The sequence below is a fragment of the Pseudomonas sp. TE3728 genome, from assembly GCF_056279145.1.
The window spans coordinates 399,785-515,127 of record NZ_JBWBQT010000001.1 but is presented as its reverse complement, the minus strand read 5'-3'; the positions used below and the strand labels follow the sequence as shown (position 1 = coordinate 515,127).

Here is a 115,343-nt window from a genome sequence, read left to right as displayed (position 1 = left end):
CAACCTCAGCGCTGTGGGTCAGTACCACCGCCGCCTGGCTGTCCTGCACCATAAAGTGCTGGCGTTCCAAGGGTGCGTTGATGTCCAGCGGCACATACACTGCTGCGCACTTGAGAATCGCCAGTTGGCTCACGACCAGGTCGATCGAACGCGGCAGCACAATCGCCACCCGGTCGCCCGGTTGTACGCCGAGGCCAATCAGGTAACGGGCCAAATGATTGGCTCTGCTGTTCAGATCACGGTAGCTCAAGCATTGTTCTGCCTGGACGATGGCCAACGCATCCGGCGTGCGTTCAACCCTTGTCTCGAACAGCGAATGGATCGTCCGCTCTCGCGGATACTTCGTTTCAGTCGCGTTGAACCTGTCCAGACGTTGTCGTTCGACGTCATTGAGCAAGGCAATCTCGCTCACGCCCCCTTGTGCATCCGCGACCATCGCCCGCAGCATCCGCTCCAGGTAACCGAGGTAGCGTTGCATCGTCGTCTGGTCGAACAACGCCGTGGCATATTCCAGGCCACCCGAAATCACGCCGTTCGCCTCCCCCAGGTTCAGCGACACATCGAACTTCGCCGTACGACCGGGCGAGCCCATGGTTTCAAGCGTCAGGCCGTCCAGGACAAGGTTTTGCCCATCTGTGTTGTGCCAGGACAACATGGCCTGGAACAGCGGGCTATGAGCCAGGCTGCGCACCGGCTTGACCGCTTCCACGACCTGTTCGAACGGCAGATCCTGATGGGCCTGCGCACTCAGTGTCCGCGCCTTCACCCGTTGCAGCAGCGTTTCGAGGCTCGGCTGGCCCGACACATCGATCGGCAGGGCCAGGGTGTTGACGAAGAAACCGATCAGCCCCTCGACTTCAACGCGCGTGCGGTTGGCCACCGGCGAACCGATGACAATTGTCTCCTGCCCCGAGAGGCGGCCAAGCACCGCAGCCCAACCGGCCAGCACCGTCATGTACAAGGTAGTGCCGTGACGCTGACTCAGCGCCTTGAGGTCCGCCGTCAGTGCCTGGTCAAATTCGACGTCGAGGGTGGCACCGCAATAATCCTGCTGTGCCGGGCGCGCACGGTCTGCCGGCAACATCAGCAAGGGTGGCACGTACGCCAGCGCCTCCTGCCAATACGCCTTCTGTTCACTCAGCACATCACCGTCCAGCCAGCGACGCTGCCAGACGGCATAGTCCGCGTACTGGATCGACAGCGGCGGCAACGGGTCGGCTTCGTCCTGCAGACGGGCGTGGTATAGCGCGCCCAGTTCGCGCGTCAGCACGCTCATCGACCAGCCGTCCGACACGATGTGATGCATCGTCACCAGCAGCACATGTTCGTCATCAGCCAGCCGTACCAGCTGAGCACGAATCAACGGCCCCTGTTCCAGGTCGAACGGCGCGTGCGCCTCGTCCCCGGCCAGTCTGGCCAATTCGCCTTCGATGTCAGTGTGATGCGCGAGGTCGTGGACCGCCAAAGCAAAACCAACGCCTTTGGTGGCGATGCATTGCACCGCCTCGCCATCGACGTTGTTGAAGGTGGTGCGCAAGGCTTCGTGGCGCGCCACGATACGCTCCAGCGCCCAGTGCAGTGCTTCGGGCTCCAGCTGACCTTTGAGGCGCAGGCCACCCGCGATGTGATAAGCCGCACTGCCGCCTTCCATCTGCGCGAGAAACCACAGCCGTTGCTGTGCGAACGACAGTGGCAGAGCCTCGTCGCGCGGCACCGACACGATGGGCGGCAAAGTGCTTGCCGCAGCCTGCATGACCAATGCCGCCAAAGTCGATAACTCAGGGTTGGCAAACAGTTCTGCCAGCCCCAGTTCCACACCCAGTCGCTGACGCACTTGAGACGTCAATCGCACCGCTAGCAGTGAATGCCCGCCCAGTTCGAAGAAGTCGTCATGGCGACCGATCCGTTCCACACCCAGCAGAGAACCCCAGATGTCAGCCATGACCGTTTCCATCTCGCCCTGCGGTGCTTCATAGCCACGGTTTGAATAGGCATTGCTGTCGGGCACGGGCAATGCCCGGCGGTCGAGCTTGCCGTTTGGGGTCAGGGGCAACGCGTCGAGGCGCATGTACGCCGCCGGCACCATGTACTCCGGCAATCGCACCTGCAATTGCGCGCGCAGACTATCAGCCGTCAGCGCTTGATCCTCACTGTCATGCGCCGTGTAATAGGCCACCAGGCGTTTGTCACCCAAGGCGTCTTCCACCGCGATGACGACCGCTTCGCGCACACCGGTGCAGACGCCGAGCCTGGATTCTATTTCCCCCAGTTCGATACGAAACCCACGGATTTTCAGCTGTCCGTCATTGCGCCCCAGGTAGTCGATGTTGCCGTCCGGCAAATAGCGCCCCAGGTCTCCGGAACGATACATTCTGGCGTTCTGCACAGGGCTGAACGGGTCTTGCACAAAGCGCTCGGCGGTGAGGGTCGAACGGTTCAAATAACCCCGTGCGACCCCGGCACCACCAATATAGAGCTCACCCGTCACGCCGACCGGAACCGGCTGCAGTTGCGTATCCAGCAGATAAACCCGGGTGTTGGCCACTGGTTTACCGATATGCAACACCGTCTGCGAGGCGTCGACCCGGCCCGAGGTGGCGACGATGGTCGTTTCCGTGGGGCCATAGTTGTTGATCAGGGTGAAGGGCTGGTCGGCAGGCAGTTTGCGCAGACGGTCACCACCAATCAGCAGCGTGCGCAACTGATCGTGAGCCAGATTGCGGCCAAAAGCGTACTCGGCGATGGGCGTTGGCAGGAAACTCACGTCCAGCACCTGGGCCTGCCACCAATCGAGCAGTGCATCGACATCCTCACTGCCCGCATGCGCCGGTGGCAGCAGCAGCGTGGCGCCGGCACACAGCGCAGGCCAGACTTCCCAAGCCGCCGCATCGAAACCGAAACCGGCCACGCTTGAAGTGCGACTGCCGTGCTCCAGTTCGAAGGTCTGACAATGCCAGCTCACCAGATTGTCGAGGTTGCGATGCTCGATCATCACGCCTTTGGGCTCACCCGTGGAGCCCGAGGTATAGATGATGTAAGCCAGGCTTTCCGGGGTCAGCGCCGCGACCATCGGGTTGTCTTCGGCACACTCGGTCATCTGAGGCCGATCAGCGTCGAGCAATAGCACCGGCACATTCAGGATCGGCAGCCGCTCTTGCAATACCTGCTGAGTCAGCAGCGCCACCGGCGAGCTGTCTTTGAGCATGTAGGCCAGGCGCTCCGCGGGGTAGGACGGATCCATCGGCACATAACAGGCACCGGATTTCAGGATCGCCAGGAGACCGACCACTGTCTCGAGGCTGCGCTGCATGCAGATGGCGACACGGTCTTCAGGTCGTACGCCGAGTGCCAGTAAGCGGTGCGCCAGCCGGTTGGCCTGCCGGTTCAGCTCGCCGTAGGTCAGACACTGCGCGCCATAAACAACCGCCACCGTATCGGGGTGCCTGGCCGCTTGCGCTTCGAATCGCTGATGAATCGTCGGATGCCTCGGGTAATCCACATCCGTCAGGTTGAACGCCACCAGCAGTTGCCGACGCTCGGCGCCAGGCAGTATCTCCAGGCTGTGCAGCGGCGTGTCGGGGGCGTGTTCCAACGCATCCACCAGGCTCTGCAGCGTGGTGTACATGTAGTCGGCAATACGCTGGGCGCCGATGCTGGCAAAGGTTTGTACGCTGAGCAGGAAACCTTCGCCCTGATCATCGACCGACAACGTGCAGGGGTAGTTGGTCCGTTCCCTGACACCTGTCACCTCGATACCGGCCCACAGATCGGCACCGTTTTCGTCCGTTGACGGACTGTGGCGGTAATTCAGCAGTGCGCTGAACAGCGGTAAGGCAACGGCTACCCCGCTGCAACGCTGCGCCAACGTCAGGGGCGCATGCTCGTGGGCGAGCAGCGCGGTCAGCCGCCCATGGGTCTGTTTCACCCCGGAACGCACACTGCACGCACCGACATCCACGCGCAGCGGCAAGGTATTGATGAACATGCCCAAGGCGCGGTCCGCGCCTTCGCCGCTCTGCATGCGGCCCAGCAACACCGTACCGAAGACCACATCCTCGCGGCCAGACAAACGCCCCAGGACTCTCGCCCACGCCAGATGATGCAGGCTCGCTGCGCTCACACCCAGTTGACGCGCCTGCCGCCGCAGACGCAGGCACAGCGCCGCATCGAGGTTCAGTTTGACCTCCTCGATGCCACTGCCGTCGCCCTGTACTTCGCGCAGGCCGAATGGCAGCGTTGGCTCATCCACGTCGCCGAGCATGTCGCGGAAAAAACTTTCGTGTTGCTCGCGGCTCACGCCCAGCAGGGCCTGCGCCACATAATTTCGATAGGGCATGGCGGCACTCAGGCGCCCGGACTCACCCCTGAGGTACGCCAGCATTTCGTCCTGCATCACATCCAGCGCCGTATGGTCCAGGGCAATGTGATGGAACAGCAGGGTCGCGACCCATCGTTGGTTGATCGCGTCCCAGGCACAGGCGAGCCGCATCAGCGGCGCGCGGCCAAGATCGAGACGACAATGAACAGGATCGAACTGTTTGCCCAACTGCCCGGCGACATCGCCATGGTCCGGGTCCGGTTCGACTTCTTCGAGCACCAGTCGAGCCTTGCGCAAAACCACCTGCAGAGGCGCATCAAGCCCCTCCCAAAGCACCGCGGTCCTGAGAATATCGTGCCGATCGATCACCACCTGCAAGGCTCGCACGAACCCGTCGAGTTCGGCGCGACTGTCCATGACGAACGAGGCTTGCAGCAGGTAGGGATCACCCTGCGTGGCAGAAATGTGATGGTAGAGAATCCCCTCTTGCAACGGCGCCAGCGGGTAGATGTCCTGCACGTTGCGTACACCACCCGGCACTGTTGCCACGATCCGGTCGATCGCCGCCTGACTCAGCGTCATCAGCGTCAGCATTGCCGGGGTGATCCGTTCACAACCGTGCGGAATATCGTTCGTCGGCACCACTACTTCAGTGTTGCCACCCACCGCTGCTGCGAGCGCGGCCAATGTGGGTTGACCGAACAGCACCCGCACATCGGCACTCAGGCCGGCCTGGCGCATGCGTTCGATCAGTTTCACCGCCAACAGCGAATGCCCGCCCAGTTCGAAGAAGTGATCGTGACGACCCACCCGCTCCACACCAAGGACCTCGGCCCACAACCGGGCCAGCGTGGTTTCCGCATCGCCCAGCGGCGCTTGGTATTCACGGCTGGCAAAGGCATCCGCCTCGGGGGCCGGCAATGCGCGGCGGTCCAGCTTACCATTGGGCGACAGCGGCAGTTTTTCCAGCCGCACATAGGCCGCGGGGATCATGTAGTCCGGCAAAAGTGCCTGTAAATGCGCACGCAGCGAGTCGGCGTCAGGCGTTGCGTCCGTCACTTGGGCGGTGAAGTACGCCACCAGACGTTTGTCGCCGGGGCTGTCCTCGCGCGCGAGCACCGTCGCCTCTTTTACGCCGGCATGCTGGCAAAGCCTGGCTTCGATCTCACCCAGCTCGACACGAAAACCGCGGATTTTGATTTGATCGTCGTTGCGGCCCAGGTATTCGATGCAGCCATCCGGCTGGTAGCGCCCCAGGTCACCGGTCTTGTACAGACGCGCCTGTCCATGGGCGGCGAACGGATCGTGGATGAAGCGTTCAGCGGTCAGGTCAGCCCGATTCAGATAGCCACGAGCGACGCAGGCGCCGCCGATGTGGATCTCGCCGGCAACGCCAATCGGGACCGGCTGCAAGTGTTCGTCCAGCAAGTAGATGCGTGTATTGGCCACCGGTTGCCCGATCGCCGGCAGCGTTGGCCAGGACGCGACATCGTCCGCCAGCGTCAGCGCGGTGGTGACGTGGGACTCGGTCGGCCCATAGTGGTTGTGCAGACGACAGCCGTCCAGACGCTCGAAGAACGCACGTATCTGTGGGGTGATGCGCAATTGCTCGCCGGCGGTGATGACATCGCGCAACCCACACGCCAGTGGCCCGGTCTCTGCGTCGCTGAACACCGTTTCAGCCAGCGCCTGCAGTGCGATGCAGGGCAGGTAAAGGCGTTCGATACGTTGCGCGCAGATGTGCTGGAACAGGCGGCGGAAGTTCAGTCGGGTATCGGCATGAATGAGCGAAAGTTCGCCGCCGGCACACAGGGTGCTGAAGACCTCCTGGAAGGCCACGTCGAAACCGAGGGCGGCGAACTGCAAGGTGCGCGCAGCTTCCCTTCCCTGCTGCGCCGATTGCGCAATTTGCCACTGCATCAGGTTGACCAGGGGGCGATGCGCCATTGCCACGCCCTTGGGCTGGCCGGTCGAACCCGAGGTGTAAATGACATACGCCAGACTCTCCGGGTTCAAGCCGTTCGCGTATGCATCCGGATTGGTTTGCGGCTGATCGCTGATACCGGCGGCATGACGATCCTCGGCGTCGAGCAACAACAGCGGCACGGTCAGCTGAGGAAAACGCTGTTGCAAGCGGTGCTGGGTCAGCAGCACCTTTGGCGCACTGTCCTCCAGCATGTAAGCCAGGCGCTCGGCCGGATAGGCCGGATCCAGCGGCACATAACCGGCGCCTGCTTTAAGGGTGCCGATCAGCCCCGCCACCATGTCCAGGCCACGATCCACGCAAATTGCCACGCGGTCGTCCGCGCGAATACCCAGCGCCAGCAGACGATGGGCAACCTGATTGGCCAGCCGGTTCAGTTCGCCATAACTCAGGCTCTGATCTTCATAGGTCACCGCGACGGCTTCAGGCCGGGCGTCGGCATGCGCCTCGAATAATTGATGGATCAGCAGCCCCGATGGATAGGCCGCATCAAAGGCATTGAAATCGTCCAGCAATTGCCGGCGTTCGGGGTCGGGCAGAATGGCCAGGCTGTGCAGCGGCGCGTTCGCATCGTGATCGAGCGCATCGGCCAGTGCTTCGAGCACCGTATGCATGTAGGCGCAAACGCGCTGCGCGCCGATTCCGGCCACCGCCTGCACCGTCAGCCCGAACGATTCCCCCAGGTCATCCACCGACAACGACAGCGGGTAATTGGTCCGTTCCTCGCCGCCCAGAATCTCAACACCGGCCCAGACCCGCGCAGTACCTGCATCCTTGGGCGCCTGTGCCGCCACGGCAGCCTGTCGGTAGTTCATCAGTGCACTGAACAACGGCGTTGGCGCGGCGACGCCACTGCAATGCTGCGCCAATGATAACGGCGCATGCTCATGCCCCAGCAGCGCGGCGAGCCGCGCATGGGTCGCCTTCACCGCAGCCAATACCCCCTGCCCGCCAGCCTCGACACGCAACGGCAACGTGTTGACGAACATGCCGAGTGCATGCCCGGCCTCCTGTCCACTGTGCAGACGGCCCATCAGTACCGTCCCGAACACCACGTCCGTTCGACCTGACACTCGCCCCACCACCTGACCCCAGGCCAAATGGTGCAGGCTGGCGGCGCTCACACCCAGGCGTCGTGCCTGAGCGCGCAAACGCTGGCCCAGTTCGGCGCAAAGCGGCAACGATGCTTCCTCGATACCACTGCCGTCGCCTTGCACATCCTGCAGACCGAACGGCAGCGTCGGCTCGTCCACGTCCCCCAGCATGTCGCTGAAGAAGGCTTCATGTTGATCGCGATTCACCCCCAACCTGACCTGCGCCACATAATTGCGGTAAGGCACCGACACGGGTAGCTGTGCCGAACGGCCCTCGAGATGCGCCTCGATTTCCTTGCCCAGCAAGCCGAGCGAAGTCGCGTCATCGATCAGGTGATGGAACAGCAACACCGCCACCCAGCTCCCGCCACGCACGTCTTCAGCGAAATGGATGCGCATCAGCGGTGCCTGACGCAGGTCTAAGCGGATATGGCGGGGATCGAAGCGGGCCCGCAATTGGCCGGCGATATCGCCGTCGGCCTGGTCCAGCGTGAGTTCTTCCACACCCAACCGAGCCTCGCGCCAGACTACCTGCACCGGTTCGTCCAGCCCTTCCCACGCCACCGAAGTGCGCAGAATGTCGTGTCGTTCGATCACCGCTTGCAAGGCCTGCACGAACGCGTCCAGTTGCGCTCGACTGTCGACGCGCAGCGTGGCTTGCAACAGGTAGGGATCGCCGTCCCCGGTCGCAAGGTGGTGATACAAAATGCCTTCCTGCAACGGCACGAGCCCGTAGATATCCTGCACGTTGCCCACACCGCCCGGCACCGCCGCAACGATGTGATCGATCTGTTCCTGGGTCAATGTCGCCAGTGGCAGCATGTCCGGAGTGATGCATTCAGCGTTGGTCGCAATCCCGTTGGCCGGTACGACAATGCCACTGCTTGCACCTGCGGCGGCGGCCAGTGTCGCCAGCGTGGGCTGGCCGAACAACACCCGCACATCGGCGGCCAGGTCGACCTGGCGCATGCGTTCGATCAGCTTCACCGCCAGCAACGAATGGCCGCCCAGCTCGAAAAATCGATCATGCCGGCCCACCTGCTCCACACCGAGCAATTCGGCCCACAGACCGGCCAGGGTGATTTCCACGGCCCCTGCCGGGGCTTCGTAGGTGCGTCGGGCATAGGCCTCTGAATCCGGCGCCGGCAACGCCTTGCGGTCCAGCTTGCCATTGGTGGTCAACGGGAATGTGGTCAGCATCACGAATGCACTGGGTAGCATGTACTCGGCCAGCGAGCCCAGCAGCTGGGCGCGCAGTTGCGCGGCCGACAGTTGCGCGCCTTCTTCGGCAATCACATAGGCCACCAGACGCTTGTCGCCCGGTTCGTCTTCCCGAGCGATCACCACGGCTTCACGCACACTTTCACAAGCCGTCAGCTTCGCCTCGATCTCGCCCAGTTCAATGCGGAAACCACGGATCTTCACCTGCTCGTCGTTACGACCGAGGTATTCGAGTTCACCGTTCTCCAGCCAGCGACCCAGATCGCCCGTGCGATACATCCGCGCATGTGCCGTGCCGTCGAACGGATCCGCGATGAACCGCGCTTGGTTAAGCTGCGGCCGGTTCAGGTATCCCCGCGCCACCCCCGCACCACCGACATACAACTCACCCTCGACCCCCATCGGTACCGGTTGACCCTGCTGATCGAGCAGGTACAAGCGCAAGTCGGGAATGCGCTTGCCGATCGGGCTGACACCGACCAATTGCGCATCGGCCGCCTCCAACGCTCGGTAGGTCACATGTACCGTCGTTTCGGTGATGCCGTACATGTTGACCAGTTGCGTCTGCGCATTGGCCTCACGGGCATACCAGGGTTTGAGCATCCCGGTCTCCAGCGCTTCACCGCCGAAGATCACCTGCCGCAGGCTGTGGCTCAAGTCGCTTTCGCCCTGGGCCGCGATCAATTGGCGGAAGGCGCTCGGCGTCTGGTTGAGGACAGTGACACCAGCCTCACAGAGCAGCGCGTAGCAGTCTTGCGGCGAACGGCTGACCAGTTGCGGGACCACCAACAAGCGGCCGCCGTGGGTCAGCGCGCCCCAGATTTCCCAGACCGAAAAATCGAAGGCGAAGGAATGGAACAACGCCCACACGTCCTGCGGGTTGAAATCGAACCAGGGCTGCGTCGCCGAAAACAGCCGCGCGACATTGCGGTGTTCGACCATCACACCCTTGGGCAGGCCGGTCGAACCCGAGGTGTAAATCACATACGCCAAGTGGTGCGAAGCCAGCGCGCGAACATTGGGATTGTGCTGTGGCTGTGCCGCGATACCCGCCGCCTCGGGCTGGTCGAGCAGCAACACCGGAACCTGCAGCGCCGGCAACTGAACCTGCAACTGCGATTGAGTGAGCAAAGCGACCGGAGCGCTGTCGTCGAGCATGAATGCCAGACGCTCCCGGGGATAGGCCGGGTCCAGTGGCACATAGCCTGCGCCGGACTTCAAGATCCCCAGCATGCCGACGATCATGTCCAGACCGCGCTCGACACAGATCGCTACCCGATCATCCGGGCAAATCCCAAGGGCCAGTAGGCGGTGCGCTACCTGATTGGCCCGGGCGTTGAGTACACCGTAGGTCAGTGTCCGGTCCTCATACACCACAGCCACCGCGTCAGGTTGCGCGCTCGCCTGGGCTTCGAACAGACCATGGACCGTGCAGTCATGCTCATACTGCGCGTCGGTCGCGTTCCACGCCTGGAACCTGAGTGTTTCGGCCGGCGTCGGCAGAATAAAACCCTGGATCGGCAACCCGTCATCGTTCAACCCCTGCTCCAGCACATGCTGGAAGCGGTCGGCCATCACCTCGATTTCACCTGTCTGGAAGTACGCTTCGTTGTAGATGCAGTGCAGCCAGGCGCTGTCGTCATGTGGGTTGCTCCTGACATGAATGGCCAGCGGCGTCTGCTCATGATTGTTCGAGCATTTCACCGGATGAGCCGGTGCCTCTCCAAACATGAACCGATGGTCGTCCGGCTCATAGGAGAACGACACGTCGAACAGCTGCGCGCGGTCGTCGCGCAACAGCCCCAGCGAACGGTTCATATCGCTCAGGGGAAACCGCTGGTTGCGATAGTCCTGCTTGAGCGTACGCGCCACCCCACGCACCAGCTCGCCGAACGACAGATCAGCACTGAACTGCAGCCGCACGGCACTCACTTGGGTGAACAACCCCAGGGTCTTTTTGAAGGTCGCATTGGAGCGGTTCAGGATCGGCAGACCGATCACCAGCTCTTCGCGCTGGGTGGTGCGGACAAAATAGATATACAGCGCCGCAAGCAGCACAGCGAAGCGCGACGATTGATGCACCTGCGCCAAAGCGTCGACCCGTTCGTTCAACCCATGATCATAGCGCCACGCGGCATGGCGGCTGGGGGCCATACGATTGGGGTAGCGATCGCGGTAACGCGCCACGAACAATGGCTCTGGCACATCCTGATATTTTTCCAGCCAATACCGCTGATCACGGGCGAACCGAGGGGAGTCGCGATAGCGCGCATCGTCGTCGATGAACGCCACGTAAGACGGCGCCGACAGATCAGGCAACCGGTCACTTTCCAGCGCACTGTAAAGCTCGCCGAGGGAGTCGAACATCACGCTGATGCCCCACCCGTCCAGGATGATGTGGTGAACGTGAGCGACGAAATAGAACGACGCTTCATCGAGTTTGAGCAGATAGAAGCGAAACAGCAGGCCCCCGTCCAGTGGAAGCACAATCTCCATTCGTTGCTGCATCCAGGCTTGCGCCGACGCCTGCGGGTCAGGCCGATCAGAAAAATCATGCAGTGCAACCGGGTGCGCCAGCGCGTCTGCCAGCGTCTGCCTGGGCACACCCTCTGCGCCAGCGTCAGAATGCAGTACCGTGCGCAGGGCATCGTGCTTTTTAATCAACAGGTCGACCGCCCGCTGGAAGCGCTCGGGATCGAGAGTCCCCTTGATTTCGAGATAGCCACCGATGGTGTACAAGGGTGAATCGCCCCGGGTCATCTGGTCCAGCCAGATGTCTCTCTGGGCTGCCGTCAGGGGGTAGGTTTCTGAAAGTCGCAGAGGTTGATTCATGATCCGCTCTCCGACACATCCGCCATCAAGCCCAGCGGTTTTTCACGACCCGGATGGGTCAACGCAAAGCCTGTTGCGACAACGTCGCCCACAGCACGAGCAAAGAAAAATTTCATACGTTCCTTCTCAGAGATTTGTCAGTGCTGCCCGGAACCAAAGCAACAGGCACGCCTGGGGTTGATGCAGGATCAATGAACGAGCGGATCGTCCTGGCGTGACATCGCCCCCTGCAGAGGACTTGCCCCTGCGGGTTGACGGCGTGATATCAGGCATCTTTCACAGGTTTGCAGACGTGTTGTCGCGACGACATCGCAAGCCAGACGATGCCGTCGAAACAGGCGTTCAGGCTCGCTTGTCGCGGATTGCGCAGTTGATATCGGACACGATGTGCCCATCCGCCAACTTGATAATGCGATCGGCCAATTGGAAGTACTGGTCGTCATGGGTAATGATCAGCACCGTCTTGCCGCGACGCTTGAGGTCGGGCAGCAACTCTTCGTAGAAGAATTTCTTGAACGGCGGATCCTGGTCGGCAGCCCATTCGTCCAGCACATAGACTGGTCGGTCTTCCATGTACGCGCACACCAGCGCCAGGCGTTTCTGCTGGCCGTAAGACAGCGCCTTCATGGTTGAATAACCGAGCCCTTCGATCTTGATTTTGTCGGCCAGGCCCAGTGTCTCAAGGTACTTCTGAGCCAGTGCGGGGCTGCCGTCGTCTTCGTCGGGGCCGATGAGGCGGTTGAACAGATGAAAGTCAGAGAACACCGCGGAAAACAGATCGCGATAATCGCTTCGGCTTTCTTCGGTAATCATTGTGCCGTCGAGCAGCACCTCACCGCTCTGCGGGATATAGAGCCCGCAGATCACCTTGGCCAGGGTGCTTTTGCCGCACCCGTTGCCACCCACGATGTAGATCAACTCACCCGCTTGCACGCTCAGGTCGATAGGCCCCAGGGAGAAGCCGGTCGCTGCGTGCAGGTCCTGATAATGCATCCGCACCCCTTTCAACTCGATGCTGTCCCAGGACTTCTTGTGATCCAGCAGCGGCACATTGGGCTCTTCGACACCGACGGGTTCCGGGTGTGGGTCGTTGATCGCGAAACCGAATTCCGCCAGGCGCGTACAGGCGATACGACCTTGCGCCAGCACCGGCATCGCCCCCACCAACAATGAAAGCGGCCCCATGATGTACAAAACGGCCAGCACGCTGGCGGTCATGACTTTCGGATCGAGCGCACTGACCAGTGGCGCGGCAAACAGCAGGCAACCGATCAACAGCGACAGGGTGAACTGCCCGACGTTGTCCGCCGCGGTGTACCACAGGCGCTCAATGAAGTTGTAGCGCGCCACTCGCGTAGAGGACGCCTCAATGGCGGAGCGACCGAACCAGCGGCGCCGGATGCCATTGAGCTTCAGTTCCTTCAAGCCGAACACCAGCGCATGGGTGTATTCGTTGAACGAGGTAAATTCGTCCCGTACCCGGCTGGTATACCTGACGCCGCTGACAAAGAAGAACAGGTAAAGTCCCACCCCCAGAATCATCAGCGAAAGGGTCAAGGCAAGGACCACCCACGACAGGTAAGCCAGGTAGGCAATACCGAACAGAAACACCGCCGCCTCGACCAGTACCGTGGGCATGACCACGAGTGTCGTATTCAGCTGCGGAATATCGTTGGTCAGCATGGTCAGCACATTGGGCGGACCGCGCCGGTCAACTTCTTCCAGCGGCGTGGCGAGAATTTTTCGGCACAGCGCGATGCGCAACCGCGTCATGATCCGCATGCTGGCATAGGCCGGAAACAGCGCTGCGCCATTGCGGAAAATTAGCGCCACGGCGCTCAGCCCGATAAACCAGTACAAGGCATCCATGCGAGAGCCTTCATTGTGAATAGCCTGGTTGATCACATTCACCACCGCGATCGACGCTACCCCGCTGATGATGCCGGTAATCAACGTGAAGATCGTCAGCCAGGGATGATTGCGCCACAGCAGGCGCATGACGGAGCCCGGCTTGGACTTCTTCGCTTTCTTGTCTTTCATTGATTGCTATCCTCAAATGGACTCGCGACATGGCACTGCCGGTTGTGGTCTCGCCGGCCGATGGCCTTTTTGCAATCGCTGTGTGTGGCGCAGGCTTCATTGCCTCAGGATTGTGCAGGCATCAAGTGTACGTATCGCGACTGGAACCGCTGTCCCGGATTGCCGGTACAAAACAGCAATCTTTTTTAAACAGCGTGGTCATGCTGGCTGCCAGACGTCGCCCCTGGCGGTCATCTCACCCATGGCCACGACGATAAGGCGCGGTTCTTCGTAAGGGTCACGTGCGTGCGCGGTCAGCATGTTGTCGAGCATGACCACATCACCTTTGCGCCAGGCGAACCTGACCGCACAGGCCTCGTAGGCTTGGCCAAGCAACGCCATGATGTCGTCTTCTATCAGCGTCCCGTCGCCGTAGCTGACCGTGCGCGGCAGGCGATCGGCGCCGAACATATCGAGCAGGTCTTCGCGCATCTCCTCCCCGAGGCAGAACGGATGATGCAGCTGCAGCTGGTTGAAGAACGCCCATTCCCCGGTGAGCGGATGACGGATCACCGCCGGGCAGCGGGTGCGCACTTGCAGGGTTTCGCCGTCGAGCCATTCAAAGTCGGTGCCCTGTTCACGGCAGCGTTGTTCGACAGCGCCCCGGTCGGTGGTCCCGAAGAACGACTCCCAACTCGGCTCGACGCCCGAGGTGAAGGTGCGGCTGTACATCAGCCCCTTGTGTTCGAAACGCGCGACGACTTCTGCGGGCAAGCACTGCAACACTTGCCGGATGTCGGCCAGCGGCGTCGCGCCACCGACCCGTGATGGCTGCTCGCAAAAAAACCATTGCTTGCGCGGCCAGCTTTCCAGGTGCGAGCTCTCGTTGTGATACAGGATCATCTCGCGCTCGGGATAAGGCGTGGAGCGATAGACATTACGCCCGCCCTCTTTCTTCGGCAGGTCGCCATAACTGCCATGCAGCCCGGGCGACAAGGCCTCGGCAAACGCCTCGAAGGCTGGCACCGAACCGAGGTCAAAGCCGCGAAACAGCACGGCCCCGTGGCGACACAGCAATGCCTCGATCGCCTCGCGACGCGTAGTGGCCCACAGCACCGGATCCAGCCCAGGGGTGATCGGCTCGATGACTACCGGCAAACTCAAACCGGCGGCCAGCAACGACAATCTCACCGATTCGTCGCGTCCCTGATCGGGCCAGGCCAGCGAATCCGGCATCCCGTCATCGGGCATGACGGGCGAAGTGTTAGTTTGAAGACTCATGAATAACTCCTGAACCACAGATCCTCACATCCACGTCGTATGGGGCAAAACCAATACGCCCCACCATCGGCCAAGGATAAAAGCACCGATCCACGGTGCTGTCTGGCACCGCAATCCGGGACAGACGTCACCGTTCCCGACAGCCAATCCGCCCCAAAGACGGTTTGTCCCCATTTCCCGCGACAGACGCAGGCTCGAAGTCGGTGCTGAAATGCGGCAACTGCGGATTGCCCCGGCGCTTCGAACGAATCCCGTGGCCGCAGCGATGTCTCGAGTGCAACAGGTTTCGCAAACGCGAAAATGTGCTGCACCTGGCAATTAACAGGAGCGTTAGTCATGCCGATCAAGAACACTGGCGGAACGGTTATCACCGCGCCAGCCCCCCTCACCTCCGGTGCTTTCCTGCATGAAATATTCAGCACCCGGGCGCGTGAATTCCCTGAGCGCACGGCGGTGTCCGACGCCACTCGCGCATTGAGTTATGCAGAGCTCGATGCGGTCTCGTCGAAGCTGGCGGCCAGGTTGCGTCACGAAGGCGTCAAGGACGGTACGCTGGTCGGGATGTGCCTGACACGCAGCGTCGAACTGGTCATCAGCCTGTTGGGCATCCTCAAGGCCGGCGGCGCGTATGTCCCGGTCGATCCGCAATACCCTGGCAAACGGGTCGAACACATCGTGCGCGACAGTGGCGTCAGCCTGGTGATCGGCGATCGCGCGAACCTGCCGCAAACCCCGTCCCTGCGTGTCCTGCCCCTCGCTGATTTGTTGTCCGCCCCGGCGCTGGAATTGACCACCGACGGCGACCGCCGCTCCCCCGACGATGCGCCGGCCTACGTCATCTACACCTCCGGTTCCACCGGTGAACCCAAGGGCGTACTGGTGGCGCACGGTAACGTCAGTCGTCTGCTGGAAAGCACGCAACGAGCGTTCGCCTTCACCGAAAACGACATTTGGTCAATGTTCCATTCCATCGGTTTTGATTTCTCGGTCTGGGAAATCTGGGGCGCCCTGGCTCATGGTGGTCACGTTGCCGTGGTGCCTTACGATGTGTCTCGCTCACCCTGTGCCATGCGCCAATGGCTGGTCGATCAGCGCGTGACCGTGTTGAGCCAGACGCCATCGGCCTTCCGTGGTCTCGATGACGCCGACCGCCAGGCCAGCGCCCCTCTGGCCCTGCGTTATGTGGTTTTCGGTGGCGAGGCGTTGCCGGCCACGGTGCTGCGCCCGTGGGTCGAACGTCATGGCGACCAGAAGCCGGCGTTGATCAACATGTACGGCATCACCGAAGCCACCGTTCACACCACTTACAAACGCGTGCTGGGCCAGGACCTGGAAAGCGCTGCGATGGTTTCGATCGGCACCCCGCTGGATGGCTGGCGTCTGCATTTGCTCGATGCCGATCAGCTGCCGGCAGCTCAGGGCACCGCCGGCGAGCTGTACATCGAAGGCGCCGGCGTTGCCCAGGGATACCTGCAGCGCTCAGCCCTGAACGCCGAACGCTTCGTGCAGTTACCGGGCACCTCGATCCGCACCTACCGCACCGGCGATCTGCTGGTGCTGGGTGATGACGGCGAGTACCGCTACGCCGGCCGTTGCGATGAGCAATTGAAGATTCGCGGTTTCCGGATCGAACCGGGCGAAGTCGAAGCCTGCCTGCAAACCAGTCCGGCCGTGGCCGCCGCCCACGTGAGCGCCCACGATTACGGCGATGGCGACTGGCGCCTGATCACCTATGTGGTACCCACCCACGGCGTGGACGCCTGGACCGAACAGACCCGTAGCGAAGTCGCCACCTTGATGGCCGACAACCTGCCGGATTACATGCGCCCTTCGGCCTACATTGCATTGGCGCGGTTGCCGGTCACGGCCCACGGCAAGATCGACAAAAGCCTGCTGCCCTCGCCCGACTCGGTCCCCGCGACCGCCCTCCCCGTCAGCGAACCGGGACTCACCGAGCATGAGCAGTTCGTGCTCAAGGTCTGGTCCGAAGATATCGGTTTGAAAAGCATTGGCCTGAACGATGACTTCTTCGATTTCGGCGGCACTTCCCTGGCCTTGATCCGCTCCCTGAGCACGTTCAAGACGCGCTACCAAATCAACCTGGACCCCGGCGTCCTGGCGGATGGCGCGACAGCCAAAGTGCTGGCCGGCTGCATTCAACGCTCCCTTGTTCAAGCCCATTGACCGAAAAGGAAAAGCCCATGAGTAAGCAGTTCGCTTTAACCAAAGAACAACGCGCGTCCTTCGAGAAGAACGGTTTTATCGGTCCTTTCGATGCCTACTCGCCAGAAGAAATGAAAGAGACCTGGAAACGCACCCGCCTGCGCCTGCTCGACCGCAGCGCCGCGGCCTACCAGGATCTGGACGCCATTTCCGGCGCGACCAACATCGCCAACTATGATCGCCACCTGGACGACGACTTCCTCGCCAGCCACATCTGCCGTCCGGAAATCTGCGACCGTGTGGAAAGCATTCTCGGCCCGGACGTGCTGTGCTGGCGCACCGAGTTCTTCCCCAAATACCCGGGTGATGAAGGCACCGACTGGCACCAGGCCGACACGTTTGCCAATGCCTCGGGCAAGCCGCAGATCATCTGGCCGGAAAACGAAGAGTTCGGCGGCACCATTACCGTCTGGACCGCGTTCACCGACGCCAACATTGCCAACGGTTGCCTGCAATTCATTCCCGGCACCCAGAACAGCATGAACTACGACGAAACCAAGCGCATGAGCTACGCCCCCGACACCAACAACTCGGTGGTCAAGGATGGCGTCAGACGCGGATTCTTCGGCTACGACTATCGCCAGTTGCAGATCGACGAGAACTGGAAACCCGATGAAGAGGCCGCCGTGCCCATGCAGATGAAGGCTGGCCAGTTCATCATTTTCTGGTCGACCCTGATGCACGCCTCCTACCCCCACAGCGGCGAGTCCCAGGACATGCGTATGGGCTTCGCCTCGCGCTATGTGCCGTCGTTCGTGAAGGTCTACCCGGACTCCGATCACATCGAGGAATACGGCGGACGTATCAGCCTTGAGAAGTACGGCGCGGTTCAGGTAATCGGCGATACGACCCCGGAATACAACCGCCTCGTCACCCACACCACTCGCGGCAAAAAATTCGAAGCGGTCTGATCCCTTCAATGCCATACGACAGTTGGCATGCGCAACGTGCCCGACAGGAGTCCCCAATCCATGACTTTTTCCACTGACGCAGCCACGCGCCTGTGTGAGACCGTGAGGATGCTTAGGCACCTTGCCATCCATCTGCCCGATCCTATCTGCCTGAGCTTTCTCGCTCAGGGAAATAACCCGCTACCCGAGCAGGCTTCCCCCAGCGTGAGGGCCACAGAAAGGGCGGTCAATGCCGCCCTTGCACGGATTGGCGTCCGCACCGTGCAGTACCTGCACAATGCCGAGACGCAACTGTCGTCCTTTGAGATATTTATCAGCAAGAAAATCTGCGAGGCGCTCGATTATTCCTATGACCGCTTCGACGACGTCGAAAGCGTCAAGGCGTTCGGGCGGCTGATCAGACATTTCGATTTCAGCGGTGCAGTGCCAGAGGTCGAGGCATTGCACCTGATTACCCGTGATCATGTGGCGTTGTCGGTCCATGCCGGTGGGAACCGGCAGCGTCCGGCCATCGTCCTGGCACTGCCCTGCGGCATGCCCTTCGACCTGTGCCGCGACTGGTTCAATGCCCTGAGCGAGCGGTTCTTCGTCGTCACCTGGGAAACCCGCGGGCTGTTCGGTTCCTGCACGACCTTCGACCAGATAGCGGTGGATACCGACGCCCAGGTCGGTGACCTGATCAACGTGATGAATCATTACCAGATAACGACCGCGCACGTGATGGGTATCTGCGGCGGTGCAGTGATCGCCCTCAGCGCGGCCGCCGCCCACAGTACTCGGGTGAAGTCCCTGAGCCTGTGGCACGGCGACTACAACCTGGGCGACGACACCCTGCGCACCCAGCACCAGCAGAATTTCGAATGGCTGATGGAGGCCGCAGCCCTGGACCGCAATGAGGCCAGCGATTTACAGGCGTTGTTCCTGGATCAGGCGACACTGGCGACCATTCCGGAATCGATTGCCCATGCTGCGCTCTACCCTTACGTCAATCCGGAACTGTTCTATCGCTATGCGCGACTCAACGACGCACTGAACAAGACCGAGCTGCAGTCGCGGCTGGCGCAGATTTCGGTACCGACCCTGGTGGTCGCCGGCGACGCCGATGAAACCACCCACATCGGAGGTTCTCGGCACATCGCTCAGTCCATCAGTGACGCGACACTGCACGTGGAACGCAACGGTAGCCACCTGGCGTTCTTCGAGTCTACCCAACGCTCGAAACAGACCGCCTTTCGCTTCCTCGAGTCGACCGCCGAACCGGCTGTTGTCTGACCCCCCGCCAACCTTCCCTCCAGACCCCGGGCGATCACCCGGGGTTGAGGGTTTCCTTTAAAAATCGCAGCATGAATTGAACGTCTCTGTCTTACGTCAGGCGACCATGTGTTTTTCGCGATGGAATTCGAGGTACAGCACGGTGCGGTGAGCCCTGGAGGCGTTGACCGCGAAGTGGTCGAGCGAGCCGTCGAAGATCACCAGGTTGCCATTGGTACTTTGGTTGAAGCTGCCGTTGACGTTGAGGTAGGCGTAGTTCTGGGTAGTGGGCGCATCGATGGTCAACTGCATATGCAGCAGGCCTTCTTCCCAGGTGCCGGTGTGGGAATGGGTGCCGAGGAAAACATTGGGTTCCATGCGCAGCAAGGCACAGAGTTTAATCCCGGGAATCTTGCTCAACAGCTCGAGAGTTCCCGGCATGGCGGCGCGAGCGTAAGGGATTGGTGTGTCATAGGCGACCAGGCCGTATTGCGTCCATTCGGGCATGACGTCCATGTCGTCGCCCCACCCCCAGAGCCAGCCATATTCACCACCGGCCTCCACGTGCGCGGCGACTTCATCGACGATCTCGGTGATCGACTTGCCCACACGGTTGATGGTCAGGGTCGGTGCATCGAGGGCGAGAAATTCCTGGCGAATCACTTCCCAGTTGTCGGCAAGGTTTTTCAATTGCGGAAAGCGGCTGGGTTCATAAAACGACGGACGCATAGGTGCTCCTTTTATCGAGGGTTGTCGGCTCAGATGACGATGCGAGCGCAGTCCTGCCATACCCGCGACGCGGGCGCGGCAGAAAGAGCTGCAAAGGTTGACCCAACAGCCCCGGCCTGTCTGTCACGGGAATCCGGTACAACAGGCCGGGCCAGGTCTCACAGGGCGTCGACCTGAGGGCTGTCGGATGCCCGTACGGCGGTAGCCTGCGGTTGTTCTCTGTCCAGGCGGCGCATCGGCCCGTAGAGCAAGACACTCAAGGACATGAGCGCAAAAAGTGCACCCGCCACCACGAACAGCATCCCCACGCCACGCCCCGCGCCCACCCCCAGCCAGCGACCGATCGACTCGGCGTAGAGGCCGCCCGGCACCAAGGCCGGCTGGAACCAGTGATCGACCAGCAAACCGCCGCCGAAGACCGCCAGGCTGGTGGTGGCAATGGTCAACATGCTGATCAGCGCAAACACACTGGCGCGGCTGCCGGCGGGAATCTTGCGCATCCACAGTGAGTTCACGCTGGCATCGGCGACACTCGCCGCCGTGATGGCGACGAAGGCCAGCGCGCAGTAGGCAAAGGCTTGCGAGACCACCCCCATGGCGATGATGCAGACCGACAACAACACATCGGCCACCGCCACCAGCGCCATCAACCGTCGCGGGTTCCCCATGGAAATCAACAGCCCCGCACCGGACAACCCGCCCAGGGCCGCCCAAGTGTAGGCCATCCCCAGGGTCTGGCTGCCCAGAGTGGACAGCAGCAACGGCGTCATCATCAGCGTCGCCAGCGATAACAGTGCGCTGCGCACCATGGTGTAAACCAGCAGCCCGGCCATGAGGTGTCCGGTGGCGAAGAATTTCAGCGCCGCGACAATATTGCCCAGCGCGCCACGAAACACCGAACCCTTGCCAGCGCTGTCGTGATGCGCCGGAGCCAGCCGCACATGGGAAAACGCCTTGATCACCAGTAACGTGCCGGAACAAAAGGTCATCAGGTCCACGGCCAGAATCGTCACCAGCCCGGCCTTGGCCATGATCGCCCCCGCCACCAGTGGAGCCACCAACGCCGAAGCGTTCTTGCTGATGCTCATCAACCCTGAAGCACGGGTGAATTTTTCCGGTGCGACAATCGAATTGACGGCCGCCTGATACGCCGGTTTGCGGAAGGCGCCGACTATCGAGGCCAGGCAATTGAAGATGTACAGGTGCAGCGGTTCCAGGCGGTCGAACCAAAGCAGCGCCATGACTCCGAAGAGCAGCAGCGCCAGGCTCACATCGCAACAGACAATGATGACCCGGTGGCTGATCCGGTCGGCCAGCCCTCCCGCCAACGGCAGAAACAGAACCGCCGGCAACGTCGCCGCCAGCACCACGTTGGCGAAGGCCACCGCCGAACCGGTGTGGGTATAGACCCAGACGCCGAGGGCGAACTCCATCAGCGCCGTGCCCACGACCGCCAGAGACTCACCGCACCAGAGAAAATAGAAACTGCGTCCCAGATCGAATTGCCGTTGGCCGCTCTTGAGGCTCATTGGCGCACATCGCGGGGCGTGCCGGCACCGAGCAGTTTACGCACCAGTCGATAGGCCAGGGAATAAGCCACCGCGCCGAACACCACCGGTGCATAACGGGAAAACAGATAGGTCCGTAACACCCGCCTGGCGATGGGCGAGCGGATGTCGCCACTGACATGCAAAGGCGTCGGGAATGTCGCCGCGACAGTGACGCCGAATTCATCGTCCATCGATTGCACCGCGTGCCACCAGTAAACCGGAATGTACAGCGCATCACCCGGTTCAACCACCGTGCGCAATGCATGCAAGCCCCGGGTGCCGGGGAAACGCCGGGTATCGATGTCGTACAAGTAGCCGGCCTCTTCGATCACCGGCTGTAACGCCCGCCAACTGATCTCGTCCGGCGGCAGCAGCAGGACTTCCTTGGCGCCGACCACTTGGGCCATGAAGGTCTCATCGGTGACATGGAAATGCCAATCGGTGTAGGAGTTGCGGTACAGGAAACTGCGATGGGGGGGATAGTGACGCGACTTGCTCAGCTGCGGCATGAACGGCAGGCCGCCGACGTCCTCCTTCATCTGCTCAATGGCCGATCCTTCGGAAAAACGACAGCTGTCGGCCACCAGCGGAGCATGACCTTCGCTCAGGCCGTCAAGAAACTCATGGAACGGCATTTCCCGGTAGACCGTATTCGCATACTCGGTCAACTCGGCCTTGACCTTAGGGTTCGACCAACCGATGACCTCCGAAACGATCTGTGAACGCACCACCACGGCACTGTTGCGCGAATGGGCCTTGAGGTAGTCCAGACGGTTCCACTTATGGAAGGCTGGCCAATGCCGCACGGCATTTTTGATCAGGCAGGGACGGTTGCGATTGACGTACTGGCGGGTGAATTCCTCTCTGGAAATCGTCAGCGCATCGATCACTTCGACCGGCCCGGCCTGGGGGTGATTGGGAAAGCGGGACAGGCTCCAGAACTTTGACGCTGGGCGATTCGCTTCGTCTATCAGTGGCATTTTCGACCCTCGCAAGCACACTCAGGGCCGTTGGTATAACAGACTCGCGCGACCGCGCCCAAGCGCCGCAAAGCCCCGTTCTTCGCTGTTGTCCCTGCTTCCCATGACAGACATCCCGTGCCGGATGCTCTAATTTTTTCTCACTTTGTGGAAGGACATCGGCGCAACCGGACGGTAGGGCGGCCCATCGACATGCCGCGACGCCGCCCCAATCGACCTCATCGCATCAGGTGTTTGTTCGCAGCCACGATGCCTTTCCCCACGACTTTTTTTCGTCCCGCCGATTTGCAGTCGCCCAAGCCTTCACGCACCGCTGCCCTTCGACCGGAGACGTACCTCATTTGACTCTGCAAGCAGGTGCTCCGAAATGGATTCGTCGACCGATATGTTGCCTACGCAAGACTCCGTGTCCCACGAACTGGCCTCGGTCCAACAGGGCATCTGGCTTGATCAGATCGCACACCCGGACCTGCCCTACTACAACATCGGCATGTCTCTGGAAATCAGGGGCGAGATCGATATTGCGCTGTTCGAGAAAGCCATCGAACTGGTCGCCAACCGCCACGATGCCTTGCGTCTGAGCTTCAGCCACGAGGGCGGAATCGGTCGGCAACGGGTCCTGCCCCAAGTCAAAGTGAAACTGCAAGTGGTGGAGTTTTCCGAGGCCGACGACGATGCCGGGCTGGCCATGGAATACCTACGCAACGCCTTCCGCCAGCCGTTCGAGTCGCTGACCGGACAGCTTTGGGAAGCGCGCATGATCCGTTGCGGAGCGGACCGTCACTATTGGCTCAACCGCTACCACCATCTGGTCACCGACGGCATCGGCGTGGCGCTGATCGGCCATGCCGTGGGCACTGCCTACAACGCCCTGCTGGCCGGTAATGACGACGTTGCCGAAGGGCCTTCCTATCTGTCGTTCCTCGACGAAGACCGGGCTTACCTGCAGTCGTCCCGCTATGAGCGCGACCGCCTGTTCTGGCAGGAAACCTATGCACAATTGCCGCCGTCCCTGCTGCAACGCCGGGCCGATTTCAAAACCAGCCAGGCCAACGAACTGGCGCCCAGCGCCCAAGTCCAGGCCATGCTTCCCCGGACCCTGTACAACGCCCTGACGCAATTCGCCAGCGAACGCAGCCTATCCGTGGCCCATGTGCTGATCAGCGTGGTCGGCACCTATTTCTGCCGAACCGTGGGAGTCGATGAAATCGTCATCGGCATGCCGGTTCACAACCGCACCACCTCCCGGGCAAAGACCACCGCGGGTATGTTTTCTTCGGTCAGCCCGATTCGCTTACCGGTCGATCCCCAGGCCTCGCTGCTGGAGCTGATGCACACCGCTGGCGGGCAGTTGCGCCGCTGCTACCGTCATCAGCGTTTCCCCATCGCCGAACTCAACCGCAGCCTGCGTCTGGCGCAAACCGGGCGTCGGCAACTGTTTGACGTCTCGCTGTCGTTTGAAAGCCTGGACGGTGACGATCAGTTCGGCGGCACCTCGTCCCGGGTGATCACAATGGACAACGGCTACGAGCAGACGCCCATGGCGATCTTCGTGCGCGATTACCACCCGTTCGAAGACGTGCACCTGGACTTCAACTTCAACACCGCCTATTTCAGCCTTGAAGAAGCCCGGCACTTACAACAGCGCATTGTCTCGATGCTCGAAGCGGTGCTGGAGCGTTATGACACGCCGGTCGGGCACTTCCCGCTCATGAGCCAGGCCGAGCAGCAGCGCCTGCAAGTCGAGTTCAACGCCACTGCCCGCGAGTATCCTCGGGATGTGCTGATCCACACACTGTTCGAGCAGCAGGCCGAGCTGCGCCCTCACGCCTGTGCCGTGCGCGGCGACGCCGGGCCGTTGCTCAGTTATGGGCAGCTCAATCGCCAGGCCAATCAGCTCGCTCACCGCCTGATCGCGCTCGGCGTGGAGCCGGATGCCCGGGTGGCCGTGTGCCTCAAGCGCGGCCCGGAAATGGTTGTCGCGCTGCTGGGAATTCTCAAGGCCGGCGGCGCCTACGTGCCGATCGACCCGGACCTGCCGAGCGCGCGCCAGGCCTTCATGCTCAGCGACAGCGCCCCTCGGGCGGTACTCAGTTGCCACGAGCTGCTGGACCACCTGCCACCGTTGAACGTCCCGTTGCTGGCCATTGATCGCGACGCCGATGATCATGCGCAACTGGCCGCGCAACCCGAGCACAACCCGGACCCGCAGGCCCTGGGCCTCACGCCGACGCACCTGGCCTACGTGCTCTACACCTCGGGTTCCACCGGTACCCCCAAAGGGGTGATGAATGAACACCTTGGCGTGGTCAACCGCCTACTGTGGGCGCGGGACGAATACCGCGTCGATACCAACGACCGGGTATTGCAAAAGACCCCGTTCGGTTTCGACGTGTCGGTGTGGGAGTTTTTCCTGCCGTTGCTGGCCGGTGCCGAACTGGTCATGGCGCGCCCAGGCGGCCATCAGGAGCCGGACTACCTCGCCCGACTGATGCGCCACGCGGGAATCACGATGCTGCACTTTGTGCCGTCGATGCTCGACTTGTTTCTGGAACACCGCGACACCCAGGGTTTCCCCGACCTGCGTCGGGTGTTATGCAGTGGCGAAGCCCTGCCTCGCAGCCTGCAACGACGCTTCGAACAGCAACTGGCGGGGATCGAGTTGCATAATCTGTACGGCCCGACCGAGGCCGCCATCGATGTGACCGCCTGGCAATGCCGCCCCAGTGATCCCGGCGAAACCGTGCCCATCGGCAGACCGATTGCCAACATCCAGATGCATGTGCTGGATGCTCGCGGCGAACTGCTGCCACTGGGTGTGGCCGGGGAAATCCACATCGGTGGCATCGGGGTGGCTCGAGGTTACCTGAACCAGCCAGAACTGAGCGCCGAACGCTTTATCGTCGACTGTTTTTCCAGTGCCCCGGACGCACGCCTGTACAAGACCGGCGACCTCGGCCGCTGGCTGGCCAACGGTGCCCTGGAGTACCTGGGGCGTAACGACTTTCAGGTGAAAATTCGCGGTTTGCGCATCGAAATCGGCGAAGTCGAAGCTGCCCTGGCGCTGTGCCCCGGTGTTCGTGAAGTGGTGGTGATCGCCCGGGAGGACAACCCAGAGCAACCGGACAACAAACGCCTGGTGGCCTACCTGTGTGGCGAACCGGCCAGCGCCGAACAGTTGCGCGGCGAATTGCTCAAGCACCTGCCCGAATACATGGTGCCCAGCGCCTTCGTGCACCTCGACGCCCTGCCCCTCACCGCCAACGGCAAACTTGACCGCCGGGCCCTGCCCGCACCGGGCCAGGAGTCCCTGGCCAGCAGGGCCTACGAGGCGCCCCAGGGCGACACCGAAATCGCCATCGCCGGGATCTGGCAAACCCTGCTCGGCCTGGAGCAGGTCGGGCGCCATGACGGTTTCCTCGAGCTCGGCGGCCACTCGCTGCTCACCGTGCAATTGCAGGCGCGTCTGCACCAGGACCTCGGCGTCGAGATCGACCTGCGCACGCTGTTTGCCCAGACTTCCTTGAGCACCCTGGCCCAGCAGGTGGAACAGGCCAGCCAATCCCGGGTCCAGCCGATCGCCGTGGTATCCCGCGATCAGCCCGTGCCGCTGTCCCTGGCCCAGCAACGCCTGTGGTTCCTCGATCAGCTGGACCATGCCGCCAGCGTCGCCTATCACATGCCGGCCGCACTGCACCTGCGCGGCAGCCTCGACCGAAGCGCATTGCAACGCGCCCTGGACCGCATCGTCGCCCGCCATGAAAGCCTGCGCACCACCTTCGAACGCCGGGACGGCGAAGTCCATCAACGGTTCGCCGCCGCCGACAGCGGCTTTGCCCTGAAGGAACACGACCTGCAATCGCTGGACGCCGACGCCCGGCAACAGGCGCTCGAGCAACTGGCACAGGCCGAAGCCGCTGAAGCCTTCGACCTGAGCCAGGGCCCGCTGATTCGCGGGCGCCTGCTGCGTCTGGCCGAAGACGAACACATCCTGCTGGTCACCCAGCACCACATCGTCTCCGACGGTTGGTCGGTGGCGGTGCTGATCGGCGAGTTCAATAAACTCTACGCCGCCTTCAGCCAGGGCCTCGACGACCCGTTGCCGGCGCTGGCCCTGCAATACGCCGACTACGCCGCGTGGCAACAGCAACACCTGCAAGGCGAGCGCCTGCAAGCCCAGACCCGTTTCTGGCGCGAGCACCTCGGTGGCGCCCCGGGCCTGCTGGAACTGCCCACCGACCATACCCGGCCACAAGTGCAAAGCTACCTCGGGGCCGCGCTGCCGCTGCAATTGCCGGCACCACTGAGCGCCAGATTGCGCCGCTTCAGCCAGCAACAGGGGCTGACCCCGTTCATGACCCTGCTGGGGGCCTGGTCGATCCTGCTGTCGCGCCTGAGCAATCAGCCGCAGGTGGTGGTCGGCACGCCGGTCGCCAACCGCCCGCGCCGCGAAACCGAGGCGCTGATCGGTTTCTTCGTCAACACCCTGGCCCTGCGCATCGACGTCCAGGCCCACGGCCGTGTCGATGAATTGCTGGCCCAGATCAAGGCCACCACCCTCGACGCCTACAGCCATCAGGACTTGCCGTTCGAACAGGTCGTCGAAGCCCTGCAACCGGAGCGCAGCCTCGGCCATAGCCCGTTGTTCCAGGCCATGCTGGTGCTCGGCAATACCCCGCGCGACCAGGCCCTGGCCCTGCCGGGGTTGGATCTGACCCCGCTGCCCCAGGTCACCGGCACCACGCAGTTCGACTTGAGCCTGTCACTCAACGACGACGGCGACACCATCAGCGGTCAGTTCGAGTACGCCACCGACCTGTTCGACGAAAGCACCATTGTGCGTTGGGGCCGGCACTTCCTGCACCTGCTGGACGCCCTGCTCGACGACGTGGAGCAACCGCTGGCGACCCTGCCGTTGCTGGATAATCAGCAACGCCGCGAATTGCTCGGCGGCTTCAACCAGACCCACGCCCATTTCCCTGACGGCATGTTGCTGCAGGAATGGTTCGAGCAGCATGCGCAGACACGCCCGCAGGCCATCGCCGTTCAGGCCGACGGGGTCAGCCTCAGCTACGCAGAGCTCAATGCCCGGGCCAACCGCATCGCCCACCGTTTGATCGCCGCCGGCCTGCGCCCGGACGAACGCGTGGCGCTGCTGGTGGAACGCAGCCCGGAAATGATCATTGGCATCCTTGCCATTCTCAAGGCAGGCGGTGCTTATGTGCCGCTCGACCCGAACTATCCTCAGGATCGCTTGCAGCACATGCTCAGCGACAGTTCGCCGCGAGTGCTGCTGAGTCAGGGCACCCTGGCCGAACAGTTGCCACCGCTGCAGATTGCACAATGGTCGCTGAACGACGACCCGGCTGACGGCAACGCCCACAATCCGCGGGTCGACGGTTTGACCTCCCGGCATCTGGCCTACGTGATGTACACCTCCGGCTCCACCGGCAAACCAAAAGGGGTGATGCTCGAACACCGTTCGGTGTGCAACCAGATCGGCGCCCTGCAAGAACGCTATGGCCTCAATCCCCAGGACCGCATCCTGCAATTTGCCACCATGACCTTCGACATGTCCGTGGAAGAGATCTTTGGCGCGCTGCTGTCCGGCGCCACCCTGGTGCTGCGCAGCGATGCCTGGATCGCCGGCACCGCCGACTTCGCCGCACTGTGCGAGCAGCACGCCATCACCGTGGCCAACCTGCCGACGGTGTTCTGGCAACAAGTGAGTCGCGACCTGCACGTGCCACTGCCGACCTGCCTGCGTCAGTTCATGATTGGCGGCGAAGCGGTGGGCAAACAGGCCGTGGCCCAGTGGTTCGCCCGTGCCGGCCATCGTCCGGCACTGTTCAACGCCTACGGCCCGACCGAGGCCACCGTGAACGCCTCGATCCGCCTGATGGAAAGCGACAACGACGATTTCCGCTCCATCGGCACACCGGTGCGCAACACTCAACTGCATGTGCTGGATGCCGCCGCAGAACTGATGCCCCTGGGAGTGGCCGGGGAAATCCATATCGGTGGCGTGGGCGTGGCGCGCGGCTACCTCAATCGCGACGAACTGACGGCCGAGCGGTTCATCGCCGACCCGTTCAGTACTGACCCCGACGCGCGTCTATACAAGACTGGTGATCTCGGCCGCTGGCGCGCAGACGGCACCCTCGAATACCTGGGGCGCAACGACGACCAGGTGAAAATTCGCGGTTTCCGGGTGGAGCTGGGAGAAATCGAAGCCGTCCTCGCAGCCGTTGCCGGTGTGCGCGAAGCGGTGGTGGTAGCCCTGGAAAGCAAACCGGGCCAATCGGACAGTAAGCGCTTGATCGCTTATCTGTGCGGTGAGCCGGTGGCGGTGGAGCTACTGCGCGCCGCGTTGCTGGAATCGCTGCCTGAGTACATGGTGCCAAGCGCCTACGTGCACCTTGAAGCCCTGCCGCTGACGCCCAACGGCAAACTCGACCGCCGCGCCCTGCCCGCGCCGGGTCAGGACGCCTTCGTCAGCCGGGCCTATGAGGCGCCGTGCGGCGAGATCGAACAGATTGTCGCGAGCGTCTGGCAAGACTTGCTGGGCCTCGAACAGGTCGGCCGTCACGACCGTTTCTTCGAACTCGGCGGGCATTCGCTGCTGGCCGTGAGCCTGATCGACCGCTTGCGCCTGCACGGCCTGAACGCCACGGTGCGCACCGTGTTCACGGCCCCCAGCCTGCGGGAAATGGCCCAGGCCCTGAGCCGCAACAGCGAGGCACTGTTCCATGCACCGGTCAACCGCATTCCGGCCGATTGCACCGTCCTGACCCCGGACATGTTGCCGCTGGTGGAACTGACCCCGGCGCAACTTGAACGCATCGTCGCCGCCGTGCCCGGTGGTGCCGAGAACATCCAGGACATCTACCCACTGGCGCCGTTGCAGCAAGGCATTCTGTTCCATCACTTGCTGGGGCATGAAGGCGACGCCTATCTGGTGCGCTCGATGGTCGAGTTCGATGATCGTCAGCGCCTCGATGCCTTTATCACAGCCTTGCAGGGAGTGATCGACCGCCACGACATTCTGCGCAGCGCCGTGCATTGGGTTGGTCAGCCGCAAGCGGTTCAGGTGGTGCAACGCCAGGCTCGGCTGCCGGTACACAACATCACACTGGTTGCGGATGAGGACTCGCGAGTCCAACTGGAACGCTTGAGCGATCCACGGCAGCTACGCCTGGACTTGCAACAGGCGCCATTGATGCGCGCCTGCATCGCCCGTGATCCGCATTCCGAACGCTGGTTGCTGGCTCTGCTCGACCATCACATGATCAGCGATCACGTGTCCCTGGGGATCGTGCTCGAAGAAATCCAGACCCTGTTGCAGGGCCAGGGCGCCAGCCTGCCGGCCCCGATGCCTTATCGGGAGTTTGTCGCACAGATTCTCGCGACTCCCGCCCAGGTCCACGAAGCCTACTTCAGCAACCGCCTGGCCAGTGTCGATGCACCTACCGCGCCGTTCGGCGTGCTGGATGTCCAAGGCGACGGTGCCCAGGTGGTGGAAACCAGCGTGCGCCTCGACCCGGCCCTGAGCCAAAGAGTCCGCGCTCAAGCACGGACGGCCGGGGTGACGCCGGCTGTGCTGTTCCATATTGCCTGGGCCCAGGTGCTCGGGCGCTGCACCGACCGTGACGACGTGGTGTTCGGCACTGTGGTCGCAGGGCGTTTGCAAGGTTCGGCGGGGGCCGACCGGGCCCTTGGCGTGTTCATCAACACCCTGCCGGTGCGGGTGCAATTGGCCGGGGTCGGCGTCAAGGCGCTGGTGGACGAAACCTATCGCGACCTCAGCGAACTGCTGGCCCACGAACAGGCTTCCCTGGCCCTGGCTCAACGTTGCAGCGGCGTAGCTCCGGGCCTGCCGTTGTTCACCACACTGCTCAATTATCGGCATCAAACCGACGGCGGCTCACTGGCCAACGAAGATCAAGTCCTGGCCTGGGACGGCGTGCGTTTCCTGAGCAATGAAGCCCGCACCAATTACCCGATTGAAGTGGCCGTGGCGGATGAAGGCGACGACTTCTCCCTGACCGCTCAATCAATCACCGGCATCGACCCGCAGCGGATCGCCGCCTACCTCGCGCAGGCCGTGGCCGCATTGGTCGACGCCCTGGAACAGTCCCCCGACTGCCTGGCCAGCAGCCTCGACGTCGTACCCGGCGCCGAGCGCCAACTGCTGCTGCGCGACTTCAATCACACCGCCACCGAGTTCGCTGCCCCGCAGCCGATTCATGCCCTGTTTGAAACCCAGGTGCAGGCCCATCCCGAAGCGGTGGCGCTGGTCTGCGAAACGCGGCAACTGACCTATCGCCAGCTCAACCGCCGGGCCAATCACCTGGCCCGGCAGTTGCTGGTCCTCGGCGTCCAGCCCGATCAGCGGGTGGCGATCTGTGCCGAACGCAGCCTGGAAATGATCGTCGGTCTGTTGGCCGTGCTCAAGGCCGGCGCAGCCTATGTGCCGATCGACCCGGCCCACCCCGCCGAACGCATGGCGTTCATGCTGCAGGACAGTCAGCCCCGCGCGCTGTTGACCCCATCGACCCTCACCTGGCCGGCGGGCGAGCTGCCGCTATTGTTGCTCGACACCCGCGAGTCACTGCAGGCCGCCGACGATCCGGCCTTCGATGCCAACCCCGTGGTGCCGGGCCTGACGCCGGAACACCTGGCCTATGTGATTTACACCTCCGGCTCCACCGGGCAGTCCAAAGGCGTGATGGTCGAGCACCGTTCGGTGTTCAACTTCTGGCAGGTGCTGACCCGCACCACCCATCAGCATTGCCCGACCCCGGCCACCGTGGCCCTGAATGCCGGGTTCTTCTTCGACATGTCGATCAAGGGCATCGCGCAGCTATTCTCCGGCCATCGCCTGGTGATCATCCCGCAACTGATCCGCGCCAGCGGCAGCGAGTTGCTGGACTTCCTCGAGCAGCATCAGGTGCACGCCTTCGACTCGACCCCGTCGCAGCTCGACACCTTGCTCGCCGCCGGCCTGCTGGAACGCCGCAGCTACCAACCGGTGAGCGTGCTGCTCGGCGGCGAGGCGATCAACGCCGCGACCTGGGAGAAGTTGCGCAACTGCCAGACCATCCATTTCTACAACATGTACGGCCCGACCGAATGCACGGTGGACGCCACCATCGACCTGATCCGCGACCTCGGCGAGCGGCCAAGCATCGGCCGGCCGATTGCCAACGTTCAGGTGCATGTGCTGGACGCACGCGGCGAACCAACGCCGCTGGGCGTGGCCGGCGAGCTGCATATCGGCGGTGCCGGGGTGGCCCGTGGTTACCTCAATCGCGACGCGTTGAGTGCCGAACGTTTTATCGTCGACCCGTTCAGCAGCGCCCCGAACGCACGCCTGTACAAGACCGGCGACCTCGGTCGCTGGCTGGCCGACGGCACGCTGGAGTACCTGGGGCGTAACGACTTCCAGGTGAAGATCCGTGGGTTCCGCATCGAGCTGGGGGAAATAGAGAGTGCGTTGCTGGACTGTGCCGGTATCACCGACGCCGTCGTTATCGCCCGAGAGGACAATCGATTGGTGGCGTACTTGTGCGGCGAACCGGCCAGCGCCGAACAGTTGCGCGGCGAATTGCTCAAGCACCTGCCCGAATACATGGTGCCCAGCGCCTTCGTACACCTCGACGCCCTGCCCCTCACCGCCAACGGCAAACTCGACCGCCGGGCCCTGCCCGCACCGGGCCAGGAGTCCCTGGCCAGCAGGGCCTACGAGGCGCCCCAGGGCGACACCGAAATCGCCATCGCCGGGATCTGGCAAACCCTGCTCGGCTTGGAGCAGGTCGGGCGCCATGACGGTTTCCTCGAGCTCGGCGGCCACTCGCTGCTCACCGTGCAATTGCAGGCGCGTCTGCACCAGGACCTCGGCGTCGAGATCGACCTGCGCACGCTGTTTGCCCAGACGTCCTTGAGCACCCTGGCCCAGCAGGTGGAACAGGCCAGCCAATCCCGGGTCCAGCCGATCGCCGTGGTCTCCCGCGATCAGCCCGTGCCGCTGTCCCTGGCCCAGCAACGCCTGTGGTTCCTTGATCAGCTGGACCATGCCGCCAGCGTCGCCTATCACATGCCGGCCGCGCTGCACCTGCGCGGCAGCCTCGACCGAAGCGCATTGCAACGCGCCCTGGACCGCATCGTCGCCCGCCATGAAAGCCTGCGCACCACCTTCGAACGCCGGGACGGCGAAGTCCATCAACGGTTCGCCGCCGCGGACAGCGGCTTTGCCCTGAAGGAACACGACCTGCAATCGCTGGACGCCGACGCCCGGCAACAGGCGCTCGAGCAACTGGCACAGGCCGAAGCCGCTGAAGCCTTCGACCTGAGCCAGGGCCCGCTGATTCGCGGGCGCCTGCTGCGTCTGGCCGAAGACGAACACATCCTGCTGGTCACCCAGCACCACATCGTCTCCGACGGTTGGTCGGTGGCGGTGCTGATCGGCGAGTTCAATAAACTCTACGCCGCCTTCAGCCAGGGCCTCGACGACCCGTTGCCGGCGCTGGCCCTGCAATATGCCGACTACGCCGCGTGGCAACAGCAACACCTGCAAGGCGAGCGCCTGCAAGCCCAGACCCGATTCTGGCGCGAGCACCTCGCTGGCGCCCCGGGCCTGCTGGAACTGCCCACCGACCACTCCCGGCCACAGGTGCAAAGCTACCTCGGGGCCGCGCTGCCGCTGCAATTGCCGGCACCACTGAGCGCCAGATTGCGCCGCTTCAGCCAGCAACAGGGGCTGACCCCGTTCATGACCCTGCTGGGGGCCTGGTCGATCCTGCTGTCGCGCCTGAGCAATCAGCCGCAGGTGGTGGTCGGCACGCCGGTCGCCAACCGCCCGCGCCGCGAAACCGAGGCGCTGATCGGCTTCTTCGTCAACACCCTGGCCCTGCGCATCGACGTCCAGGCCCACGGCCGTGTCGATGAATTGCTGGCCCAGATCAAGGCCACCACCCTCGAAGCCTACAGCCATCAGGACTTGCCGTTCGAACAGGTCGTCGAAGCCCTGCAACCGGAGCGCAGCCTCGGCCACAGCCCGCTGTTCCAGGCCATGCTGGTGCTCGGCAACACCCCGCGCGACCAGGCCCTGGCCCTGCCGGGGTTGGACCTGACCCCGCTGCCCCAGGTCACCGGCACCACGCAGTTCGACTTGAGCCTGTCACTCAACGACGACGGCGACACCATCAGCGGTCAGTTCGAGTACGCTACCGACCTGTTCGACGAAAGCACCATCGTGCGTTGGGGCCGGCACTTCCTGCACCTGCTGGACGCCCTGCTCGACGACGTGGAGCAACCGCTGGCGACCCTGCCGTTGCTGGATAAACAGCAACGCCAGCAACTGCTGGAGGCGTTCAACCCGGCCAGCGTCGCCCTGGACGAAAGCCCGAGCCGTTTCCCTCACGCCGTCTTCGAAGCACAAGTGATCCGCACCCCGGATGCCGTGGCACTAGTCTGCGCCGGGCAAGCGCTCAGCTATGCGCAGCTCAATGCCCAGGCCAATCGCATTGCTCACCGCCTGATAGCGCTGGGCGTGCAACCCGACGACACCATCGGCCTGTGCGCGCGCCGCAGCCCGGAGATGGTGATCGGCTTGCTGGGCATCTTGAAAGCCGGCGCGGCCTATGTACCGCTCGACCCGCAATACCCGGCGGAACGCCTGGCCCACATGCTGGCCGACAGCACGCCACGGGCACTGGTTCGCCAGCAAGGTCTGGAGGCACTGCCGGTGCCCGAGGGTCTGGTGACCCTCGAACCGGGTTGCCCGTCGCTGCTGCAGTTCCCTGCGCACAACCCTCAGGTGCCGGAGCTGAACTTCGGCCATCTGGCCTACGTGATCTACACCTCGGGATCCACCGGGTTGCCCAAAGGCGTGATGGTGGAGCATCGGGGCCTGCGCAATTTGCTGGACTGGTACCTCGACGACCTGGCGTTCAATGCCACGGATGCCGTGTTGCTGGCCTCGTCCTATAACTTTGACCTGACCCAGAAAAACATCCTGGCGCCGCTGATGGTCGGTGCCGCCCTGCACCTGGCCGAAGAACCTTTCAACCCCGCCGCCATCGTCGCGCAGATCGCCGAGGCCGGCATTACCCACCTCAATATGTCGCCAAGTGCCTTCCACGCGCTGGTCGATGCCGATCGACATCAGGCCTTGGCCTGCCTGAAACGGGCGGTCCTGGGTGGCGAACCGATTCAGATCGCCATGCTGGAAAAACTCGCCCAGCCACGGCCAGCGGTGATCAACAGTTACGGGCCGACCGAGTGCAGTGACGTGGTCGCCTGGCACACGGCGGATACCGACCTTGCGACCTACCGGGACCAGCCGATCCCGATCGGCAGGCCGATCCGCAATATGCAGCTGCATGTACTGGACAGCCACGGACAACTGTTGCCGTTGGGTGTGCACGGCGAGATCCATATCGGTGGCGTGGGTGTGGCGCGCGGCTATCTCAATCGCGAAGCGCTGAGTGCTGAACGCTTTATCGCCGATCCGTTCTCCGGCGCGGCCAACGCCCGCCTGTACAAGACCGGCGACATCGGTCGCTGGTTGCCCGACGGCACCCTGGAATATCTGGGGCGTAACGACGATCAGATAAAAATCCGTGGCTTGCGCGTCGAGCTGGGGGAAATCGAAGCCGTCATCGCCGCACTCCCGGGTGTGCACAAAGCCGCAGTCGTTGCCCGCGATCACCAGTGCGGGAGCAAACGCCTGGTGGCCTATCTGTGCGGCGAACCGGCAGCGGCTGAACACTTGCGCGCAGCGCTCTTGAACCACCTGCCAGACCACATGGTGCCCAGCGCTTTCGTGGTGCTGGACGCGCTGCCGCTGACCCCTAACGGCAAACTCGACCGCCGCGCCCTGCCCGAACCTGATCAAGACGCCTACGCCAGCCGGGCCTATGAGGCACCGCAAGGCACGGTGGAAGTGACCATTGCCGGCATCTGGCAGCAACTGCTGGGGCTCGAGCGCGTCGGACGCCACGACGGTTTCTTCGAACTCGGTGGCCACTCGCTGATGGCGGTCAGCCTGATCGAACGCCTGCGCGAACAAGGCCTGAACGCCGATGTCCGCAGTGTCTTCAGTGCCCCGAGCCTGCGGGAGCTGGCCCTGGCCCTGACACATGCCGAAGACTTGGCCTTCCAGGCCCCGGCCAACCGCATCCCGGCCGCTTGCCACGCAGTGACCCCGGACATGTTGCCACTGGTGGAGCTGACTCCAGCCCAGCTCGAACGCATCGTCGCCGCCGTGCCCGGCGGCGCGGCGAACATACAGGACATCTACCCGCTGGCGCCGCTGCAACAAGGCATCCTGTTTCATCACTTGCTGGGGCATGAAGGCGACGCCTATCTGGTGCGCTCGATGCTCGAATTCGATGATCGCCAGTGCCTGGATGCCTTTATCGCGGCCTTGCAACAGGTGATCGATCGCCACGACATATTGCGCACCGCCGTGCATTGGGACGGTTTGCCCCAGGCGGTACAAGTGGTACAGCGCCAGGCGCGGTTGCCGGTGCACAGTGTCACCCTTGATAGCCACAAAGACCCGCTCGGCCAGCTTGAAGCCCTGAGCGATCCACGGCAGTTGCGCCTGGACCTGCGTCAGGCACCGCTGATGCGTGCCTGCATCGCCCGCGATCCGCATTCCGAATGCTGGATGCTCGCGCTGCTCAATCACCATATGGCCAGCGACCACGTGACCCTGGAAATCGTTCTGGAAGAAATCCACGCGATTCTCCACGGCCAAGGCGACAACCTGCCGACACCGCACCCCTATCGCGACTTCATCGCCCAGACCCAGGCCACCCCGGCCCGGTTCCACGAAGCCTATTTCCGCCGCCGTCTGGCCGACGTCAATGCGCCCACCGCGCCCTTCGACTTGCTGGAAGTGCAAGGTGACGGCAATCACATCGAAGAAGCCAGTGTGCAGTTGAGCGTCGAACTCAACCTGCGCATCCGGGCCCAGGCCCGGGAATGGGGGATTACCCCGGCGGTGCTGTTCCATGTCGCCTGGGCGCAGGTACTGGCCCGTTGCACCGGTCGCGATGACGTGGTGTTCGGCACCGTGGTCGCCGGTCGTCTGCAAGGTTCGGCGGGGGCCGAACGCGCCCTCGGGGTGTTCATCAACACCCTGCCGGTGCGGGTGCAACTGGCCGAAGGAGGCGCCAATGACCTGGTGCTGACGACCCACCGCGACCTCAGCGAACTGCTGGCCCACGAACAGGCTTCCCTGGCCCTGGCCCAACGCTGCAGTGGCGTGGCCGCCGCTTTGCCGCTGTTCACCACCTTGCTCAACTACCGACACCAGAGCGATGACAGCCAGTTGCAATGGCCGGGCATGCGCATTCTGAGCAGCGCCGAGCGCACCAACTACCCGCTGACCCTGTCGGTCAACGATTACGGCGATGCCTTGGGGCTGGCGGTGCAAAGCGTGCAAGCGGTGAACCCGCAACGCATCTGTGCCTTGATGCAGCGCGCCCTGGAGCAACTGACCCAAGCGTTGATGTACACGCCGAGCCTCCCGGTCACGCAACTGGATGTGCTGCCACCCCAAGAGCGCACCCTGCTGCTGGAAACCCTCAATAAAACCCAGGTGGATTACCCGACGCACCTTTGCATTCAACAGCTGTTCGAAGAGCAAGTGCGGCGCACCCCCGATGCCAGCGCTCTGGTCGATGCACAGCGTCAGCTCAGTTATGCCGAACTCAACACCCAGGCCAACCGCCTTGCGCATCACCTGATCGCCGCAGGCACCCAACCGGGTGATCTGATTGCGATCTGCGTCGAACGCGGCGCGCCAATGATCAGCGGTCTATTGGCCATTCTCAAGGCCGGCGCCGCTTACGTGCCGTTGGACCCGACCTACCCGGCCGAGCGCCTGGCGTCGATTGTCGAAGATGCCCAGCCACGCTTGCTGTTGGCCGATCCCGTGGGGCGAGCAGCCGTGGGTCCGCTGCAAGGCAACACCCGCTACCTGGCCATCGAACAGGCGCTGCCGACGGAGTTGAGTGCGCACGATCCACATTTCGACGCCGCCACCCTGACCCCGGTGCACCTGGCCTATGTGATTTACACCTCCGGGTCCACCGGCAAACCCAAGGGCGTGATGATCGAACACCGTAACCTGGTCGCGTCGACCCTGGCCCGGTGCACGGTGTATGCGCCGACTACCGATCAACGCTTCCTGTTGCTGTCGTCGATGGCTTTCGACAGTTCCGTGGCGGGGATCTTCGGCACCCTGATCAGCGGCGGCACCTTGTGCATCCCGGACGCCGAGACCGCTCGCGACCCCGAAGCCATCGCTCGCTTCATCACCGAACAGGCCATCACTTCGCTGTTGTGCGTGCCTTCCCTCGGGCGCCTGGTGCTGGCCAGCCTTGGAGCCACGGGCGGTCGCAGCAGCCTGCGGGAGATGATCGTCGCCGGTGAAGCCTGCCCGACCCTGTTGGTGCAAGAGTGCGCCGGGTTCGAACCGGCCATTGCCCTGTACAACGAATACGGCCCCACCGAAGCCACCGTCTGGGCCACGGTGCATCGCTGCACGCCCGATGAACAGGGCTCGGTGCCGATTGGTCGGCCGATCCCCAACACTCGCCTGTACCTGCTCGACAAGCAGGGCCTGCCGGTGCCGCTCGGCGTGCCGGGCGAGCTCTATGTGGGTGGCGCCGGGGTGGCCCGAGGTTATCTGAATCGTCAGTCGTTGAATGCCGAACACTTCCTCACTGACCCGTTCGGCCTGACCGATGAGGCGCGGATGTACCGCACCGGCGATCTGGTGCGCATGCGCGATGATGGGGTAATCGAGTTCCTCGGTCGCAATGACCAACAGGTGAAGATCCGCGGCTTTCGTGTCGAACCCGGCGAAATCGAAAGCCTGATGCTCACTCTGCCGGGCGTGCGTGAGGCGGCAGTCATCGCTCGCGAAGATGCACCGGGGGCGATGCGCCTGGTGGCTTACCTGAGTGTCGAGCCGCACCTGGCCGGTCGCAACGCCAGCAGCACGTTGCGGCCTTACCTGACCTCACAGTTGCCGGACTACATGGTCCCGGCGGCATTCGTGGTGGTCGAGCGGCTGCCGTTGACCCCCAACGGCAAGCTGGACCGCCGCGCCCTGCCGGCCCCCCGCACCGAGGACTTTGCGTACCGCCAGTACGAAGCGCCCAACGGCGAAACCGAAGCGCTGCTGGCGGCGATCTGGACCGACCTGCTGGGCCTGGAGCGGATCGGCCGTCACGACGACTTCTTCGAACTCGGCGGCCATTCGCTGCTGGCGGTGCAAGTCACGCTCCGGGCGCGGGAAACCTTCGGCGTCGAAGTGCCGCTTCGGGGGCTGTTCGAACACCCGTCGCTGCTGGCCCTGGCCGACCTGATCAACACCCTGCAGCTGGCGCAATACGAGTCGGATGAACTGCTGGACCTGCAACAAGAAATGGCTTCGCTGTCTGAAAGCGAACTGCTCGCTATCGTCTCCAAGGATGCTTAATAAATTGAACGAACATAACGATAGTCTCGACCAGTTGAAACGTGCCGCACTCCTGCGCCTGCTCAAGCAACGCGGCGCAACACGGGTCATCGATACAACCCCTGACGACATGGTTGCCGTGGACCGCACCGGTCCGCTGGCGCTGTCGTTCGCCCAGCAGCGGCTGTGGTTCCTCGATCAGTTGGACCCGACGGCCAGCGCCGCCTACCACATGCCGGCCTCGTTGCTGCTGCATGGCACTCTCGATCAGACAGCGCTCAAGGCGGCTCTTGACCGTCTGGTGGCCCGGCATGAAAGCCTGCGTACGACCTTCGAACGCCAAGGTGAACACCCGGTACAAGTCATCGCCCCGGCGCACTGCGGCTTTACCCTGATGGAACACGACCTGCGGCGCTTGCCCCGGGAGCAAGCCGAACAGCAAACAATTCGCCTCACCGAACGCGAAGCGGCGACGCCGTTTGATCTGCTGCACGGGCCGCTGATCCGTGGCAGCCTGCTGCGCCTGGCAGACGATGAGCACCTCCTGCTGATTACCCAGCACCACATCATCTCCGACGGCTGGTCCATCGGCGTGCTGGTCAAGGAATTCGCCGCGCTGTATCAGGCATTCAGCAATCAACAGGCCGATCCGCTGCCGACGCTGGCCCTGCAATACGCCGACTACGCCGCGTGGCAACGCCAGCACTTGAATGGCGAGCGCCTGAGCCAGCAAGTGGAGTTCTGGCGTAGTCATCTGGCCGGCGCCCCGGCCATGCTCTCGCTGCCGACCGATCGGCCACGTCCGACGGTACAAAGCTATCGCGGCGAGACCCTGGGGTTCGATCTGCCCGCGCCGCTGTCCAGCGCCATCGGCCAGTTCGCCCAGTCTCGCGCCGCGACGCCGTTCATGACCTTGATGGCTGCCTGGGCGGTGTTACTGGCGCGGATCAGCGGCCAACAGGATCTGGTGATCGGCACCGTCGCCGCCAACCGCGACCGCCAGGATGTGCAGTCGCTGATCGGTTTCTTCGTCAACACCCTGGCCCTGCGCATCCGCCTGGACGCCAACCCGACCCTCGATCAGGTGCTGCAACAAGTCAAAGACCTGATGCTGGAATCCTCCACCCGCCAGGACACGCCGTTCGAGCTGGTGGTCGAAGCCCTCAAGCCACCGCGCAGCGCCAGCTACAGCCCGGTGTTCCAGACCATGCTTTACACCAATGCCGGGGGCGCCGGCGGCCAGTTGCAACTGCCGGGGCTGAACCTGGAATTCCTGCCTTCGCGCAAGGACAACACCCAGCACGATCTGTCCCTGCACATCGACGAAGGCGGCCCGAGCCTGGCCTGCAGCCTGTCGTATTCCACTGCGCTGTTCGACGCCTCCACCATCGAACGCCTGGCGGCGCGCTTCGAGCGACTGCTGCGCTGTTTCACTGAAGCCCCGCAAACCCGTATCGCTGCGCTGGATCTGGACCCGCTTCTGGCCCTGCCTGAGGTCACGGCACTGGCGCACCTGCCGGAACGGGCGCCACTGTCTTACCACCAGGAAAGACTGTGGTTCGTCGATACCTTCGAGACCGGCTACCTGTATGAGGCCAATCCGGTCTATCACAACATTGCGCTGCTGCTGGAACTGACGGGCGAGATCAATCAGCCGGCCCTGCAAACCGCCTTCGATGGGTTGTTGGCCCGCCACGACATCTTGCGTTGCCGAGTGTTCTCCGATGGCGCCAGCGCCTGGCAACGCTTCGACGGCGCCGCGACGCTTGCGCTTGAATTGATTCAGAGCAGCGTGCACGACATGGCGGCCCAAGCCCTGGCCGAAACGCGCCGTCCATTGACCATGAACGGCGGCAGCCTGGTGCGCGCCACCCTGGTACGGGCGGACGAAAACAACGCCGTCCTGGCCATTGCCGTGCACCACTTGCTGGCCGACCGCACTTCCATGCAGTTGCTCAAGCGCGACCTGCTGGCCCTCTATGAAGCCGCCTGCGCCGAACGCAGCGCCGAGCTGCCAGCGCTGTCCCTGGGCTACGACGACTTTGCCGCCTGGCAACGCAACCTGCCGGCCGCTGTCCGGGAAAACCTGCGCGCCTGGTGGGCCTATCAATTGCGCGGCAAGCTGCAAGCCCTGGAACTGCCGTTGAATCGGCCACGGGCAGCGGTGCATGTATTTGCCGAAGCCACCCATGAATTCGTGATCGAGCCGGCGCTGGTCCGGCGCCTTGAAACCCTGGCCCGGGAAGTCGGCGTGAGCAGCGACAGCCTGGCCTTGAGCGCCTTTACCGCCTTGTTGCGCCGCTACGCGGGGCACGATGAGCTGATCGTCGGCACCACGGCGGCCTGTCGCGAACCGGCCTTGCGCGATGTCGTGGGGCCACTGGACAACCTGTTGGTCATGCGCGGAGCCTGCGACAGCGACACCACCCTGCAACAGTTGTGGGAGCAGACCGCCAGCCACCTGACCCAGGCGCTGCGGCATCGCCACATGCAGTTCGACCAGTTGGTCCTGACCCTCAACCCAGCCAAGGACATGAGCCGCACCGCGCTGTTCGACGTGCTCTTCAACTTCCAGCACAGCACCGACACCCACACGCTGGTGGCGGGTCTGGCGGTCAATACCCTGGAAACCAACCTGGGTTATGGCAAGAACGACCTGCACCTGCTGATCACTGCCGGTAAGCAGCACTGGGCCGGGCATCTGGCGTACAACGCGGAGTTCTTCGACCGCGAATTTATCCAGCAGTTGATGGGCCATTACGTGCGCATGCTGGAAGCCGTTGTCGATAATCCGCAGCAGCGTGTCGACGACGTGCCCCTGCTGGATACCGCCGAGCGTCAGCGACAGATCCTCGACTTCAACGACAGCGAAGCGGCCTGGCCCGACAGCCTGACCTTGCATCAGATCTTCGAGGAACAGGCACGCCAGACCCCGGAACGCATTGCCGTCAATCTGGGCCAGGAACGCCTGAGCTATCGCCAGCTCAATGAGCAGGCCAATCGCCTGGCCCATCGATTGCGTGCCTCGGGCGTGCAGCCGCAAGCGTTGGTGGCCATCGCACTGGATCGCTCCTTGCAGATGATCGTCGCCACCCTGGCAGTGCTCAAGGCCGGCGCCGCTTATGTGCCGATCGACCCGAGCTCGCCAGCAGAACGCATCGCCTATGTGCTCCAGGACAGCGGCGCACGCACAGCCATTGCCCATCGGGACATGAGCCCGGCGTTGCAAGCACTCGGCGTCGAAGTGTTTGATGCCGAACCGACAAGCACGGCCCCGGACATTGGTAACGCTGCCGCCAACCTGCCCAACGTCAACGCCCCGGATCACCTCTGCTACGTGATCTACACCTCGGGTTCCACCGGTGAACCCAAGGGTGCGCTGCTGGAACACCGCAATGTCGTGCGGCTGCTGCATAACAATCGCTCGGACTTCCAGTTCAATGCCGATGATGTCTGGTCGCTGTTCCACTCCAATGCCTTCGACTTTTCGGTCTGGGAAATCTTCGGTGCCCTGCTCTTCGGCGCTCGCCTGACCCTGGTGCCCGAGGCCCTGCGCCGCGATCCGGGGGAACTGCTCGGTTTCCTCGAAAGCGAACAGGTGACGGTCCTGAACCAGACCCCGTCGGCATTCCATCAACTGAGCGCGGCGGCCCTGACGCGACCGGATGTGCGTCTCGAACGGCTGCGCTATGTGATTTTCGGCGGGGAGAGTCTGGAGCTGGGCAAGCTCGACGCCTTCCATCGCGCCTTCTCCCATGTGGCGCTGGTTAACATGTACGGCATCACCGAAACCTGTGTACATGTCACCTACAAAGCCATCGGTGCGGCGGATATCGCCGCGGGCATCTCCAATATCGGGCGGCCGATTCCGACTACCGTGGCCTACGTCCTCGACGCCCAACAGCGTCTGTTGCCCGTGGGCGTGGCCGGTGAAATCTGCGTTGGCGGGCTGGGGGTCGGTCGCGGTTACCTGAACCGTGCGCAACTGAGCGCCGAACGCTTTATTGCCGACCCGTTCCGCCCCGGCGAGCGGCTGTACCGTTCGGGGGACCTGGGCAAGTTACTGAACAACGGTGAGATGGTTCATCTGGGCCGGATGGACGCCCAAGTGAAGATTCGTGGTTTCCGTATCGAGCTGGGGGAGATCGAAGCAAAACTGCTGGCCTGCGACGGCGTGCGCGAAGCGCGGGTACTGGCCCGCGATGACGTGAGCCAGAGCAAGCGGCTGATCGCCTACCTGATTGCTCAATCGGGGGTTGTGCTGGAAGTGGCCGCTCTGCGCAAGCAATTGGGAGCCACCCTGCCCGACTACATGATCCCGAGTGCCTTCGTCAGCCTGAACACGTACCCGCTCACCGCCAATGGCAAACTGGATCAAGACGCGTTGCCGGCACCGGACCTGGACGCTATGTCCGAGCGCGGCTATACCGCTCCCGAAGGCGCCACCGAACAGGTCCTGGCGCAGATTTTCCAGCAGCTGCTGGGCCTGGAGCGCGTGGGTCGCCATGACAGCTTCTTTGAATTGGGCGGGCATTCGCTGCTGGCCGCGCAACTGGTTTCCCGGGTGCGGCAACAGCTGGGCGGCGAATTGATGCTGCGCGAGCTGTTCAGCCATCCGACCGTGGAAGAACTGGCCCGGGTCGTGGGTGGCCTGCAAATGGTCAGCACCGAGACCATCGGCATCGCCGACCGCAACGCGCCGCTGGCACTGTCCTTTTCCCAGCAGCGCCTGTGGTTCCTCGACCAGCTCGATCCCGGCGCCGGCACCGCTTACCACATGCCCGCGTCCTTGCTGCTGCGCGGCGATCTCAATCATGCCGCACTCAAGGCCGCACTGGACCGCCTGGTGGCGCGGCACGAAAGCCTGCGCACCACCTTCGAACGCCATGGCGAACAGCCGGTGCAGATCATCGCTCCGGCGAACTGCGGCTTTGCGCTGGCCGAGCAAGATTTGCGGTCTCTGTCTTATGAGCAAGCGAGCATCACCGCGTCCCGCATCGGCAACAGCGAGGCCATGGCATCGTTCGACTTGCGCCAGGGGCCGCTGATTCGTGGTCGCCTGCTGCGCCTGGCCGATGACGAACACATTCTGCTCATCACCCAACACCACATCATCTCCGACGGTTGGTCGGTGGGTGTATTGGTCAGGGAATTCGCCGCGCTTTACCGGGCTTTGTGCCAACACCAGGCCGACCCTTTGCCAGCACTGACGGTTCAATATGCCGACTACGCCGCCTGGCAGCGCCGGGCCCTCGATGGCCAGCGCCTGAGCCATCAGGCCGACTTCTGGCGTGAGCACCTTGGCGGCGCGCCGTCGCTGTTGTCCCTGCCCACCGATCGCCCGCGCCCGGCGGTGCAAAGCTATCGGGGCGGTGACGTCCCGGTGGAAATCGCCCCGGCACTGCGCGAACGCCTGGAACACTTCTGCCAGCAGCACAACGTCACTCTGTTCATGGCGTTGCTCAGTGCCTGGTCGGTACTCATGGCACGCCTAGGCAACGAACGGGACGTCGTGATCGGTGTGCCAACGGCTAACCGTGGCCGCACCGAAACCGAAAACCTGATCGGCTTCTTCGTCAACACCCTGGCCCTGCGGGTAGACCTTGGGCAAGAGCCGAGCGTGGCGCAGCTGCTGGAGCAGATCAAGCAGACCACCCTGGCAGCCCACGAGCATCAGGACATTCCTTTCGAGCAAGTCATCGAAGCCTTGCAGCCGCCGCGCTCTCTGAGCCACAACCCGCTGTGCCAGGTTGCCCTGTCACTGGACAATACCCCTGACGGCGGTGAACTGAGCCTGCCCGGCCTGACCCTGACCCCTGTGGCTCAGGCCCATGAAACCTCGCAGTTCGACCTGATGCTGACACTGGGCAATGATGGCGGCACGCTGGCCGGGGTGATCGAATACGCCAGCGACCTGTTTGATCGCTCGACCGTGGAGCGTTTCGCCCAGCACTTCCAGACCCTGCTTGAGGCGATGGTCGAAGATGTCGAACAACCGGTGCTCGGCTTGCCGTTACTCAGCCAGGCACAGCGTCAGCACTCACCGGCGACGCTGCCGCCCAAGGCCGTATTCGCCCCTGGGCTGCTGATTCATCAGCGCTTCGAACAACTCGCCGCTACCCAGCCCAAGAGCATCGCGCTGGTCTTCGGTGAACTCGAACTGAATTATCAGGCACTCAATCGCCGCGCCAATCGCATCGCCCGAGAGCTGATCGGCCAAGGCGTGCGTCCCGATGACCGAGTGGCGATTCTGGCCCAACGCGGGGTGGAAATGGTCTGCGCGGTACTGGCCGTGCTCAAGGCCGGTGCGGCGTACGTGCCGCTGGACCCGGCCTATCCCGCCGAACGCCTCGGCTATTTGCTGGCGGACAGCGCACCGGTGGCCTTGCTGGCCCAACCCGCCTGCCTCGACGCCCTGCCGCCCCATGCGGTGCCGGTGCTGAGCCTCGACGATTTCGCCGCAACAGACGACCTGACAGACCTGTCCCTGGACCACAACCTTGAGCTTGATGTACTCGGCCTGACACCGCAGCATCTGGCCTACGTCATTTACACATCGGGTTCTACCGGGCTGCCAAAGGGTGTGCTGGTGGAGCACGGCAATATCGCGCGGCTGTTCGACGCCACCGCCGAGTTGTTCGACTTTGGCCGCAACGATGTGTGGACGCTGTTCCACTCTTTCGCGTTTGACTTCTCGGTCTGGGAAATCTGGGGCGCCCTGAGCTACGGCGGCAAACTGGTGATTGTCCCGAGCGACGTGGCCCGTTCGCCCGATGACTTTTACGCACTGATCTGCCAACAGCACGTCACGGTGCTGAACCAGACGCCGAGCGCCTTCCGCCAGCTTATCGAAGCCCGTGAGCGCAGCGATCAGGAGCATGGTCTGCGCGAAGTGATCTTCGGTGGCGAGGCGCTGGACATGCGCAGCCTGCGGCCCTGGACCGCGCGCACAGCGCTGGCCCGCACCCGACTGGTCAACATGTACGGGATCACCGAAATCACCGTGCACGCCACCTACTATCCGGTCAGCCAGGGTGACATCGACGCGGGTGCTCCCAGCCTGATCGGCCCGGCGCTGCCGGACTTGTGCCTGCGAATTCTCGATGACTACCAGCAACCGGTGCCGGTGGGCGTCAACGGTGAGATCTACATTGGCGGTGCCGGTGTGGCCCGGCATTACCTGAACCGCGACGAACTCAATGCCGAGCGGTTCATCAGCGATCCGTTCGCCGTGGAACCGGGGGCGCGGCTGTATCGCACGGGCGACATCGCCCGCTACCGCGCCGATGGCGGCATTGTTTACGTGGGCCGCAACGATTCGCAGATCAAGATTCGTGGCTTCCGCATCGAACTGGGAGAAATCGAAGCCCAACTGCTGGCCTGCGCCGAAGTCCGCGAAGCCCTGGTGACCGTGCGCGAGGACCAGCCCGGCGACAAACGGCTGGTGGCGTACCTGATCGCCCATGAAGGGATCGTCCCTGAGTCCTCGGCCTTGCGCAGCCAATTGGCGAGCGTACTGGCCGAGCACATGCTGCCGAGCGCCTTTGTGACTCTGGCGGCCTGGCCGCTGACCAACAACGGCAAGCTGGACCGCAGCGCCTTGCCGGCACCGGACGTGTCCGCCGCCGCGAGCCAGCACTACGAAGCACCGCTGGGGGACATTGAAATCACACTGGCTAGCGCCTGGCAGGAGTTGCTTGGGCTTGAACGAGTGGGTCGTCAGGATCACTTTTTCGAACTCGGCGGCCACTCGTTCCTGGTTATTAGCTTGATCGAGCGTCTGCGTCAGGCCGACCTGCAACTGGATGTACGCACGGTCTTCTCCGCCCCGACGCTCAAGGCCATGGCCGCGGTCCTCGTCGGCGGCAGCAACACCCGGCGAGTCGTCCCGGCGAACCTGATCCCCGCCGATTGCTCGGCGATCGAACCGCAGATGTTGCCGCTGGTAACCCTGAGCCAACAGGAAATCGAGCAGATCGTCGCCGATGTCCCCGGCGGGGCTAGCAATGTGCAGGACATCTACCCGCTGTCGTCGCTGCAGGAAGGTATCCTGTTTCACCACTTGTTGCAGTCCGAAGGCGACGCTTACCTGATGCGCACCGTGGTGATGTTCAGTGGTCGCCCATTACTCGATGACTTCCTCGCCGCGGTGCAGGTGGTGATCGACCGCCATGACATCCTGCGCACCGCCCTGCGCTGGCACGGTCTGCCGCAGCCGGTACAGGTGGTCCATCGTCAAGCGCAACTTCCGGTCATTACTCTGGACAGTGTCCCCGGTGAAGACGCCTTGCAAATGCTCCGTGACCGTACGGACACCCATCATCTGCGACTCGATCTGCAACGGGCACCGCTGATCGCGGCGTATATCACCTACGACACGACTCGGGAACAGTGGCTGCTGGCGTTGCTCGACCATCACCTGGTCAGCGATAACGTCACCTTGCGCCTGATCATGCTGGAGATTCAGGCGGTCCTGGCCGGCCAGGCCGACAGCCTGCCGCCGTCCCAGCCCTATCGCAATTTCATCGCTCAGGCCGCCACGGTGTCCCAGGCCGAACATGAAGCCTACTTCCGTCGCTTGCTGGCCGATGTCGACTCCACCACCGCGCCTTACGGCGTGCTGGATGTACGGGGCAACGGCGCCGGGATCAAACGCGCGGTGGAACACTTGAGCGACGACCTCAGTGCGCGGGTGTATCGCACGGCACGGGATCAGGGCGTACCAACGTCAGTGCTGTTCCATGCTGCCTGGGGCCTGGTCGTCGCGGCCACCAGCGGGCGCGACGACGGAATTTTCGGCACGGTGCTCTCGGGCCGCTCCCAGGGCACTGCCGGCGCCGACCATGCGCTGGGGATGTTCATCAATACCTTGCCGATGCGCATTCGCTTGCAGCAAAACACCGTCAGCGACATTGTCCGGGACGCTTACCAGCAGCTCAGTGAACTGCTGACCCACGAACAGGCTTCCCTGGCCCTGGCGCAACGTTGCAGTGCGGTGGATGCCTCCCTGCCACTGTTCACGGTCATCCTCAACTGTCGTCACGGCGATCTGGTGAACGCGTCCGGGGAAAACGTCGAGGATATGGGCGACCACGAAGGCATGCACTTTATTGCCTCCGAAACCCGTACCAACTACCCCATCGAAATTGCCGTGGCGAACGTGGCCAGCGGGTTCTCCCTGACCGCTCAATCAATCACCGGCATCGACCCGCAGCGGATCGCCGCCTACCTCGCGCAGGCCGTGGCCGCATTGGTCGACGCCCTGGAACAGTCCCCCGACTGCCTGGCCAGCAGCCTCGACGTCGTACCCGGCGCCGAGCGCCAACTGCTGCTGCGCGACTTCAATCACACCGCCACCGAGTTCGCTGCCCCGCAGCCGATTCATGCCCTGTTTGAAACCCAGGTGCAGGCCCATCCCGAAGCGGTGGCGCTGGTCTGCGAAACGCGGCAACTGACCTATCGCCAGCTCAACCGCCGGGCCAATCACCTGGCCCGGCAGTTGCTGGTCCTCGGCGTCCAGCCCGATCAGCGGGTGGCGATCTGTGCCGAACGCAGCCTGGAAATGATCGTCGGTCTGTTGGCCGTGCTCAAGGCCGGCGCAGCCTATGTGCCGATCGACCCGGCCCACCCCGCCGAACGCATGGCGTTCATGCTGCAGGACAGTCAGCCCCGCGCGCTGTTGACCCCATCGACCCTCACCTGGCCGGCGGGCGAGCTGCCGCTATTGTTGCTCGACACCCGCGAGTCACTGCAGGCCGCCGACGATCCGGCCTTCGATGCCAACCCCGTGGTGCCGGGCCTGACGCCGGAACACCTGGCCTATGTGATTTACACCTCCGGCTCCACCGGGCAGTCCAAAGGCGTGATGGTCGAGCACCGTTCGGTGTTCAACTTCTGGCAGGTGCTGACCCGCACCACCCATCAGCATTGCCCGACCCCGGCCACCGTGGCCCTGAATGCCGGGTTCTTCTTCGACATGTCGATCAAGGGCATCGCGCAGCTATTCTCCGGCCATCGCCTGGTGATCATCCCGCAACTGATCCGCGCCAGCGGCAGCGAGTTGCTGGACTTCCTCGAGCAGCATCAGGTGCACGCCTTCGACTCGACCCCGTCGCAGCTCGACACCTTGCTCGCCGCCGGCCTGCTGGAACGCCGCAGCTACCAACCGGTGAGCGTGCTGCTCGGCGGCGAGGCGATCAACGCCGCGACCTGGGAGAAGTTGCGCAACTGCCAGACCATCCATTTCTACAACATGTACGGCCCGACCGAATGCACGGTGGACGCCACCATCGACCTGATCCGCGACCTCGGCGAGCGGCCAAGCATCGGCCGGCCGATTGCCAACGTTCAGGTGCATGTGCTGGACGCACGCGGCGAACCAACGCCGCTGGGCGTGGCCGGCGAGCTGCATATCGGCGGTGCCGGGGTGGCCCGTGGTTACCTCAATCGCGACGCGTTGAGTGCCGAACGTTTTATCGTCGACCCGTTCAGCAGCGCCCCGAACGCACGCCTGTACAAGACCGGCGACCTCGGTCGCTGGCTGGCCGACGGCACGCTGGAGTACCTGGGGCGTAACGACTTCCAGGTGAAGATCCGTGGGTTCCGCATCGAGCTGGGGGAAATCGAAAACGCTCTGGTGGCGTGTCCAGGCATCCGTGAAGCGGTGGTGATCGCTCGCGAAGACAGCCAGGGAGAGTCGGACAGCAAGCGTCTGGTCGCCTATGTCTGCGGCGAACCTGTGCCGGCCGAGCAACTGCGCAGCGCGCTGTTGAACGGTCTGCCCGAGTACATGGTGCCCAGCGCCTTCGTGCACCTCGACGCCCTGCCCCTCACCGCCAACGGCAAACTTGACCGCCGGGCCCTGCCCGCACCGGGCCAGGAGTCCCTGGCCAGCAAGGCGTATGAAGCGCCCCAGGGTGACACCGAAGTCGCCATCGCCGAGATCTGGAAAAGCTTGTTGCATCTGGATCAGGTCGGGCGCCATGACGGTTTTCTCGAACTGGGCGGCCATTCTCTGCTTGCCGTGCAATTGCTCTCGCGACTACGGCGCAAGCTCGGCGCGCGGATCACCTTGCGCGAGTTGTTCGACGCGCCGACGGTACGCGGCCTGGCGTCACTGGTCAGCGCCGCCTCGCCGACCGAGTCGCAGTCGATTCCGCTGGCCAACCGTTCGGGGCGCTTGCCGTTGTCGTTCTCTCAGCAACGGCTGTGGTTCCTCGACCACCTGGACCACGCCGCCGGTGCCGCCTACCACCTGCCGCTGGCTTTGCGCCTCAAGGGGGCGCTGAACAAACCGGCATTGCACGCCACCCTGGATCGTGTGGTGGCACGCCACGAAACCCTGCGCACCCGTTTCGAACTGGTGGACGGCGAACCGCTGCAAAAAATCGCTCCAGCCGATTACCGCTTCACTCTGGAGCAAGAGGATCTGCGCGCACTATCGACGGCTGAGCGGTCGGCGACCCTCGCCCGCCTCGGCCAGAGCAATGCGACGCAGCTGTTCGACCTGAACCACGGACCACTGATGCGCGGCCATCTGGTGCAGTTGGCGGATGAGGAACATGTGCTGTTGATGACCCTGCATCACATCGTTTCCGATGGCTGGTCCAACAGCGTGCTGGCGCATGAGGTGAGCGTGCTCTACACCGCGTTCAGCCAGGGGCGCAAGGACCCGTTGCCCGCCCTGGCGCTGCAATACGTGGACTACGCCGCCTGGCAACGAAACGCGCAGGAAGGCTCGGCGCTGCAGGCTCAGATCGACTTCTGGCGGCAACATCTGGAGGGTGCGCCAAGCCTGTTGAACCTGCCGCTGGATCGCCCGCGTCCGGCCATTCAAAGCTATGCCGGCGGTATCGTCGACTGCGTCTTTTCACCCACACTCAGTGCGGATCTGCGAGCGTTCAGCCAGGCCCGGGGCACCACGTTATTCATGACACTGCTAGCCGGCTGGTCGGTGCTGATGAGCCATCTGAGCGGTCAGCATGATGTGGTGATTGGCACCCCCGTGGCCAATCGTCAGCGTCCGGAACTGGAGCCCTTGATCGGCTTCTTCGCCAACACCCTGGCATTGAGAGTCGCCACCGGGCCTGAAACGATTGTTGCTGAGCTGTTGGGCCAGATCAAAAACCTGACCCTGGCCGCCTATAACCATCAAGACCTGCCGTTCGAGCAAGTCGTGAGCGCCCTGCAACCGACCCGCAGCATGAGCCACAGCCCGTTGTTCCAGGTGATGTTGAGCCTGAACAATACGCCACCGGCCCCCCTGCAATTGCCGGGGCTGGAGGTGGAGTCAATAGAAAGCGCTCACCGCACCACGCAGTTCGACCTGTCGCTGTCACTGATCGACAACACCGACCGCATCAGCGGCAGTTTGCAATACGCCAACGACCTGTTCGACACCGCGACTGTACAAAACATCGCCGAACTGTTCGCCAAGGTGCTGGAAAACCTGGTGGCCGATGGGCAGCAGTCGATCGGTCATCTGTTGGGCGACACGCCGACGCTGGTCCGTTCGATCAACGCCGTGGTCGTGCCACCCGCCGCCGAAGACAGCCAGCCCCCGGCGTTACCTTACAAAGCCCCCCAGGGGGACACCGAAATCGCCATCGCGGCAGTTTGGCAGGACTTGTTCAAACTGGAGCGAATCAGTCGGCATGACGACTTCTTCAGCATTGGCGGCATTTCCTTGATGGCGGTCCAGATGGCCTCACGCTTGCGCAAGGTACTCGGCAAGCCGGTGGCGATTCGTGACCTGTTTGTCGAGCCGACCATTGCCGGGTTCGCCAGGGCCCTCGACGGCCAGGCACGGCCAGTGTCTCGCAGCAATCTGGTGCCCATCCGCCGTACCGGCTCTCAGCGCCCGCTGTTCCTGGTCCATCCTCTGGGCGGCGAAGTGCAATATGCGCGGGATCTGGCACCCTCGCTGGACCCACAAGTGCCGGTCTACGGCCTGGCCGCCAGCGGCCTGGTGGCGGGAGAAGCGCCGCTGTCCGACGTACCGGCCATTGCGGCGCGCTACCTGTCGGCGATTCGCCAGGTCCAGCCGCAAGGTCCGTACCGAATCGCCGGCTGGTCGGCCGGCGGTTTGATTGCCTATGAGATGGCTCGGCAACTGCAGGCCGGCGGCGAGCCCATCGACTTCGTGGGCATCATCGATGCGTCGGCACGCCCTGCTCCGACACCGAATGAATCCGTGAGCGAAGCGCAGTTCCTGATGGCCTGGCTGCCCGAGCAGATCGATGACGAGGTGTTCCGACAACTGACAGCGCTGGCGCAAAACGCGGACATCGAGGCGATGTTGGCCCTGTGCATCGCCAACCGCTTGCTCCCGGAGGAACTGCCTCACGATATCGATTCCGGGTTGTTGCGCAGCCACCTTGGGGTGGCCTATGCGACACGCCTGGCCATCGGCGCCTACGTCAGCCCGCCCACCTCGCTCAAAGTGTCGCTGTTTACCGCGAGCGAGCAGAAACGCAGCGATCCAACCCTGGGCTGGGGTGCGTTGCTCAAGGATCAGGTGAGTGTGACGGCATTGCCCGGAACGCATAACACACTGGTCAAGCCCCCCCATGCGAGCGCTCTGGGCGAGGCAATTTCCCACGCATTGAAAACCGACACGGCGTCATAAACAGGCCTGGTTGTACGGCGATAAACGCGCCGTACAACCCAGGGTTTGTATTCAGCAGAAAACTGCCGTTTTCAACGAAAAAAAAACTGAAACATGGCGAAAATCCCCTATAACCCAGGGCAATTAATAGAAAATAAATCTTAAAACGTGATTTTTTTGACAGTCATAGAATTTTTCTTCCATGAATTTATCCCGGGAAAATCAATCCAAAAAGATCACACAGAAATAGCGAAGCGCATATATGCAAGCAACCCAACTCATTCTTTTAGCTAAAAATTTTTCTTTAAAAGCGCTCACCACCACGAACTCTCCTTGGCCGCAGCCATAGAAAAAAACCTGCGCGATCTCCGTGTTCAACAGACACCGCCAACTAAACAGCGCCAAGTCAATGGCGTAGGATGTCCCTGTTTTCCACTACAGACTTTTCCTACGAAGGAACGCTTAATAACCCTACAGGCTGAATCGTTTTTTGTGGACGGATCCCACAGGTGATATCTGACTCCCCAGGTATCAATTCCAGAAATAGCTGCAGCAATGGGTATCGAGTCGGATTTCATCCGTCAACGCCCCCATGAACTACAAGCAATTTCGAATATGCAGGATAAGCATAATGACTCAACAAACGAGTGTTGTTAGGAGTGTGGAAAAAACACACATCTACTTAGAGCTGGGAAAACTGATTTCAAGTGTTGGACAAGAAAAATTCCTGACGAATATGCACCAGCTGATTGTGACTTCGGTAGCTGTCAGTCGGATCGTTCTGAGTGAATGGACAGTTGACGACACACAATCAAATATTGTCGATGTGCAGCTCTTGGGGTACGCCGGATTGCAGGAAAGCGCGCAAATGCATTCCGCTTGCCCGACCAGCGCCAAACAGCGTCACGATCATCCCTTGGTAAAAAGAGTGCTGGAGGTAGACGACGCCCTGTTGATTCATCTGAACGGGCGGATAAAAAACGAGAACGGCAATAGCTGGCTCGGTGTATCCCATCAATGCAGTCTGATTTCACGCAAGGCCAATCGTCGTTGCGTGATCTCACTGCACCGTCCCCGTGATCACCGCGATTTCTCCCTGCGAGAGCTGTCCTTTTTGAAATACCTCTCGGAGACACTGCTGCCGCTGGCGGAACGACATGCACATATCAATCGTCAGTCCAGTGCCAGGAACCCTGGCACCGCTGCGGCCCATTCGCTCAATGCCTTTGAACAGACGCAGTTGCAGCGCGAGTTCGATGAACGGCTGATGCCATGCGACGTAACCCTTTCGGTGCGTGAAAAAGAAGTCTGCCTGGGGCTGCTGGCCGGGGGCACCGTACCGGAGATGGCCGAAAAACTCTGTGTCAAAAACAGCTCCATCGAAACCTATCTCAAACGCGCCGCCGCCAAGTTGGGTGTCAGCGGACGACATGGCCTGGCCAAGTGGATGATCGGGTCATGACGACTCGCCACGGGCAACGGCAGACAAGGTAAACCTCGCCTGTGCCTCAGGGGCACGGGCAGTGTGACCGGATAACGACCAGGAATTTCCAGACGATGAGACAGGCCGATGTATAAATCCCTGAGCCCCTTGGTGTCCGCTGCATTCATCCTTGGCGGCTGCTCGCTGATCCCGGACTACCAGCGCCCCGAGGCCCCGATAGCCACACAGTACCCGCAGACGTCCTCCTACGCCCCGGCCCTGTCGGGTCCAATCGGCGCCGATCAGGGTTGGCGAGAGATGTTCCGCGATCCAGTGCTGCAACAACTCATCGAAAGCTCGCTGCTCAACAATCGCGACTTGCGGGTGGCGGCCCTCAACGTCGAGGCCTATCAGGCGCAATACCGAATCCAGCGTGCCGATATTTACCCGGCGATCAGTGCCAATGGCTCAGGTTCGCGCCAGCGCCTGCCATCCAGCCTGACGCAAACCGGTGACTCCGCGATCAGCAGCTCGTATTCGGCGACGCTGGGTATCAGCGCCTATGAACTGGACCTTTTCGGACGCATACGCAGTCTCAGCGAAGAGGCCTCATTCATCTATCTGTCCAGCGAAGAAGCCCGCCGCAGCACCCAGTTGAGTCTCGTGGCCAGCGTTGCCAATGCCTACCTGACCTGGCGTGCCGATCAGGAGTTGCTGAAGTTGACCCAGGACACGCTCCAATCCTACGAGCAAAGCCTGCGCTTGACCGAACGCACCAATCAGGTCGGTACCGCTTCGGCCCTGGCCCTGAGCCAGTCGCGAACCTCGGTGGAAAGCGCCAGGGCCAGCCTGGCCAAATTCCAGCGCCAGGTTGCCCAGGACCTCAACAGCCTTGCATTGCTGGTGGGCACATCGGTATCGGACGACCTGCCCAGCCTCCCGCTGGCGTCCGACTTGCTCGCCGAAGTTCCCGCCGGCCTGCCTTCGGACCTGCTGCAACGACGCCCGGATATCCTCCAGGCCGAATACCTGCTGCAGTCAGCCAACGCCAACATCGGTGCGGCCCGTGCCGCGTTTTTCCCGAGCATCAGCCTGACCGCCAACGCCGGTAGCTCAAGCAGCGAATTGTCCGGACTATTCAAGGGTGGCTCCGGCGGCTGGTTGTTTCAACCGCAAATCAACATCCCCATTTTCAACGCCGGCAGCCTTCGGGCGAGCCTGGACTATTCGAAAATCCAGAAAGACATCAGCGTCTCGCAGTACGAAAAATCGATCCTGACCGCCTTCCAGGAAGTCTCCGATGGCTTGACGGCACGCAAGACTTACAAGGATCAATTGATGGCGCAAACCGATCTGGTACAGGCCAATCAGGATTACTACCGCCTGGCAGAGCGCCGCTATCGCATCGGCGTCGACAGCAGCCTGACGTTTCTCGATGCTCAACGTTCCCTGTTCAGCGCCCGGCAGACATTGATCATCGACCGGTTGGCGCAACTGACCGCCGAGGTCAGTCTGTATAAGGCATTGGGTGGGGGCTGGATAGAAAACTCGAACAAGGCCTTGTGAGGTCACTGAAAATGGGCACATTCGAACCTGGGGCATTTGTTCGCTTACGTTCGGGAGGCAAAACGATGGTGGTCAAACACCCCTCATCGACTTCCCAGCTACCCGATACGTTGCTGGTGCTGTGCGAGTACCGGGCCAAAAACCGGCTGGTGCAGGGTTTCTATGCGGCACGCGACCTGATTCCGGCACCCCGGGATTCGGGTCGCGAGAGGGTGTAGCGGCAAAAGAAAACCGGGCTCATGGAACGGCGTCCGACAAAGGCGCCCGGAAGAGTCCTCAGGCATTCGGGATATGAGGATCAAGGTTAGTCTTACTCCTGAAGCAGGAACGAGCTCATTCTGGACTTGTTTTTAGGAGCGTAACACCCAGCACGGGATGACCCGCGTCAGGGTTGAAACGGCGCACTCATGTCATCCCGCGCTGCAACGGGGCTGACAGGCACGCGAATCGAGATGCCATACGCAACCAGGCAGCCAAGCCCACAGCTTCCCACCACCAGGCACATGGGCCATGGGGTGCCATCGGCGAGGCGACTGACCCACAGACTGGCCAGCGCCCCGCTGGCGAATTGCACTGAAATACCCAGGGCGACACTCGCCCCTGCCTGCCCCGGGAACATGCTCATCAGGCTTGCCGTGCAATTGGCTCCCAGCAAGCCCGTGACGCCCATGTACAGCACCATGCAAAGCACAATGCTCGTCAGCCCGTCCCATTGCGTATACCCCGCCACCATCAGCGCCAGCCCTGCGACGCCCGCTAGCACGGCGCCCACTCCCAGCATGCGCTGTGGCCCGAAGCGAGCGACCCAGCGGGCATTGATAAAGGTCACCACGATGATGCCTAGAATGTTCAGGCCGAACAGCCAACTGAAGGTACGCGGCGAGACACCGAAGTACACGACGTACACAAAGGGTGAGGCGGTGATAAAAGCGAACATGCCGCCAAAGGCCAGTGACATGCACAGGATCAGCGCCACCGCCCGAGGTTGTCGGACGATGCCCGGGTAAGCGGCGAACGCCCCCTTGAGCGAGGTGCCGCGCGCCGGCGTTGGCAGGCTCTCCTTCAGTCCCACGCTCACCATCAGCAAGCACAGCCCGCACAGAATGAACAATGCGCCGAATATGGTGCGCCAGCCGTCAATCAGCACCAGCCAGGTACCGATCATTGGCGCGACCAACGTCGCCATCATCGTCAGCAGATGCATCCAGGACAGCACCTTGGCCGCCTGTGCCAGACCGAACAGGTCTCTGGCGATGGCCCTCGCCAGGACCAGCGCACCAGCCCCGCCAAGTGCCTGGAGAAATCGCCATGCAGTCAGTTGTTCGATGCTGCCGGCAAACAGGCAGCCAAGGGTTGCCAGGCCATAGAGCACGAGACTGCCCAGCAACAGTGGGCGACGCCCATAGCGGTCCGACAGTGGCCCATAGAACAGCATGCCCAGGCACAACCCGGCGAGAAAGGCACTGATCGTGTGTTGCACCTGGGCTGTGCTGCTCGACAGGTCAGCGGCGATCTGCGGCAGGCTGGGCAGGTAGGTATCGATGGAAAACGGCACAAAGGCCGTCAGCGATGCCAGCAGTGCGATCAGACGTGCCGTGGGTTTCATTGACCCGGGAGCTCAAGGCTTTTGAGAAAGCCTGCGACCAGCGCGTTGAACACCTCGCCTTGATCGTCATGTACATAGTGACTGGCGCCAGCGACCTCCGCCGTCCGGACGTGCGGATTGCTGGCGCTCATCGCCTGCAGCGTCGAGGGCGGCAGAAAGTCCGAGCGGCCGCCGCGAATGAACAGGGTCGGGCAATCCAGCGCGCGCACCGCAGGCCACAGGTCTGTCGGCTCGATACTCAGGCGCGCCTCGGCAATACCCTGTTGATCATGGCGCCAGGTGATCACGCCCTCGCTCTCTTTCATGGAATGAGCGAGCCTTGACGCCAGGCCCTGTTCCGACAAGCCCGGGCGAGAAGCCTGCCAGAATGCGCGAGCCGCCTCCCAGCTCTCGAACTGCAAAGGCGTCTGGCTCATCTCGCGGCGAATGCGTGCGGCACCATCGCCCTGGCTGGAAGAGCCGGGACCGATGTCCTCAATCATCAAGCCAATCAACCGTCGCGGATTTTGCCGCGCATATTCAAGGGCGTTGGCGCCCCCTAATGAGTGCCCCAGCAATACAAAACGCGACAAGCCAACATGGGCTACAAGGTCTTCAAGGTCCTCGACATACGACTGCGTGTGGTAACTGTCGGGCGAGGCCCAATCACTCAGTCCTCGACCGCGCTGGTCCAAGGCATAGATGCAATAGCCCGCTCCCAGAGATTGCACCAGCGATTCCCAGGTTTGTGCGTAGGCCCGCAAGCCATGCAATAGCACCAAGGGCACGCCGGTCGACTCACCCCAGCGCAAAAAGTGCAGGCGCAAGCCCGAACGGTTGGTAAAGAAACAGCTGTCAGGAGGCATCGGTTGGTTCCTCTATGCGTGGCTTCGATCGTTCTGGAAACGATCAAACCGATAAGGGCTTGGATCAATGATCGGCGCATGACCGCTGACAAGATCCGCTGCGAGGTGACCTGCCGCCGGCGACGTGCCGAAACCGTGCCCTGAGAAGCCGGTGGCCACGGTCAGCCCCGGAATCTGCGCGACCGGCCCAATGACAGGATTCGAATCGGGTGTGACATCAATAGTGCCTGCCCAGGCCTGGGCGATCCGCGCCTGTTCAAACACCGGCCAAGCCGCAATGAGGTTGTTCATTGCATCGTTATTGAGCCGCGGGTTGGCGGCCGGATCCTGCACCCTGACGCGTTCAAATGGGCTGACGCTGTCGGATTTCCAACGCCGGGCAAGCGCCAGGTCATTGAAAAAAGGTTTACCCAACGACACGTTCAAGACGCTGCGTTGCGCACGGAACTGCGGCATATATTGCTTGGCGAGCAACAGGTGATCGAGTGTCAGGAAGGCATCCAGTTTGCCGCGCTGGGTAATGATGAAGCCGCCGTCCTTGTGCTTGCGAAACGAAAAGTCAGGTGCGCCGACAGCAATTTCCGTCGGCCCTTCCATTGGGCGAGTACGTAGCACCGAGCAGGTCAAGGGCAAGGTCGGCAACGACACACCGAGGTTGCCCAGAAAGCGCCGTGACCACATCCCCCCTGCGAGCAGCACATGATCACAGCGAATCTCACCTCTCTCCGTGACCACGCCACTGACCACACCGGCGGACATCTGCAGCGTCCGGACCGCGCACTGCTCGATAATCACCACCCCCATGTCCAGGGCTGCCTTGGCGATAGCGCTGCTTGCCAGCGTCGGTTCGGCACGCGCATCGGATGGCGTAAAGATGCCGCCGGCCCAGTCACCCACGCCGCCTGGCACCAGCGCGCCAATTTCGCGTTTGCTGAGCAGCCGTGAATCCAGTGACAAATGCTCCACCGACTTGAGCCATCCCTCATGCATCGCCATCTGCGATGGGGTTCGGCCCACGAACATGATGCCCTCCTGGCGATACCCGACATCCGCCCCTACCCGCTCAGGCATCTTCGCCCACAAACGGTCCGCGGCGAGGGCCAGGGGAATATCAGCCGCGTGGCGGCTGGTCTTGCGTACCCAGCCCAGGTTGCGTGACGACTGCTCACCGGCGATATGGCCTTTTTCCAGCACCACCACCGAGATATTGCGTTCGGCCAATGTCAACGCAGCAGTCAGGCCGATAATCCCGCCGCCAATGATGACGACAGAGGTTGCGGAGGGAAACACGGTAGACGTTTTCACGGGCGCTATTGTGGGTGCCATGATCAAGACTCGGTAAGCGAATGAAGTAAGCCACGCCTACGCGTGGCCGCGTGACAGTTACTGCGACAGTCGAATGACTTCAACTTGCGCCTTCGACGCATTGCGATACGCCGTCACTTCCAGCTCAACCTTGTAGACCGTCGACCCCAAGGGCGGACAGGTGACGGTGCTGGCCGGGTCAACGCCGCGAAACTTTTCGCCGATCAGGGCCATCACGGCAGGTACGTCTTTGGGGGCCTGGATGAACACCCGCGAACACACCACGTCCGCCAGGCTCGCATCGACCGCCGCCAGGGCCGCCTCGATGTTGGCGAATACCTGATGCGTCTGCTCGAGGATATCTTCCGGAATCAGCTTGGTCTGCGGGTTGCGGCCTGCGGTGTTGGACACGTAGATCCAGTTGTCCACGACCACCAGGCGCGAATAGCTGGCCTGATCTTCAAACGGGGAACCGGTCTTGAGCTTGATGATTTTTGTCATGTGGAATGCCTCTTCAAAATAAGTGATGGATGGCTTAACGCAGAACCGGGGTTTCCCACAGGTTCAAGGTGACGCCGATGCCTTTTTCGATGGCGTTGCGGTACACCACCGTGCCCCAGGCCACGTCTTCCACGGGCATGCCCCCCACCGACATGATGATGATTTCTTCATCGTCCCTACGGCCTGGCGCGGCGCCGGCAATGATCTTGCCGATGTCCTCAACTTCATCGAGCTGCATCTTGCCTTCGGCAATCATGTCCATGAAGCGCACGCCAATCACCGGCACGCAGTGATGCGCAGGCTTGGGCAGTTCTTCAAACCAGGCTTGGTAGAGACCGGTGTTGTCCAGCACCTTGCGTACGTCGCGCTGTTCCATCCCGTCGTCAAGGGAGCAGGAGGCAGGCATCGCCAGGAAGGCACCTGGCTTGACCCATTCGCGTTTCACAATTGGGTAGGTCGTGGGATCGCCCACCTCACCGGAGCTACAATAAGTAACAAGGTCGGAGTCGCGGACCACCGCTTCAAGGGTGTCGACCACTTCGATCGTGGTTATCTGCGGATAGGTTTCCTTGACCCAGGCGATAAAGTTATCGAGGCTCTTCTGGCCACGACCTTTGATCTTCAGTGTGTCGATATGCGGGCATACCGCGATGAATGCCGCCAGTGTGGTCTTGCCCATTACACCTGGACCGAGCAGGCCGACGACTTTTGAGTCCTTGCGTGCCAAGTGGCGCGCGCCTACGCCGGGAATCGCACCGGTGCGATACGCGGACAGCAGGTTGGCCGACATATGGGCCAGCGGTGCGCCGGTGTCGGGGTCGTTCAAGGTAAACATCAGAATCGAGCGCGGCAGGCCTTTTTCGCGGTTGGCGATATTGGAGCCGTACCACTTCACGCCTGCGGTGCAAAAGCTCCCGCCCAGGTAGGCAGGCATGGCCATCATGCGCCGGTCAGCCGTGGGCTTGGGCATGTTCGGGAAGGGCGAATCCTGCGGGAAGATCACCATCGCGCCATGGGAGTCATTGTTCGGCCCAGCCATGCGATAGTCACCGGCATAGAGCAGGCCGAACATCTCTTCCATGGTGTTCACGCACGCCAGCATGTCAGTCACGCCCGCGCGGATCATGTCCTGCTCGGAGAGGTAGATGAAGTCGATTTTTGTATTTGTAGACATAGTTATTCTCGGGCTGAAGGTGATATCGCTGCGGTAGGCGCAGCTCCACGCTGTCGACGTCGAGTATCAGGGCGCGTTTTTCGGCGGTATTGTAAATTTCGGACATGCCCGATTGGCCGGCGCGCAATAGTTGGCGTGATTAATGCGTGAAAACTTCCGTATCGCTGCTCATCGAAGGTGCAACCATGATCAAACAGTGCGCGCCGCCTCCCAGGCACCACACTGCGAACGAACAGCCCTGGTTCGTGCTCAACTCTTCACGGTATTCGGTCATGCCCTCCGAACACCCGGCGATCTCGCATTTCTATGCCTTCGATGTGGCTCAATCAGCCAACCTGCTGGCCGTGCCGGACGGTTGCGTGGATATTGTTTTCGACTGTGATGCAACACGCCCTACCGCCCGGATCTGTGGCACGCCGCTGGCTGCCCAAGCGGTCGAGTTACACCAGAACCATCACTACTTCGGCGTGCGCTTTTCGCCGGGCGTCATTCCCGGATTTATCAATGTGCTGGCCGAAGAATTGACCGAACGGGAACTCGACCTGCTGGAGGTCTCGGGGTTCGCCCAGCGCATCTTCGAAAATATCGTTCAAGCACCGCTGCTGGGCGATCAGATGCGGCTGTTCAACGACTACCTCGCCCCCCGCCTGATGGGTAGAACGTCAGCACTCACGGCTATGGTCATTCAGCAGGCAATGCGCTACCGCGGTGATATTCGTATTCAGCAACTGGAAAAACTCAGCGGGTACACCAGTCGCACGCTGCACCGACAGTTCAGCCAGGACACCGGCATGTCACCCAAGACCTTTTGCCGAATCATCCGCTGCCAGGCAGCTCTGGACACCCTCAATACCCAACACGATGTATCGTTTTCGGAGCTGGCCCTCGACCTGGGCTTTTCCGATCAATCGCACTTCCTGCGCGACTTCAAGAAACTGGTCAGTACAACGCCTTGCGACTATCAACGCAAAATGACCCAGAACGCCTACACCGACCGGATCAACTACGCCTGACCCTCCCGTTCAAAAATAAACGCGCGCCTTCATCACCCCTGGGTAATTCCCTGTGTTTCGAATACGGCAAGGCATATCCAGCGAGCCAAGTTGCCAGCTTCGCGCAGCGAAACCAACAATTCACGAGCGCTTGAATATCAGCCTGGAAAAGGAAATCGGGTGGGAGGAAAGCGTCAGCCGCACATGAGGTCTTTAGCGCATTGCCCTGAGCGTTTCGGACGGTGACTCGCCAAACAATTGCCGGTAATGCGCGGCAAAGTGGCTCAGATGAAAAAAGCCCATCGCCATCGCGATCTCACTGATGTTGTGAGTGCAGGCAGAGGTTGTGATCAAGCGCCGGCGCACCGCGTTGAGGCGTAGATTGCGCAGGTATTCGACTGGACGCATTCCAGTCACTGCCTGAAAACTGTTCTGCAGGGTCCGGCGACTCACCCGCAGGTGTTCGCACAGGTCGAGAATGCTCAGTGGTGTATCACCACTGGCATCGATCAGCTCTTGGCAACGCTTCACCAGGTAAGCACTCACGGCGAAATTACCGCGACGACAACGTACCTCATCGGTGGCGTGGCTGAACAAATCAAGGAACGCCCCGAGCAGTTCTTCCTCCAGCATTTTCTCAGCGGTTGAGTTGATAGCGTCTGTCTGTTCCAAAAGGTGATGAAACAGCGGGTGGATACGCTGACGTATTCGCAACAGTAACGCGTCATCCACGCTGAGTTGGGACGTGGTCTTCAGGCGCTTGAGCTGATCGTCAGACAATTCGAAGGCCGCCAGTTTGGCGAAGCGTACCGCGTCGATATTGAGCGCGAAGAAGTGCATGCCTTCAGGGGCGTGCAACACAAACTCCTCGCCGTCACGCAACAGCACCACGCTGTGAGTGCCCACCTGTTGCCCCTGCACCACCGGCGCGCAGCCTAACGACATGGCCGCGCACAGCCGACCTTTAGGCGCATAGCCGCGCTGTACCACGCGTTTGTCCAGCACTTCCTGGAAGATTTGAAAGCGGTCAGAGGACAACTGCCGCAGCTCACTGGTCAGGCAGCCACGGCCGAGTTGGTCATATACTTGCCGCCAGCCCTGGATGGAGCCAGCGTGTTGTTGAGGGTCATTGAAGGTTCGAACTTCAGCAAGCATGGTCGTCGTTCCTCGATGGCCCCGTTTGTTTATCGGCCTGAAAGGGACTCAGTCATCCGTGACGGCAGCTATCGTTCACACCGGGGCGGCGTCCGCCGTGAAAACCAAAGCCAGTTCCATGCCAAGCATGTGTAGGCAGTACGTGGCGGGCTGGATATTCATCGGCGGCAACAACGCACCGGAGAGCACAACTTGCCCAGCCTCCACACGTTGACCGTCGGCCAACAGACGCCGAATCAGCCAGCACAGATTGGCCAGCGGGCTGTCCTCTCGATCGCGCGTATCACCACTACCGCAGAGCGCGCCGTCACACTCCAGGCGATACACCACGTTGACGTGTTGTACAGGATCGAAAGGGATGCGCGGTCCGAGACAATAAAGCCCCGCCGCCGCGTTGTCGGCAAGAAAGGCGCCCACTCCGAAATCCCAGCCCTGCCAACGGCAGTCGGCGATCTCCAACGCGGGTGCTATGTCGCCGATGACTGCCAGAATATCCTCGTCACGGTACTCTCCCGGCACCAGGGTACGCCCCAGCACAAATGCCAATTCGATCTCCAGCTTGGGCTGGATCAACCGCGAGAACGCCACCGCCGTACCCGGCTCGACGATCATGGTATCCATCAGGCCGCCATACACCGGCTCGTCAAGTCCAAAGCGTTTTTGCGCGGCGCTGCCGGCGAAGGCGACCTTCCACCCGCTCAGTCGCTCGCCTGCGGCTTGTTGGTGATCCAGCGCTTCGCGTTGCAGCGCATAACCCGCAAGCCGATCTATCGCCTCGGGGGCCAGTGGCGCAATGGCTTGCACCGTGCGCGTTGCCTGATGTAGCCGGTTAAGTAGCGCGTTGCCGCTGTTCATGACAGTTGCTCCGCCAGTTTGCGCAGCACACCTTCAAGCCTATCTGGTGTGGTAATGGCGGCGACAAACCGGTCCGGACGCACCACTACGATGCAGTCACGCACCTTGGAGAACCATTCACCCAGGCGATTATCCACGTCCTCCACGCTGATGGCGTCCGAGGCCGTTAACGGCTGGCCACGTCCGATGCCACTGCGCGAACGATTGACCTGAATAAAACGCGTGTTCCAGCGCGCCCAATAAGCGGCCATTTCCTCGCTGAGTTGCTCGCGCGGGTTCACCCGATAACCCAGCACCGCATAGGAATTGCCAAGCACCTCATCCAGGCGACAACGCTGGCCCTGGGCGTCTTCGATGTACGGCTGAACAAACAGCTGGCCAACCAGATCGTCCTCGCGCAACTCGGCACGCTCGTGATAGACCAGGCCCTTGGTGATGGTGGCCTTGGGTTTGAATTTGAACTCCAGCAGGTGCGAGCGCAGGTTGTCGACACTGTTCACCGCCTGGAACAACCAGTCGCGAACGCCGGCCATCAGCGGGTTGGTCATTCCCAGTACCGCGCCCATGTTGTCGGCCAGGGCCACCAGCTCGGTGGCATGCCCACGGCGCTCCTGGTCGTAGCTGGCGAGGATCGAGTGCGAGGCACGGCCCTGGATGATCGCCGCCAGCTTCCAGGCCACGTTGGCCACGTCTCTCAGCCCGGAATTGAGGCCCTGCCCGGCCCAGGGTGGAGAAATATGCGCGGCATCGCCCACCAGCGCCACACGCCCTTCGACAAAACGCACCGCGACCCGGGAGTGGTGGGTATAGGCTCGGATGCGGATGATGTTCAACTGATCGACCGCGTTGCCGATATGCCCACGGATCAAGTCGCGAATGGTGCTTTCCTCACACATCCTCGCTTCATCTTCGCCCTCCAGGAGCATGAACTCCCAGCGGCGTTGCTGATACGGGAGATAGATGCACACGAAGGGCCGTTCCGGATCGGCATGCAGTGCGGTGTAGGGTGCATCGAGGGTGTCATTGGCCGTATCGACCACCACCCATTTGCGCGCATGTGTCAGCCCCGACAGTTCGATACCGAGCTTTTTACGCACAGTGGAGCGTCCGCCATCGGCGCCGATTACATAGTCAGCCCGCAGTTGATAAATCTCGCCCTGAGCATCGCGCACCTGCAATGTCACACCCTGCCCGTCCTGCTCGAGTTCGAGCATTTCGTGGCCTTGGCGCAACACAACGCTGGCACGCTGTCCCAGGGTTTCGCGCAACGTGCCTTCCAGCAACTGCTGCATGAAAATATTACGCATTGGCCAGCCGTAATGGGCCGTACTCGGCTTGACCTCGGCGAAACACACACCGCGAGCATTGTAATAACGCAGCGGTACATCGCAGATCATGTCGCGCACGGCGAGTTCGGCGATGCCGATCCCCTGCAGCACGCGCAGTGCTTCATCATCCATGCCCACTGCGCGCGGGTAAGGCAGTACGCCGTCGGCAAGTTCAAGGACGACGCAGTCGATACCGTACATCCCCATATAGTGCGCGGCCGTGATCCCGTTAGGGCCGCCGCCGACAATGACAACTTGGGTCTTCTCCTGCTTCATCGCTATTCACCGCTTTCTTGTTGTGTTTTTAATCCGACGCCGCTAAAGCCATGCGCCTGAAATCAGTGCAGCCCATCAATACCTTTGACGTCTGCCGCCTGCAGACCGCCCAGCCGCGCATGCAAGCGCCCGCGCGTGGCGAAGGCCCAGATCACGATCACCTCATCCGGCGCGGGGCCGTCGCCAAACATCAGGGACATGCTGTCGTAATGGGAGCGTACATACAGTGCATCCTTGTGGGCTAACGGCACATCAATGGTTGAACCCGGGCCGCCCCGTTTGCCGGTGGACGGCACCCAGGATTTGCCCCCGCCCAGCGCCAGGCGCACTGGATCGGCAGCCGGGTTGGTCAGGAACGCATTGCCGTGTTCGTATTCGCCCTGGCTGCCCACCATGCAAGCTTTACCGTAGCTGACAATATCCCGCGAACCGGCCAGCGCCTGAATGCGACGACCGAACTCTTCGCCCAGCAGCGGCGACGGTTCTACCAGCTCTGTCAGCGACTCGCTGTAGCGACCGGCATAGGGGTTGGCGATCACGGCGGCGACGGCATATTTGAACAGCGGCTCGCCATCGGCCAACTGGCCACTTTCGTTGGCCAGGGTTTCTTCGACAAAGCTGTACCACTTGCGGATGTGATACGAAGCAAAATTAGCGGTTTTCATCTGGGTTGCCTCAAAGTGGGTCTAGTGGATCTAGATTGAAATGTCGGCTTGGCGCGCCAGCGGCCTTGAACCGGGCCTTGCCGCGCGCATCGTCGTGTTCGGTCTCAAGGAAAAATTCCATGCGATTACCGTCAGGATCGTTGAAATACACACCATGGCCGATTTCGTGATCGGTGATCTTCACCACCTCGACGCCCTTGCCCAGCAACATGCCGTAGAGCTGGCGCAAGGTGGTCATGTCCCCGGCGATTTCCAATCCATAGTGTTGCAACCCCAACCCGCCCTGATGGGCGCCGGGCTCTGCACGAAGCAAGGCGATGTCGTGATGTTTGGTGCCAAACGCCATCATGACCCAGCTTTCGCCTCGGGCACTTTCATGCATGCCCAGGATGTCGGCGTACCAGCGTGCCGACACATCAGGATCACTTACCGAGAGCGATAAGTGAGTACGAAGGATTTCGACTTTCATCGCGTGATACCTCAGCTTTTTTTGACCACGGATTGATGCCCTGCCTTGATCTGCGCCACTGCGGGGGTCCAGAGCACGTCAGCGATCTCACTGAATTCGCGCCACTGTTTCTGCCAGCCATCACCGCCATTCCCGGAGGTGAACAAGTGCCCATACTTGGTTCCCGCAACGATCTGTTGCGGATTTTCCGGGTTGAAGGCAATGGCCCAAACGCAGGAATTGGGTTGTTGCGGCAGGGGCAGCACTTCCCAGCTGAGCGCAGCATCACGGGACACCAGGATCTTGCTGGTGGTACCGGGCGTGCCATCGGAAATACTCAGGTACAGGTCGCTTTGCGTGCCCAACGGCGCATTCATGGCGCGCATGTAGTACAGGCCGAACGCTTCTCGACCGATAATGCCAGTCCAGGTCAACCCCTCATCCAGGCTGCGGTAGACGGCGTTGACGCAGACCACCACGATGACTTTCTGACCATGATTGGGCAGTACCAGGATATTGTGGACATCCGAGTTGTAGTCCCACAGCAGCCGATCATCGACGCGCGTCCAGCTGTCGCCACCGTCACGGGAGTGGAATAATCCACCCTCTTCAAGGCCGAACCATAGCTGGTTGCGGTCGGTCGGGTCATAGGCGAAAGCCAGCAGCCGTGGGCGGCTGACCCCGTCGCAGAATTCCGGAATCTCCACCGGCGCACGATCCCAGCTGATACCACCGTCCAGCGTCCGCCACAGTACGGCGCGCGAAGGTGCGCCAGTGCCAACGAAAATCCGTTGCGCGTCCTGCGGATCGACGGCGACTTTCCAGACCGTCTGCCCGTTGAACGGCGAATCGATCCGCTGCCAATGGCCGCCGGTGTCGCGGCTGACACACAAACCTACGTCCGTGCCGGCGTAGATCACCTCAGGCTCGCCGGGGTGCACACTCAAGGATCGGGTGATCGCGTCGAACTCCAGATCCTGGCCCAGGCCCAGGCGATGCCAGGTCCGACCCTCGTCGGCGCTGCGGATCACCGCCTGCCCTACCGTGGCCACTAACAGGGTTCCGTTACTCATCGTTGGTGCTCCTCAGATGTAGATGCCGCGGGTCAAACCGCCGTCGATGCCGATGGATTCTCCGGTCACCGCGCCAGCCTTTGGCGACGCCAGGAAACCAATCAGCCAGCCCATTTCAATCGGTGCCAAGGTGCGGCGAATCGGCGTCGCGTCGATGTAGGCCTGCTCAACCTGTTCCGAGGTCTTGCCTTGCTTGACCCCTTCGCGCTCGTACAACTCCTGGATGTGCGGGGTGTCGACCACGCCGGGGTGAATCAGGTTGACCGTGATGCCCGAAGGGCCCAACTGGTCGGAGAGGGTTTTGGTCATGTGGGCGATCGCCAGGTTGCGCATCCCCGAGAGGACTTTGCTGCTGCGCCCGGTGAGGCCGCCGATGTTGATGATGCGACCGAAGCCGCCGGCCTTCATGTGCGGGGTCACGGCCTTGGCGCAACGGAAGTAGCCGATCACCTTGGTGTTGAGGTCCGACAGCAGCTCGTCGTCGCCGGCATGTTCGATGTCATTGCGCACCACTCCGGACGGCGCTGCGGCACCGTTGACCAGGATGTCGATGCGGCCGAAGTGTTTGTGCGCGGCTTCGACCATGTCAGACACGGCCGACATCTGATTGGTGTCACAGTACAACGGCAGCACTTCGTTGCCAGTCTGCGCCGTGATCTCTTCGGCAGCCTGTTGGAGAAACTCCATGCGGCGTGCGCAGATCACCACCTTGCAGCCCTCTTCGGACAGAAAACGTGCGACTTCCTTGCCGATACCCATACCGCCGCCGGTGACGATGGCCACGCGGCCTTTCAATTCCAGATCCATAGCATTTCCTCTTGTGATTATTCGGTTCAGGCCAGATCGACGAAGACGCTCTTGGTCTCGGTGTAGGCATCGATCACGTTTTTACCCATTTCCCGGCCCCAGCCGGATTGCTTGTACCCGCCGAACGGCGAAGCCGCGTCGACCACGTTCCAGCAGTTGATCCACACCGAGCCCGCCTTGAGCTGCGCCGCCACGCGGTGCGCCGAGCGCAGGTCGCGGGTCCACAGGCCTGCCGCGAGGCCATAAGGCGAATCGTTGGCGCGCAGTACCAGGTCGTCGATTTCGGTCCAGCTCATGACGGTCAGCACCGGACCGAAGATCTCTTCGCGGGCGACACAGGCACGCTCGGCGCGGTCAAGGAATACGCTGGGCGCAATGAAGTGGCCGCGCTCCAGGTGGTCGGGACGGCCGCCACCGCAGATCAGTTCGGCGCCCTCCTCCTGGCCTCGTTGCAGGTAGCCTTTGACCGTACTCAATTGGCGGCCCGACACGAGTGGGCCCATGCTGGTGGCCGGATCCAAACCATTACCGAGCACGTGTGCGGTGGCATGCCGCTCAAGTTCTTCGAGCACCTGATCGAGCACACTGGCGTGTACGTATAAACGTGAGGCAGCCGTGCACACCTGGCCCTGGTTGTAGAAGATGCCGTCGGCGGCACCTTTGGCGGCGCGCACGATATCGGCGTCCGGCAAGATGATGTTCGGCGACTTGCCGCCCAGTTCCAGCGAGACTTTTTTCATGTTGCTGGTGGCCGCCTGAGCGATCAGCCTGCCGACGTGGGTCGAGCCGGTGAAGGCGATCTTGTCCACGTCAGGATGCTGCGCCAGCGGCGCGCCCGTTTCAGCGCCAAGGCCGGTGATCAGGTTGACCACCCCCGGTGGAAACCCGGCGGCCTCGATCAACTGCACCAGTCGAATCGCGACCAGCGGGGTTTGCTCGGCGGGCTTGAGCACCGCGACACAGCCTGTCGCCAGCGCTGGACCAAGCTTCCACACGCACATGTTCAACGGGAAGTTCCACGGCACGATCAGCGCACACACACCCACCGGCTCACGCAAGGTGTAGTTGAGCATGGGTGCACCGCTGGCCGGCGATACGGGCAGCGTGCTGCCTTCGATCTTGGTCGGCGCAGCCGGCGAAGTAGCGAATAATGGTCGCCGCGTTGGCCGCTTCCCCTCGAGCGGCTGAGATGGGTTTGCCGTTCTCCAGCGTGATCAACTGCGCCAGCTCCTCGCGGTGCTGATCCAGCAGATCCGCCAGTCGAAACAGCAGCAGACCGCGTTGGGCGGGCGACTGCAGCGCCCAGGCGCCGGTAAACGCTGTGCGGGCTGCCGCAACGGCCGCATCCACATCGCGCGCGTCACCCTGGGCCACTTCCGTCAGGGTTTCTTCAGTCGCCGGGTTTTCCACGGCAAACCGCCGACCAGCGGCGGCGTCCTGCCAACTGCCACCGATAAATAGGCGTCCGGGATGAGACAAAAAGTGTTGCACAGCGGGTAGCACTTCAAACTGTTTCATCATCGACTCCTTCACAGCGCCATTTCGATCAGGCAAGGACCGCTGTCGGCATTGGCATTGGCCAGCGCCTGTTGCAGTTCGGCATTGGTGTGCACCGTGCAGGCCGGCACACCGTAGCCCTTGGCCAGAGCCTTCCAGTCAATTCTCGGGCTATCGAGCACCGTCAGGCGCAGGGCTTCGGGCCCCATTTCCGTCATGCCGAAGCGGCGCAGTTCGTTCTGCAAAATGGCGTAGCGATGGTTGGCGGCGATCAGGATCACCACCGGTAACTGCTCACGGGCGATGCTCCACAGGGTTTGAATGGTGTACTGGGCACTGCCGTCGGATTGCAGGCAGAACACGCGATTGCCCCGCTCTGCCAAGGCGGCGCCGAACCCCACCGGAATGCCCTGGCCGATCGCGCCACCAGTGTTGGTCAATACCCGGTGCCGTGCGGCGCCAGCGGAAGCGGTGAAAAACGGATAGCCGCAGGTGCCGCCTTCCACGGAGACAATGCTCTCGTCCGGCAGCGATGCGGCTAAAACCTGGCCGATAGACTGAGGTGTGAGCTCGGCATGGCCTGGCGGCAGTTCGATGCCCATCGGCGTCGGCACATAGGCCGGTGCATTGAGGGCATCGGCCAGCGCCGTCAGCGCGCCGGCTACATCGTCACCGACATCGGCCAGCGTCAGCAGACGCTCACGCTCAGCGAGGCGCGACGGGATGCCTTCGTAGCCGAAATAACTGATGGGCTCCGGCACCCCGGCACACACGACCTGGTCGTACTGCTCGAGGATTTCAATGGCCACTTCCGGGAAGTACGGCAGGCGATCCAGATCCGGCAAACCACCACCACGGTAGCTGAGCCGTGGAAAGGTCTCGGCAAACAGGCGCACGCCAGGCAGTTGGGCCAGGCGCCCCGCTGCTTCCAGACCCGCGACCGACAGCCCCTCATCCCCGACAATAAACACCAGGCGCAGCCCGTCACGCAGGGCCTGCGCCACCGTCTCGACCCGGTCACCGGCAAACCGGCGAACCGGCGCCCGCATCGGGGCGAACACACCGTTGTGCGTCACCGCGCTGGCTTGCAGGTCCATGGGTAAAATCAGGCTGGCGATCTGCCCTTTGGCCTGCCAGGCCGACCGCACCGCTTCCTGCAAATCTTCGCCGATACCCGACGCCGTACGCGAGGTGCGCACCCAACCGGAGACAGTCCCGGCCAAGGCCTGGATGTCACTGGCCAGCGGCGGATCGTAGTTGACATGCCATGACGCGTGATCACCGATCACGTTGACGATAGGGGTATTGGCACGACGCGCGTTGTGCAGGTTGGCGATGCCATTGGCAAACCCGGGGCCCAGGTGCGTCAGAGTCATCGCCGGCTTGCCGGCAATCCGGCCATACCCATCCGCCGCCCCCGTGCACACCCCTTCGAACAACGACAACACCGGCTTCAGCGCAGGTGCGCTGGCCATGGCCGCCACCAATGGAATTTCGGTGGTTCCGGGGTTGGCGAAGCAGTATTCGATACCGCTTGCCGCTGCCGCATTCACTATCAGTTGCGCACCATTCATTTTCAGCCCTCTTGCTTGAGCATTTGCAGTGATGAGATTTATCACACATAAATATTCAACCAACAAGCATTTAATTCATATTTGTCTCGCTTAATGAGATTAAAGTGATTTTACCTGCACTAGAAAGGCTGCCGAGATTGCGTTTTTCTCTCACTGAGGTAGTGTTGCGTCAGCGTTTGGCGCTCCTGCGGGATATCTGGTCTGCGCCGGAACGAAGCACGCGCCCTCCCCCGTCTTTAGGAACGAAATGAGCAGCCTGAGCAAATTGCTGAGTATCCTGGACCTGTTCGGTCCACAGACATTGAAGATTGACCCCGACACCATTGCCGAGCGCATGGGCCTGTCACGCGCGACCGTGTACCGCTACGTCAAGGATTTGTGCGACGCCGGCCTGCTGACCCGCGTGGACGCCGGTAGTTATGGCTTGGGGCCGCGTATCATCGAACTGGACTGGATGATGCGTCAGTACGACCCTATCCTCCTTGCCGGGCGCGAGTTGATGCACGAGCTGTCCACGCAAACCGGCCTGGCTGTGTTTGCGAGCGTTTTTTATGACGGTCGCATCATCAACACCTACATCGCCGAACCCACCGACACCTACCACTTTGCGTTCGGGCGCGGGCAACCGCTGCCGTTCTTTCGCGGCGCGCAATCCAAGGTGTTGATCGCCTTTCAGAAAGGTCGCCGTTTGCAACGCTTGTTCGACGAGCACATGGCCAACGACCCGGACTGCCCTTATGACTGGTCGAGCTTCTCCAAGGCCGCGAAAAAGATTCGCAAGGACGGTTACTGCCTCACCCACGATGAACTCAACCTGGGCTTGACCGGCATCGCCGCGCCCATCATCCAGACGGACATCGACGAAGTGGTTGGCAGCCTGTCCGCCGTCGGCAGCACTCAGAGCTTCAAGCTGCTGCGCCAGGAAACAGTGATCGAAATGGTCATGGATACCACTCGGCGCATCGCCGAAAACATGCGCAATCAGTCGAGCACCACCGTGCCCTAGCCTATGGATAAGCCGCCGGTCCCTTGCCGTGGACGCGGCGGATGTGCGGTCAGAACGGAACAGCCACCGTCAATTGGCTGTATACGTTAGTGCCATTGCCGCCGACTTGATTGCCACCCGTGGTTGTGTCCTGATCGGGTTTGTAGAGGCCAATCAGCGGGGTAATGATCAAGTGTGCGTTGACTGCCCATTCGGCGTAGATATCCAGCTCACGGGCATTGAGGTTCAGCGCATTGCTTTTACGCACCGTGTCGAAATCGAAATACAGCGCGCCCAAGGTCAGGTTTTCCAGCGGCGTTGCCTTCAGTCCGACGTGCTGAATGCTGGTATTGCTGTTGAACGGCCCGGCGTAGTTGCCGGCAACTTCGCCCTGGAACCAGGTGCCGTAGCCCATGCTCAAGCCAGTGAATAGCGGATCCCACTTCTGTGAATAGCGGGTATAGCGATAGGTCACCTTCGGCGCCCAGGCGGTATCGGCGAAGGTGTAGCCCGCTTCGCCGTACCAGGCTTTCGCCGGCCCGGCGTCCTTGTCCTGCCAGGCGTATTCGAACGCCAGGCTGACATTCTTGATGCCCGCATCGCCTTCACCGCGAACGCTGTAGACGTTCATGCCTTTGCGCTGGCGTTGAAAGTCGCTGGCCCATTGATCGCTTACGTCGATGCCGTGTACCCAGGTCAACCCGATCGTACCCGGCTGGGTGGTGTAATCCAGCGTGCCGGCGGCCAGCTCGGTTTCGGCCTGGACGCGGTTGTCGGATTTGAGCCACACCAGGCTGCCGTGCAGGCCATCTTGCCCACCCAGGCGCAACAGCGCGGTTTGATCGAACGCATGCCGTGCAGCCAGGTAATAAGCGCCCCCACGGTTCATCTTGCCATCGGCCGGGCCCTTGCCCAGGTTCAGTCCGTCATCGTTGATCAGGAACCCTCGGCCCAGCTTGACCACTTGGCGCCCGCCGGAAATATCAACCCCGTCCTTGCCTAACGCAGGGAACAGGTCGCCGGAGCGCCAGCCCAGGTAGGCGTCTTCGATCTTTGTTGTGCGCTCGGTCCCCAGGGAATTGCCGCCCGGGTCGCCGTCGCCCCAGGTGGCGGAGCTGACCAGGGCGAATGCCCCATATGCAGTGCCATTGCCCGCCAGGGACTGGTCGCCACTCAAGCCGTATTTGATAAAGCCTTCGCGCCAGGTAGATCCCCCGGGCGTGCCGTCGTAGTTCTTGCGACTGTTGAACAGGCCGAACACGGCGGTCATGTCTGCGTTGAGGTGACGGCTCTCATCACTGTACAACTCATAGGCCTGGGCCTGATTGATGGCGCATAGCACCAATGTGCACACAAGCGTGCTACCAAACACGGGATAACGTGATGGATTCCTCATGGCTCAAGCTCCTTGTGGTGCGCCTTTAAAAGGGCGGACAAATAGCAGTTGCTGGCCAGTGAACTCCAGCAGTCCCTCAAGGCCGAACTCGACGCCAAACCCGGACATCTTGCTGCCGCCAAACGGCGTGTTCGGCTGAATCTGCGCGTGGCAATTGACCCAGGCAACGCCGCTTTCCAGGCGGCTGGCCAGTGCCTGGGCCTGCTCGACATCCGGCCCCCAGACCGATCCGCCCAGCCCCATGTCACCGGCATTGGCGCGCCGCAGCACATCCTCGACATCCCGGTACGCGATCAAGGGCAATACAGGACCGAACTGTTCCTTGTCGACCAGACACTGGCCATCTGTCACGTCTGCGACCAGGGTGGGTGGATAAAAGAAGCCGGGACGATCCAGACGCGCGCCGCCGCACAGCACGCGCGCGCCTTGTGCCCGCGCGTCGGCGACCAGCGCGTCGACATGTTCCAATTGCTCAAGGTTTTGCACCGGGCCAAAGGTGACGCCAGCTTCCAGGCCATCGCCCACCACTTGGCGCGTCGCAATCAGGGTCAGCGCATCAGCAAAGGCCTGGTACTGCGATTCGTGGATATACAGGCGCTTGAGGGCCGCGCAGGTCTGGCCCATGTTGAGAAACGCCGCCTGGAAAATATCCTCGACCACCGCCTCAACCGGCGTACCGGGCAGAACGATTGCCGCGTCGTTACCGCCCAGCTCCAGGGTCAGGCGCTTGAGGTTGTTGGCGGCGCCGCGCATGACGCTTTGTCCGGTGGCGGTCGAGCCGGTGAAAACAATTTTCTGAATGCCAGTGTGCGAAGTGATTGCACTACCGAAACCTTGCTCGCCCGTCAGGCAATTGATCACGCCGTGAGGCACATGGCGGGCGATGATCTCCACCAGGCGCAAGGTGCTCAGCGGGGTCAGGCTCGACGGTTTGCTGATCACACAGTTACCGGCTCGCAGCGCCGGCATGATGTGCCAGACGGCGATCATGAACGGCCAGTTCCACGGTGTAATCGACGCCACCACACCCAAAGGCTTGCGATGCAACTCGATCCGCTGGGTGGGGGTTTGCTCCACCAGCTCCACGGCTATCTCCTGCCCGGCCGCATAGCGGGTCCAGGCGGCGGAACCCATGACTTCGGAAAACGCCAGTTCCAGCGGTTTGCCTTGTTCCAGCACAATCAGCCGGGCCAGTGACTCGGCCTCCCGTTCGATATCCGCCGCGACCGCCAACAGGCGCTCGCAACGGTCTGCGTGGGTGTTGTGCCGCCAGCTTTTGAATGCCGTCTGTGCAGCGTCGACCGCCAGGTCGAGTTGCGCCAGCGAGCCAGCGGGGCATTGGGCGAATGCAGCACCGGTGGCCGGGTTGATCACGTCAAACTGGCCCTTATCACCGGCAACCTGAACACCATTGATGAGCATTTTGTAGTTGTGCATTTGAAACCTTCCTTTCACACACTGACGAGCCATGCCGAGCAACGACAGGCTGGAGTTGTCTGGTTAGTCGAGCTGTAACGAGTGCGGCCTTAAAGCTTGTGGCTGCCCAAGGCGAGAAACCGTTGTGGGGAGATCTTTCGCAATCTCGCGGCGAGAATGACGCCGATGATCAGGGCCGCGGGAATGATGGCGCAGAGTCCGTAGGACAGCAGTTGGCTGGCCCCGGTCAGCACGTCGAAATGCACCACTGCCAGTACCAGCACGAGCACTAATGCCAGGGAGGAGAAAACAGGCAGGATGCGCCCGCGCCAAATCCCGACGTTAAGCTCGGGATGACGCTGAAAGTAGACGCAGACCGCTACCGACGTCAGCGCCATCAGCAAAATGACGCAGAGGGTGGCGAGGTTGGAGAACCAGGCGAACAGTTGCAGGATCGGGTCCGCATCCAATGCAGCGAAAATCAGTACCACCACTGCGGCAATCAGGCTCTGCAACACCGAGCCCATATGGGGGCTCTGATGCACGCGGTGAGTGGTGCCCAACAGACTGTGCAACAGGCCGTCACGGCCGATCGCGTAAAAATAACGCGCCGCGGCGTTATGAAACGCCAGGAGGCCGGCATAGATACTGACCATAAACAACACCCGGATAATCTGAGTCAGCCAGGGGCCGACAAAGTGATCGGACATGCCATAGATAAACGTCGTGGGATCCTGCAAGGCCTGCAGCATCGGCACGATCTTGTCCGCGCCCACGCCCACTACCATCGACCACACCGACAGCGCGTAGAACCCACCGATCAGCAGCACTGAACTGTAGGTGGCAATCGGAATGGTACGTTTAGGATTTATGGCTTCTTCACCGTAAATGGTGGTGGCCTCAAAGCCGATGAATGCCGCAAAGCAAAACAGCAGGCCGATGGACGGGGTACCGCCGAGCACATGGGTGCGGTCGAACGCATCAAGGTTGATGCCGCTGTCGCCGCCAGATTTAAGGATGGCAAAATCCAGGATCAGGATCGCCAGGTACTCGGCGATCACCACCACCGACAGCACCCGCGCCGACAGGTCGATCTTGCGATAGCCCAGAATCGCAATGCTCGCCATCGCCATCAGCGAGTAGGACCACCACGGCAACACCAGGCCGAAGACACTTTCCATGGTGCCACTGACGACCCCACCGAACATGCCATACAACCCGACCTGAAGAATGTTATAGGCAAACATCGCCAACACCCCGGCCGCGCCACCTGCCAGACCACCCAAACCATGGGAGGTGAACGCATAAAAACCGCCGGCATTGGTCAGGTGCCGGGACATGGTGGTGTAGCCCACTGAAAACGCCAGCAACACCAGCAACGCCAGGATCAGCAACGCCGGCGTGCCGGCGCCATTGCCCAGCATGATGCCAATCGGGAAGCCACCGGCGATGACACTTAACGGGCTCGCCGCCGACACCACGAAGAAGATGATGAACCCGACGCCCAGGGCGCCACGCTTGAGCTCCGTGGAGCTGTTGATCGAGATAGGTACACTCATGTTGTTGACCTTATTGTATGAGGCAGTCGCTGTTGGGGTGGCCCGATTGAATTCCATCGGCACCGATTAGCGTTTTGTTTTGGTTGCGCGCTGAATTCGATCCTATGCCCGCCCCTGAACCGCTCGCTATCCCAAATCGGTAGCATCCGAGGCGCCGCCCCAAAACAGGTCGATGCGGCACCAGCAATCCGGCAGTCCTTGCCGATTCAGGATAACCGGCTGGCCGTTCCCTCCCGCATGCTAGCGTCACCCGCTCTATACCCAGATGCTGGCACCGATAATAAAAGCGAGGGCCTGGTCCACAGCCCATCGCAGCCAAAGCCCTCTGCAGGAAGCCTCAGTCATGCGTTTAGCTCATCTCACTATCCAATGGCGGATCACAGTCCTGAGCGGACTGTGCCTGCTGGCTGTCGTTGGCGCGCTGGTAGGCGCCTCGGTGTACCAGAACCAACAAAGTGCAAAATTGCTGAAGGAGCAGAGCAGTCACCTGCTCGGGCAAGCCGCTGTAGAGCGTTTGCAAGCCCAGGCCGTTGCCCATGGCCAACACGTCGAACGCTTTTTCAACGAAACGGCGCTGTATGGCGAAGGGTTCGCGCAACAGGTTCTGCAACTGCGCGATCAAACGTTCAATGGACGCCTCACGGCTGCGCAATTGCGCGAAGCGCTGATCAGCGTGACCCGTCAGACACTGCTCAAACGCGAAAAAGTGCTCGGCCTGTACGTCATACTTCTGCCTGACGCGTTGGCGGGCGCAGACGCCGATTTCGTCGGGCAACGTGCACTGGCGAGCAACGAAAAAGGCCGCTTTGCGCTGTATTGGTCACAGAGCCAGCCGGGACAACTGGTCCAGGATGTGCTCACCGAGGCGCAAATCTTCACCGACACTGCGCCACCCGGCAGCGAACCGACAAACGTCTGGTACACCTGCCCTCAAGCTCAAAGGCGCACGTGCGTGGTGGAGCCCTACACCAGCGAGGTGGAAGGCCAGAAAGTCCTGATGAGCAGCGTTTCTATCCCTCTGATAGCCAACGGCAAGATCCTCGGCGTGGTCGGCATGGACATTGGCCTCGACACTCTGCAAAAGCTGGCTGCCGACCTCGGCCAGGACCTGTATCAGGGCAACAGCGAAGTCGCCATTGTGTCGCCCACCGGCCAGGTGGCAGGACGCAGCGGCGAAGTCTCCGGGTCCACCCTCGATATACCCCAGGCTCTGCAAACCGTGCCAGGCAATCCACTCTGGCAACTGGAGATCAAGGTTCCCCAAGACCTGGTGCAGGCTTCCGCTCGGCAAATGCAAAGCGAACTGGACGACAAAAGCCACCAGGCCAACTGGCTCAACCTTTGCCTGGGGGTACTGGCCAGCTGCCTCGGCATGCTGCTGATCTGGCTGGCCGCCTACGGGGTGACACGCCCGCTGCTGAAGGTGGCGGGTCTGCTTGATGCCATCGTCGATGGTGATGGTGACCTCACCCAACGCCTGCCCGTCGGGCGGCGCGACGAATTGGGCCAATTGGCCAATGGGTTCAACCGTTTTCTGGATAAGTTGCAGCCGATTATTCGCGACATTCAAACCGCCTCGCTGGATACCCGCAACAGCGCCAATACCTCCTTGGGGATTGCCCGGGAAGTCAGCGCAGGGATGCAACGCCAGTACCGCGAAGTGGAGCTGGCCGCGACCGCGCTGCACGAAATGAGTGCCAGTGCCCAGGAAGTGGCGCGCCACTCCCACGGTGCCGCCGACGCAGCGACAGCCGCCGAAAGCGCGAGCCGATCAGGTCAAGCGGTGTTCTCCATCGCCGAGAGCAGCATCGAAAGCCTCGATCAGCGACTGGACACCACCCTTAAGCAAGTGCATGCCCTCGCCAATAGCAGTACCCAGATCGGCCAGGTGCTGGACGTCATCAGCACCATCGCGCAGCAAACCAACTTGCTGGCGTTGAATGCGGCCATCGAAGCGGCCAGAGCGGGCGAACAGGGACGTGGCTTCGCGGTGGTGGCCGATGAAGTCAGGCACCTGGCCAGCAACACCCAGAGCTCGGTCGAACAGGTCCGCACGGTGATAGAGATGTTGCAGCAGTTGAGCCAGGAGGTGGTGCACAGTACCCAGCTGAGCCGCGAGCAAGCCGGCAACAGCGTGATCCAGGTGCAACAGACCCGTACGGCGCTGGAGAGTATTTCCCAGGCCGTGGATGTGATCGAACAGATGAATCAGCAGATCGCCAGCGCAGCCCTGGAACAGAGCACGGTCGTGGAAGATATCAGCCATCGGGTCAGTGACATTCGCAGCATCAGCGAAACACTGACCAAACGGATGAGCGATGCTTCAACGGCCAGTGACTCACTCCATGAAATGGCCAACCATCAACAGCAGCTTGTCGGCCATTTTCGAGTGTAAAGGGGCACGGCAGGCTACCTGCCGGTGCTGACGTCTTGACCGAGTTACAGTTGCCGGCTTTCGACCATCGTTCATCGAGCCCCCCCATGATTCCTCCGCGACGCTGGCTGATCCTGGCCATTATTTCCAGCGCATTGCTGCTGATCGTCATTGATATGACGGTGTTGTACACCGCCCTGCCGACACTGACCCGTGAGCTCGATGCCTCGGCCTCGCAGAAGCTCTGGATCATCAACATCTATGCATTGATCGCTGCCGGGCTGCTGTTGGGCATGGGCACGCTCGGTGACCGCCTCGGGCACAAACGCCTGTTTATCGGCGGGCTGAGTGTGTTTGGCCTGTTCTCGCTGATCGCGGCCTTCTCTCCATCGGCCAGCGTATTGATCGGTGCCCGCGGCTTTCTGGCTGTCGGCGCGGCGATGATGATGCCGGCTACGCTGGCCATCGTGCGGTTGACGTTCGCCGACCCGCGCGAGCAGGCCATGGCATTCGGCATCTGGGCATCGGTTGCTTCAGGGGGCGCTGCGTTCGGCCCGGTAGTGGGCGGCCTTCTGCTGGAGCATTTCTGGTGGGGCTCGGTGTTTCTGATCAACGTGCCCATTGTGCTGGTGGCACTGGTTCTCGGCGCGGTGTTGATCCCGAATCACCGGGGGGATGCTCAAAAGCGATGGGACTGGCTGGGTTCGCTGCAGGTCATGATCGGGCTGATCAGCCTGGCGTATGCCGTCAAGGAACTCGGTAAACGGGCGCCCTCCTTCGACGGCATGCTGGTGGCGGTCATGCTGGGTGCGCTATTTCTGACGCTGTTCATTCGACGCCAACGCCGTGCCGCACAGCCGATGCTCGATCTGGCGCTGTTCACTGCGCCGGGCTTCAGAAATGCCGTCATTTCAGCAGTCGTGTCGGCCGCTGCGTTGATCGGCATGGAACTGGTGTTCAGCCAGCGCCTGCAACTGGTGCTCGGCATGTCGCCGCTGGAGGCGGCATTGTTTATCCTTCCTCTCCCACTGGGGTCCTTCGTCGCAGGGCCGCTTGCCGGTTACTACCTGCCGCGCCTGGGAAACCGGCGGATGCTGTTCTGGACGTTGCTGCTGTCGTCAGCCGCGATGCTGAGCTATCTCTTGCTGTACAACGCTGCGGTTTACCTGCAAGTCGCCAGCCTTGCCCTATTGGGCTTGACGATTGGCGCTGCACTGACCGTTTCGTCCAGCACCATCATGCTCAGCGTGCCCGCCGATAAAGCCGGCATGGCCGCCTCCATCGAAGAAGTGTCCTTTGAACTGGGCGGTGCTGTGGGTGTGACGCTGGCGGGCAGTCTGTTGTCGGCGATTTATGCGTATTCGGCGGGCGTGATGATTCCGCCATGGCTGACCCTAAACCCCGCGACATTCGAGAGTCTCGACGACGCGCTGGTCGTCGCCGAGACGTTGTCGCCCGAAGGCCGCGCGATGCTGAGCGCATTCGCCCGTGCGGCGTTCGATGCAGGCTTTGTTGCCGTGCTGGCAGCGTCGGCAGTCCTGCTGTTGATCGCATCGCTGCTGGTCAAGTTGAGCAGTCAGGCGCAGCCGCGCGAGGTCGCAGACCATCCTTGGTAAGCAAAGCGCAGATTTGGTTGAACGGTTCTGCGTGGGGCCTTAAAGCTTGTGGCTACCCAATGCCAGGTAACGCTGCAGCGACGCTTTGCGAAGTCGAGCCGCCAGGAACACGCCACCCAGCAGGGCCGCGGGAATGATGGCGCAGAGACTGTATGACAAGGCCAGGCTGGCGCCCGTCAGTACATCGAAATGCACCACCGCGAGTACCAGGACCGCCAATAGGGCAATGCAAGAGAAACCGGGGAAAATCCGCCCACGCCAGATCCCCACCTTGAGTTCGGGGTGACGCCGGAAAAAGAAGATTACCGCTGCGGAAGTGAGCGCCATCAACAAAATCACGCACAGCGTGGCCAAGTTGGACAGCCAGGCAAACAGCTGCAGGATCGGATCGGCATCCATGGCAGCGAAAATCAGTACCACCACCGCCGAGATAAGGCTCTGCAACGCCGATCCCATATGAGGACTCTGGTGCACGCGATGGGTAGTACCCAAGCGGTGCGGCAACAGGCCGTCACGCCCAATCGCGTAGAAGTAACGGGCCGCGGCGTTATGAAACGCCAGCAGGCCGGCATAGATACTGACCATGAACAGCACCCGGATAATCTGAGTCAGCCAGGGGCCGACAAAGTGGTCGGACATGCCGTAGATAAACGTCGTCGGGTCTTGCAAGGCCTGCAGCATCGGCACGATCTTGTCCGCACCCACGCCCACCACCATCGACCATACCGACAGTGCGTAGAAACCACCGATCAGCAACACCGAGCAGTAGGTGGCAATCGGGATAGTACGCTGCGGGTTCTTGGCCTCTTCGCCGTAAATAGTCGTCGCCTCGAAGCCGATAAATGCCGCGAAGCAGAACAGCAGGCCGATTGACGGTGTGCCGCTGAACACATGACTGCGATCAAACGCATCAAGGTTGATGCCGCTGTCGCCGCCGGATTTGAGGATGGCAAAATCCAGGATCAGGATCGCCAGGTACTCGGCGATCACCATCACCGACAGTAGCCGCGCCGACAGGTCGATCTTGCGATACCCCAGAATCGCAATGCTCGCCATCGCCATCAGTGAGTAAGACCACCACGGCAGCACCAGTCCGAACATGCTTTCCATGGTGCCACTGACCACCCCGCCGAACATGCCATACAACCCGACCTGAAGAATGTTATAGGCAAACATCGCCAACACCCCGGCCGCTCCGCCTGCCAGGCCACCCAAACCACGGGAGGTGAACGCATAAAAACCGCCGGCATTGGTCAGGTGCCGGGACATGGTGGTGTAACCCACCGAGAACGCGAGCAGCACCAGCAACGCCAGGATCAGCAATGCCGGCGTGCCGGCGCCATTGCCCAGCATGATGCCAATCGGGAAGCCACCGGCGATGACACTTAACGGGCTCGCCGCCGACACCACGAAAAAGATGATGAAACCAACACCCAAGGCACCACGCTTCAACTCCGTCGAACTGTTGATCGGGATAGATACGCTCATGTTCTTGACCTTATTGTATGAGGCAGTCGCTGTAGGATCGGTGCAGCAAGCCGTTCACCGTCACCGATATAGCTTGTCGTTTTTGTCGCACGCTGGATCCGATCCTATGCCTCACCATGAACGCCCCGGTATCCCAAATCGGTAACCTGTTACGCCATCACCTGAACAGCGCCATCCACCACCCTGACCTCACTGCGAAGCGAGACGCGCCGTCAGTTCCGACGCCGCGCCGGTCACCAGGTCGCACAGATAGCCTTGCTGAAACGCACCGAACCGCTCACTGCGCCCCACCAGGGTCATGCTCCCGAGGACGCGCTGCTTTTCGTCGAAGATCGGCGCCGCGACGCCACTGCGTCCCGGGTGTAGCTCGCTTTCGCTGATGCAGTAGCCCTGTTTACGGATGGCGAGCAGGCTCTTGATGAACGGCTTCCACTCCAGCCCCAGATGCTACAATTCGGATGGGTTCACGTGCGCGTCGTAAACACGTCGGATTTGACGCGGTAGCAGATAAGCCAGTACGACCCGGGAGGTCGCGCTGTGGAAAAGATCGATCGACCGCCCCCTGCCGCTACCGACCGGTCCGGCATCGGAGCCACGATGGATCAGCACGTTGACCACTGAGTCGCCATGCCACTCGCTGACCAGCGCGTCCAGGCCGGTGTCGGTGACCAGGTTGTCGACCAGGTCCCGGCTGCATGCCAACAACGGATCGTAGTTCGTCATCAGATGCTCCAGCGTGACGATTCGCGGGCCGAGCGCGTAACCGCGCGGCAATCGCTTCAAAAAGCCCGCGTCGCCGAGTTCGCGCAGATAACGATAGGCGGTGGCGGACGTGTAGCCGAGCTCCCGGCAAATGATGTCCACATCGATGACCGGTTGTTCCGGGCGGAACAGGTCGAAGACCATGAGCAGACGGCGCAGGCTATTCATCTTTCTCTACATCCTTGTGAAGCCAACGGTCACCCCACACTGCTTTCAGCAGGCGGGCGTTCAGGCATGAGCGCAACCGGTGATGGCAGCGCGGGGGGTATGGGACGGCAACTCTGCGAACAGCTCCTGGTACCCCGCCGCAAAATGGCTGAGGTGAAAGAAGCCCCATTGGGCAGCGGCATCGCCGATCGAGAGATGCGACGCGCGTGTGGACATCAAGGTCCGGCGTACACCGTTGAGCCTCACAGAGCGCAAGTAATTCAGCGGCGTCGTCTCGGCAACCGAGCGAAAGCTGTTCTGCACGGTACGCCGACTGACCTGGAGTCGCTGGCACAACTCGATCACGCTGGGCACGTCGATCATCTCCGCGGTCGCCAGACGGTGGCATTTCTCGACAATGAAGCTGCGCGTGGAGCTTGCGGAGCGTTGTTGCTTGTCGCAAGCCGGGTCGGTCATGAGTTGCAGCAACTCGCCGAGCATCGCCTGTTCCAGCGCCAGCTCCCGCTCCCGATCTCGCGTGCTGTCGAGTTCTTCGTACACCAGGGCTTGGGAGAACATCGCCAGCAATCGGCGACGAGCGTCTGCAAAGCGCGGCGTGGAAACCCTGATCACCGGCTGACGCAGCAACAGGCTGACCTCCTTCGCCGACGCTGTTTGCGCCAACGCCTGCTCGAACAATTCACGTTCAAAGGTGATCGAGAGCAGCTCCATGCCCATCGGCATATGGAACATGAACTCCTCGCCACCGTGAAGAAAGAACAGGCTGCTATCGTCCGCCTCCCGTCCCTGCATCCGAATCGAACCCGGGGTGGTGATCGGCACGGCAAAGCACATCTTGCCTCGGGGAGCCACGCCGTGCTGCACGACACGCTGGTTGATCTGCTCGAGAAAGACGTGGACACCCGCTGTCGACAACTGCATCAGCGAACTCTCAGCAGAGCCTGCTGTTAGCTGACTGTAGTCCTGGTTCCATTCCTGGACGGTAGCCGCATGGACATGGACGTCTCTGAAATGGCTGATAGTCTGATTTTTCATGATGTCGAAAGCCTCTGCCAATATTCTTGTTTTTAGATCGCCTTCCTATGCGATATTCGCACATAGTGAGAATTATGCACAATTCTTTATGAGATTCTAAATTCACTGGAAGGTGCGCTCAGGGCGGTCCATCCATGTGCCAATTCGGGCTACCGGCCACAGACTCGTCGCGGAGATGATCAGCACACTTAAATCGACATTCAGAGAGAACGTCATGAGTGAAGCCAAACTTGAATCCCTCCACTTCGCGGATGCCCCTCGGATTACCTCCAGCACACTTCCCGGCCCCAAAACCAGCGAGGCCCTGGCGTTGTCGGCGCGTACCGAGTCGATGGCGCGCGGCGGCGGACGCATGCCGGTGGCCATGGATCGTGCCTTTGGCGCTACCTTCAAGGACCCCGATGGCAACACCTACATCGACCTGTCCGCCGGCGTGGGCGTCAGCAGCGTAGGCCGCTGCCACCCGAAGGTGGTGCAGGCGATCCGCGAACAGTCCGAAGTGCTGATGCATGCCCTTGAAGTCAACAGCACCCGGCGCACCGAACTGGCGGCCAAGCTCTCCGAGATCGCGCCCGACGGCTTGCGTGGCGACTGCATCACCTTCTTCACGCAAAGCGGCAGCGATGCGCTTGAAGCAGCCATCAAGTTCGCCAAACGCATCACCGGGCGGCACCAGATCATCGCCTTTCATGGAGGCTACCACGGCGTGTGGAACGCCTCGGGATCCCTGACCACAGGCACGGCCTACCGCAAGGGCTACGGTGCCCAGATGGGTGGGGTCATTCACGCCCCTTACCCTTATGCCTACCGTTTCCCTTTCGACACCACTCACAAAAGCGCCGAGCAGATCGCCGGCGAGTACGTGGACTACCTGTTGAACACCCCCTACACCGCCGCCGATGACGTGGCTGCCGTTATCGTGGAGCCAGTGCAGGGCGAAGGCGGCTACGTGCCCCCATCGCCAGAGTTCCTGCAGCTGTTGCGCAAGGCATGCGACCGTAGCGGCACGCTGCTGATCGTCGATGAAGTGCAATCCGGCGCAGGGCGCACCGGCAAGATGTGGGCGGTCGAGCACTCGGACGTGAAGCCGGACATGCTCACGTTCGGCAAAGGCATCGGCAGCGACCTGCCAATGGCGGGCCTGATCATGCGTTCGGACCTGGCGGCCGCGATTCCTGACGGATCGATGCCCAACACCTTTGCCGCCAACTCGTTGTCCGCGGCGGTGGCGCTGACCAATATCAGCATCCTGCAGGACCCAGAGCTCGATCTGCTCAACCGCGCGCACACCCTGGGGTTGGAGGCGCAGGAACGTATCCGTGGCTTCAACAGCCCGTTCGTTGGTGAAATACGCGGCCGCGGCCTGATGATCGGTATCGAACTGGTCGAAGACCCTGCCACCAAGGCTCCCCTGGCGCCCGAAAAAATCGGCCAGCTCATGGGCTACCTGCTGAACCACGGCGTGCTGATGATTCCCTGTGGTCGCTACAGCAACGTGATGCGAGTCATGCCGTCGCTGACGATCTCACGCTCGCTGTTCTTCAAGGCACTGGACATCTTCGGCGACGCCCTGGCCTCCCTCGAGGCGTGACCCGACCACTGCACATCACTCATGGACCCCAAAATGACTGAGCACTTGAATCACTTCATCGAAGGCGCGTCCTTCGAAGCTTCCGACGGCCGTCGCATAAACCTCGTCAACCCCGTGACAGAACGGGTGTACGGCAGCTCCGCACAGGGCACCACTGAGGACGTGGACCGCGCAGTGGCGGCCGCGCATCGCCAACTTGAGGGTGGCGCCTGGCGCCAGCTCGACGGCGCCCAGCGTGGTCAATTGCTATCGAAACTCGCTGACCTGGTTGAACGCGACAGCGAATTGCTGGCCGACATGGATGCCAACGCCATCGGTCGCTCACCCATCGAACCGCGCCGGATGGACTTGCCCAACGCGATCGCCAACCTGCGTGCCGCCGCTGGCTGGGCCAACCAGCTTGAGGGGCGCACCATTCCCACCGGTGGCTACTTCGGCACCAAGACTCTTTCGTACACGGTACGCGAGCCCGTGGGTGTGGTCGGCGCCATCGTTCCCTGGAATTCGCCGTTGATGATCACCGTCTGGAAGCTCGCCGCTTTGCTGGCGGCAGGCTGCACCGTGGTCATCAAACCTTCGGAAGAAACGCCGCAGTCTGCCCTGCACCTGGCGGTGCTGGCTCAGGAAGCGGGCTTCCCTGACGGCGTGATCAACGTGGTCACCGGCTACGGTAATGAGGTGGGTCGCGCGTTGTGCGAACACCCGCTCGTTGCCAAGATCAGCTTCACCGGCAGCCCCGAGGCCGGACGCGAAATCCAGCGCACCGCCGGTGTGCTGTTCAAGCGCGTTGCATTGGAACTGGGCGGCAAGAGCCCCCAGATTGTCTTCGACGATGCCTCTTTCGAAGACGCGCTGCGCGGGTGTGCACTCGGCCTGTTCGCCAACCAGGGCCAGGTCTGTGCAGCCGGCTCGCGCATCCTGGTGCACCGCAGCATCGCAGATCGCTTCGGCGCAGCGCTGGCCGATGCCGCACAGGCAGTCAACGTGGGCGACCCTCGCCAGCCCGGTGTACAGATGGGACCGGTGGCCAAGAAAGCGCAATTCGATCGCGTTAACCGATACATCCAACTGGGTATAGACCAAGGCGCCTCGCTGCTGGCCGGCGGTGTATCGACGCCAGAACGGGGCTGGTTTGTCCGGCCAACGATCTTCACCAACGCGAACAACGCCATGGCGATCGCCCAAGACGAAATCTTCGGGCCCGTCGGCACGCTGATCACATTCGACAGCGAAGAGGAAGCTATCGCACTGGCCAATGACTCCTCCTACGGCCTGGCGGCCACGGTCTGGACGACCGACCTGGTGCGAGCGCACCGCGTAGCCGCTGCGGTGAAGGCCGGTGCCGTGGGTATCAACTGCTGGAGCCCGCTGGACGCCAACCTGCCCTGGGGCGGCGTAAAGACCAGCGGTATCGGCCGAGAAGGCGGGTTCGCCGGCGCGGTGGCCTACACCGAGGAGAAAGTCATCACCGTGCTGCTACCTTCCTGAGCACGATCCCTGTCCTGACCGAATAACCCTCCGGCCCCTGTGCCGCGAGGGTTACCGTTCAAAAGTGCATCCCTGATGCCGTTGATAATCAATGGAGAGACTACGATGAACCCGATAGATCAACAAACAACCGATCGGTATCCGACGTCCCTGCGAATGTTGCACTGGGTGCGCGCCGCACTCATCGCAGGCCTCCTCTGGGCAGGCTGGCATATGACCGGTCTGAATGACGAAGTGGCGAGCAAGTACGAGCTCTATTACCCGTGGCACAAATCCTTTGGGCTGTTGGTGTTTCTGGTTGTCCTGATTCAGATCACCCTGCGTTTTCGGACCCCCGTGCTTCCGCAGCCGCTGGAAACGCTGGCAAGTTATGAAAGGTTCCTGTCAAGGCTTACGCAGCGTTTCATGTATGCGCTCGTCGTGATCGTGCCGCTGATGGGCTACTCAATGTCGAGCACTTACACGATGAGCGACGGGGTGTTCTTTTTTGGGGGCAACCTGCCTGAGCTCCTTCCGAAAAATGACAATTGGTTCGTCGTCTTCCAATGGCTGCACAAAGTGCTCGCCTACACCCTGCTCGGGCTGATCCTGTTGCATGTCGTAGGCGCCCTCAAACACCGGTTTTACGACCGGGACCCTCGAAACGACGTCCTGCGCCGCATGCTGTGACTTGATGAGGCGTGGGCGCAAGATGTCCACGCCTTCATGGCTCTGACCAGAGGGGGCCCAGTCACTTGCGTACGGGGTTCTTGAAGTCTTCAGTTCTGCTGTGCTTACCTGTTACCTGTTTGGCCCAGGTCTGACGAGGTGAGCCCGCCATGCTGAAATCACTCGCAGTTATCGCCGTTGGCGCGTCACTTGGAGCTTGGTTGCGCTGGCTCCTGGGCATGAAGCTGAACGCCCTGTTCCCCACGATTCCCCCGGGCACGGTGGTCGCGAACATGGTCGGGGGCTACATCATTGGCCTGGCTATCGCGTTTTTGGCCGCCTCCCCCACCTTGAGTCCTGAGTGGCGCCTGCTGATCATCACGGGTTTCTGCGGTGGGCTTACCACCTTTTCTACGTTTTCGGCCGAAACAGTTGCCCTGATCCAGGAAGGCAGACTGCTCTGGGCGCTCGGCTCTATTTCATTGCACGTCGTAGGCTCGTTGGTGATGACCGCTGCCGGGCTTTTGTCCTATCAAATCATTGGCATGCGATGAGGAGATGAAAATGAAAGGTTTTCTCGTGATTTTCTTCACTCAACAGAACCGTCGTTATCAGGGAAAGATGCTTGGCGAATGGATCGTCGATGTGGCCAAAGAGATGGGGCTGCGTGGTGCGACTCTCTCTACGGCTATCGAGGGTTTTGGACACACCGGTCGATTGCACTCTTCGCATTTTTTTGAACTCGCGGATCAGCCTACGGAGATTCGCATGGCTATCACCGAGGACGAATCCGAAAGGTTGCTCAAGAGGCTGGAGGCTGAGGAAATCTCTGTGTTTTACATAAAGACCCCAATCGAGATGGGCTTCGTCGGCAAAAAAGCCACCTAGCCTGGCCCCTCCTCGATCGCCTGTTGCCTGGCGACCTCCCATCGGGAATGCGCCACCGCGGGTGGCGCCCCCGATGAAGATACCGGCAACAAACCTTCGTCGTTACGGCGTGAGCGGCGACTCAGAAAGTCACCCACACGATGAACTGGAAGTAAGTGTTCGTTGATGCGCTCCCGCTCTGCAGACCACCGTCCCCGAGCCACTTTTCGGGCTTGTAGAAGCCGACCAGAGGCGAGAGTGTGACGTTATCCGTCACCATCCAATCCAGAAAAAGGTCGACCTCACGTGCGGCGAAGTCCTGCTCATGCGTACGGGAGAGCTGGTGGTAGTTGAAGGCCATTGCGTTAAGGGTCAATGTCTCGGTCGGCTTGACTGAGAGGAGCACGTCGTTGATCGCCATGTTCGAGGTCACTGAACCTGCGTAATTGGCGGCGACTTCACCCTGGTATCGCTTGCGAAAACCTCCCTGGAACAGAAAGTCGTAACCTTCGGAATAGCGCGAATATCGATAGCTCACCGTCGGTTGCCATTTGGTATCGGCGAAGGTGTAGCCGGCGTCGAAGAACATCGACCGCTGTGACCCTGAACGTTTTTCCTGACGCACCACTTCGAACGCAAAGTCGGCATTCTCGATCCCGGCATTGCCCTGCCCACGAATGCTGTAGACGTTCATGCCCTTGCGCTCAAGCCGATCACCAAAAGCATATCGCTCGTCAACATCCAGGCCGTGCAAATACGTCGAACCGATCGAGCCGACGGGCGTCGTGTAGTCGACGGTGGCGGCAGCCACTTCGGTCTTAGACTGCCCGGGGTTATCGGATTTGAGCCATATCAGGCTACCGTGAAGGCCCTCCTGACCACCCAGTTTCAAGACTGCCGTATTCCCGAACGCCAACCGCGGGCCAAGGTAAAAGGCGCCGCCGCGATCGAACCGGCCATCCCTTACGCCCTCGATAGGGTTGAAGGCCTTCCCGGGGGCGAACCCGTCATCGGTGATCAGGAAACCGTCCACCGTAACGACCTGGCGGCCAAAAGAGAAATCAACGCCGTCCTTGCCCAGTGCAGGAATCAGATCACCTGACTTCCAGCCCAGGTAGGCGTCTTCCACAGCCGTTCTTCTTTCATTCCCGGCGGTGATCCCACCCGCGTCCCCATCGCCAAATGATCCGGTGCTGATCCAGCTGAGTCCGCCATACATCGAACCGGCAGTGATCTTGTCTGTCGTGCCGTTGAGACCGTACTTGGCGAAGCCTTCTTGCCACCGCATCCTGCCGGGCTCCCTCTCAGGGTCGCCGATGTAGTTCTTCTCGCTGCCGAACCAGCCAAACGCCGCCGACAGGTCGGCGTTCAGGACGGTTCCACCATCGTCTTCGCTGTAGAGCTGGTAGGCGTGTACCTGCGGCTCAAATGTACAGAGTGCGACCAGCGAAAGTAATGGCGCGTAACTGAGGGTGCGCATGACGTCTCTCCTGTTTTTATATTTATGAGGCGAGCCGTGAGTGTTCCGGCTTGGGTCACGCAAGCGGTAACCCAAATCAGCACTTTCAAGGGGCTGGCCGCCCATCCCTTCGCGCGATATCTCCCCCACTGCAAAACATCCTCAGCGCCTTCAATGGTTGCCGTTTTGGGCTACGGCCTCTGAGCGCACTCCCCCTATGCTGGGCCCATAAGAACCATAAGAACCATAAGAACCGAGGTACCTGTCATGACCCTTTTGTCACCCTCCCCGCTGTTACGTCAGGGGCTTTGTCTTCTGACCCTCTTCGTCTGCAGTGCTCTGGCACCTGTTGCCAGTGCTCACCATTCGTTCGCGCTTTTCGACCAGACCCAGACCGTCTCGATCAAGGGTGTCGTCGAGCGCTTTGCCTGGACCAATCCTCACATCACGATTTACGTCGATACACCCGGCCCGCCGGCCCAGCGATTCAAGATCGAGACAGGCAGTGTCAATGCGTTGCAGCGCACTGGCTGGAGCGCTGAGTCGATCAAGGCCGGCGAGAGTGCCGAGGTGTCCTTCAAACCGTTGAAAAACGGTGAGCCAGGAGGGCTGCTCGTGGAGATCAAGATCGGTGACGTCGTACTCACGGGCGGCGGATGAGAAATCCTTCCCTGGCTTCATGACGACCTAACCGAACAGTCCAGACCAGCAGCGTGGAGACGTTTCAATGAAACCGACGCGAACCTTGAACACGGCAATGATCTTCCTGGGCATCGCCCTCGTGACTGTCGCCGGGATGTGCGGCGCCGCAACACCTTCGAAACCTCTAAACGACAAACACAGCGTCGGCACACGCCCCGACATCAGCGGCACCTGGGAAAGAACCCCGGACGACTGGTTCGGTGAGAACCCGGACGATCCGGTGCACCCGGGCGGACCGATGGACCTGAAGGCGTCCTATGCCGACGAATACGTCGCGCTGAAGAAGAGACAAGCCATAGCGAACGAAGCCGGGACGCCACTGGCCACAACGAGCTCCAAGTGCCTGCCCGAGGGAATGCCAACGTTGATGGCGGCGCTCTTCCCGATCCAGATCATTCACGACGACAAACAAGTGATCGTCCTCGGTGAGTATCTCCAGCAGGTACGCCGGATTCTCTTGAACGAAGCGATGCCTGCGAAAGAAAAGCTGGACCCTACCTATCAAGGCCATTCACGCGGCCACTGGGAAGGCGACACGCTCGTCGTGGAGACACAGCGCGTGCGAACGGATGTGCGCTTCTATGACGTTCCGCACGGTCCGGACATGAAGATCACGGAACGCATCAGGCTGACGGCGCCGAACCACTTGGAAAACAAGGTCGTGATCGAGGACCCGCAGGTGCTCAAGACCCCGTATCGCTTCACGTTCGAGTACAAACGGTCCAACTACGCCATTCAAGAGTATGTCTGCGAGAACAATCAGATCGTGATCGATAAAGAAGGCAAGGCATCCCTCAGTCTCGAGTGAAGTCGCCATTAATCGCCATCGGATCTGACCAAATGGAAAGACTGTCAACCATCAGCATCCTGCGGCCGACGCTGCAAAGCGCCCTGCTGTTGCTGATCCTCACGTCGAACACATTCGCCGAGGTGCCTCGCATGCCCACGGCCATCGCGGTGCCGCCCTCCGGCAAGCCACCGCTCTCGTCGGCGAAACGCCCGGGCACCGAATACAGCGACCTCGACAAGTACGGCTACATCGAGGAGGAGTTTTACCTGCAAGGCGTTGCCCCGGCCATTACCGCCTCGGGCAAAACCCTGTTGGAGGCGCCTTACACCACACGCATTCTGGTGCGCAAACCGGCTGACCCCGCGCGCTTCAATGGCACGGTCGTGATCGAGCCGTTCAGTTGGTTCGGCGAGCGCGCCGCGGGATGGATCCTGACCCGCGACTATTTGCTGCGTCGCGGCTACGCGTACGTCGGGTACACGCTGAATGTGAACAAGCCGCCAGTCGATCCCAAGTTCATCTCGGACACCCCGGCTGCCGAGGCCGAGCAGATCGCTCAGTACGGACGGATCGTGAACTTCGAGTTCATGCGCCGCTTCGACTTTGCACGCTACGCGCCGCTGGGCACCTATTACGACCCGGAACACTTCACCCGCGGTGAGGGTCCCGATCCGTTCGCTCCACAGTCCCAGGCCATCGGGGCGCAACTGGCGTTGCTGCTGAAAACCAATGCAGCGCAAAGCCCGTTGGCAGGTCTCGACGTTAAACGCATCTACGTCAATAGCTGGGCCGTGACCGCGCAAGTCTGGATGGACTACCTCGACCAGGGCCGGCACCAGCAATGGCGTATGCCCGACGCAAGGCCGCTGATCGATGCCTACATGACTGGCCGCATGGCCTACGGAGAGGTGGGCGGCGACGTCATCCGGCTGCCGCGCCAGACGCCCGACGGCGCGCCGTTCGTGACCGTCTACAGCCAGTCCGAACTGATGCACGACGTGATCGAAGGCATCAACCTGCCACCGGACACTGACAGCCCGCAGGTTCGCTACTACGAAGTGACCGGCATGCCACATCTGCGGCTGGCTGATCTCGGTACGGAGCATACCGAACTGTTCGCTGCCGACGTCGGCAAGGGCGACGACCCACGGTGCCGGACGCTGTACGACGAACCGGCAGAGCTGGTCGTCTCGTCGCTTCTGGATCGCATGGACCAATGGGTACGCGAGGGCAAACCCATGCCGACTGCTCCGCGGGTCGCCCGCGATGGCAAGACCGCTGCGCGCGACCCCGCTACCGGCAACCTGCAAGGGGGTGTACGTCCGCCGTGGATCCAGGTGCCCAGTGCGACCTACCTCACCGATCAGGAGACCGGCTGCGGCCTGATCTACGACACCAAGGTGCCTTACTCCAAGGACGTGCTTCGCCAGCGTTATGGAAGCTTCAGCAACTATGAACAGAAATTCGAAGACGCCAAAGCCCTCTCGATCAAGGAAGGCTACCTACTGCCAGAAGATGCGGCGGGCCTGCGTTCGATCGCAACGCCTCAAGACTTCTAACCCATTGGGAAGAACAGCAAATGTCATCATCACTCATCATTGCCTGGATCTATGCGTCACCTTTGAGCACAGCCATCCGGGACATTCTCTGGGTCATACCCACCGTCCAGAGCATTCATATTCTCGCTATCACAGTGCTCTTCGGCTCTGCGGTCATCTCCGATCTTCGGCTGGCGGGTGTGTTCGCCACGGACGAGCCCTTGCGTGGCGTCGTTCGCCGGTACTACCCGTGGATGCGCAATGCGCTCCTCGTCCTGCTCTTCACGGGGTTGATCATGATCATCGCCGAGCCTGATCGCGTACTCGTCAACTCGACCTTCTGGCTGAAGATGGCCCTGGTCGTGAGTGCGTTCACGCTGACCTTGCTTTTACGGCGCCCCCTTCTGCGCCCTGCCGACGATGCACAACGTGATGGCAAGCCTCCTCTTGTCAAGGCGCTAGCCTGGCTGTCGATCGGCTTGTGGTGCGTCGTCATCATCTGTGGTCGCTTGATCGCCTACGCGATCTAAGCGTTTTCAACGAAAGCTCCCAGGTATTCGCCATGGACATTCAACCAACACTACAAGCCCTCCAGGACACCTCTGTCGCCACCTTCATCCGAGAGTCGGGCTCCGCCTTTCCAGCCCTTGAATCGGTACATGTGATCGGCATCGCCCTTGTGTTCGGGACCATCGCCGTCGTGGATTTGCGTCTGCTCGGCGTTGCCTCCCATCGCCGCAGCGCGCTACGGCTGATACAAGATTTGCTGCCGTTCACCTGGGTCGCTTTCGTGGCTTGCGTGATTACCGGTCTGCTTATGTTCGTCGCCAATGCCACGACCTATGCCGAGAACACTGCATTCTTGTGCAAGATGGGCGTGTTACTGCTGGCGGGGCTCAACATGGGGATCTTCCATTTGGGCGTCTTTCGCCGCATTGCCGAATGGGACACAACGCTAACGCCTCCCAGCCAGGCGCGTGTCGCGGGATTCAGTTCGTTGGCATTGTGGGCGGGCGTGGTGTTCCTCGGCCGCTGGATCGCGTTTCTCTGATGGCTCGTCTATCGCCTCGTCGCGCATCCGGTGCAGATATGCCCAGCGATCACGCAAACAGCGGAATCAAGGTGGTGCGCCCGGTATCCGGCCGATGGGAATCGCTGGCACTGTTGCTTGCGGCCCTGGCAGTCATCGCCAGCGTGGCAGGCTATATAACGCTGCGACCCCAGAAAGTCGGCCCACCGATAACCTTGAGCTGGCAGGTGCGTTCCTTCGATGGCCTGGGTGCGGTCGATCAGGCGATTCACAGCGCTCTGCTGCCAGCCGGTGAAGAAATCATCTGGTTCAACAACGATACCGGCGGCTGGACCACGCTGGAGCATGCCCAGAAAATCTTGCTGCCGCCCTTCTACCGTGACGCCTTCTGGAAGACCAATGGCGAGGTGCACTGGCAATTGATTCTGCCCGGCACCCACCAGCCCCATGCGCTTTCCGCCGACGCTGTCACGCCTGCAGACCAGACCGCCAGCAAGGTGTCGAATGCCACCCAGGGCCAGGGCGCTACGGTCTACTACGGCTCCGGCGGCCGCGCGCCGGGCCAGAGCGCCTACCTGCTCGTCATCGGTCACGCACATGCCGGTGTCATGTGGGCCAACCAAGCGACGATCTGGGTCCACCGCGACCCGAACGCGCCCTACCCTGGCATCGTCAAGCCCGAATCGCTGGTCGGCGATGGTTGGCGCCAGGTCATCCCTTACAACGGTGCCAGCGAAGTCGAACGCGTAAAAGGAACTCAGCCATGACCGTTTCTACGAAACACCGCGCACTGTGGCGCCGATGCATCGCGCTATTGCTGCTGATACCCGCCATCGCACTCGCCAGCCCGGCTCCCTCTTCGGGCAAGAAGCTCAAAATCGGCGTCACACTGCATCCCTACTACAGCTTCGTGGCAAATATCGTTGGAGATCGGGCGGAAGTCGTTGCGCTCATCCCGGCGGAGGCGAATCCGCACAACTACCAGCCGCAGCCCGATGACATCACCCGCGCGATGAATATCGATGGTCTGGTCGTTAACGGCATCGGACACGATGAATGGGCCTTCCAGATCATCAAGGCCGCTGGCCGCGGGGCGACCCTGCCGATCATCCAGGCCAATGCCTCGGTTGCGCTCATTCCAATCGGCGGCGGCCAGGACGGCGTCAAGGTGGTCAATCCGCATACCTTCGTATCCACCACGGCAGCGATACAACAGGTCTTCGAGATCACTCGTCGGTTGGGGGAACTGGACCCGGATAACGCTGCGGTGTATCGACAAAACGCCCTGGCGTATGCCGCGCGTATCCGGGAGCTACGGGCCGGCTTCATGACCCGCTTCGCCGCGCTGGATTTGTCTTCGTTCCGGTGCGCGACAACGCACGCCGGCTACGACTACCTGATGCAGGAATTCGGCCTGTTCGTGAGTGCCGTGATTGAGCCGCGTCACGGCGTCGCGCCGACTGCACGCCAGTTGGCCACCACCATCGACGCTATCAAGAAGGCCAATGTACGTGTGCTTTTCGCCGAGAAGAATTTCTCCCTCGACCTGGCCAAGCCTATCGAGGCAGCCACCGGCGTGAAGGTGTTCGCGCTGTCTCACATCACCGGCGGTACCTACAGCCCGGACGAATTCGAGGTAGCAATGCGCGAAAACCTCGAGACCTTGGCCGAAGCCGTTGAGTTTACGCAGCGATGAACGCGATGAAGGAGGAACAAGCGATGCGCGGCCCCGCCATAGTGTTCGATAACGTCTCCCTGCAACTGGGAGGTACGCAAGTGCTCGATGAAGTGAGCTTCCGGGTAGAAGCCGGTGCGCTGCACTGCCTGGTAGGCCCGAACGGCGGCGGCAAGACTTCACTGGTGCGTGCGCTGCTGGGCCAGATGCCGCATTCAGGGACGGTCCTGTTCGAAGGCGAGGTCACGACACCCATGGGGTATGTCCCGCAATTGCCGGACTTCGACCGCAACGTGCCGATGACGGTCAACGACATCATGGCCCTTCTCGGTCAACGCAGGCCGGCCTTCTTTGGCTCAAGCCGATCTGCCAAGGCGGCCAATGCCCAAGCGCTGGAGCGCACCGGCGTGGCCGGAATGGGCGCAAAACCTTTTGGCAGCCTGTCCGGTGGCCAGCGTCAGCGAGTGCTGCTGGCGCAGGCGATCAGCCCGGCGCCCTGGCTACTGATCCTTGACGAACCGACAGCCGGCATCGACGAACCGGGTGTGCGACTGGTGGAGGCGCTGGTGGCCGAGCTGAACGGCCGCGGCGTCACCATCCTCTGGATCAACCATGACCTGGAACAGGTCAGGCGCATCGCGCAATCGGTGACCGTTATCAACCGGCGGGTGCTGTTCCATGGTTCGCCCGACCAGGTCGCCTACCCTCTGGAGGCTACCCAATGAGCGCCCTGTACGAATTGATTCGCAACCAGCTCCAGGCGCTCGCCGCGAGTGGCATCCTGCCGCAACCGTTCGAGTACGAGTTCGTGATCAATGCGCTGCTCTGTGCAGTGCTCATCGGACCGCTACTGGGCGTGCTGGGCTCGATGGTGATGATCAAGCGCATGGCGTTCTTCAGTCAGGCCGTCGGTAATGCGGCGATGACCGGCGTTGCCATTGGCGTGCTGATCGGCGAGTCCTACACCTCCCCCTACTTCTCAATGTTCGGCTTCTGCCTGCTGTTCGCTCTGACGCTGAAGTACACGCAGCACCGCACCACGCTGGCCAATGACACGCTGATCGGCGTGTTCTTGTCCATCTCGCTGGCGGTCGGCGCCTCGTTGCTGCTGTTCGTGTCGGCAAAGATCAACACGCACGTAATGGAAAGCGTGCTGTTCGGTTCCATCCTGGCGGTCGACTACACCGACATGAACGTGCTGCTTGTGGTAACGGCGACGTGTGCTCTGCTCGGACTGCCGATGTACAACGGCATGCTGTTGGCCAGCCTCAATCCGAGCCTGGCACATGCTCGCGGAGTGCGAGTGCGAAGCGTCGAGTACCTGTTTGTCGTACTGGTCACTCTGGTGACGGTAGCCTGCCTGAAAATCATCGGCGCTGTACTCGTCGAAGCCCTTCTGCTCATACCGGCCGCGGCAGCACGCAACATCAGCCATTCGCTCCCGGGGCTGGTCGTGCGCGCCATCCTGATCGCGACTTTTTCCTGCGTGGTCGGCATCTTGGCGCCCATGCAATTCCACATCCCCGTACCGACAGGCGGCGCAATCGTGATCGTCGCCGCCCTGGTGTTCGTCGTCACCACCGTCATCCGCGCTACCGCGTCCCGGTTCAGAGGTGCCAGCGTATGAAATGGCTTTGCATGTCACGTCGACCCTGGCTAGCGATGCTGGTACTGCTGCTGGGCAATCCGCTTTCTGCCTTCGCGGATACCGGCAGGCAGCAGGTGCTTGTCGCACTGCCGACGGTGTATGCGCTCACCTCGACGCTCAGCGACGGCACAACCCTCAAGATCGTCCGCCTTCCGGCAGACGCTGCCGTGCCTATGGAAAGCCAGGCCAACGCGCTGTCGCGCCTGGAGCCCGCCGTGTTCCAGCAGGCCACCGCCGTGGTTACCCTGGGCAACCTCTGGCGCGCGGATCCGCTTTACACCACGGCACGTCGCCACAATCTGCGGATCGTCGAGATCGATGCCTCGCACTCATGGGACACCGTCCAGCCCGGTGTGGCCGTGGCCCGCGTGCCATCGAACGACGTTCCCTGGGCAACCGAACGCGACGTCGATGGCGGACTGTCGCCGTACGCCTGGCTCGGCCCAGTCAACGCCATGCGCATGTCGGCGATTATCGCTACCGACCTGACACGCCTGTCCCCCTTCGATGCGCCTCGGATAGAGCGCAACCTCACCGCACTCGAAGGCCGATTGCGCCAGCTCAAGGCCAACTACGGTGCCCGGCTGCTGGCAGTGCCGGATCTGCGCGTGCTGTCGCTGGCCGATGAGTTCACCTACTTGTTCGGCGAGTTCGGGATTTTTGTCGACGGCTGGTTCGTCCGACAGGACATCGACTGGAGCGACGCCGACTGCACCGCACTGACCCGATACCTGCGCGAGCGTGACATCCACGTGGTGGTCCACAAGTGGGCACCGGACGCCAGGATTGCCAAGGCCATCGAGGACGGTGGCGCACGGTTGTTGATACTGGATGCCGGCAACCCGGGAATGCTCGCCGACGCGGCCAACGGGTACGAAGCACTCCTGAGTTCGAACCTGGATTCCTTACTGACGGCCTTCGCGCCACCTGGCCCCAATACGAGCGGCGATCACAAATCGCCGCTCCAATGATCAACCTCGACCGTGGAGATCGAAGACCTTATGAAACCCCTAGGCTCAGCACATCGGATACTGATCGCCGGCGCCCTGGTGTTCTGCCAGGCAGCCTTCGCTCATGGCCCCGTCTTCGACTGCTACATCGAGAGCGATGATCTGGTGAAGTGCGAGGCGGGTTACACCGACGGCAGCTCCGCCGCTGGCAGAAAAATCCATGTCCAGGACACCAGCAACAAGGTGTTGCTCGAAGGAAGCGTCGATAAAGACAACAGCTACACCTTCCAACCCCCCGCCGGAAAATATTCCGTTGTGTTCATGGGCGGAGACAACCATCAAGCCACGATTCAGTCCTCCGACATTTCAAGGTGAAATCGACCATGCCAATCCAACGACGACTGCTCCAAGCACTTGCCGCTGTAACATTAGGCTGCCTGACAGGCCCTGCACAGGCCCATTTCCAGATGCTCTACGTCGAGGAAACGGCGCTGCCGCGCGCGGATAAACTGGAGTTCGCGCTCGTGTTCACGCATCCCTTCTCCGGCGGCCCCACCATGACCATGGATGAACCTCGCGCCTTCAGTCACATCAGCTCGCACGGAGGGGAAAAAATCGATCTGCGCCAATACTTGCGCCCTGTCCAGTGGCAGAGTCGCGATAACCGAACGACCGCCTATCGTGCGTCGATTCCACGCGAGTTGGTGCGCTCACTGGGTGACCATATCTTCGTACTCGAACCCGAGCCCTATCTGGAAACCGAGGAAGATGTCTACATCCAACAGTTCACCAAGCTGATCGTGAACGTGGGCGGAGTACCCGGCAACTGGGCAGAACCACAAGGATTGCCGGTTGAGATCCAGCCACTGAACAAGCCTTATGCAAACTGGACGGGCGGAGTGTTCCGAGCCTTGGTGCTGGCCGACGGCAAGCCCGTTCCGTTTGCCGAGATCGAAATCGAATACGTCAACCATTCTGTCGATATCGAGAAAAACGCCTTCGGCCAGCAAGACTATGTAACGGCACCTCAAGCTTCATTCAAATCCCTGAGCACCTACACGGACGCCCAGGGCGTCGTGACCATCGGCCTGCCCCGGGCCGGCTGGTGGGGCATTGCAGCGCTCGACATCGGCCAAACGAAAACCCATAAGGGCAAACCCTTGTCGCAAGATGCGGTGCTGTGGATGCAGGTGAGAGATATGAAATGACACAAGCCCACCGGGGGCAGTAGCAGAGGAAATGAGAAAGATTTAATTTGCGGGTGTTTGGATGACGCAAAGTCGCTCCTGGCCATTGACGTCCTGCGACCAGATCGAAGAACTCTTCGCGGAACGGGCGCATGTTATCGAAGATTTCCGACAGCGCATGAGCACCCATAACGATTCTGAACACTCCCCTCCGTCTGACTTCTCAGAAAAAATCATCCAGTGCATCCGAGTAAGGCAACCAAGGTCACCTGCTTTTCCTTCAACGAGTCGGCAACACTGGGGGCAAATTTACGATCTTCCAGCCTGAAAAGACCGGCTAGAGCCCTAGTGAAATTTTCTTCGGAAATCCGGATAGCCTGTCATAAAGCACGCCAAGCGTTTTACCGTACGCAGCGTCATTAACGCCCGGGTATTGGACTGCTTGGGCGTTTTACAACGCGTTTTCGCCTGAGCGAGTCAGGGCTCGCAATGCGGCTCGGTTGAGGCAACCGGGGCTTACGCAGTAACAGACTGATTTCCTCTGCGCTGACCGCGCTGCTGAAAAAATGGCCCTGAATTTCATCGCAGCCGTTTTCACGCAGGAAGGTTTGCTGCTCTTCGGTTTCGACACCTTCGGCAATGACCTTCAGGTTCAGTTTGTGCCCCAACGAAATCACTGCGGTGGCGATGGCTTTGTCGTTCTCGTTGTCGGGCAGATCGCGCACGAAAGACTGGTCGATCTTGAGTCTCGCGATCGGGAAACTTTTCAATGCTGCGAGGCTGGAGTAGCCGGTGCCGAAGTCGTCGATCGAGAGACTGATCCCCATTGATTGCAGTTCCTTCATCTTGCTGATGGCTTGCTGAAGGTCTTGCATGATCAGACTTTCGGTCAGCTCCAGCTCAAGGTACCTCGGGTCCAGTCCGGTTTCTTGCAAGGCATGCCTCACCCGGTCGATCAGGTCCCTTTCGATGAACTGGCGTGCTGAAATATTCACCGACATGGTGATCGGCGGCCAGCCCGCATCCTGCCAGGCCTTGTTCTGTCTGCACGCGGCATGAATCACCCAGTCGCCGATGGGCACGATCAACCCGGTCTCTTCGGCCTGCGGAATGAATTTGATTGGAGACACCATGCCGAGCTCGGGGTGCTGCCAGCGGATCAGTGCCTCCACGCCGATAATCTGACCTGACTGCAAATCCACCTGTGGCTGGTACAGCAGCAGGAACTCGTCATGGTTGAGTGCGTTTCGAAGCCCGTCTTGCATGGCGAGCTTGCCCTGATCCTTGTTATTCATCTCGCTCGTATAGAACTGGTAACTGTTGCGCCCCAGCTCCTTGGCCCGGTACATGGCGGCGTCCGCGTTGCTGAGCAACGTCTCGGTATCGCTGCCGTCGGCGGGATAGGTAGCCAACCCCATGCTGCAGGTGACGTGGAGTGTATGTCCGCTGAGCTGAATCGGTTGCAGGATGGCTTCCTGGATTTTGTGCAGGGCGGGAGTAACGCCGTCGAGGTCTGAGGGCTGGTCGAACAGGATGATCACAAACTCGTCGCCCCCCAGTCGCACGACGGTGTCGGTGCGGCGTACACATTCCAGCATGCGTTGGGCGACGGTTTTCAGCAGCTCGTCTCCAGCACTGTGCCCAAGGCTGTCATTCACCAGTTTGAATTTGTCCAGATCGAGAAACACCACCGTCACCAGGCGGTTGTATCGCTGAGCATAAAGTATTGCCTGCTTGAGACGGTCTTCGAGCAGTGTGCGATTCGGCAGCCCGGTCAGTGCGTCATGGTCACCCATATAGCGAATGCGCTTTTCGGTAAGTTGGCGTTCTATCGCAATGCCGGCAAGCGGTGTCGCCATGTTGATCAGTCGCGTCTCGGTCGAGCTGGGGCTGCGTACGGTGCTGGAATACAAGGCAAACGTACCCAATACCTTTCGCTCATGGGACAGAATCGGCGTCGACCAGCACGCGCGAAATCCATAGGGCGCGGCGACTGAACGGTACTCCTCCCACAGCGGATCCAGCTCGATATCCGTGACGATGACCGGTTCTCGTCGATACACCGCGGTGCCACATGAACCGACGTTCGGACCGATCGCAATCCCGTCAATGAGTTGGTTATAGGCTTTCGGCAAACTGGGCGCAGCCCCGTGCAGCAGGTGTTTGCCATCCTCATCCAGTACCAGGATGGACACCATCATCCCCTCCAGTTGGGACTCGACCAAGTGAGCCAGGCTGTCGAGAACTTCTGCAAGCTCGGTGCTCCTGGCGATCAGCTCCAGGACATGACCTTGTCCGGCACGGATGACGGCTTCTTGCTCTAATCGGCTGTTTTGCAAGGCGAGCCGTTCTGTGGCGATGCTCAATTGGACCGTTCTTTTTTCCAGCTGAAGTCGGTCTTTGAGGAATTGATTCACCGCGCGAGCCATGTTGCCAATCTCGTCCTTCCCATGTTCCGCCATCATCAAATGCATCTTGTCAGTGCGCTCCTGACGCAATTGCCGGCTTATTTCATTCAGACGCACGAGCACATGACGACCCATGAAGACCCGGGTCACGAACCAGGCAAACACCAGGCTGGCGCCCAACATGATCAGCACCCATTGCTGGCTACGATTTGAGTCCTCGACCAGGCGCTGCAGGGCTTGGCGATAGTCTTCGGTGTAAGCACTGGATTGCGCACGGGCCACCGCGACCAGAACCCCGGCCTCGTTCTTCAGTTCCTCATTGAAGTGCTGTATGACGTTGTGCTGATTGATGAGCCTCAGGCGCAGGGAGAAGAGATCGGGCGTCTGCACATTAGCATCGGGTCGCTTGCCTGTGGTGCGTGACAGGCGCTCATATCGGATCCGCAGCCGTTGCACGGCATCACTGTCGACAGCCTGCGGCAGATCGAAAAGTAACACCGCCAGTTCCAGGCTGGCCCGGGTCTGGGTCGCCGTTAACCGGGCGGTGTGATCCTCCATGGTTTGCTTGAAGGTGACCTCGGTTTGCAGCAGGCTTTCTCGCAACTGCGCAACGATGTTGGCGGTATTGCGGAACATCTGACTCGACTGATGCATGTCGAGTATCGCCACGCCACTGTTCGCGGCAGTCAGCTGCTGCACCAGTTGATCAAGGGCTTCAAGCTGTTCGACGGTCGCCGCATAGCTTGAACGCAGGGTGTCGGGGGAGCGGGTTGTCAGAAGCTGATCGGTCTGGCGTTCGATCAGCAAGGTACGCTGCAGCATGTCTTGCCCATTTTGCATGCGGACCAGTCGTTCTTCCGTCAACTGGCGGGTGGCGTTGTTTGACGTGCGCAAGGCGTAGACCGCCGTTGCACCACTCGCCAGGATCAGCAGCGCCAGCGTCAGAAACGCCAGTGTGAACTGTGCGCGTAGCGATTGCGGCAATAGCCGGCGTCCGAGCCGGGAAGTAACGTCCAATGTCAGGGATTCCATTGGTGGCGATAGATGTCTCGATAGCCATTGTCAGGGTCGTACTGGAATTTCTTCCCGCCGTCGAAGGCGATATTGTCGGCATTGACCAGGTGAATCGGCGCTACGAAGCCGCTCACCGGCTGACCTGCAAACAGCCGGTTCAATTCATCCATCACTTGCCAGCCATGCAGATTGAGCGGCTCGGCCACGGTAACGGTCTGGTAGGTTTTTGCCTGTATGCGCAAGAAAGCCGAAGCGCTGCCATCACCGGCAGACAACAGACTGATGCCGTCACTGGGTATTGCGGCGCTGGTCAATGAGGCAATCGAGTAGTCGAAATAGATATCGTTGATAGCCAGCGTGTGGGTCCAGCGCTTGCCATAGCGCTGAAGCAGCTCCTTGGTGATCACCGGCATCTTCTCGCCACTTTCGGAGATCGCGACATCGCGCATTTCCAGCAACGTACATTCCCGACAGGCCCGAATGACGTTTTCCATGGCCTTGGCTTTCGCCATGGCAATGCTGTATTTGGAGTCGGTCAGGATGACCACGCCGGCGCGTCCGTTTGACTGCGCCACTGCCGCCATGGCCGTGAGGCGAGCCACTTCGAGCGGATCGGTCGTGACGTTCATGGCCACCGGCGTGCCGTCAATCGGCCCGGGGCGTGCCCCGGCGTGCCAGCCAACCACCGGCACATCCCTGTTGGCGAAGAGGATCAGCGCCGCATTGTTCTCAAGGGCATCGGAGCCGCACAGAATGAGGCCGTCGGGTTTCGCTGCCAGGGCATCGGAAAAGGCCTTTGCGCGCCCGGCCGATGATCCGGCGCCATCGAATATCTTCAGCGTCCAGCCCATCGCCTTGGCTGCCTCGCGAGCGCCCTGCGCGACACCGACAATTCCTCCGTTACGCAAATCTTCTGCGACAAGGGCGATGTTCTTGCCCCGCAGGGCGCGCGGGCCGGATTCAGGGCCGCTCCAGCGAACGGCTTCAAGGGTGGCCCTGGAAACGATTTCCTGCGCTTGAATCACCGTAACCGTGGCGTTTTCGACAGCGTATCCGGGAGTTGCCGTAAAAAGACAGCAAACCGTAATTGAAGCGAGTAGCCAGGGCCTGAGTAACCAGAGCCTGATCAGACAGGTTCGATCACCGCATGTGATGCCGGGTCTGGAGCTGATGGCGCGTTCATAGTCTGGCATGGCGTCCCTTTTTGCCAAGAGTGCAGCGTTCACTATCCGAAAGGATAGTCGGTTCTGCTGTCATCAGGTCTTTTGTGGGGAAAGTGCGCGAACTTTAGTCCTGAACATTCAGGAAATGGGACAGGGTCCATGGCCTACTTGCGCAACTTACGGCTCCTTGTATGGGGATTTGTGTACGCCGCCGGTCCATGTGTGGAAGCCTGCTCGCGATGGCCACGACGCGTTTGATGCCAATCCCTTACACTCCGTGCAACACTGAATTGTCATCATTTCATTTGAAAGCCCGCCAACGGAAGGTGCATGCTAGAGGGCTAGCAATGAACTTATATCATTCCGAATGATAGTTACCTTCGCTTCATTCGATTCGTGCCATACAACCCCACCAAGCATCATCCGTCCATCTCAATACATTGGCGGATGCATCCATGGAACAGTCACTCAAACATTTGCGCTTCCCCTTGGCCCTGTTGGCCGTGCTGGTGATGAGCGCTTGCGGCAAGACCCCGGACGCTGCCGCCACGATGCCCGCGGCCAAAGTCAGCGTGGCCAAGGTGCTGGAACAACCGGTCAACGAGTGGGATGAATTCACCGGGCGCCTTGAAGCGCCGGAAACGGTAGAGATTCGTCCACGGGTTTCCGGCCAGATCGATGATGTGGCCTTCACCGAAGGCGCGCTGGTCAAGAAAGGCGACCTGCTGTTCCAGATCGATCCGCGCCCCTTCCAGGCTGAGGTCCGCCGCCTCGAAGCCCTGGTTGCCCAGGCTCGCGCCACCGCCACCCGCAGTGAAAACGAATCCCAGCGCGGCGAACGTCTGCGCACCAGCAACGCGATTTCCGCCGAACTCGCCGACTCGCGCACCAGCGCGGCTCAAGAAGCCCGCGCCGCCGTCGGCGCGCTCCAGGCGCAACTGGACCTGGCCAAACTGAACCTGAGCTTCACCCGCGTCACTGCGCCTATCAGCGGCCGTGTCAGCCGTGCGGAAATCACCGCCGGCAACCTGGTGACCGCCGATACCACAGCGCTGACCAGCGTGGTGTCCACCGACAAGGTCTACGCCTACTTCGACGCCGACGAGCGTGTCTTCCTTAAATACACCCAGCTCGCCCGCCAGGGGCAACGCGGCGCAACCACGCCGGTTTACCTCGGCCTGTCCAATGAAGACGGCAACCCGCACCAGGGCCAGATGAACTTCGTCGACAACCAGGTCAACCCGAAGACCGGCACCATCCGCGGTCGTGCGGTGTTCGACAACAGCGACGGCACCTACACCCCGGGGCTTTATGCACGCCTGAAACTGGTGGGCAGCGGCACTTATTCCGCGGTGTTGATCAACGACGAAGCGGTCGGTACCGACCTGGGTAAAAAGTTCGTGCTGGTGATGGATGCCGACAACAAAACGGCTTACCGCCCCGTCGAACTGGGTCCGAAGATCGAAGGTCTGCGCATCGTGCGCAGCGGCCTGAACAAAGACGACACCATCATCGTCAAGGGCTTGCAACGGGTTCGCCCTGGTTCACCGGTCACCCCTGAAGTGATCCCGATGGCCAGCCAGGAAACCCTCGCGGCGCTGGCTCAACAACGACAAGCGCTGGAAGCCAGCAACCTGCCCCAAGTCGCACCTGCCAAGGTCGCGCCGGGTACGGTTGTGAAAGTGGCTGCTGCCACTCCACGCGGTTAAGGGACAACTACTCCGATGAATTTTTCCCAATTCTTCATTTCACGGCCGATCTTCGCAGCGGTACTGTCGCTGCTGATCCTGATCGCCGGCGCCATCTCGCTGTTCCAGTTGCCGATCAGCGAATATCCTGAAGTCGTGCCGCCGACCGTTGTGGTCCGTGCCAACTTCCCGGGCGCCAACCCTAAAGTCATCGGTGAAACCGTGGCCGCTCCGTTGGAGCAAGCCATCACCGGCGTCGAGAACATGCTGTACATGTCCTCACAGTCCACCGCTGACGGTAAGATCACGCTGACCATCACCTTCGCCCTGGGCACCGACCTGGACAACGCGCAGGTACAGGTGCAGAACCGCGTGACCCGGACCGAACCCAAGCTTCCCGAGGAAGTGACGCGTATCGGTATCACCGTCGACAAAGCTTCGCCCGACCTGACCATGGTTGTGCACTTGACCTCGCCGGACAAACGCTACGACATGCTCTACCTGTCCAACTACGCCTTGCTCAACATCAAGGATGAGCTGGCGCGTCTGGGCGGTGTCGGTGATGTGCAGCTGTTCGGTATGGGCGATTACTCGCTGCGGGTGTGGCTCGATCCGAACAAGACCGCTTCGCGCAACCTGACCGCGACCGATGTGGTCACCGCGATTCGTGAACAGAACCGTCAAGTGGCGGCCGGTGCCCTGGGCGCTCCGCCTGCGCCGAATGCCACCGCGTTCCAGTTGTCGGTCAACACCCAAGGTCGTCTGGTTTCCGAGGAAGAGTTCGAGAACATCATTATTCGCTCCGGTGAGAATGGTGAAATCACTCGCCTGAAAGACATAGCTCGCGTCGAACTCGGCTCCAGCCAATACGCCCTGCGTTCCTTGCTGAACAACCAGCCGGCGGTGGCGATCCCGATCTTCCAGCGCCCAGGCTCCAACGCGATCCAGATCTCCAACGACGTCCGGGAGAAAATGGCCGAGCTGAAGAAGAACTTCCCGGAAGGCATGGACTTCAGCATCGTCTATGACCCGACGATCTTCGTGCGCGGCTCCATCGAGGCGGTGGTTCACACCCTCTTCGAAGCGCTGATCCTCGTGGTACTCGTAGTGATCCTGTTCCTGCAAACCTGGCGTGCCTCGATCATCCCGTTGGTGGCGGTGCCGGTTTCGCTGATCGGTACGTTTGCCGTGATGCACCTGTTCGGTTTCTCGTTGAACGCCCTGTCGCTGTTCGGGCTGGTACTGGCCATCGGTATCGTGGTCGACGATGCGATTGTGGTGGTGGAAAACGTCGAGCGAAACATCGGGCTCGGATTAACCCCTGTAGAAGCCACCAAGCGTGCGATGCGCGAAGTGACCGGTCCGATCATTGCGACAGCGCTGGTGCTGTGCGCGGTGTTTATCCCGGCCGCGTTCATCTCCGGCTTGACCGGGCAGTTCTATAAACAGTTCGCCCTGACGATTGCGATTTCGACCGTGATCTCGGCCTTCAACTCGCTGACTTTGTCGCCGGCGCTGGCCGCCGTATTGCTCAAGAGCCATGACGCGCCGAAAGACCGCTTCTCCAAGGTTCTGGACAAGATCTTCGGTGGCTGGTTATTCCGTCCGTTCAACCGCTTCTTTGACAAAGCCAGCCATGGTTATGTCGGCACCGTGGGCCGGGTTATCCGCAGCAGCGGTATCGCCTTGCTGGTGTACGCCGGCCTGATGGTGCTGACGTTCTTCGGGTTCTCTAACACGCCGACCGGTTTCGTACCCGGCCAGGACAAGCAATACCTGGTGGCCTTCGCGCAACTGCCGGATGCCGCGAGCCTGGACCGTACCGAAGACGTGATCAAGCGCATGTCCGACCTGGCCCTGAAACAGCCAGGTGTGGAAAGCGCCGTGGCCTTCCCGGGTCTGTCGATCAACGGTTTCACCAACAGCCCTAACGCTGGCATCGTCTTCGTCACCCTGAAACCGTTCGACGAGCGCAAGGATCCGAGCATGTCCGCCGGTGCGATTGCCGGTGCATTGAACGGCCAGTATGCCGGGATTCAGGAAGCCTACATGGCCATCTTCCCGCCGCCGCCGGTACAAGGCCTGGGCACCATTGGCGGTTTCCGCCTGCAGATCGAAGACCGGGGCAACCTGGGCTATGACGAGCTGTACAAAGAAACCATGAACATCATCGCTAAAAGCCACAGCGTTCCGGAGCTGGCAGGCCTGTTCACCAGCTACACCGTGAACGTGCCGCAGGTCGATGCTGCCATTGACCGGGAAAAAGCCAAGACCCACGGCGTGGCCGTCAGCGACATCTTCGACACCCTGCAGATCTACCTGGGTTCGCTGTATGCCAACGACTTCAACCGCTTCGGTCGCACCTATCAGGTCAACGTTCAGGCTGAGCAGCAGTTCCGCCTCGAATCGGACCAGATCGGTCAGTTGAAAGTGCGTAACAACCGGGGCGAGATGATTCCGCTGGCGACCTTCATCAAGGTCAGCGACACCTCGGGGCCGGACCGTGTGATGCACTACAACGGCTTCATCACCGCTGAAATCAACGGTGCGGCAGCCCCCGGCTACAGCTCCGGCCAGGCCGAGAAAGCTATCGAGAAACTGCTCAAGGACGAATTGCCCAACGGCATGACCTACGAGTGGACCGACCTGACCTACCAGCAGATTCTGTCCGGCAACACAGCGCTGTTCGTGTTCCCGCTCTGCGTACTGCTGGCGTTCCTGGTGCTCGCGGCTCAATACGAAAGCTGGAGCCTGCCACTGGCGGTGATCCTGATCGTACCGATGACCCTGCTGTCGGCCATCACCGGTGTGATTGCCTCGGGCGGCGACAACAACATCTTCACCCAGATCGGTTTGATCGTACTGGTGGGACTTGCCTGTAAGAACGCGATTCTGATCGTTGAGTTTGCCAAAGATAAACAGGAAGAAGGCCTCGGCCCGCTGGCAGCGGTGCTGGAAGCTTGCCGTCTGCGTCTGCGGCCAATCCTGATGACCTCCTTCGCGTTCATCATGGGTGTGGTGCCTCTGGTCTTCTCCAGCGGTGCCGGTGCCGAAATGCGTCATGCCATGGGTGTGGCGGTGTTCTCCGGGATGCTCGGGGTGACCTTCTTCGGTCTGTTGCTGACGCCGGTGTTCTACGTACTGATTCGTAACTTTGTGGAGCGCGGTGAAGCGCGCAAAGCGGCCAAGGCGCTGAAATTGGAAAAGCAACTGGAGGCGCAACAATGAGCCTGAAAGCCTTCCTGCCGAGCCTTCTGGTGCTGGCCTTGAGTGCCTGCGCCGTCGGCCCGGACTACAAAACCCCAACCACGGAGGCGGCCAACATCACGGCCGCCACCGATGGCAGCGCCGGTCAGAAGAACTTCGACCGCGCCCGTTTCGAAGGCATCTGGTGGCAGCAGTTCGACGATCCGACCCTCAACCAGTTGGTGACCCAATCCTTGCAAGGCAACCGTGATTTGCGCGTGGCCTTCGCTCGCTGGAAAGCCGCCCGGGCGATTCGCGATGACGCCAGCAATGACGCCATGCCGACCATCACCAGCCGCGCGAGCAGTGATCTGGCCAAGGGGCAGATTCCCGGCCAGACCACCGACCGGGTCAGCAGTGAACGCTATGACCTGGGCCTGGACATGGCCTGGGAACTGGACTTGTTCGGTCGTATCCAGCGCAACCTGGAATCCAGCGACGCTGAACAGCAGGCCGCCGAAGCCGATCTTTACCAACTGCAAGTCACCATGATTGCCGAACTGGTGGACGCCTATGGCCAACTGCGCGGCGCACAGCTGCGGGAAAAGATCGCCCTGGCCAACCTGAACAACCAGCAGGAATCGCGCAAGATTACCGAAAGCCTGCGTGATGCCGGTGTCGGCGATCAGCTGGACGTGGTTCGCGCCGATGCGCGCCTGGCCTCTGTCGAAGCCAGCGTACCGCAACTGCAGGCCGAACAGGTGCGTCAGCGCAACCGCATCGCCACCCTGCTGGGTGAACGTCCGGACAAGCTGACCGTCGACCTGAGTCCAAAAGACTTGCCAGCCATCGCCAAGGCCCTGCCCATCGGTGATCCGGGCGAGCTGCTGCAACGGCGTCCGGACATCCGTAGCGCCGAACGCCAACTGGCGGCCGCCACCGCTCGCATCGGCGTGGCCAAGGCTGATTTGTTCCCACGGGTCAGCCTCAGCGGCTTCCTCGGTTTCACCGCCGGGCGCGGATCGCAGATCGGTTCCTCGGCAGCTAATGCCTGGGCACTGGGCCCAAGCATTACCTGGGCGGCATTCGACCTGGGCAGCGTGCGCGCCCGTTTGCGCGGTGCCGATGCCGAAGCCGAAGGCGCCCTGGCGACCTACGAGCAGCAAGTGCTGCTGGCACTGGAAGAGTCGGAAAACGCCTTCAGCGATTACGGCAAACGTCAGCAGCGCCTGATCTCGCTGATTCGTCAAAGCGAATCCAGCCGCGCCGCTGCGGACCTGGCCGACATTCGCTACCGCGAAGGCACCGTGGACTTCCTCGTGCTGCTCGATGCCCAGCGTGAGCGCCTCGCAGCCGAAGACACCCAGGCCCAGGCCGAAGTCGATTTGTATCGCGGCATTGTCGCGATCTACAAAGCCCTTGGCGGCGGCTGGCAACCAGAGACGGTCGCCAGCAAGTAACGTTTCAAAGAGCTCCTTTGGTTGGCCGCAACCAACCAATTCTTTTGCCCCGCGCCTCATTCGGTCGCGGGGCTTTTTTTGTCTGTGCACCGTGCCGAAGTCACCAAAACCCTGTGGGAGCGAGCCTGCTCGCGATAGCAGTCATTCAGTCAACACACCTATTGAATGTCAGTCCGTCATCGCGAGCAGGCTCGCTCCCACAGGGATTGGGGGGTATCAGGAATGGGCAGTTTTCCTGATCCAAGGCTCGAATCGCGAAAACCTCACTCCTGGTTTGACTCACAGCCCGGCCTGACCGAAGCTGATGACCTTGCAAAAACCTGCCACCCCGGATTCCTGCATGCCTCAGTCCCGCCGCTACTTGCTCATCAGCGTTTGCGTATTGTTTGCCCTCGCCCTCGCCTGGTTTTTCCTGCGCAGCACGACGCCTGTGGTGCCGGCGGCGATCAAGCATGGCTACAGCGAAGCGCTGGCTCAGGCTCGTGCAGGTCAACCGGGGGCGGCGCGGGTGCTTTATCAGCAATTGGGTCGCCCTGACCTGTCAGCCAAGCGCCGTGTCTGGCTGCATGCCGAACTGCCCAACTACCCAAGCCCGCAAGCCCTGAAACTGGCCGATGCAGACCTGCAACACCCCTCGGCGGATGTGCGCATCGCGGCGATCAAAAGCATCAGCGGGCTGGTGCCCGGTGGACAGCGCAGTCTGTTGCTGGGACCCTTACTCGATGACAGCGACCCCAACGTCCGGTTTGCGGCGGTCAATGCCTTATTGGGTCTGACACCGGATGAATTGGGGTTGTACTTCGGCGCCCTGGAGCAAGCCATCGATGCCTGGGAGCAGCTCCTCAAGCGTCAACCGCAAAGCGCCGAAACCCAATACCAACTGGCGCGCCTGCACTTGCACAATGCCGAGTTGAAGGACGCGCAGCAGGCCTTGGAGCGCACGTTACAACTGGCGCCCGGCAACCTGCCGGCATTGGTGATGCAGATCGAAGTGCTGGATAAACAGGGCCAAAGCGATGCGGCCAGGCAATTGTTGGCCAAGCAATTAAAGGCGCAGCCCGATTCGGCCTACCTGCAACATGCCCTGGGGCTTTGGTTGCTGCATCACGGTCAAAGTGAGTTCGCCCTGCTCGGGTTGTCCAAAGCCGTGGAGCTTGAACCGGACAACAAGGATTACCGCTACGACCTGGCCACCACGCTGCATGGCGAGCAAGAGCTGGAAGCGGCGCAGAACCAGCTGCAGGAAATCGTCCAGCGCCACCCGGCCAATCGCAAGGCGCGTGTGCTCTTGATCAACTATTGGAAGGAAAGCGGTCAGTTGCAGAACGTACAGATTCTGTTGGCACAGCTGGAGCAGCTAAACCCCGACGATCCGGCGCTGCAGCAAGGGCTTTAGGCAGTCGTCAAATTTCGCTGCGCCTGAGCGCAATGGCTGGTAGACCGCTCAAAAAACGCAATTGCGCGTCGATCAATCGACCACGCTATACGCCAGCGTAAAGGTTGTCACCTGTCAACTCTGACAGCTATTCACAGCAATTCCTTGAGGTTTAAATCCCTTCTGAAGTACGCAGCGTACCCGTTGGAGGGCCGCCTGCGCTCGCCTGCCTTGAGCGGGTCAACCTTCAAGGGGAGGACAAGCAATGAAAAAAATAACTGCGCTTATGTTGATGGTTGTTTTGGCGGGCTGTCAGGTTCGCGATCAGCAGCAAGGCCAGAAAGAACAACAACCGGCTCCGGTCGAGCAAGCCCCCATGGGGCTCATGCAAGCTGAAACCGGCATTGCCAGCACCACGTCGAGTGCAGCGCAGAATGGCGTCAGCGTTGCCGCAAATCTGACCAGTCGCTACAACGATGTTCGCCGTGATTGCGGCAAACCCTCGATGCCCGCCTTTCTCTGTCGCGGGGTCATGCTGAGGTCTACCATCGCTTCGACTGCTTATTCAAGCTGGAACCCCAGCCCGCACTCACAAAAAAGTGGCGGCGTGTCTTTTTCGTACTTAAGTAAGGACGCCAAATTCACCGGCTTGGTATTCGGACAGAAAAACGGCTTTATCTTCTACCCGGTGCTGGCAAAACCGGCGGGTACGCGGCAGATCGAAGTGCTGTGTTCTTACCCGCTGGATGGCGCAACCCAATTGAGACTGGCGCCGGGCTGCGGGGCGCACCCCTACTCCACCGACCGCAGTCGTCGCTGCCAGACCATCGGCGTCACCACCGCCGAGCAGTGGCTGGCAAACCGTAGTACGAACGCCTGGAACCTTTGCAGTTTCGATGTGCGCGACTCAATGAATAACCTGGGGGCCGATTCTTTCTATCAAACGATTCGAGCACATCAGCTGGGTAATTTCTTTGCTGGTGCTCATGATTACATCGAATTGATTTTGGCGACCTGGCCGCAAAACATTCCCAATGAGCTGCCCATCGAAGCGTTCTTCTACCTCGACGGCGGCCTGGCCGGAGCGCAGCATGACCAGCAGGACTTCTATAACAAGACCGGAGGTCGGGTGATGCCCATCATCAAAATCATCTTGCCGACAACCGCCTCTACCAATGCGCAGTTCATCTACAGCGCTGCGGATCAGGTGAAGTAGCAGCGTCGACGTCGTGATTCCCCGTGCGCTGGCACACCACCGGCGCACGGAGTCAGGACAACATGTCCTGCATGATCTGTTGCAAAACATCCAGATCGAACGGCTTGCCCAGGATCGGCGCTTTGCGGGTGATCGGGCTGTCGGTCTCGCGAATTTCCTGCGGGTAGCCGCTGATGAAGATGACCTTGAGCTCCGGTCGCAGCTTCACGGCAGGTTCGGCGATCTGCACGCCAGTGATTCCCCCCGGTAAGCGGAAGTCGGTGATCATCATGTCCAGATGCGGTTTGCTCGCCAGAATTTCAAAGGCCTGCTCGCCGTTTTCGGCTTGCAGCACCCGGTAACCCTCACCCGACAAGTAAGCAGACAGCACCATCAAGATCGAAGGGTCATCCTCGACGATCAGTACCACATCTTGTGCATCTTCACTCATGGAAAGCCTTTGTTCGGTCAAATAGCTGCTGATACGACCGTGCGGTCACTCAGAGGTTGCGTTTATCGGGCTGTTTTCCTGCAGCGGCAGACAAACGCGAAACAAGGCGCCTTCGCCAATCCGGCTCTCGACAGTGATGGAGCCACCGTGGGCGGCGACAATCTGCTCCGAAATAAATAACCCAAGGCCCAGTCCCGCTACAACGGTCTTGGCGCAAGCCCGTTCGAACTGCTGAAAAATGCGCTGCTGATCCTCTTCACTGATCCCGATACCGCGATCCTGAACCTCAACCCACGCTTGCCCGTCCTGATTGTACACGCGTACGTCGATCAGGCTCTTGGCGCCATAACGCAGCGCATTGGTCAGCAAGTTGGAGACCACTTGTTCGATACGGAATTCGTCCCACTGGCCCATCACCGGCTGCTCGGCCGTCAAGATGACCGACGATTGCGCGGCCTCGACCTGCGGGGCAAAGTTTTGTAGAAGATTGTTCACCAGTTGCACAAGGTCAAACCGACTGGGGCGGATCGACAGCTTGCCGGTGCGGATCCGCGACACATCGAGCATGTCTTCGATCAGGCGGATCAGGCTTTTGATCTGCCGCTCGTCGCGGTCGACCATGGCGTGCATCTTGTCCAGCGTGAATGCTGCAGCGTTATTCCGGGCCAGGTGCATTTTACGCAACTGGGTCTCAAGAATCAGGCCATTGAGCGGCGTACGGACTTCATGAGCCACGATAGACATGAAGTCATCACGCATGCGCACCGCCTGCTCCAGCTCATTCTGGGTGTTCTGCAACTGTTTGAGCAGCGCCTCCTGCTCCCGGCGACTTTGCTCCAGCGCTTCGACCTGATGCTTCATCGCTTTGCTCTGGCGATACAGGTCGACAAAGACATTGACCTTGCTCTTGACCGCATGAACGTCCAGCGGCTTGTGCAAGAAATCTACCGCCCCGCTTTCATAGCCCTTGAACGCGTAATTAAGCTCGCGGCCGGCCGCACTGACGAACACAATCGGGATGTTTTTGGTTTTTTCCGTGCCGCGCATCAACTCGGCCAGCTCGAAGCCGTTCATGCCGGGCATCTGCACATCGAGAATGGCCATGGCGAATTCATGCTGCAGCAACAGCGACAAGGCTTCGTCGGCGGACAGGGCTTTGTAGACGATACGGTCTTCACGCCTGATCAATGCATCGAGCGCCAGAAGGTTTTCCGGCAGGTCGTCGACGATCAGTAATTTGGCCAGGACATTACTTAACATACGATTCGTTCCAGCTCGACAAACAGACGGCCAATGCCGCGAAGATCCAGCCGATGAGTATCCAGCACTGCCCTATTCATGATTTGCGATAGATCCGTTCTGGTTTGACCAATGCTTCAAATTGATTGCCATAGGCCGAGAAATCCACGGTTTCCTTACTGCCCAGTGCCAGAAAACCCCGATGACACAGCGATTCGTGAAA

66 protein-coding genes and 2 pseudogenes (2 of these 68 running past the window's edge) are annotated in these 115,343 nt (G+C 61.3%); 35 read left to right on the top strand and 33 right to left on the bottom strand.

Translation table 11 applies throughout. The features are described 5' to 3' along the window. The 3 genes from ACZ89R_RS02100 to ACZ89R_RS02090 form a co-directional block, all read right to left on the bottom strand. On the bottom strand, positions 1–11,449 hold the 5' portion of the coding sequence (locus tag ACZ89R_RS02100) for a non-ribosomal peptide synthetase (protein ID WP_429546878.1). Its footprint begins 4,634 nt before the window's first position; only the first 11,449 of its 16,083 coding nucleotides appear in the window; the start codon lies at positions 11,447–11,449; the stop codon falls past the left edge of the window. A 342-nt stretch (positions 11,450–11,791) separates the two neighbouring features. Continuing rightward, positions 11,792–13,489 carry a cyclic peptide export ABC transporter gene (locus tag ACZ89R_RS02095; RefSeq protein ID WP_429546879.1) on the bottom strand — a complete coding sequence of 566 codons (1,698 nt, stop codon included), beginning with the start codon at positions 13,487–13,489 and terminating at the stop codon, positions 11,792–11,794. A gap of 198 nt (positions 13,490–13,687) precedes the next feature. Beyond that, positions 13,688–14,749 (bottom strand): TauD/TfdA family dioxygenase, encoded by a 1,062-nt coding sequence (locus ACZ89R_RS02090; RefSeq protein WP_429546880.1) that lies wholly within the window; start codon positions 14,747–14,749, stop codon positions 13,688–13,690. 336 nt (positions 14,750–15,085) lie between these two features. Here ACZ89R_RS02090 and syrB1 point away from each other — a divergent pair, with 336 nt between their 5' ends. From syrB1 to syrC, 3 genes are read left to right on the top strand one after another with little or no spacing between them, the layout of a single operon-like run. Continuing rightward, entirely contained in the window at positions 15,086–16,933 is a 1,848-nt protein-coding gene (gene syrB1, locus ACZ89R_RS02085; RefSeq protein ID WP_429546881.1) for a syringomycin E biosynthesis L-threonine--[L-threonyl-carrier protein] ligase SyrB1, read from the top strand. 17 nt (positions 16,934–16,950) lie between these two features. Then, the gene (gene syrB2 / locus ACZ89R_RS02080) at positions 16,951–17,883 is read left to right on the top strand and encodes a syringomycin E biosynthesis L-threonyl-[L-threonyl-carrier protein] 4-chlorinase SyrB2 (protein ID WP_429546882.1); all 933 of its coding nucleotides are present in this window, start codon (positions 16,951–16,953) and stop codon (positions 17,881–17,883) included. A 60-nt stretch (positions 17,884–17,943) separates the two neighbouring features. After that, positions 17,944–19,155 (top strand): syringomycin E biosynthesis aminoacyltransferase SyrC, encoded by a 1,212-nt coding sequence (syrC, locus tag ACZ89R_RS02075; RefSeq protein ID WP_429546883.1) that lies wholly within the window; start codon positions 17,944–17,946, stop codon positions 19,153–19,155. Positions 19,156–19,251: 96 nt separating this feature from the next. On the opposite strand, the gene ACZ89R_RS02070 is transcribed toward syrC, so the two are convergent. From ACZ89R_RS02070 to ACZ89R_RS02060, 3 genes are all read right to left on the bottom strand, one after another. Then, a complete protein-coding gene (locus tag ACZ89R_RS02070; protein ID WP_310661418.1) occupies positions 19,252–19,863 on the bottom strand; it encodes an aspartyl/asparaginyl beta-hydroxylase domain-containing protein in 612 nt (203 codons plus the stop codon). A 158-nt stretch (positions 19,864–20,021) separates the two neighbouring features. Beyond that, positions 20,022–21,392 (bottom strand): MFS transporter, encoded by a 1,371-nt coding sequence (locus tag ACZ89R_RS02065; RefSeq protein WP_429546884.1) that lies wholly within the window; start codon positions 21,390–21,392, stop codon positions 20,022–20,024. After that, the gene (locus ACZ89R_RS02060; protein ID WP_429546885.1) at positions 21,389–22,393 is read right to left on the bottom strand and encodes a cupin-like domain-containing protein; all 1,005 of its coding nucleotides are present in this window, start codon (positions 22,391–22,393) and stop codon (positions 21,389–21,391) included. Before ACZ89R_RS02060 ends, ACZ89R_RS02065 begins: the two co-directional genes overlap by 4 nt. 367 nt (positions 22,394–22,760) lie before the next feature. Between ACZ89R_RS02060 and ACZ89R_RS02055 the strand changes: the two genes are divergently transcribed. The 5 genes from ACZ89R_RS02055 (at position 22,761) to ACZ89R_RS02035 (ending at position 55,686) form a co-directional block, all read left to right on the top strand. Next, entirely contained in the window at positions 22,761–38,894 is a 16,134-nt protein-coding gene (locus ACZ89R_RS02055) for a non-ribosomal peptide synthetase (protein ID WP_429546886.1), read from the top strand. A 4-nt stretch (positions 38,895–38,898) separates the two neighbouring features. Further along, entirely contained in the window at positions 38,899–52,500 is a 13,602-nt protein-coding gene (locus ACZ89R_RS02050) for an amino acid adenylation domain-containing protein (RefSeq protein ID WP_429546887.1), read from the top strand. Between the two features lie 610 nt (positions 52,501–53,110). Next, complete coding sequence (locus tag ACZ89R_RS02045; protein ID WP_310659066.1) at positions 53,111–53,941, top strand: helix-turn-helix transcriptional regulator; 831 nt, start codon at positions 53,111–53,113, stop codon at positions 53,939–53,941. Between the two features lie 108 nt (positions 53,942–54,049). Then, positions 54,050–55,468, top strand: a complete 1,419-nt coding sequence (locus ACZ89R_RS02040) for an efflux transporter outer membrane subunit (RefSeq protein WP_429546888.1) — start codon at positions 54,050–54,052, stop codon at positions 55,466–55,468. Between the two features lie 11 nt (positions 55,469–55,479). Continuing rightward, the gene (locus ACZ89R_RS02035; RefSeq protein WP_429546889.1) at positions 55,480–55,686 is read left to right on the top strand and encodes a hypothetical protein; all 207 of its coding nucleotides are present in this window, start codon (positions 55,480–55,482) and stop codon (positions 55,684–55,686) included. Between the two features lie 167 nt (positions 55,687–55,853). Here ACZ89R_RS02035 and ACZ89R_RS02030 read toward each other — a convergent pair whose 3' ends face one another. From ACZ89R_RS02030 to ACZ89R_RS02010, 5 genes are read right to left on the bottom strand one after another with little or no spacing between them, the layout of a single operon-like run. Further along, a complete protein-coding gene (locus ACZ89R_RS02030) occupies positions 55,854–57,074 on the bottom strand; it encodes a multidrug effflux MFS transporter (protein WP_429546890.1) in 1,221 nt (406 codons plus the stop codon). Next, the gene (locus ACZ89R_RS02025; RefSeq protein ID WP_429546891.1) at positions 57,071–57,919 is read right to left on the bottom strand and encodes an alpha/beta fold hydrolase; all 849 of its coding nucleotides are present in this window, start codon (positions 57,917–57,919) and stop codon (positions 57,071–57,073) included. Before ACZ89R_RS02025 ends, ACZ89R_RS02030 begins: the two co-directional genes overlap by 4 nt. A gap of 12 nt (positions 57,920–57,931) precedes the next feature. After that, complete coding sequence (locus ACZ89R_RS02020) at positions 57,932–59,245, bottom strand: NAD(P)/FAD-dependent oxidoreductase (RefSeq protein ID WP_429546892.1); 1,314 nt, start codon at positions 59,243–59,245, stop codon at positions 57,932–57,934. 57 nt (positions 59,246–59,302) lie between these two features. After that, the gene (locus tag ACZ89R_RS02015) at positions 59,303–59,725 is read right to left on the bottom strand and encodes a RidA family protein (RefSeq protein ID WP_429546893.1); all 423 of its coding nucleotides are present in this window, start codon (positions 59,723–59,725) and stop codon (positions 59,303–59,305) included. A gap of 34 nt (positions 59,726–59,759) precedes the next feature. After that, the gene (locus tag ACZ89R_RS02010; RefSeq protein ID WP_140678243.1) at positions 59,760–60,899 is read right to left on the bottom strand and encodes an ornithine cyclodeaminase family protein; all 1,140 of its coding nucleotides are present in this window, start codon (positions 60,897–60,899) and stop codon (positions 59,760–59,762) included. Positions 60,900–61,084: 185 nt separating this feature from the next. Here ACZ89R_RS02010 and ACZ89R_RS02005 point away from each other — a divergent pair, with 185 nt between their 5' ends. After that, positions 61,085–61,912: an AraC family transcriptional regulator gene (locus tag ACZ89R_RS02005; protein ID WP_429546894.1), complete on the top strand. Its 828-nt coding sequence runs from the start codon at positions 61,085–61,087 to the stop codon at positions 61,910–61,912. 192 nt (positions 61,913–62,104) lie between these two features. Here ACZ89R_RS02005 and ACZ89R_RS02000 read toward each other — a convergent pair whose 3' ends face one another. The 9 genes and pseudogenes from ACZ89R_RS02000 to ACZ89R_RS01960 all read right to left on the bottom strand — a co-directional run bounded on the left by ACZ89R_RS02000 (position 62,105) and on the right by ACZ89R_RS01960 (position 71,569). Beyond that, positions 62,105–63,046 (bottom strand): helix-turn-helix domain-containing protein, encoded by a 942-nt coding sequence (locus tag ACZ89R_RS02000; protein ID WP_018927862.1) that lies wholly within the window; start codon positions 63,044–63,046, stop codon positions 62,105–62,107. Positions 63,047–63,121: 75 nt separating this feature from the next. Beyond that, positions 63,122–63,901, bottom strand: a complete 780-nt coding sequence (locus ACZ89R_RS01995; RefSeq protein WP_429546895.1) for a 2-keto-4-pentenoate hydratase — start codon at positions 63,899–63,901, stop codon at positions 63,122–63,124. Beyond that, positions 63,898–65,505 (bottom strand): bifunctional 3-(3-hydroxy-phenyl)propionate/3-hydroxycinnamic acid hydroxylase, encoded by a 1,608-nt coding sequence (locus tag ACZ89R_RS01990; protein ID WP_429546896.1) that lies wholly within the window; start codon positions 65,503–65,505, stop codon positions 63,898–63,900. The genes ACZ89R_RS01995 and ACZ89R_RS01990 overlap by 4 nt, the downstream gene beginning before the upstream one ends. 62 nt (positions 65,506–65,567) lie before the next feature. Next, entirely contained in the window at positions 65,568–66,170 is a 603-nt protein-coding gene (locus ACZ89R_RS01985) for an amino acid synthesis family protein (RefSeq protein WP_305478087.1), read from the bottom strand. A 10-nt stretch (positions 66,171–66,180) separates the two neighbouring features. After that, a complete protein-coding gene (locus tag ACZ89R_RS01980; protein WP_018927858.1) occupies positions 66,181–66,639 on the bottom strand; it encodes a VOC family protein in 459 nt (152 codons plus the stop codon). 11 nt (positions 66,640–66,650) lie between these two features. Then, entirely contained in the window at positions 66,651–67,691 is a 1,041-nt protein-coding gene (locus tag ACZ89R_RS01975; protein ID WP_429546897.1) for a WD40/YVTN/BNR-like repeat-containing protein, read from the bottom strand. 12 nt (positions 67,692–67,703) lie between these two features. Beyond that, a complete protein-coding gene (locus ACZ89R_RS01970) occupies positions 67,704–68,498 on the bottom strand; it encodes an SDR family NAD(P)-dependent oxidoreductase (protein ID WP_280163976.1) in 795 nt (264 codons plus the stop codon). Positions 68,499–68,524: 26 nt separating this feature from the next. Then, a pseudogene (locus ACZ89R_RS01965) lies at positions 68,525–70,016 on the bottom strand (aldehyde dehydrogenase family protein). Between the two features lie 11 nt (positions 70,017–70,027). Beyond that, positions 70,028–71,569, bottom strand: coding sequence for an acetolactate synthase large subunit (locus ACZ89R_RS01960; protein WP_429546899.1), 1,542 nt, complete (start codon positions 71,567–71,569; stop codon positions 70,028–70,030). A gap of 247 nt (positions 71,570–71,816) precedes the next feature. Between ACZ89R_RS01960 and ACZ89R_RS01955 the strand changes: the two genes are divergently transcribed. Further along, the gene (locus ACZ89R_RS01955) at positions 71,817–72,575 is read left to right on the top strand and encodes an IclR family transcriptional regulator (RefSeq protein WP_429546900.1); all 759 of its coding nucleotides are present in this window, start codon (positions 71,817–71,819) and stop codon (positions 72,573–72,575) included. A gap of 49 nt (positions 72,576–72,624) precedes the next feature. On the opposite strand, the gene ACZ89R_RS01950 is transcribed toward ACZ89R_RS01955, so the two are convergent. The 3 genes from ACZ89R_RS01950 to ACZ89R_RS01940 all read right to left on the bottom strand — a co-directional run bounded on the left by ACZ89R_RS01950 (position 72,625) and on the right by ACZ89R_RS01940 (position 76,925). Then, the gene (locus ACZ89R_RS01950) at positions 72,625–73,950 is read right to left on the bottom strand and encodes an alginate export family protein (protein WP_429546901.1); all 1,326 of its coding nucleotides are present in this window, start codon (positions 73,948–73,950) and stop codon (positions 72,625–72,627) included. Between the two features lie 3 nt (positions 73,951–73,953). Beyond that, on the bottom strand, positions 73,954–75,387 hold the full coding sequence (locus ACZ89R_RS01945) for an aldehyde dehydrogenase family protein (protein WP_429546902.1): 1,434 nt from the start codon (positions 75,385–75,387) through the stop codon (positions 73,954–73,956). Positions 75,388–75,476: 89 nt separating this feature from the next. Beyond that, positions 75,477–76,925, bottom strand: coding sequence for an APC family permease (locus tag ACZ89R_RS01940; protein ID WP_429546903.1), 1,449 nt, complete (start codon positions 76,923–76,925; stop codon positions 75,477–75,479). 265 nt (positions 76,926–77,190) lie between these two features. Between ACZ89R_RS01940 and ACZ89R_RS01935 the strand changes: the two are divergent. The 3 genes and pseudogenes from ACZ89R_RS01935 to ACZ89R_RS01925 all read left to right on the top strand — a co-directional run. After that, positions 77,191–78,462: pseudogene (locus ACZ89R_RS01935) on the top strand (PDC sensor domain-containing protein); the annotation flags it as partial. 102 nt (positions 78,463–78,564) lie between these two features. Continuing rightward, positions 78,565–79,320: a methyl-accepting chemotaxis protein gene (locus tag ACZ89R_RS01930; protein ID WP_476241487.1), complete on the top strand. Its 756-nt coding sequence runs from the start codon at positions 78,565–78,567 to the stop codon at positions 79,318–79,320. Positions 79,321–79,406: 86 nt separating this feature from the next. Beyond that, positions 79,407–80,915, top strand: coding sequence for an MFS transporter (locus ACZ89R_RS01925; RefSeq protein ID WP_429546904.1), 1,509 nt, complete (start codon positions 79,407–79,409; stop codon positions 80,913–80,915). A gap of 39 nt (positions 80,916–80,954) precedes the next feature. Here the strand turns inward: ACZ89R_RS01925 and ACZ89R_RS01920 are convergent, their stop codons facing one another. The 4 genes from ACZ89R_RS01920 to ACZ89R_RS01905 all read right to left on the bottom strand — a co-directional run bounded on the left by ACZ89R_RS01920 (position 80,955) and on the right by ACZ89R_RS01905 (position 84,368). After that, positions 80,955–82,403, bottom strand: coding sequence for an APC family permease (locus tag ACZ89R_RS01920; protein ID WP_429546905.1), 1,449 nt, complete (start codon positions 82,401–82,403; stop codon positions 80,955–80,957). A gap of 189 nt (positions 82,404–82,592) precedes the next feature. Beyond that, positions 82,593–82,814, bottom strand: a complete 222-nt coding sequence (locus tag ACZ89R_RS01915) for an IclR family transcriptional regulator domain-containing protein (protein ID WP_476241486.1) — start codon at positions 82,812–82,814, stop codon at positions 82,593–82,595. Positions 82,815–82,850: 36 nt separating this feature from the next. Then, complete coding sequence (locus tag ACZ89R_RS01910; protein WP_429546906.1) at positions 82,851–83,333, bottom strand: helix-turn-helix domain-containing protein; 483 nt, start codon at positions 83,331–83,333, stop codon at positions 82,851–82,853. 60 nt (positions 83,334–83,393) lie between these two features. After that, positions 83,394–84,368: a helix-turn-helix domain-containing protein gene (locus ACZ89R_RS01905; protein ID WP_429546907.1), complete on the bottom strand. Its 975-nt coding sequence runs from the start codon at positions 84,366–84,368 to the stop codon at positions 83,394–83,396. A gap of 214 nt (positions 84,369–84,582) precedes the next feature. Here ACZ89R_RS01905 and ACZ89R_RS01900 point away from each other — a divergent pair, with 214 nt between their 5' ends. The 5 genes from ACZ89R_RS01900 to ACZ89R_RS01880 all read left to right on the top strand — a co-directional run bounded on the left by ACZ89R_RS01900 (position 84,583) and on the right by ACZ89R_RS01880 (position 88,983). After that, positions 84,583–85,959, top strand: a complete 1,377-nt coding sequence (locus ACZ89R_RS01900) for an aspartate aminotransferase family protein (protein ID WP_429546908.1) — start codon at positions 84,583–84,585, stop codon at positions 85,957–85,959. 33 nt (positions 85,960–85,992) lie between these two features. Next, positions 85,993–87,447, top strand: coding sequence for an aldehyde dehydrogenase family protein (locus ACZ89R_RS01895; protein WP_429546909.1), 1,455 nt, complete (start codon positions 85,993–85,995; stop codon positions 87,445–87,447). 105 nt (positions 87,448–87,552) lie between these two features. After that, positions 87,553–88,116, top strand: a complete 564-nt coding sequence (locus ACZ89R_RS01890; RefSeq protein WP_429546910.1) for a cytochrome b — start codon at positions 87,553–87,555, stop codon at positions 88,114–88,116. Positions 88,117–88,265: 149 nt separating this feature from the next. Then, positions 88,266–88,649: a fluoride efflux transporter CrcB gene (gene crcB, locus ACZ89R_RS01885; RefSeq protein WP_064617293.1), complete on the top strand. Its 384-nt coding sequence runs from the start codon at positions 88,266–88,268 to the stop codon at positions 88,647–88,649. 10 nt (positions 88,650–88,659) lie between these two features. Then, positions 88,660–88,983, top strand: coding sequence for a DUF190 domain-containing protein (locus ACZ89R_RS01880; protein ID WP_429546911.1), 324 nt, complete (start codon positions 88,660–88,662; stop codon positions 88,981–88,983). A gap of 121 nt (positions 88,984–89,104) precedes the next feature. Here the strand turns inward: ACZ89R_RS01880 and ACZ89R_RS01875 are convergent, their stop codons facing one another. Next, complete coding sequence (locus tag ACZ89R_RS01875; RefSeq protein ID WP_429546912.1) at positions 89,105–90,442, bottom strand: alginate export family protein; 1,338 nt, start codon at positions 90,440–90,442, stop codon at positions 89,105–89,107. 246 nt (positions 90,443–90,688) lie between these two features. On the opposite strand from ACZ89R_RS01875, the gene ACZ89R_RS01870 reads away from it, so the two are divergent. The 12 genes from ACZ89R_RS01870 (at position 90,689) to ACZ89R_RS01815 (ending at position 99,962) form a co-directional block, all read left to right on the top strand. Next, positions 90,689–91,081, top strand: a complete 393-nt coding sequence (locus ACZ89R_RS01870; RefSeq protein ID WP_429546913.1) for a DUF6152 family protein — start codon at positions 90,689–90,691, stop codon at positions 91,079–91,081. Positions 91,082–91,148: 67 nt separating this feature from the next. Then, positions 91,149–91,931 carry a hypothetical protein gene (locus ACZ89R_RS01865; protein ID WP_429546914.1) on the top strand — a complete coding sequence of 261 codons (783 nt, stop codon included), beginning with the start codon at positions 91,149–91,151 and terminating at the stop codon, positions 91,929–91,931. A 32-nt stretch (positions 91,932–91,963) separates the two neighbouring features. After that, on the top strand, positions 91,964–93,472 hold the full coding sequence (locus ACZ89R_RS01860; RefSeq protein WP_429546915.1) for an alpha/beta hydrolase domain-containing protein: 1,509 nt from the start codon (positions 91,964–91,966) through the stop codon (positions 93,470–93,472). A gap of 20 nt (positions 93,473–93,492) precedes the next feature. Then, positions 93,493–93,981 (top strand): DUF6644 family protein, encoded by a 489-nt coding sequence (locus tag ACZ89R_RS01855; protein WP_429546916.1) that lies wholly within the window; start codon positions 93,493–93,495, stop codon positions 93,979–93,981. A gap of 32 nt (positions 93,982–94,013) precedes the next feature. Continuing rightward, positions 94,014–94,502, top strand: coding sequence for a DUF6644 family protein (locus tag ACZ89R_RS01850; protein WP_429546917.1), 489 nt, complete (start codon positions 94,014–94,016; stop codon positions 94,500–94,502). Between the two features lie 38 nt (positions 94,503–94,540). After that, positions 94,541–95,248 (top strand): DUF6162 family protein, encoded by a 708-nt coding sequence (locus tag ACZ89R_RS01845; RefSeq protein ID WP_429546918.1) that lies wholly within the window; start codon positions 94,541–94,543, stop codon positions 95,246–95,248. Further along, on the top strand, positions 95,245–96,177 hold the full coding sequence (locus ACZ89R_RS01840; protein ID WP_429546919.1) for a metal ABC transporter solute-binding protein, Zn/Mn family: 933 nt from the start codon (positions 95,245–95,247) through the stop codon (positions 96,175–96,177). The genes ACZ89R_RS01845 and ACZ89R_RS01840 overlap by 4 nt, the downstream gene beginning before the upstream one ends. Beyond that, entirely contained in the window at positions 96,174–96,881 is a 708-nt protein-coding gene (locus tag ACZ89R_RS01835; protein ID WP_429546920.1) for a metal ABC transporter ATP-binding protein, read from the top strand. Before ACZ89R_RS01840 ends, ACZ89R_RS01835 begins: the two co-directional genes overlap by 4 nt. After that, positions 96,878–97,783, top strand: a complete 906-nt coding sequence (locus ACZ89R_RS01830; RefSeq protein WP_429546921.1) for a metal ABC transporter permease — start codon at positions 96,878–96,880, stop codon at positions 97,781–97,783. The genes ACZ89R_RS01835 and ACZ89R_RS01830 overlap by 4 nt, the downstream gene beginning before the upstream one ends. Before the next feature lie 35 nt (positions 97,784–97,818). After that, on the top strand, positions 97,819–98,775 hold the full coding sequence (locus tag ACZ89R_RS01825) for a metal ABC transporter solute-binding protein, Zn/Mn family (RefSeq protein WP_429546922.1): 957 nt from the start codon (positions 97,819–97,821) through the stop codon (positions 98,773–98,775). A gap of 30 nt (positions 98,776–98,805) precedes the next feature. Further along, positions 98,806–99,129, top strand: coding sequence for a hypothetical protein (locus ACZ89R_RS01820; RefSeq protein ID WP_305501961.1), 324 nt, complete (start codon positions 98,806–98,808; stop codon positions 99,127–99,129). Positions 99,130–99,137: 8 nt separating this feature from the next. Further along, complete coding sequence (locus ACZ89R_RS01815; RefSeq protein WP_429546924.1) at positions 99,138–99,962, top strand: DUF4198 domain-containing protein; 825 nt, start codon at positions 99,138–99,140, stop codon at positions 99,960–99,962. A 398-nt stretch (positions 99,963–100,360) separates the two neighbouring features. Here ACZ89R_RS01815 and ACZ89R_RS01810 read toward each other — a convergent pair whose 3' ends face one another. Both ACZ89R_RS01810 and ACZ89R_RS01805 read right to left on the bottom strand, forming a co-directional pair. Next, the gene (locus tag ACZ89R_RS01810) at positions 100,361–103,381 is read right to left on the bottom strand and encodes an EAL domain-containing protein (RefSeq protein WP_429546925.1); all 3,021 of its coding nucleotides are present in this window, start codon (positions 103,379–103,381) and stop codon (positions 100,361–100,363) included. After that, on the bottom strand, positions 103,369–104,388 hold the full coding sequence (locus ACZ89R_RS01805) for a substrate-binding domain-containing protein (RefSeq protein WP_429547922.1): 1,020 nt from the start codon (positions 104,386–104,388) through the stop codon (positions 103,369–103,371). The genes ACZ89R_RS01810 and ACZ89R_RS01805 overlap by 13 nt, the downstream gene beginning before the upstream one ends. A gap of 593 nt (positions 104,389–104,981) precedes the next feature. Between ACZ89R_RS01805 and mexE the strand changes: the two genes are divergently transcribed. The 5 genes from mexE to ACZ89R_RS01780 all read left to right on the top strand — a co-directional run bounded on the left by mexE (position 104,982) and on the right by ACZ89R_RS01780 (position 113,451). Further along, positions 104,982–106,235 carry a multidrug efflux RND transporter periplasmic adaptor subunit MexE gene (mexE, locus tag ACZ89R_RS01800; RefSeq protein ID WP_007905572.1) on the top strand — a complete coding sequence of 418 codons (1,254 nt, stop codon included), beginning with the start codon at positions 104,982–104,984 and terminating at the stop codon, positions 106,233–106,235. 15 nt (positions 106,236–106,250) lie between these two features. Beyond that, the gene (locus ACZ89R_RS01795; RefSeq protein ID WP_429546926.1) at positions 106,251–109,442 is read left to right on the top strand and encodes an efflux RND transporter permease subunit; all 3,192 of its coding nucleotides are present in this window, start codon (positions 106,251–106,253) and stop codon (positions 109,440–109,442) included. After that, entirely contained in the window at positions 109,439–110,860 is a 1,422-nt protein-coding gene (locus ACZ89R_RS01790; protein ID WP_123496923.1) for an efflux transporter outer membrane subunit, read from the top strand. The genes ACZ89R_RS01795 and ACZ89R_RS01790 overlap by 4 nt, the downstream gene beginning before the upstream one ends. A gap of 340 nt (positions 110,861–111,200) precedes the next feature. Beyond that, on the top strand, positions 111,201–112,256 hold the full coding sequence (locus ACZ89R_RS01785; protein ID WP_429546927.1) for a tetratricopeptide repeat protein: 1,056 nt from the start codon (positions 111,201–111,203) through the stop codon (positions 112,254–112,256). Between the two features lie 244 nt (positions 112,257–112,500). Further along, positions 112,501–113,451: a halovibrin HvnA gene (locus ACZ89R_RS01780; RefSeq protein WP_429546928.1), complete on the top strand. Its 951-nt coding sequence runs from the start codon at positions 112,501–112,503 to the stop codon at positions 113,449–113,451. Positions 113,452–113,503: 52 nt separating this feature from the next. On the opposite strand, the gene ACZ89R_RS01775 is transcribed toward ACZ89R_RS01780, so the two are convergent. The 3 genes from ACZ89R_RS01775 to ACZ89R_RS01765 form a co-directional block, all read right to left on the bottom strand. Continuing rightward, the gene (locus tag ACZ89R_RS01775; protein ID WP_008069938.1) at positions 113,504–113,881 is read right to left on the bottom strand and encodes a response regulator; all 378 of its coding nucleotides are present in this window, start codon (positions 113,879–113,881) and stop codon (positions 113,504–113,506) included. A 45-nt stretch (positions 113,882–113,926) separates the two neighbouring features. After that, on the bottom strand, positions 113,927–115,141 hold the full coding sequence (locus ACZ89R_RS01770; protein WP_429546929.1) for a hybrid sensor histidine kinase/response regulator: 1,215 nt from the start codon (positions 115,139–115,141) through the stop codon (positions 113,927–113,929). 76 nt (positions 115,142–115,217) lie between these two features. Next, positions 115,218–115,343: the final stretch of a CheR family methyltransferase gene (locus ACZ89R_RS01765; protein WP_429546930.1), read on the bottom strand. The gene runs 690 nt beyond the window's last position; 126 of the gene's 816 nt are visible here — the last part of the coding sequence; its start codon lies off the right edge, out of view — the gene reads right to left on this strand; it ends in the stop codon at positions 115,218–115,220.

What these genes read in the sequence shown, in the direction of transcription:
- ACZ89R_RS02095 (WP_429546879.1), bottom strand. Translation starts at nt 13,489, where the DNA reads ATGAAAGACAAGAAAGCGAAGAAGTCCAAGCCGGGCTCCGTCATGCGC.
- ACZ89R_RS02090 (WP_429546880.1), bottom strand. Translation starts at nt 14,749, where the DNA reads ATGAGTCTTCAAACTAACACTTCGCCCGTCATGCCCGATGACGGGATG.
- syrB1 (WP_429546881.1), top strand. Translation starts at nt 15,086, where the DNA reads ATGCCGATCAAGAACACTGGCGGAACGGTTATCACCGCGCCAGCCCCC.
- syrB2 (WP_429546882.1), top strand. Translation starts at nt 16,951, where the DNA reads ATGAGTAAGCAGTTCGCTTTAACCAAAGAACAACGCGCGTCCTTCGAG.
- syrC (WP_429546883.1), top strand. Translation starts at nt 17,944, where the DNA reads ATGACTTTTTCCACTGACGCAGCCACGCGCCTGTGTGAGACCGTGAGG.
- ACZ89R_RS02070 (WP_310661418.1), bottom strand. Translation starts at nt 19,863, where the DNA reads ATGCGTCCGTCGTTTTATGAACCCAGCCGCTTTCCGCAATTGAAAAAC.
- ACZ89R_RS02065 (WP_429546884.1), bottom strand. Translation starts at nt 21,392, where the DNA reads ATGAGCCTCAAGAGCGGCCAACGGCAATTCGATCTGGGACGCAGTTTC.
- ACZ89R_RS02060 (WP_429546885.1), bottom strand. Translation starts at nt 22,393, where the DNA reads ATGCCACTGATAGACGAAGCGAATCGCCCAGCGTCAAAGTTCTGGAGC.
- ACZ89R_RS02055 (WP_429546886.1), top strand. Translation starts at nt 22,761, where the DNA reads ATGGATTCGTCGACCGATATGTTGCCTACGCAAGACTCCGTGTCCCAC.
- ACZ89R_RS02045 (WP_310659066.1), top strand. Translation starts at nt 53,111, where the DNA reads ATGACTCAACAAACGAGTGTTGTTAGGAGTGTGGAAAAAACACACATC.
- ACZ89R_RS02040 (WP_429546888.1), top strand. Translation starts at nt 54,050, where the DNA reads ATGTATAAATCCCTGAGCCCCTTGGTGTCCGCTGCATTCATCCTTGGC.
- ACZ89R_RS02035 (WP_429546889.1), top strand. Translation starts at nt 55,480, where the DNA reads ATGGGCACATTCGAACCTGGGGCATTTGTTCGCTTACGTTCGGGAGGC.
- ACZ89R_RS02030 (WP_429546890.1), bottom strand. Translation starts at nt 57,074, where the DNA reads ATGAAACCCACGGCACGTCTGATCGCACTGCTGGCATCGCTGACGGCC.
- ACZ89R_RS02025 (WP_429546891.1), bottom strand. Translation starts at nt 57,919, where the DNA reads ATGCCTCCTGACAGCTGTTTCTTTACCAACCGTTCGGGCTTGCGCCTG.
- ACZ89R_RS02020 (WP_429546892.1), bottom strand. Translation starts at nt 59,245, where the DNA reads ATGGCACCCACAATAGCGCCCGTGAAAACGTCTACCGTGTTTCCCTCC.
- ACZ89R_RS02015 (WP_429546893.1), bottom strand. Translation starts at nt 59,725, where the DNA reads ATGACAAAAATCATCAAGCTCAAGACCGGTTCCCCGTTTGAAGATCAG.
- ACZ89R_RS02010 (WP_140678243.1), bottom strand. Translation starts at nt 60,899, where the DNA reads ATGTCTACAAATACAAAAATCGACTTCATCTACCTCTCCGAGCAGGAC.
- ACZ89R_RS02005 (WP_429546894.1), top strand. Translation starts at nt 61,085, where the DNA reads ATGATCAAACAGTGCGCGCCGCCTCCCAGGCACCACACTGCGAACGAA.
- ACZ89R_RS02000 (WP_018927862.1), bottom strand. Translation starts at nt 63,046, where the DNA reads ATGCTTGCTGAAGTTCGAACCTTCAATGACCCTCAACAACACGCTGGC.
- ACZ89R_RS01995 (WP_429546895.1), bottom strand. Translation starts at nt 63,901, where the DNA reads ATGAACAGCGGCAACGCGCTACTTAACCGGCTACATCAGGCAACGCGC.
- ACZ89R_RS01990 (WP_429546896.1), bottom strand. Translation starts at nt 65,505, where the DNA reads ATGAAGCAGGAGAAGACCCAAGTTGTCATTGTCGGCGGCGGCCCTAAC.
- ACZ89R_RS01985 (WP_305478087.1), bottom strand. Translation starts at nt 66,170, where the DNA reads ATGAAAACCGCTAATTTTGCTTCGTATCACATCCGCAAGTGGTACAGC.
- ACZ89R_RS01980 (WP_018927858.1), bottom strand. Translation starts at nt 66,639, where the DNA reads ATGAAAGTCGAAATCCTTCGTACTCACTTATCGCTCTCGGTAAGTGAT.
- ACZ89R_RS01975 (WP_429546897.1), bottom strand. Translation starts at nt 67,691, where the DNA reads ATGAGTAACGGAACCCTGTTAGTGGCCACGGTAGGGCAGGCGGTGATC.
- ACZ89R_RS01970 (WP_280163976.1), bottom strand. Translation starts at nt 68,498, where the DNA reads ATGGATCTGGAATTGAAAGGCCGCGTGGCCATCGTCACCGGCGGCGGT.
- ACZ89R_RS01960 (WP_429546899.1), bottom strand. Translation starts at nt 71,569, where the DNA reads ATGAATGGTGCGCAACTGATAGTGAATGCGGCAGCGGCAAGCGGTATC.
- ACZ89R_RS01955 (WP_429546900.1), top strand. Translation starts at nt 71,817, where the DNA reads ATGAGCAGCCTGAGCAAATTGCTGAGTATCCTGGACCTGTTCGGTCCA.
- ACZ89R_RS01950 (WP_429546901.1), bottom strand. Translation starts at nt 73,950, where the DNA reads ATGAGGAATCCATCACGTTATCCCGTGTTTGGTAGCACGCTTGTGTGC.
- ACZ89R_RS01945 (WP_429546902.1), bottom strand. Translation starts at nt 75,387, where the DNA reads ATGCACAACTACAAAATGCTCATCAATGGTGTTCAGGTTGCCGGTGAT.
- ACZ89R_RS01940 (WP_429546903.1), bottom strand. Translation starts at nt 76,925, where the DNA reads ATGAGTGTACCTATCTCGATCAACAGCTCCACGGAGCTCAAGCGTGGC.
- ACZ89R_RS01930 (WP_476241487.1), top strand. Translation starts at nt 78,565, where the DNA reads ATGCAACGCCAGTACCGCGAAGTGGAGCTGGCCGCGACCGCGCTGCAC.
- ACZ89R_RS01925 (WP_429546904.1), top strand. Translation starts at nt 79,407, where the DNA reads ATGATTCCTCCGCGACGCTGGCTGATCCTGGCCATTATTTCCAGCGCA.
- ACZ89R_RS01920 (WP_429546905.1), bottom strand. Translation starts at nt 82,403, where the DNA reads ATGAGCGTATCTATCCCGATCAACAGTTCGACGGAGTTGAAGCGTGGT.
- ACZ89R_RS01910 (WP_429546906.1), bottom strand. Translation starts at nt 83,333, where the DNA reads ATGAATAGCCTGCGCCGTCTGCTCATGGTCTTCGACCTGTTCCGCCCG.
- ACZ89R_RS01905 (WP_429546907.1), bottom strand. Translation starts at nt 84,368, where the DNA reads ATGAAAAATCAGACTATCAGCCATTTCAGAGACGTCCATGTCCATGCG.
- ACZ89R_RS01900 (WP_429546908.1), top strand. Translation starts at nt 84,583, where the DNA reads ATGAGTGAAGCCAAACTTGAATCCCTCCACTTCGCGGATGCCCCTCGG.
- ACZ89R_RS01895 (WP_429546909.1), top strand. Translation starts at nt 85,993, where the DNA reads ATGACTGAGCACTTGAATCACTTCATCGAAGGCGCGTCCTTCGAAGCT.
- ACZ89R_RS01890 (WP_429546910.1), top strand. Translation starts at nt 87,553, where the DNA reads ATGAACCCGATAGATCAACAAACAACCGATCGGTATCCGACGTCCCTG.
- crcB (WP_064617293.1), top strand. Translation starts at nt 88,266, where the DNA reads ATGCTGAAATCACTCGCAGTTATCGCCGTTGGCGCGTCACTTGGAGCT.
- ACZ89R_RS01880 (WP_429546911.1), top strand. Translation starts at nt 88,660, where the DNA reads ATGAAAGGTTTTCTCGTGATTTTCTTCACTCAACAGAACCGTCGTTAT.
- ACZ89R_RS01875 (WP_429546912.1), bottom strand. Translation starts at nt 90,442, where the DNA reads ATGCGCACCCTCAGTTACGCGCCATTACTTTCGCTGGTCGCACTCTGT.
- ACZ89R_RS01870 (WP_429546913.1), top strand. Translation starts at nt 90,689, where the DNA reads ATGACCCTTTTGTCACCCTCCCCGCTGTTACGTCAGGGGCTTTGTCTT.
- ACZ89R_RS01865 (WP_429546914.1), top strand. Translation starts at nt 91,149, where the DNA reads ATGAAACCGACGCGAACCTTGAACACGGCAATGATCTTCCTGGGCATC.
- ACZ89R_RS01860 (WP_429546915.1), top strand. Translation starts at nt 91,964, where the DNA reads ATGGAAAGACTGTCAACCATCAGCATCCTGCGGCCGACGCTGCAAAGC.
- ACZ89R_RS01855 (WP_429546916.1), top strand. Translation starts at nt 93,493, where the DNA reads ATGTCATCATCACTCATCATTGCCTGGATCTATGCGTCACCTTTGAGC.
- ACZ89R_RS01850 (WP_429546917.1), top strand. Translation starts at nt 94,014, where the DNA reads ATGGACATTCAACCAACACTACAAGCCCTCCAGGACACCTCTGTCGCC.
- ACZ89R_RS01845 (WP_429546918.1), top strand. Translation starts at nt 94,541, where the DNA reads ATGCCCAGCGATCACGCAAACAGCGGAATCAAGGTGGTGCGCCCGGTA.
- ACZ89R_RS01840 (WP_429546919.1), top strand. Translation starts at nt 95,245, where the DNA reads ATGACCGTTTCTACGAAACACCGCGCACTGTGGCGCCGATGCATCGCG.
- ACZ89R_RS01835 (WP_429546920.1), top strand. Translation starts at nt 96,174, where the DNA reads ATGAACGCGATGAAGGAGGAACAAGCGATGCGCGGCCCCGCCATAGTG.
- ACZ89R_RS01830 (WP_429546921.1), top strand. Translation starts at nt 96,878, where the DNA reads ATGAGCGCCCTGTACGAATTGATTCGCAACCAGCTCCAGGCGCTCGCC.
- ACZ89R_RS01825 (WP_429546922.1), top strand. Translation starts at nt 97,819, where the DNA reads ATGCTGGTACTGCTGCTGGGCAATCCGCTTTCTGCCTTCGCGGATACC.
- ACZ89R_RS01820 (WP_305501961.1), top strand. Translation starts at nt 98,806, where the DNA reads ATGAAACCCCTAGGCTCAGCACATCGGATACTGATCGCCGGCGCCCTG.
- ACZ89R_RS01815 (WP_429546924.1), top strand. Translation starts at nt 99,138, where the DNA reads ATGCCAATCCAACGACGACTGCTCCAAGCACTTGCCGCTGTAACATTA.
- ACZ89R_RS01810 (WP_429546925.1), bottom strand. Translation starts at nt 103,381, where the DNA reads ATGGAATCCCTGACATTGGACGTTACTTCCCGGCTCGGACGCCGGCTA.
- mexE (WP_007905572.1), top strand. Translation starts at nt 104,982, where the DNA reads ATGGAACAGTCACTCAAACATTTGCGCTTCCCCTTGGCCCTGTTGGCC.
- ACZ89R_RS01795 (WP_429546926.1), top strand. Translation starts at nt 106,251, where the DNA reads ATGAATTTTTCCCAATTCTTCATTTCACGGCCGATCTTCGCAGCGGTA.
- ACZ89R_RS01790 (WP_123496923.1), top strand. Translation starts at nt 109,439, where the DNA reads ATGAGCCTGAAAGCCTTCCTGCCGAGCCTTCTGGTGCTGGCCTTGAGT.
- ACZ89R_RS01785 (WP_429546927.1), top strand. Translation starts at nt 111,201, where the DNA reads ATGCCTCAGTCCCGCCGCTACTTGCTCATCAGCGTTTGCGTATTGTTT.
- ACZ89R_RS01780 (WP_429546928.1), top strand. Translation starts at nt 112,501, where the DNA reads ATGAAAAAAATAACTGCGCTTATGTTGATGGTTGTTTTGGCGGGCTGT.
- ACZ89R_RS01775 (WP_008069938.1), bottom strand. Translation starts at nt 113,881, where the DNA reads ATGAGTGAAGATGCACAAGATGTGGTACTGATCGTCGAGGATGACCCT.
- ACZ89R_RS01770 (WP_429546929.1), bottom strand. Translation starts at nt 115,141, where the DNA reads ATGTTAAGTAATGTCCTGGCCAAATTACTGATCGTCGACGACCTGCCG.